Below are 115343 nucleotides of genomic sequence, written 5' to 3' on the forward strand. Positions count from 1 at the left end.
TCGCTTTCCAACCGAAATGAAAAGCCATATAAGGAGTATCCCAATGCCAGCTTTTCGTGACCATCAACACTGGAGGCGCTGCAAAATGAGTAAACACTCCTCCAACAGAAATATTTGTGAATAGAAGACCTAAAGTGGCATAGGCAAATTTCGGGCTAGGCTTCAAATCATAAAATTGCTTGGAAAGTAAAAGCGCTGAAATCGTCATTGCACCCGGCTCAGTGATCAAAGAACCTGAAATTGGTCCGATTGTCAAGATTGCCCACCACCAAGACTTCACAGAGTCCCCTCCACAGGCCGCAAACAAACGCAGACAGTCTTCTGCGAGTTTCACGATTGGCGATGAAGAAGCCAATACCATAATGACAACAACGAACATCGGCTCTAAATAATCAATGTTCTCCACATAGCGGACAGCTGTATCCCAACTATAAGAAAAAGCGATGGCAAGAAACAGAGGGATGACCCATAAGCCGAACACCACTTCCACCTCTCCCATAAATCGGAGAGCTTCAACGCCGAATGAATCAACGGGATCTTTACCTAAACGGATATTTCTCGCTCTCCATTTCTTAGAAAGTGTGGTGAAGTAGTGAGCGAAAAACGTATGGATAATTGCAAGAGAAAAGATAATCAGCGAAATCAGATTGAAAGGCTGTACATGAAGACGATGAAGCAACCGCTCCTTAGTACTCTGAAATTCTCCATCGTTATAGGCATCCAAAGATAGGATCAGTTCCTGTCCAGGAGGAGTTTTGCACCCCTCCTCGCAAACGAAAAAAATAAATCGAGCAATACAAGTGACTAAGATAATGTAGAAAGATAAGAGAAATAAAGCTTTCAAACGTTTATTCATTACAGTCAGAACCAAATTTTAGTCAAAAATACAACAGATAACAAAGATAAACAAGATAAGAAAAGAATAAGAAAGCCCCTTCCCATCTTGTGATGTGGGTTCCTTTGCGTATCATCACCCATAACCCTATAAACAAAGCGATCATGTAGACAAAATCGATCCAGTTGATGTTTTCTACATGGATCGGAGAAACGGCAGCAGCCGCACCAATAATTCCAAGCATATTAAAGATACTCGAACCAACAAGATTTCCAATCGCAATATCCCCCTGATTTTTGAAGGCAGCGACTAAAGAGGCTGCCAATTCAGGCAAACTCGTTCCAATGGCAACTATTGTTAAACCGATCACTCGATCGGAAACTCCATACAATTGGGCATAAGTGACTGCACCAAGAAGGAAAAGGTGAGATCCTAAAAGCAAAATCACCAGCCCTCCAATGATAAACAACACCTCGATAATCCAGCTGTTCATCTGATGAGGAGAGGGCTCGCTCGCAGGAATATGTGTTTTCATGCCGTTGGCAATCGACCAAACCGTATAAACAACGAGTCCTGAAAGAAAAAGGATTCCGATGAATCGCGTAAAAACCGGAGAAACAAGGAAAATGCCGAATAGGACAGAAGCAATTAAAATCATCAATGGCGTATCGGTATTGAGCAGCCTTCTATGAATCGACAACGGAAACAACATCGCACAAAAACCCAAAATAAAACTTGTATTAACAATATTGGAGCCGATGACATTTCCGATTGCAATATCTCCACGCCCCTCTAATCCGGCTTGAACGCTGACGACAAGCTCCGGTGCGCTCGTTCCAAATGCCACGATGGTCAGCCCGATCACAATCACAGGAATCCCCAACCGCACCGCAAGAGCGGATCCTCCCCTAATGAGTCCTTCAGCGCCTAAATACAAAAATAGCACTCCTAAAATCAGGTTGATCACAATCATTTTAATGGCCATATGTAAGGGATCATCACTGTGCTGATCACCCAAACGATCAGATCCATAAACAATCCAATTTTAAGAAAATCCGTAAACTTATATCCACCAGGTCCATAGACAATCATATGTGTCTGATAACCGGTAGGAATCGCATAACCACACGATGCCCCGATTGCAATACACACGCCAATTGCTTTTGTTGCTTCAATCGATTCGAAGCCTGCAAGCTTTGCCACTTCGATGGCGATGGGAAAAAGAATTAAAGCTGCAGCATTGTTCGACATAAATTCGGTACAAATGATCGTGACAAGAATGATTCCTCCAACAAACATCTGAGGCTGTTTACCGAAAACAGCTAAAATCATCTGGGCAAAATAGGCGGCCACACCTGTCACTTCCATTGCTGTTCCTATGGCAAATGAACTGGCGATCAACAATAAAATATTCCATATCACACTATTTTGAGCTTCCCTTATCGATATCGAACGGGTCAGCAGAAGAACAAAAGCTGCCGTGACGCTTGCCACAATCATTGAGACTCCTAAAGTTGCAGCCAGCACCATAATCGCCATGACAGAAGTGACAAAAACGGCTCGCCGCGGATTAAATGTCAGCAATTTTTCTGAATGGCGTATGAAATAAAAATCTTTATAGAACTTCTGCGCATCAAAAGGTTCGGAAGAAAGCAACATTAGTGTATCGCCCGCCTCAAGGGTAATATCTCGAATATCACCCAACACCCTCCATCCTTGACGGTAAACAGCCATGACAGATGCTCCATAAGAAAATCTGAAATTGATTTGACGCAGTGTTTTTCCCACCAACAGAGAAGTTGTCGGCACAACAATTTCTGAAAAATGCGACGATTTGACATCTAATTTGAAGTGGGGATCGGCTACCGATTGCAAATTTGGAATATCGTGCAGCTCTGCAATTCGATGAATATCGCCAATAAAAACCAGACGATCACCGACAAAAATGACAAGATCGGAAGGAGGCGAATCAATGACTTGATGATTTCTCTCCAATTGAATCAGAGTATCCTGACGAAAATATCTTTTAGAAACTTCTTGTATGGTGCGGTTGGCAAGCGGACATTCTTCCCCGACAATAAACTCTCCGGTAAATTCTCTTGTCTCCGAAGAGACTGCTGTTGCAGCGTCGGTGCGATCGGGCAATAGCTTCCACCCAAAAAACGTGATAAATAGTAGACCCGCAAGCGCACAAGGAACTCCAACATAGGAGAGTTCAAAAAATGAAAAGCCGGAACCTTTCATGTTGTTTTCCATCAAGCCGTTGACAACCAAATTTGTCGATGTTCCAATCAGGGTGCACGCTCCGCCTAAAAGAGAGGCATACGATAACGGAATCAAAAATTTTGAAGGGGACAGCTTGCTATCCAAAGCCCACTTCCTTACCAAGGGAGCCATTAATAAGACGATAGGAGTATTATTTAAAAACGCTGAAGCAAACGTAATTGGGACACTCATGGAAAGCAACCGGACAACATATCTCTTGGAAGAGACTAAAATTTTTTTTGCGATCAACTCGAGGATGCCATTGACTTCCATCGCCCTGACAACAATGCAAAGCATGCCTATTGTCATTAAAATATCATTGGAAAACCCGTTGAGAAATTGCTCCGGTGTAAGAATTCCAAAAATCAAGAGAGGAAGCGATCCTCCAAACATAATAATATCAGGTGGTCTCACCTCGGAGATCAACCCAACAAACATCACAATAAAAACTACGATTGTAAACCAACCTTCCCAACTTAGGGCAGCTTCTGCTTCTTTAATGCTCTGAGGCAAGGGAAAAGAGGCTTCTTCGCCATTTAGCATCTGAGCAGCAATCAAAAACGCGAACAAAAAAATCAAATGAGCGCATATCCTGCCGAATCGGAATTGGTTGCCGGGAACTTCAAATTTCATAAAGGAAAACTTATGAGGAGATCTTCTTTTTTTTGCAATGAGTACAGACAGATAGTCAAAAATATAGTAGATAGCAAAGATAAACAATATAGGAAGAAAACAAGAGAGATCCTTCCCTCCTTGTGATACAGCTTCCTTTTTGTATGATTACCCATAGTCCTATAAACAAGGCGGTCATATAGCTAAAATCGATCCAATTGATATTTTCTATATGGATTGGAGCCGCAATGGAAGATGCTCCAATGATTCCAAGTATATTAAAAATATTCGAACCAACGACATTTCCGACTGCGATGTCTTCCTGCCTTCTCATCGCAGCAATAATCTATGCTTGTCCGGCTGCAACTACTGTTAACCCGATAACTCGATCAGAAATTCCATACACCTTAGACGCAGATTGCTACCGAAACCGAAAGCTCCAGTCCTCCAATGATAATGGAGCTATAGGTTAAAAAAGAACAGAATCAAAAAGACTCCCAAAAAATCAAACAAGCGCATATTCTATCAAATTAAAATTGTTTGCCAAATTTTATAAAGAAAAATTTACAATGAATACTGATAGCCTGACGATCCGCAGCTCAATCACAAGCAGCCTCTATAAGAAAATTTTGTTTCGAGGCTCTTTTTTCAGTTTACTAGGTTTTATTCCTCTTCTCTACGGCTCTCTTAAAATGGATGTCGATACCCTGTCGATCTGGGGAATTCCTCTTTTTTTTCTTGGAACTGCTCTGATCATGTTTGGCATGCTTCCTTATAAAAGAGTGACTGAATTACAGAAACACCCTAATGAGATCCACTTGGTCGGCGACAAGTCGATCCGCTACGATCATTTAGGCAAAAAAACATTGACTGTCCCACTAAGCGCCATTCAAAGCATGCAGTACCTGGAAGATGCGGATCTCTACGGAATTAAACTGCATTTTAAAAAGGTTCTCAAAGAAAAGGTGATCGTCCACGACCCAAGGTTTTCAATGGAAAGGTTTGAAAAAGCCAGCAGAAAAAGGCATGGGTGCGATCTGTTTTTCCCCTATTTCAGCAAGCGCAGCTTTAATCAGCTCAAATACCCGCTTGCAGAAGATCATGCATCTTGACCACCCCAACCACCCTGCCCTCTTCATCAAGAACAGGTAAAATCATGATCGGGCTTTTTTGATTGGATTCCATCTCTTTGACAGCGGCATACGCCAGCATATTAGGGCTTATCGAGCGAGGAGTTTTTGTCATCAGACGCTCAAGAGGCGACTCTAACGCATCCACCCCATATTTTTGAAGGGCTCTGCGCAAGTCGCCATCAGTAAAAATCCCCTTCATGCGGCGATCGTCGTCGACGATAATCACGCAGCCGCACTGTTTATTGGAAAGCTCGACCAAAGAATCGACCAATTTATCGTCCCCCTTTCCAACAGGCACCGCATCTCCTTTCAACATCAAGTCCTTCACCAAGATTGTTGCTCTCTTGCCCAAGCGCCCTGCAGGGTGCGACTTAACAAAATCTTCAATACTAACCTTTTTCAAACGCATCAATGCAATCGCCAGCACATCACCGACAATTCCCTGAATCGTTGTACTCGTTGTCGGCGCCATATCGAATGGGCAAAGCTCCCTTTCAGGAGAGATGAACAATACGATATCCGAAGCTTTCGCCAAGCGGCTATCCTGGTTGCTTACGATGGAGACAACTTTAACCCCCTGATTGCGAATGAAAGGGATCAAATTCATTAATTCATCACTTTCGCCGCTTTTGCTGAGAACAATGAATAGATCATCCGGCTTCAAAATTCCAATGTCCCCATGCAATGCGTTTGTCGGCGATAAATAAAGCGCCCGTGTACCGGTGGATGTCATCGTCACAGCCATTTTTTTCGCGACTAGCCCACTTTTGCCAACGCCAGTAAAAACAGTAATCCCTTTGCAATTTACAAGCTCCTGCAAAACAGCATCTACCGCTTCCATATCTATATTGTCAAAAAAATGATTGAGATAGCTGCGCTCTTTCTCAAGTAGCTCGGGAATAACGGAATTGATCATAATAACGCTCACAACTTAGGAGATGATGGATTTTAATTGAACGAAGATTTAAGCTCAAGGCAACGAAACCTTAAGGAGATCAGGCATGGCACAAGAAAAAACTCCCATTGCGGTAGCAGAAGGCGACGGCATCGGCCCGGAAATTATGGCCGCAACTTTACATATCTTAAAGGAATCAGGAGCGCAACTGGAGATCCATAAGGTTGAGATAGGGGAAAAAGTGTATGAAAGAGGGATCCGGACAGGAATCGCCCCTGAAACTTGGGACGTCATCCGCAACACAAACGTTTTTTTAAAGGCTCCCATCACCACCCCGCAGGGGGGAGGATTCAAAAGTCTCAATGTTACCGTCCGCACAACACTCGGCCTGTACGCCAATATCCGTCCATGCGTTTCCTATCATCCCTTCATCGAAACCAAGCATCCAAAAATGGATGTTGTGGTCGTACGGGAAAATGAGGAAGACCTCTACACAGGAATCGAATACCGGCAATCTCCTGAAACCTTCCATGCATTAAAGATTATCTCCCGCTCAGGCTGTGAGAAAATCATTCGCTACGCATTTGAGTATGCCCGCGCCTACAACCGCAAAAAAGTGACCTGTTTCACTAAGGACAACATTCTGAAACTCTCTGATGGACTTTTCCACAAAATTTTCGACGAAATTTCCCCAGAATACCCAGACATTGAAAATGAACATTGGATCATCGATATCGGTTCGGCTAAACTTGCCGACACCCCTGAAATCTTCGATGTGATTGTCATGCCCAATCTTTACGGAGACATTTTATCTGATGTCGCCGCACAAATCGCAGGATCTGTAGGACTCGCCGGTTCGGCCAATATCGGCGCTCATGGTGCAATGTTCGAAGCGATTCACGGATCAGCTCCCAGAAGAGCCGGACAGAATTTGGCCAATCCAACAGGTCTTCTACTTGGAAGCGTAATGATGCTTGTGCATATTGGACAGCCGGAAGCTGCAGCCAGAATTCACAATGCCTGGCTAAAAACAATTGAGGATGGCGTCCATACCTACGATATTTATAAGGAAGGGATCTCCAAGGAAAAAGTTGGCACGAAAGAGTTTGCGCAAGCGGTCGTCCAGCGCCTGGGCAAAAAACCGGAGCATTTGAAGGAAGCTGTTTATTCAACTCCCAAGCAACTTGCCACCGGCAATAGTGATCAATTGGAGCGGGAAAAAGCAAAAAAGAAAGAGCTTGTAGGTGTCGATATCTTTATCGAAGATGTGAAAGATACAAAATCTTTACAAGAAAAGCTCTCGAAGCTGGAAAACAATCATCTGCAGTTGAAAATGATCGCAAACCGCGGCGTGACAGTTTGGCCAAACAGCATGCCTGAAACTAGCTGCATCGACACGTGGCGCTGCCGATTTATGGCTTCTGAAAAAGGAACTCCTGTCACACGCAAACAAATTGCCGAATTATTGACTACCCTAGCTGATATGGATGTGCACTTTGTGCAAACAGAGCACCTCTGTACATTCGACGGCCAGCCAGGATATACCGTCTCGCAAGATGAACAGTAAGGGCGGCTAAATATCAGAGCCTTCCAGCTCGACGAGCTCTTCATGGTAGTATTGCCGCTCGTCGAGTTCGCCTTCCACTTTTGCCACATACACCGCTACAACAGCATCTCCCATCACATTCATTACAGTAGATCCCATTTCACGAATGCGATCGATCCCAGCTAGAAGTGCCAAACCTTCAATTGGAAGCCCTACAGAGCTAAACACGACAGAAAGCATGATGAATCCTGAACCTGGAATGCCTGCAGCTCCAACTGCAGATAATGTTGCCGTGACGACAATCGTCAGCAAACTTTGCCAACCCAGCTCAATCCCATAAGCCTGGGCAATAAACATCACTGCCATTCCCTGAAAGATCGCTGCTCCATTCATATTAACCGTTGAACCCAACGGAAGCACAAAGGAAGAGATATTTTTAGAAACACCAAGATTCTCTTGTGCACAATGCATCGTAACCGGAAGAGCTGCGGAGCTGCTGGAAGTGGAAAATGCAACCATCAGCGCATCACCCATCCCACGGAAAAATGGCCAGGGACTGAGTTTTGCCAAGAACCACAGCAACCCGCAAAACACCACAATCGTATGCACCAAACATGCGGAATAAAATGTCAGTAAAAATTTCAACAATGGAAGGAGCACCTGCGCGCCCGAAACACCTGTCGTAGAAGCCATGATCGCGAATACGCCGATAGGGGAAAACTCCATGACAATTGAGGTCAGCCGATACATCACATCCGCTAAAGATTCCAAAAATTCTAACACCGGCCGCCCCTTAGGTCCGGCAAAATTGATAGAAATTCCAAGAAAAATGGCGAAAACAATAATCTGAAGGACATTTCCTTCAGCAAGCGACCTGACCGGATTCTCAGGAATTACAGACAGAATGATACTACCAAGACTAGGCGCTTTGGAAACCACTACCTCAGAGGTGCGCGCCATTGTCAATGTCGCGCCTGGATGGAACAGCTGAGCAAACAACAATCCAATCAATATTGCAACAGCAGTCGTGGAGAGGTAGAGGACCACAGATTTCAATCCCACTCTGCCCAATTTTTGCGGATCGTGAATGCTTGTGATGCCGCAAGTCATCGACGCTAAGACGAGGAGAACGATGATCATATTAATCAAACTGAGAAACATCGTTCCAAGCGGTTTTAAAATAACCGCCTGTTCGCCGAATATCAATCCAGTCACAATTCCAAGAGCAAGCGCAATTAAAATTTTAACCCATAACTTCATAAAGTCTCCGATGAAGGCAAATGGATAGTGTATCACAATCCATTGTTTATTTCGAGTTAGGCGATTTTAGCCTTAACTTTATCAATAAAAGCCTTTAATTCATCTGTTCCTTCGATAACTTCGGGCTGAATCTTAATCCAAACCACAGGAAGAAGCAAATCATGGATTTCCGGAAGTTTCACCTTGTCTTTCTCTGTACAAACCATCATTGCGGCTCCCATCTCCTTCCATCTAGCTGCAAGCTCGCTCAATTCTTCGACATCATAATGAAAATGATCGGGATAATATTTCCTGGCGACAATTTCTGCACCCATTTCCCTGACTGTCGAAGCAAACTGCTCCGGTTGAGCGATCCCGCAAAAAATGGCAACTTTCCTCCCTTCAAGAGGAGCAAGCTCATTTCCTTCTAGATCCATCGCCTTCCACCTATCGTAATGGATGCCGATGACGGGAGCGTTTGTGTATTTTTCGACCATTTTCTTGGAATCTTCGTAATCTTCAGCATCGCGCACATGATTAAGAATGACCAGATCAGCACGCCTTAATCCTTCAGGACTCTCTCGCAACAATCCTCTAGGAAATAAATAATTTTGACCGAATGGATCTTTTGCATCTAAGACCACAACCTCAAAATCGCGCGCCATCCGGCGGTGCTGCATGCCGTCATCAAGGAGAATCAGATCCACACCTTGTTTGGCGACAAGATTAGCCGACATCACTCTATCCTTTCCAACAACCACCCACGCTTTGGGCAAATTTTCCGCCAGCAGCCTGGGTTCATCACCAGCATAAGCGGCCGAGTGCAGAGGCCCTTTGCCGGAGGATAAAATCACTGGAGCACGCAGCTTTTCGGCAGGAGAACGGTATCCTCTGGAAAGAATGGCGATTTTGTAGTCATCGTAGAAAAAACCGGCCAATAGCTTTGTAACGGGAGTTTTCCCTGTCCCTCCCGTCACGAGATTGCCGATGCTCATCACAACAGGCACCGGAGCATCATACTGCCGCAGCCACTCGTGATCATACAGCCAGTTCCTCAATGACATGACCCATCGGTAGGGAAGGCTCAAAACCCAAGCCAACCCTTTGATCAGTGTGGGAAGCCAACCTGTTCTCTTTCCTCTAATTACCTGAATATAATAGAAGTGCAACTCATTAATCATGAGCAATCATAACAAACTTCAACCGATTTGGACAGATGGCCGGAAAACAAGAGGTGCTCGACAGCTTCAATCATCACGTGGATGGCCGCCATGTGCGCTTCTTGTATTCTGTCGGAAGTTAGAAATCCGTCGACAATCCACTCGATATCGGCGACCCCTTTCAATTTCCCCCCATCTTTCCCCAAAAATAAGATTGTGCGAAGTCCCTGTTTTTGAGCAGCTTGAACAGCATTAATGATATTGGGAGAGTTGCCGCTTGTCGTTAAACCGACGAAAAGGTCGCCAGGCTGCCCGAAAGCTTCTACTCCTCGAGAAAACACCCAGTCGAAACCAAGGTCATTCCCTGTGCAAGTGAGATGCCCCGGCTCTGACAAAGCGATCGCCGGCAAAGCGCGCCTCGGATTCCGAAAAAACCCCGTCAGCTCCTCGGCGAAATGGGCAGCATCACATAGACTTCCCCCATTGCCTGCGACAATGACTTTATGTCCACTTTTAAATACCTGAGCCAAAAGTTCGGCGGAGCGTTCGATAAATAAAAGAGCCTTGGGTTCCCGCAGTTTCATCGCAGCGGATACACACTCTTCCACCGATCGTGCAATGAGCTCTTTCATTTCCGATTTCCTACTGATAAATAGTATCCATTTTTCCTTTTTTTTCTTTTTGGGTCAAGAATTACATGTTATGATCTTAACGATAACGGATCAGAAAAAAGGAGACGCCGCGCATGTTCACCTCACCAATTAACTCGCCTTTTGGATCTTATCCTCAGCCCTTTGCTACAACTAATTCCCTTGCTTCATTAGTCAATCAGCTTTTTTCAACCCCTGAAAACGCGAAAGAAATTCTCGCTTCCTATATGGGAAACGGAGTCATGGACGAACTTTTATCGGAAATCTGGAACCGTCCTTTACAAAGCGATGAGGCAAAACTCCATCTGATCGAAAAGGTCGCTCCTCATCTCTCTTTTGTAAAATCAATGACCACTTTATTTGAAAAAGATTCCTTAACGGCATTATTTATCACAGCCTCCCTTCCCTCCAATCAACGGAAATGGGACGTGCTGGATTCTCTATTAAAAGATCAAACAGGTTATCAGACGCTTCTTGAGTGTTGGCAACTGCTCGTTTCCAGCACTTGGGAAGACGATGCACTTAAGCAAGAACCATTGGAGCTACTTTTTGCTGATCTATCAGAAGAGGAAAGATGGCAGCTTTTTCGGCTCTGCTGCGAACAGTGTTCCCCTTCTGAACAGGGACAACTCTGTATTCTGCTTGCCACACCTTCTTATCAAGCAGAATTTACCTCAGCTTGGGACGATGTATTTGACAGCAATCCGGAAATCGATACAAAACTGCACCAATTGATCTGTTCAATGATTGCAAACCATCGCGGCAATTCCCTTGTCCCCCCAATCCTCTTTCATCTTCTAAGCCCTGAAGACAAAAATAACGATTTTGGCAAAACCGCTTTCGAGAACCTTGATCAGTTCACAGATAGGGAACAAGGGATCATCTTATCCAGCCTTCTTCCCTTATCTCTCAGCGATCTGATCAAAGACTTCGATCCGATGGCAGATCGAGGGGTTCTCATCAGCCAAATGGAAAAGATTCTTTCTTTTTCAGAGTCGGCAGAAGAAAAAACTAAGACCGTGGGCATTTACCTTGAACTTATCGATGACGAAGAAACTCTGATAGCATGGATGACTGAGCTGCAAGACAGATTCTCCCCTGCCGCTCTCTACCTTTGGCCCGCCCTTCCAAACAATCTCTTTGCTTTTGTGATCACCGACCCAGCGACGGTGAGCCTGCGTTCAAACCTCATGAGAATAGCCACTTTAACAAAAGCAAATGATCTTCCGGAGCTCGTGTCTTATTGCCTAAAAAACACAGAAAAAATCGAACATCTTTTTTCGATCTGCACTCTCGATATCGTTTCTCAAGATCAAATGCAAATAGAAAACGAGACTTTTGGACGTTGGATGACTTTTTCCGATTTTGCAAACATTATTCAAACCGGAATCAACACCGGCAACCTCTCAGAGCAATTGAATCAGATTAAGGAGGACTTCCAAAAACTGCCGCCATTGTTATTGGCATTGGGCATGACTTTTCCCAGTCATCAGGCGTGGATCGCCAAGGCGGCACTCTACTGCACCGATGAGCAGCTGGAAGCGATCGCATCTCTTCTGTCGGTTGACGATATGGAAATTCTAGATAGATTCGCCGAATCCCTGATGACAGATCAATTCAAATTAACCCTTAAACATTTGACATCAAAAACATTAGAAGCATTTGCAAAACACAAAACGGCGGCATGCACAGCCCTTCTACAAGACATTCAACAAGTACATCGGGAAACTCAAGCGCGTCTTAATGATTTAGAATCGCATGAGCAGCTTCCAGAAACTGAAGTGCTCGATGATCTACTTGTGATCCTTGGCAAACAAACTGGAAAAATCATGCAGTTTTCCCATAAGACCCTAAATGATCTAGTGGATCGATGCCTCAGCGAGAAATTTGGGCAGGAGATCGCAAATCTACAAAGACAATCGAAAGCTTATGAAGCTGATCTGAAATTTTTTTTTCAAAGAATTGACAAGATGAGGTCTTCTCTGCCCATTCCTCAAAAAATTAACCTCGACGATCTGCCAAAAAATTTATTAGCATTTGCTAAAGCAGCCACTTGGCAAGAAACAGGTATTTTTTCCGAGAAAGACCTGCAGCATTTAGGATATACCGGCGAAGAGGCTTCTTCACTAGAAAAGTATCTTTCTCAACCCGAACTTTTAAAAATCTGGAAAATATTTATTTCGAAAGGCTTAGGAAATATCAGCAGTTTAATCGACTCGTGTGTTGCAGAACCCGAAGAGCTTTTCAATCTTGCCGATATTGCCAAAAAGCTTGTGATAGAATTTTGAATGTTTTTCAGTATATGTTAACGTAAAGAAAAAACTAGAGTTTTTCATGACAGGGACGATTTTCTCCATTCTCGTTGCGATATTCCTATTTTTCAATCCGATTGCCAAAGCCGTTGCAGTGAATCCCATTCCGTTCGGCATCCTACTCTTTTTAATCGGGGCAATCACACTTCTTTCCGCTTTGCTCATTACCCTGTTCTCTTGGGGTCCATTGCAGAAAGCCGAGCAGCATGCAACGCCAGGAGTGATGCGCACCTTTGCAGGCGACAAAAATTTAAAGCTGACTGCCACTCTGATCATCGTCTTTCTCATTCTAACCTACGTTTTCATTATCGACCTGCTATTTATCCACGCATTTAATCCCACCTACCTCCTGATGGGGTGGACAATCATTCTGGGGATCACAATCGATGTCATCAAGCATCTTCTCCATCGGGTCATGAACTATCTAGATCCCAGGCATGTGATCGAATATTTCGGTGAAAAGGCCGAAGAGAGTGTGAGAAAATCGGATTTTAAAACAGTTTGCGATTGGTACGATACCTTTTCGGAAATCTCTATGAAAGCTCTGGCCAAGCACGACACAACCTTGTGTTTGAATAGCATTGATCGAATGCGCTCTCTAACAAAACATTATCTTGCCCAAGCCAAAAACATCCATTTCAATGATGAAGAAGCAAAGGGAGACCATGTTAATTACACGCTGTTCTATTTTTTCCAGCGGGTCGAGATGATTTACGAGTCTGCGTTAAGGCAAAAACTGGAACCTGTATGCAGCCACATTGTTACCATGCTGGGAAAAGCGGCGATCTACTGCGCCAAGTTTGATATTTCCGTTGCGCACTATCCCCTCTTTTACCTTGGAAAGCTGACAAACGCAGCCCAGAAAAAGAAATTGGAAGAGGTTGGCAGCAGATCCTCCCTCACGATGTTGGAAGTGGCGAAAGTGATCTTAAATGAAGTAGACCTTCAATATGTCGATATCAAAGAGACCTTTCTGACCATTGTCAATAATATGCACCAAATCGCTCAGGAGACATTCCGAAATAACAAGTCGACGAACATTAACTTGTTAATCCAGCCGCTTTACCAGCTCAAAGACCTTTTCCTTCAAGGAAAAGCCGCCTCCCATCAGGACACTCCAATCATCCTTTCGAATATCGATCAAGTGTTAAACGAATTTACAACTTTGGAAACAGTGCTCAGCACAATGCCTCCAGCATCTGAAATGGAAAAGGAGAAGCAGGAGATGGAGCAGACAGAAAACAAAGAAACTGATGGATAAGCTGTTTTATGAAGCGATCCCTCCCCCCATCAAATGGAAGGCGGAACAGGTCGAAGAATGGACAAGCGAACTCCTGATTTTTTTGAAAAAGGAAAAGATCCGTTCCATTAATATCCCCGAAGTTGTCGGGGAATCAAAAGAGCAGGAGCGCACAGTTCCCCTCATCGCAAAAATCGAGACTTTGGATTTTATCGATAGGCTGCAAAACCACAGTTTCCCCATCACTCCCATTCCTAATCTCATTACCGTTCATCGGTCAGAAATTCAATTAATCGAATGGGTAGAAAATGCTTATCGAAAGGGGGTCCGCCATCTCATCTTGGTTGGAGGGGAAAAATCTTCCATCTCCTATCCGGGATTGCAGGTGACAACAGCGGCTCGGCTGCTCAGAAACCGCTTTCCCGATCTTAAGCTTGGAGGGATCTCAATCTTTACCCGAAAAAATGAGCCAGATAGGATCTTAAGGAAAATGGAAAGCGGCATTGAGTTTTTCATCTCGCAAATTATCTATGAAACCGCCAACATGAAATGCGTGCTTCTCAATCTTGCAAAGCTTTGTCAGGCGGCAAAGCTTCCTCTTCCACGAGTGTATCTATCTCTTGCTCCTGCAGCTAAGCTGACAGACATCGCTTTTCTTCAGTGGCTTGGAGTAGAATTCCCTAGCGCCCTCAGCTCCTATTTTTCAGGAGGAGGCGATGAATGTGTCGAAGAGCGTGTGGATGAAATGATCGATTTTGTTTTAGAAGAGCTGAAATATTTCATCTCCCGCAAGCATTTTAATCTAGGCTTTAACGTTGAGCAGGTGATGTACCATAATTTTCCAAGTGCACAGCGGTTGATCAAACATATGAAACAAAGGCTGAGCGGATGTCTATAATTTTATGGGGACAATACCCTCGCTCAGAGCAGCTCGTGCAGGCAACAAGGGATTGGGACCGGAAACGCATTGACAGCGAAGCTCTTCAAAAGATTCAAGCCAACGACCGGAAAGAATTGATGAAGCTGCAAGAAGGGTTTCACTATCTGTCGACCGGACAGTTTCATTGGGAAGACTTAATCAGACCTCTAACACACCTCTCCTCGACATTTTCTTCGGGAGCTTTGACCCGATTTTTCGAAACCAATACTTTCTGGCGGACAATCGAAGGAGACGGAGAAATTGACCTGAAAAGAACTTCTGATTGGATTGAAGACTATTTTCCACAAATCATCCCTGATAAAACCCTTTATTCCTTTCCATTCTGGTTCCTTTTTCAACACTTCAGCTCAGGCCTTTTATTAGACGCTTTTATTCCCCTTTTTGAACGTTTGCCGAAAGGACTTCTTGTTTTTATAGAACCCTGTATCGGGTGGCAGCCGATTTCAAAAAGCGATAAGCAGCAAGCAAGAAACTTCCTTGAACGCTTAAAAAAACAGGTGGAGTCCCCCATTGTACTTGCAACAATTTCTCAAAATATTGGCAAGGAATTGGATGACTTGTATTCCCTTCCTGTCGACGGGATAGCGATCGATTTCTACCGCAATGCAATCGAGGATGTTCTGCCCACATTTCCAAAAGACAAATTGTTGATTGCAGGGATCATCGATACCGATTCGGCTCTATTGGAAGAAAAAGAGATTCTTCTCCAATTCAAACAGCAGGCTGAAACCTATATCCCAAAAGAAAACCTCTATTTCTCCTACAATGCACAGGCAGAGCTCCTCCCGCGAAAAGTGATGGATGCTAAAGTGCGCAATTTAAGAGAGAGTCTACAAAGTCAATGAAACTGCTCACAACTCATGATATCGGTTCCCTTGCAAAACCCCCTTGGCGCGTCAAAGCGATGCGAAACATTCCTCTGAACAACAATGACATCGATGAAGCAGTGAAGTGGGGGGAAAAGCTGCACATTGATGCGCTCCCCAATCTTAAAGAGCTCTTGCAGAAAAGGAATGGATTTTCTCCACAAGAGAAAAATAAGATACTCCTCTATTCTTCCCTTTACGGCACAAAATTTTTGGAGGCTGCCGGCCTTGACATCGTTTGGGACGGCGAGCAGCATCGCGTTGAAATGTATGAGTATCCCATCCGACGCACAAACGGTTTTACCTTTCACGGCCATGTGCGCAGCTTTGACAACAAATACTATCGCCGAGCTTCCTGCGAATTGACACCTGAATGCAAAACTCCTTATCATCTTGAAGAGTACCGCACAATCCAAAGCTTTGCTTCCTGCCCAGTTAAGATTCCTGTCACAGGCGCTTACACCCTGGCTGACTGGTCTTACGATTCTTATTATAGAAAGGACACATACCCGGGAGGAAACGCAATTCTGGCCAAACAAAAATCTGCTCGCAAACAATTTTTATCAGATCTTGCCAGTCGAGTGATCTATCCGAATCTGAAAGCGTTGGTGGATGAAGGGGCTCAATATCTGCAAATTGACGAACCCGCAGCAGCTACGAAACGTGCAGAAACCGATCTTTTTATTGACGCTATGAAGAAGAGCATTTCCGATCTGGCGGGAAGAGCGTTCTTCAGCGTGCACATCTGTTATTCGGCCTACCACCGTCTCTTTCCCAAAATTTTAGAATTGGAAGGATATTTGAACGAAATCCACCTTGAATATGCCAACCGAGACAGCAGAGAGCTTGGAATTTCCGATCGAGAGCGCCCCGGCTATTCATTGCTAAAACTGTTGAAAGACACTCCCTTCAATATCGGCCTCGGCGTCCTTGATATCCACACCGATTGGATTGAACCGCCTGAACTGGTCCGCGACCGCATTCTCCACGCTTGCCGCGTGCTGGGAGATCCTTCCCGAATTCTAGTCGCTCCCGACTGCGGACTACGAACGCGCACCTGGAAGGTTGCGTTTGAGAAACTACGCAATTTAACCGCAGGCGTACAAATGGCAAGGACAGCTATAAATCCTTGTTAGCGCATATAGCCAGCTTGTCGGTATGCAAACCATGCAAATCAGGTTCAACTTCCCATTCATATTTCCACTTAACATCCTTTCCTGATTTGTTTTTAGCCACAGACCCCAGAGATACGCGAGCATCGGGCTCCATGATGATTGTATAAGGTACAATCTTTTGATTCACATTTTCCGCTTGAACAAGCTTGATGGAAATGCGGATGGGATAATTGTTGTGATTCAATGCATAATAAGCTTCTCCGTAGAGATTTCCCTTTTCATCTTTTAAATTTTCAACAATGAAATCAACGTTTTCCAAAGTTTCAGCAACCCTTTCATCTCCCCAAGCGACCGCGTTCATGCCGATCATTAAAAAAATGGCAATAGAACATATCATCCTCATAAGGCTTCCTCCTTATACCGATCACATGATGCGAGCTGAAATTCAAAGGCAGACCAACAATGTGTGATGATCGGTATAAAGATATTATAGCATAAAACCTCTATTTTAAATTATTTTATACTATGTTATATCGTCAATTAGCTAACAAAAAAATCCCGAGAAGGCGAAAAATCGCTCTCGGGATTTTTTTGAACAGGAGGAGGGAATGCTTAAACAATTTCTTCCTCTTTCACGTCCTCTTCCTCTCTGTCTTTTAACCAGTTGACAAAGTCTTCATTATCCATTACTGGAGGCTTATTTTCTTTCCAGTCATGGTCGCTGCGGCGGTTGCCGATCAATAGTTTTGCCAATTCCACATCATCTTCCTTAAGATAGTGGATAGGTTCAAGACCTTCGTCATCTGTCGTATGAACATTAAGACCACCTTCAACGAAAGCTTTCAAGACATCAATGAACCTATCCAACTAAAATATTGAGTATGTTATAAGTTTCTCTTTTTGTGGAGAAACGATGAAAAGAGGCTTCAATTACCTTTCGGATGAACAATGGGAAATAATTTCTAGACTTATGGATACAAAATTTCCTTTGGAACGTGGAACACCTAGAAGCAACATGAGAAAGGTTTGGAATTCGATTATTTATATTTTAACTAGAGGTTGTCGCTGGATTGATTTACCATCAAATCCAAAGTGGTATGTCCCTAGATCAACAGCTCATAAATGGGCTAAACAATTATCGGAAAATGGCACCCTTGATAGGGTTCTAAGCGGACTCTTACAGAAGGGAGTCCAACAAGGATTGATCGACCTTAGCCAGCTAGCGGTTGACGGGTCTTTTTCCCCCCTCAGCAGGAGGAGGCGAGGGGGTATCTCATGGATACAAAGGCAAGGGCTCATTAATCCATCTAATCGTAGATGGAAGAGGCAAACCTTTAGCAGCAACCACAACAGGTGCTGGAGGAAACGAAAGGACCGAAGTTGAAAAACTACTTCAAAAAGTAACAATTTTGCCTAAGTCAAATTTGTCAGAAAGAATGATTGTTCTCGAGGCCGACAAGGGGTACGATTGTAGCTGGCTGCGTCAAAAACTCTTATCAAGTGGTATCTTTCCATTTATTCCTTATCGAAAAATACAAGGGCGAGATATTCCAAAAAGCGTGGAAATAATGAATGCCTTCCACTTAGAAAAAAGGAGGTGGCAAGTAGAGCGTGCTTTCGCATGGCTAAAGAGGAGGTGTAGGCGTTTAATGAATCGTTGGGAAAGAAAAAAGGTTATTTGGGATGGATTCGTGACTCTAGGTTTGATTTATACTTGGATGTTAGATTTAGTTGGATAGGTTCATGTTCTCTAAGGAACATAATTCACTTAAAGCGATGCTGCCGTCTTTTTTACTTACAAATAATGGGCTTAAAACACCCTTTGTAAGTTTCTCGTTAAATTGATTGCCAAATTTCTCCATCAAGTATCGCGCAAGTTCTGGATCTTTACAAGTTTTCAGAGCTCTAACCCCAGGGGAGGCATCAGATCCTGCTTCAATTAATGCTTGCACAACTTGTAAAGGATGAAGGCCGTAATTCAAAGCGGCTAATCCTTTGGTATCTTTGTGATTAACAAACGCTTTTTTTTCATCAGTATCCTCGATTTTTTCAAGAATGGTATGGATTAATTCAGGATGGTTTTTCAAAGGCTCAACTGAAAAGTAAGCAAGGATCGTAGATTCATCTTTATCACGCGCCTCTGTGACTTTAACCCCTTTGTCAATCATGATCTTGAAAACTTCCAGGTTAGACCTTGCCTGAATCAATGGACTGACTCCGTCTTTATTCTTTCTCTCCATAATATCTTCGCCGTAATGATCGATTAAGCAGGCTGCCACTTCCGGCACCTTAACATATTGCAGAGGAGAATCCCCTTTTTGGAGTTTAGGGTACCTTGCTCCAGCATTGAGCAACACCTTAACAATATCGACGTTAGCTTGATCACTTTGGATTAACTTATTCAAAATGGAATGTTCTTGACAAACTAAACAGATAAAATCCTTTTTCTCGTCTGCATTTTCAATTTTGGAGAGGATCCATTCCAGCAATTGAGGATCGCTACTGAAAGGTTTTTCAGTAAATCTGAAAAGGATAGTATTACCCTTTAGATCCCTCGCTTTCACATTTGCGCCTTCCTCAATCAACACCCTCACGACTGCGGGAGGAACGGTAAAAATCGGAGCCGGCACATCGTCATTAGATAAGTTAAGAATGTCCATTTCTCCTTTAAATCGATCAATAAAATATTTTGCGATTTTAGGATCTTGACATGTGTGAAGCGGAGACAGTTCTAAACTGTTTCCAGAAAATTTGGCTCCTTTTTTAACCAGTTCCTCAATAATGGAGAGATTTTTCTGCAAATGCAATGCAGTATTTCCTTCACCGTCTTTTTTATTCAGCAAATTTTCCCGTTCCTCCCCTTCAGGAACCCTTTCAAGAATCGCGTGAAGCATCTTGACGCTTTTGACATTTGCAAGGTGGATATCGTTAACTGAATCTTCATATTTAAGCATTAAAGCAGTCACTGCAGAAGTATTGTCATACGCCAAAGCAGCATCCAATAATGCTATAGCCCGTTTATCATACTCTTCAGGAAGCTGTTGAATTTTGCCTCCCTGTTGGATTGCCTTTAATGCCGCTTCAAACTGCACCTGCTCTGATGAAGGAGCTTCGCTTTGAATCATTTCACCAAAAACTTTATTTGTCCTTGCCTGCAACTCAGAATAGTCACGCTCTTCGATATATTTAACTTTGCGGTGAGCCCAATAAATGTAAAGTCCTGTCGCAATCCCTAATGTAAAAGGGATGCTTAGTGCAACCAGTACAACACCTAAAATACGTCTAAATATTGTCGGTTCGTTGCGGGCGCCAATTTCATGATTCTCCTCCCTGGGATGAAGAATGTGATGGGAATCTAATAAAGTTGAAACAGTTGATCCCATTTCAAAATACCTCTGATTATTTTTTTAAATTAAGATGAGAGCTTAACAAAAAATATAAATTTTTATTAAAGACTGGATGGTGGATAAATACCGAATCAACTTCAAAAACCGATTTTTGAAGTTGATTCGGTATAAAGCGTTTCCCCAGTAACCGGATGAGGGATTTCCATTCTCACATGGCACAAAGCAATTCCAGGCCCATGATAAGGAATCGAGCTTCCATACTTCTTATCTCCGATAATCGGACAACCGATCGCCGACAGCTGACAACGAATCTGATGATACCTTCCGGTTTCCAATTGAATTTCTAAGATTGGGTATTTACCTGGCTTGATAACTTTGTAAGTTAACGATGCATATTTAGCTCCCAGCTCATCACCGGAAACAACTTCGGCCCGATGTTTTTTGTGCATCAGATAATGGATAAGCCTTCCCTCATTTTGCTGAGGTGCGCATTCAACTTGGGTTCGGTACCATTTTTTGACCCTCTTTTCCCGAATTGCAAGCATCAATCGGCTTAACGCCTTACGCGTTTTTGCAAACACGACAATCCCACAGGCAGCTTGATCCAGCCGATGAACAGCTTCCAGAAAAACGTTTCCCTGCTTTCCATAGCTCTTTTTTATCCACTGTTTGCCCATCTCCTCTAAGCTGATTTGATTGGTTCCACTAGGCTGCGTCAATACCCCTCCAGGCTTTTCCAACACAAGCAGATGATTGTCTTCATAGAGAATCTTAAGCGTCACAAAAGAGCCCTTTGACGAATAGCTTCGTATAGAAGCAGAGTGGTCGCTGTCGCTACATTAAGAGAATCCGCTACTCCCATCATCGGAATTCGAACTTGAATGTCTGCATGTTCCATCCAAAGCTCACTCAACCCCAGCTGTTCGGTTCCAACAACAATTGCAAGAGGCCCTGTCATTTCCACCTCCGTATAGAGGCTTCTGGCATGCGGTGTCGCAGCCAGCACGGAAATACTGCGCTCTTTCAGCCATTTAAGCGTCTCTTCCCCTTCCGCTTCTAAAACAGGTACGGTAAATAAAGTCCCTACACTGGCTCTGACAACATTGGGATTGTAAATATCTGTGCACCGATCACAGACAATCAAACCATCTACTCCGGCTGCATCGGATGAGCGCAGAATCGTCCCCAAATTTCCCGGCTTCTCTATCGCTTCTGCAACGACATAAAACGGCGAACCATCAGGAGTTGGCAATTGCTTAAGAGCGCGGCGCTTTTGCGGAGCAACCGCAAGCAATCCATCAGGGCGGTCGCGATAAGAAATCTTACGAAATACATGCTCTGCGCATGAATACACCGGGTCTCCGCAACGACTGATCAACGCCGTCTCATGACTTCCTAAAAACAACTTTGAGCAGATAAAAAGCGATTCGATCTCAAACCCGGCATCCACGGCCCGCAAAAGTTCGCGATACCCTTCAATCAGAAATTTTCCGGTCTTTTCGCGCTGCCGCCTGTCCCTCAATCGAACAACATCTTTGATTTTTTGATTTTGCAAGCTGGAGATCTCAATCACGAACCCACCTCGCATACGTTCCATTAGGCAGATAAGCTCCCGGACCCTTAAGCTGCAATTCCCCCTCTTCGAATACCCCTCCATTGAACGGATCCTGAAGCAGCCGTTTCAAAATGAGAGGAGTAAATGAGCCGGTATGACATGACAAAGAGATAAACCGAGGCTTAAACTGCGCAAGCATCCCCAAAAGAGCAGGAAGATCGCGTTCGATCTTAAACACCTGGCCCTGGCTGCCTCTGCCAAATGTAGGCGGATCGAGAATGATCCCGTCATATCTGCGCCCTCTTTTTAATTCACGCTTGAGGAATTTCACGACGTCATCAACAATCCAACGGATTGGAGCTGCATCTAGGTTATTGAGAGCTGCGTTCTCACGCGCCCATTCAACAGTTCCTTTCGATGCGTCAACATGGCAAACTTCCGCACCGGCTTTGACGCAAGCAAGGGTCGCCCCTCCCGAGTATGCAAATAGGTTGAGAACGTGATCTCCCGGTTTAATCCTGTCCGCCGACCAATGCCAAACCTCCTCGTGCTCAGGAAAGACCCCAATATGGCCGAAATCAGTTGCTGCTAACTTAAACGCGATTCCACCGATTTTTACGTTCCACGTCTTTTTGATCGGCCTCTTCCAGTGAGACTTTCCTTCGCGGGAAAAGACTCCGTCCGCCTTATCCCACTCTTCCTGAGGAAGCTTGGGATGCCAAATCGCCGCTGCTGCAGGCCGAATCAGCCGATAAAGACCAAATTGCTCCAATTTTTTTTCATGACCGCTATCGATCAATTGATAGAAATTACACATTGTACTGCTTACTATATAAGATAAGATTGCTGAGCAAAGAATTCACACTTCTGAGAATCACAAGTTGGCGCGGCAAATGATGATTTAATTTCCAAAGATGCGGCTCTCCATCTTTGTGTTGAACGGCGCACCAAACAAGCCCCGCCGGTTTTTCCGGAGTTCCTCCCAAAGGGCCGGCAATTCCGGAAACCGCAAGGGCAAAATCGCTGCCGGTCAAGTCGAGGGCGCCTTTGACCATGGAGGAGACCACCTCCTCGCTCACAGCGCCCTTCTCTTGAATCAATTCCGCTGGCACTTTCAATGCAGCGGTCTTTAACTCATTGGCATAAGAAACGATCGATCCCAGAAAATAACCGGACGATCCGGAATGCTGTGTGATTCGAGCAGCTACAGCTCCTCCTGTGCAAGATTCCGCACAACTGAGGGTCCACCCTTTTTCAATGAAAAGCTTTTGCACCGCCTCTTCAATCTGTCCGCTATCGGACTTAAAACAGTTGGTTGCGAAATGCTCTTCCAATGCACTGTAAGGCTTCCGCAAAAGCAAGTCTGCATCAGATGCGCTCTTTGCCTTAGCCGCAAGGGTCACAGAGACAACTCCCATCCCCGGATAAATGCCAAAATCTACCTTAGGATATTTTTGAACGAGTGTGCGAAGAACCCCATCCACCACATTTTCCGACAGCTCAAAGAAATGCAGAGACCGTCGATAAATCTGCTCTTTAAGAGGGAATTTTTTTTTGAGAAAAGGAAGCACCTGCTCGGTAAGAATTGGACACATCTCGGCGGGAATTCCCGGCATCAGGATCAACGTCCCTTTCCCTTCCTGAAAGATCAATCCGGGAGCAGTTCCAACATTGTTGAGCAAAGGGATCGCTTTCTCCGGAACTGCCGCCTGATCTTCGACAGTAGGAAATTTCTCGCCAAATCTCTCACGCAAATGTTTTGCAACCGTTTCATTAAAATGAAAAGATGACTCAAAAACTTCAGCAGCTGCATGCCGCGTCACATCATCAATTGTTGGCCCGAGCCCTCCAGCTGCAACGACAAGATCGCTTCGCTTCAATGCCTCCGCAAATCCGGATTTTAAATCCTCATGATTATCAGGAAGCACAGTCTCTCTGGAAAGGGTATAACCTGCCCGATCGAGTGTTTGACCGATAAAAGACAAATTTGTGTTCACTGTATGACCGGAGAGCACTTCGCTTCCAATCACAATCAACTCCACTTTCATTCCGCCTCTCTTACAGCTATCGAATATTCACAAAACTGGGGGTGGACATTGATCCACTGCCTCGCCTCACGGCCGATCCGCACAGGTGCATTAATTGTCTCTCCATCCACGACAAAAGGGGTCGGAACGGTATATCGACGCACCCATTTTCTAAATGCCTGAAACAGGAAAGTATTGGGAAACTCGGTCCCAACCTTCAGCACTTGTTGAGTCTCCCTATCCTGAAATAATGTGGGATAGGAGAACTGAATACCCCAAGGCATGCTCCCCTTTCCCAAAACCATGGGACGGAATTTTTTATCGAAAGGGGAAAATCCCAGCAAATGATACTGCAACTGCACAACAGGCTTGACCGCCCGGCACAAGGTCATTTCACCTACAGGCACCTGAACATAAGCATCGCAGCTTCGCGTCCAAAAGGTGGAAAAACACGCACGATACTCAGCGGGGTCGGGAAGCTCTTTTTTCTGCAACTGTGTGCAATAGTTTTCATAGATCTCCAGAAAGCGCTCTTTGGACACTTCAGGCGATTTTGCCGGCGTTGTCATGAGAATTGTAAATTCTCCTAACTCTTCCAACAAGGAACGCATCTCACTTGGCGATACCATCACCTGCACAGATATCCATTTCGAAGCTTGCAGCGGAGGAGGGATTGACATTTGAGAAAACTCCCTAAGATTTACAGAGGGTGTATCCCTTGGACTGACACCACGGAATCAGAATTAAAAAGGCCATCCCGATGCAAATAAATGCATCTGCAATATTGAATACGGGATAGTCATAGCCCCATAATACGAAATGGAACATATCCACAACATGCCCATAAATGAAATAATCGATCACATTCCCCGCTGCACCGGCAATGACGCATAGAAATGGCAAAATCAAAGACTTGTTCTTGTTAAATAAAATCAGATACAGGCAGAGCCCCATGATCAAAACTACACGCAAAATCAGCAATGGAACCTGAAAATTTGAAAACATCCCCCAAGCGGCTCCGAAATTAACCGCATGAACAATCGAAAATTCAACGCCTAAAAAATTTTCAAAAACGCCGACTCCATTGTAGGGATACCACTGCGCTTCATGCGTCATCCTAGGCATCTCTGTATGCACAAAATACTTCGTTAGCTGGTCAGCTGCTAAAATCGCAATCCCGACCAGCAATGGAATCCAAGGAAGGGAAATGCTTCTTTCCTGCGGAGTTTTTTTCTTTCTTTTGGTCTTTTTCTTCATAAGGAAGGTTTACAGCAATCCTTTTTCCATCTGCTCCTGAGCCTTGACAGTCATCGTTGCATAAGGGACAGCTTCCAAACGTGCTTTTGGGATCTCCTCTCCGGTAATATCGCAGACGCCGTAAGTATTGTCCTCGATTTTTTCCAATGCCCGCTCAACCTGACGCAAGATTTCATACTCGTTCCCGGTCACTTCCAGGTTAATGGTCCGGTCAAAGTCATCCGTTCCCTGATCCGCCTGGTGTTGAGAATACCCAGTCGCCTCGTCAGGTTTCTTAATTTCTGCTGTCGACCCCTGCAAAATCCTAGTCAGTTGATTTTTCAACTCTTCCAATGTCTTTTTGAATTGGGCAACTTCACTTTTCTTGAGCGCCATTCTTATGTTCCTCCTACTCTTTTAGAGATGTTTGTTTGCGCGAAGCATTACAGATCCTTATTTATCTTTATTACACCGAATTTTGGGCGCTTCCCTGTCAAATTCCCAATTTCCAAATCACGATCGGTATAACTCAATGGACTGAATCTCTTCAATTAATTCGTCAATATCTTTAAATCGCCGATATTCACAGGCAAAACGGATATAAGCAATGGGATCTAAAGCTTGCAGCTTTTTCATCACGATTTCCCCTAGTTCCGTCGTGCTGACTTCACGTACTTGCTTGGCCATCAGCTCTTCTGTCACTTGAGACGCAAGGGCAATCACCTGATCGTGGCTGATGGTTGTATGCCTGCTAGCGGCATCAAGACCGTTGATCAGCTTCTGCTGCTGAAAATCCTCATACATGCCATTCCGCTTCAAAACCTGAACGGATAGCTCTATTGTCTCAAATGTCGTAAATCGACGCAAGCAATCTAAGCACTCTCTACGCCTTCTAATTGCATTCATATCCAAGGATTCCCGGGAATCGATCACTTTTAGCTCTTTCTGTCCACAGTATGGGCACTTCATTCGCCATTTTCCTTATTCCGATAAAAAATCATATTCACAAAAAAACTTTTTTGATAAGATAAAAAATCAATACTAAAATCTAAAAACACCCAACTTATTTAATAATGAACCCTTATCAATACCTCAACAAAACTTACTTAACATCTACATTTTTCTCCATATGCGAATCCATAAGCAGTATCTCCTGCTCTTCTTATGAAGAGCCTTTGCAGAAAGATGATTCCCAGCAGCTTCCCTCATTCAGCTCTTCCGATATCCTGTTAAATTTCTTCAAAAATCGCCCGCTGCCATCAACTTCGCTTCCTCCCTTTACATCACCATCAGCAGTGATCGACCTCTTCAATTCGGTTGAAAAAGAAAATCAACCATTGCTCCTGGTTTTGCGATCGCTTTTCAAGGAGATCAATCAGTTTAAACTGCCACAAACATCCATGATTTTTCAAGGCCCTCTTCTCCTGCATCTCTTGAACCAGGCAGGATATCTGCACGATCTGTTCAACAGACAGGGACTTCCATTGCCTTTAGAGCAGAAAGATCTTTTAGACGATCCCGAACTCTCCCTCCTTTTTGCAGAATGCCTCATCACTGTGCAAAACACAACACAGCTCATCCAACTGGCTCATTTCCTAAATGTTCAATTCCATATCGAAAGCACTATATCCAAGAATACCTTAACAGCAGAATTTAAAAAAGAAGACGGTACCTGCGTCATATTGAAAATAACGACTGAAAAACATCCTCTTCAAAATGCAATTGCCCTGGATCTTCAAGATCATTTTGCGAATCAAAGCGACTCCATGCCTCTACTCGTGCAAGACAGCAATCCTTGGGATAGATTGGTTCTCGAATTAACACGCTGCATGCAACCTAAAAACTGGATCGATTGCATTCTGCAATACTCGTATGGCAAGAGAGCACCTGATCAACAGGGAATAAACGCAATCAAGCAAGACTACGTCAACCGCCTCCCTTGCGACAACCGAGGAGCGCAATGCGCCCAAGACCTTATACAGGTTTGCCGCGCTTCTCAAATCAGCAACGGAGATGCATTCTTTACCATCGCTCTTCAATTGCTTGTTTCAACTGACCTGAATGAGTCGGAAAAAAACACCTGTCTCAAGAAATTGATCTTCCACCTGGAAACATTGTCCCCGATTACTGATCCAACACTTGTCAGCCTATTGAAAAGCTGCCGAAATAAAAATCCCTTCTCAATCATTCAATCGTTCATGGAAATTGCCGCTATTCAAGCGGCACTCAGGCACTCAGATAGATACCGGACAACATTAACGTGGTCGGGAGAAGAGCTGCACCTCCGTCTATCCTTTGGAAAGACCGGCGCTTTTATTCTTCTTCCTTTCGATCCCAAAGGCGCTCTCATGAACCTGACTGACAGACAGCTCTCTTCCAACTGCTACACTCTTTTTCTGGAGTTGACCGAATCCCTAGGCAAGCCTCGCATCAAAGATCTCCAGGCAGACTTTATTCTCTCCAGCAGCGCACTTGCAGAAACATTGGATTCATTAGCAAGGACAGAAAATCCGTTGCTATGCCATCTTGCTCTTCATTGGGCATGCTTTCAAGGAAAAGAGCTGCCATTCAATCGCAATCATCTTGCCAAAATTCTTATTGCCGGTTTTTCCTCTCCAATGAACAGAAAAGCATCCCTGCAATTGCTCGAAGCGCTTTCCTCAAGCCAAATCTCGTTGCCTTCCAATCTAACCAAGACCCTTGAACCTTTGTTAAAAAGCACAAAATATCCTTCAATCAAAATCATCAGAAACTGCGTAAAAACCGCTTTTCTAAACGATAAAACTGTCGGTTTTCTGACTTACGATCTTTGGAAAGAAGAGGTCTACGAGGCCGAAACGTTAAGCAATAGCCAGTTTGACGAAGGAAAAAAACTCTTACAGTCCCTTCTCAGCTCTTGTCAATGGCGTCAAACAATTGAGATTCTAGGAATCCTTTCAAAGAAGACGCCGCAATGGACAAACGATGTGATTGAGATCTACATCCAAATTTTTAATCTTCTTCCGGCAGTGACCAGCGCTGCTGAAAAAGACGATAGCATGACGCGACTGGCTCGTCAGTTGGAAAACACTCTGAAAAAACATAAAGAAGCCGTTAAGACGCCTTCTTCCCTGTCTGTTCCGCTTAGAGAAATGATCAAACACTGCATCGGAATTGGTGAGAACAAGATCGCCTGCAATTTTTTGATGTATGCGATTGAGTGGAATTTATTTGATGATCACTTTGCCAGCATGACTGAAAAAGTTCTTCGCATACTCTATAAAAAGGGTGGCATCGATCATTTTATCCTTGCCGCTAAAATTTTGAAATCTTCAATGGCTTACCTTTCTTCTCACGATTTGAAAACATGTGGAAAATTGATCGCTTCTTGGATTAGCAAGATGGAGTTCAATTCAGATTCTACACCTCTCTTTATTGAGGCAATCGAAAAAGAAGGCCTATTATCTTCTTTTCACTCTTCTGTCAGTCAAAAGCAAAAATCTGAATTTTATGAAACCATTTACAAGGCTCTTGCTGAATCCGCTGATCCTCCCAAATTACTAAAAGCGATGATTGCCTGGATGGCGCACAGCGCCGAGCACTCAATAGACCTGCATTCACCTAAAGGGTACTTAGAGAAATTGGAGCAACTCTTGCTCCAATTAAAACGATGTACATGCTACAACACTCTAGAATCGACTCTATTCCTGCTAAAAAAGCTGCCAAATGAAAAAAAATTAACGGATTCCGAGCAGAAGAAAAGAGCAGAACTTCATTTCCAGCTCTTAACTCGCGCCTACCTCATTGCGCCAGACACTCTCTCTCCTAAAGCGCACCTTTCTTATTTCATCAGCCAAACTGCTGTTTTCGAAGGCTATGGAGAATTGGTTCAGCTCTTGAAGAAAGCTCAAAAATAGCGCAGCTTAAAAACTGTTGATCGTATCGATCATTTGACGTAGAAGCCCAAAATCCATGCGGGTGTGATGAAAAGAGATGCGCAGTTTGTCAAGATACTCGTCCTCCTCGGGAAAAGCGCCTGTCTGTTCAATTTTCCCAGATGCAACCAACCTTTGGTATTTTTCGTTCAACTCTTCAAGCTGAGAATCGTTTAATTCCTGATTGATTCTCATCACGTATTTCTCTCGAATGTATCTGCTTGAGTGGTACACTCTATAAAAATGAGTGATATGCTGCACTCCCTCCTCCACTGTCGGAGCCAGATAAAATAAGCTCATATCTTCTGGACAAATCTTCCCATCTTCATAAAGATTTTTTTCAACGTAGTCCAGCCAATGCTTCCAATAGTTTCCTTCAGGTCCTTCCATCAAGACGATCGGGATAATATTGCCTCTCCCCGTCTGGATCAACGTCAGCATCTCAAACAGCTCATCTAATGTTCCATATCCCCCAGGAAAAACTGCAAGGGCATCTGAGTGGCTCATAAACATCAGCTTGCGAGTAAAAAAATAACGGAAATGGATCAGCTTCGGATCCCCTTCAATAAAAGCATTTGTGGGGACTTCAAAAGGTAAGCGGATCGATAAACCGAACGAACCTGCAGCCTCCTGTCCAGCCATTCCCGCTTTCATGATACCGTTAGCCGCACCTGTAATGCACATCCAATGGTTTTTCGCGAGCTCAATACTGAATTGTTCCGCCGTTCGATAATCAGGGTGATCTTCTTGGGTACGTGCCGATCCAAAAAAGCTGATTCTGCGCGCACCTGGATATTCATTAAAGATTCGATAGGCGTAGCGGAGCTCTTTCAAAGCACGCGTGATAAGTTTCAGTTGGCCAGTGTCGTGTCCTTCAGCAATCAACCTAAGAGAAGTCTGAATTTGCTGCTTGATCAACTCAGACTCAAAAGTTCCCTCTTTCCCTCCGCAATCTTGAATGATCCCTTCAATTTTTTTAACGATTTGATCATTGTACGCTTCCGATTTTACCATTCAGCATCCCCAAAAATAAATATTTCTGATATCTCATATATCGAGATGCACGCCGATAGTCTATGATTTTCTTATTTTTGCTTATCTTTATCTTAAGCCTTGTTGTCGTCTGGACAATGAAAAACGGGATTTCACCCATGCCTTCTTCATCCAAAGCGACGAATGCTATCGTTTTTCTTCTTCCGGAGATTGAAGGCACAGTTTATGAACTCGGCTCTGGATGGGGTCATCTTCTCTTTCCGTTGTGCGAGAGGTATCCCAATAACCCGGTGATTGGAATTGAGAGCTCCCCAATTCCCTATTTATTTTCAAAAATTCTATCTCTTTTTTTAAAAAAACCTAATTTGATCCTTTTAAGAAAAAATTTTTTCAACCACTCCTTAGCGGATGCTTCTCTTATCGTCTGTTATTTATATCCAGGCGCAATGGAGAAGTTAAGGGACAAGTTTCAAAAAGAGCTGCATCCAGGAACAACTGTCATCAGCAATACCTTCGCCATCCCTGGATGGATTCCGATGAAAACGTATGTTTTGGACGATCTTTATCGCACAAAAATCTACTTATACCGAACATGATTCAAGAACCTATCCGTATATTCAAAATTTGACATCTTTTCCTTCTTTTTGGCTCTGTTTTCCGATCGCTTCTTGCAAAGCGATCGAAAAAATCTGCACAAATAGCAATATACGGACAGGTTCAAGATTCCAACTATTCAGGCAATTTCTTCAAAAGCAAATACTGAAGAGTGAAGTAAGTGGTCTGCAAGTCAGTTTGGTTAAATTCTTCAGGAATCTGTTTATAAATCACTTCCCCTAAAAGAATAATTGAATTAATCAAATGGCAATAAGGTTTCGAAATTTTCTCCTTATTTGCTTCTACCAAGTCCGCCAGCTCATGCAAGGAATCTTCCCCTGAATTAGAGATAAGCTTTCGAATCCTTGAATAAATCATTTTTTGCTGATCATCGATATCGCTGCTCACCTCATAAATCGGCACCACGCAACTTCCACTTCCAGCAATGCACCCGACATTAGCGTTCATTGACATACTGAATCTCCTTCAAAAATTGAATGTTCCTTCTAATTAGCTCCATAGATCTGCTTAAATACGGAGAAGACGTTTCTTCATCATCCGGAATTTCTTGAGTTTCGATGATCCGAATGATCTCTTCCATTCCTTGGCACAAGGCTGATTTTATCAATACTTTATTTGAGGACAATTCCTGCTCTTCATTTAAAAATATCTGACATACATAGGATGCTAAAACTTCTCTGTTTGCAGTTAAATGCTTAAACGCTTCGGAAAATTTCTCTGAATGATCATCGGGAGAAAATTCATCCTTTTCACTATCTGTTGCTTTTTCTATTCCGCTGCTTAAGGCTCCACTGCCATTATCGCCTTCCTCCACGCCAAAAAGGCTGCCTATTTCAACAATATCGGAATGATCGATAATTTTTTTATCCATAAGGTAAACAGAACTATTATTATCAATAAAGTGAACTTCTTTCAAAAACCGACTCTGTTCATTATCCATAAATGGATATTCCACCATAATATTCCCAAAGTTAAATTTAGGAGAAAGTGTATTTAAAAAATCTTGAGACTCATAATCATAACTGAGAATTCGATCATCGTTAGCAATCATCAAATCAAGGATGACTCCTTGGCCTATTTTTTGGAAAAAGGTTTCCTGATCTTTTTCTGACAAACGTTTTAAATGTCCTTCTCGAATAAAAGAATCTAATGTCATCGCATCAAAACAATTCATAAACATTAAATCATACATCTCGGCTCCGCCCATTGCAGGCTTTTTTGACTGAGCTAACCGATGGAATTTCTGTAACAAATCCTTTTCTTCCAGACATTCTTCATCTAGCCGAATTTCAGGAGCTGAGACTTTGCATTGGCGAAAAATTTTTGAAAAAACCTGTTCGCTTTTTGCATAGCCTTTCGACACCCACTTAGAAATAAAGCTAAAAGAATCACTAGAATCTAAATGAAGAGAAAGCTGTCTATTAGGAATTCTGCAGATAAAAGTAAATCCCGAGACTCCCGATGAAGTTGGCTGAAAAACCATCCCCAACGCCCTCTCCCTAATTCCTTCAATCAAAGAATCAACAACTTTCGGCATCCATTCCTTTTCGGAGGAAAACGAAAAACAATTAATTGAACTGATACAAGAATATTTAATTAAGCCACAAGACATTTTTACAATCTTTTTTAAAAGAAAAATAAAATAATGTTAACATAAATAAAAATTAAAATGAATTAAAAAAAATAATTAAATTTATACCGAATCAACTTCAAGAATCGGAGCTCCAGGAAAAAGAGAAGCGAGCAGCGCACATGTCAGCTTGTTGGAGCTCATCGATCAGCTGTATACTGAAATGAATTCAAAATTTTGAATTCATTTCAGTATACGATACCTGGCAGTAATTGATGCCGACAGGTCAGGCAAATATAAAAACATAAAGTATTGGCATAGCGAAACTTAATAATTTCTTAAAAAAAGATGCTTGATCTTAATTGAAAAAAACAATTACAGGTGGGTTTGAGATAGGCATTGAGGGCTGTATGTGTCTTATCAACCAACCACGCTTATCAAAACAAGTCTTATGTTGCTTAGCAAGTGATCAAAGGCAAGCAATTTATGTTGCTTGCTAGACACATTTTTCTCTCGAATGTCAGGCAGAAAGGAAATTTTTCCCTTCTGCCTTGAGAAGCAAGAAGGAGGTAGCTATGAGCTTTCCATTCTCACAAAACAATATCACTGACGGCGGTACATCCACACCTTCATTTGGAGGATCTGGAGAAACTGACGATATTAAATTATTAGACCCGGTTGTGCTTGCGGCAACAACCATTCAAAATGCGTTCAGAGGCTATCAAACGCGCCAGTCCTATTCACAGATGCAGTTTGACCATGTTGTCCGCTATTTCAAAGGGCAATCAGGAACTCTCGTCAAACATCTTATACAGGTTACGAAACGAATTCAAGAAAGTTGGAGGCGTAACGTAATCGGGCAGAAAGAGCAAATACAGGAACTTGATGAAATTCAGAAAATTCGAGATGCAGTAAGCGCGTTTACAAAAGATCTGAATGAATCCTCTCAGAAAGTGAACGCTAAAGATTTTGATGCAGTGAAGGAATTTAGAGAAAGTTTGGGGGGGAGATTGGAGAGCTGTCATACCCGCCTGAATGATGTATGTGAGAGGGTTGGTTTCCATAATCTAAAAAAAGGGCTTTCCGTGATTATGGGAGATGATTGGAAAACGCATTTCTCTTCTGAAGCCATAAAAATTTTAGAAGAAATGCAATTAATTTTTACTCCTACTGCTTATAAAATTGCAACAGTAAAAAAATCTGAAGACGATGGTTCGAAGGGAGTTTTCCTGGCAACTGATGATGGACTCGAAGTGTTTCAAGGCCATCGACAGCTGAAGAAAAACCTCCCCTTTTTCCGCTCTTTCCGGTTTTTCGAACCGAAGGTGGGAATGGATCATGTGCATGGCGGAGAGATCAATATCCCCGTTACTCACGATGATGGCACGCGTCAAGTGATTGTGATGAAAGGTTTTTTCGATAACGATCCTGTAGAGATTTCTGAACAAACCGAGCTTGTTGGCAGAAAGCGGCGCTTGATCGAATTAGAGTTGGAAGAAAATGAGACAATACCCGAAGAATTTAGAGAAGAATATCTCAAACAGTACTCTGTACGTGATCTTGTTCTAAAATCTGCAAGCGAAGTTGTCGAAGAGATGGAAAAAGATTTTCAACTGATCGAAGGGATGGAAGGGAAAATCCTGCCTTCATTTCTTGAGAAGTTCAACAAAGCGGACTTTGATCGGCAGATCAAGTTGTTTGGACTGCTATTGTTGCAGAAAGAGCCTCGTATGGCGATTTTTTTATACGAAATGGTGTTGAAAGAAGTTCCTTTTTACGTAGAAACATTGAGGAATACTTTGCATTTTTCATTGCTTCGCAAGCTTGATCTAGCGATTGAAGAGTTGGAGTCTACTCGAGAGAAACTGCGCCAGTTGAAAGTGGAGGATGTGCCATACGAAACCCGTATTGCTCATTCAAGTATGGGCGATGATGTAAAGCGCAAAGCATTGGACAAGTTGACAGCTATTAAAAAGAATAGCTCCGAGTCCGATAAAGCGCAAAAATATCTCGATGGGCTTTTAGAGGTGCCTTTTGGCGTCTACACATCCGAGCCTGTTACAAAGGATTCCTCTTCTACAGAGATTAGAAATTATCTCGATAGAGTGTCTTCTGATCTGGATATTGCTGTTCATGGGCATGAGAAAGCCAAAGAAGCTGTCTTAGAGTGGATTGCCCAACGTATTTCCAATGGAAAATCTAAAGGGGAATGCATCGCTCTTGAAGGTCCTCCCGGAAACGGAAAGACAACTTTTGCCCGTGAAGGGATTGCAAAAGCACTTGGTAGACCGTTTGCATTCATCTCAATGGGGGGGCAGACCGACTCTTCATTTCTCGTAGGACATGGTTTCACATACGTCGGTTCCGATTGCGGCCGCATTGTGGAGATCCTAAAGGAAGCAAAATGCATGGATCCGGTGATCTACATCGATGAAGTGGACAAGGTTAGTCAAACGGATAAAGGGCGCGAGCTGATCGGAGCGTTAACTGCTTTGACTGATTTTTCTCAGAATAAAGAATTCCAGGACAGGTATTTTTCCGGTGTGAAATTTGATTTGTCCCGGGCTTTGTTTATCTTTTCCTATAATGATCCTAGCAAACTGGATCCAATTTTTAAGGACCGTCTGAAAGTGATCAAAACAGATCCTTTGTCCTTAAAGGATAAAATCGTGATTACCAGACGTCACCTTTTGAAGAATATTCTCGACTCATGTGGATTTAAGGAAGAGGAAATTGAGATTGATGATGAAGAGATCAAGTTCCTTGTTGAACAGTACACGTTTGAGGCAGGAGCTCGCAAACTCAAGGAAAACCTTTTTGCGATTGTGCGTGCGATCAATAAACAGAGACTAATCGAACCGGAGTCGGTCGAGTTCCCGTATAAAATTGATCGGGAAACGATCATTCACTTCCGCGATGAGCCGAAAATTGAATTTAAGAAAATTGCTAAGGGTCCTATGGTAGGCATGGTCAACGGCCTTTATGCGACGACAGCAGGTATTGGCGGTTTGACGATTGTTCAGGTCTATAAGACTTTAGCAAGAGAGCGTCTGGAACTTACCCTAACAGGAAGTCAGGGAGATGTCATGAAGGAAAGCATGACAGTTGCCCGTTCTGTTGCCTGGAATTTAGTCCCAGAGGAAGTGCGTAAACGCGTGATGAAAGGGCCGGTCGAAGGCTTGCACATCCATGCACCGGAAGGAGCAACGCCAAAAGATGGTCCGTCGGCAGGCGGTGCGATCACAACAGCGATTGTCTCTTTTCTGACCGGAATTCCCATACGCAACGATGTGGCGATGACCGGAGAGATCGACCTGATTGGGAGGATCTCGAAGATCGGAGGCTTAGCTGCAAAATTGCACGGTGCAAAACGGTCAGGAGTGAAACTGGCTTTGTGCCCGCGGGACAATGCGAAAGATTTGGAGAAAATCAAGAAAAAATATCCGGAATTGATCGATGATTCTTTTCAGGTTGTCATGGTTGATACAATCCATGATATCCTTGACCACGCGTTAGTGAAGAATTCGATCCCTCGCCCTCCGGAGTATGCTCCTTTTACGTTGCTGCCTCCATCGGAAATCATCGAAGTTGTCGACCCGATGAAGCCTGTGGATACGACGATTGGCTCGTCATCTGATGATGAGAATAATGGATACGGTAAATAAAGTTGTTGGGCCCCTGCTGCTTTGCGGGGGCCAACACCTTCTTAAGAGCGCAGTTCGCTTAATAACGCTTGGTGGATTTGACCGTTGGAAGCAACGAGACGTCCTGAGTGGATATCGACAGGAGCGCCGTCATAAGCTGTTACGATCCCTCCAGCTTCCTTGATGAGAAGGACTCCTGCGGAGATATCCCAGGCATTCAACCCCCGTTCCCAATAGCCGTCCAAACGCCCTGCCGCCACATACGCTAAATCTATGGCTGCCGAACCTCCGCGCCTGACCCCTTGACTGATATGGGTCATTCGGCAGAATTCGGCATAGTTGTTATCCGGGTTTGTGCGGCGATCGTAAGCGAAACCTGTAGAAAGCAGGCTTTTTCCAAGCGAATTGACGCTGGAGACTCGCAAAGGAGATCCATTGATCCAAGATCCTTTTCCTTTTTCTCCCTGAAACAGTTCATTCATGATGGGATTGTAGACAACCCCAACGATGGGTTCGCCAGCTGCAAGAAGCGCAATAGAAATTGAGACAAATGGGTATTGATGTGTGTAATTTGTTGTGCCGTCAAGAGGATCGACTACCCAGCAAAAGGGGCTTTCCTCAATCATATGGCTGCCAGATTCTTCAGAGAGGATGGAGTGCTCAGGAAAGTTTTCTTTGAGTTTTCCCAGTATTAATGCCTCTGACTCCTTGTCAGCTTCTGTAACAAGATCCCAGCTGTATTTTTTCTCTTGGACATGAGCGAGCCTTCCCCAGTATTTTCTGAGGATCTCTCCTGCCTCTTGTGCAATGTGTGTGGCTTGATTAAGATAAGTTGTCACGCGATGCCAAAATGGTTTCAAGAAGGGAGCGAAAGAATTGCTCTCTTTGAGGTTCATGATTTTTAAGGGTGCTGAGAACCAAGGAAGGAATTGTCGGAATGTGTTCAATGTGAGGATAGGCGTATTCAGGATGCACGCCGGAAAGGATCGCCTTTCCTTTGCCTATAGAACACTCGACTACAGCTGCCGGATTGCCGGGCAGTTCCGCGTAGGTTGCTAAAACGCGGGTATTGGTGTAGGCGGCGGCATCAACAAAAGCGCACCCCCCATTGAAATAGATGGGAAGCAAGCTGTTTTCCATCCAATGGATGTGCGCAGCTTGACTTCCGCTTTCATCTTCATACTTGAACAGATTCGGTCCAAAAGCGGATCCGCGCGCAATGCCGGGGAAAAAACCCAGCTCTCTTTTTCCAACCACCTCAAGCGGGTGCCCCTTCTCAAATTCCACTTCGGCACTGCCATAGTATCCTCCTGCGCAAATCCCAAGATAAGCGCCCCCTTCTTCAACATAGCGGCGGATATTTTCGTTGGGTTTCCCTTTAAGTGATTGATGGTAGGGAGTGTCGCGGCCTCCAGGGAAGATTAACAGACTGGCGTCTTTTTCCCAACCGCTTGCAGCTAGCGCCTTTCGGTTGACTCTTTGAAGTTTGTATTTTTCGTGGAGTTTTAGAGATTTTAGGGCCTTAATAAGAAGGCGGACTGACCGAGGTCCTGCTCCTTCATCTGCGTAAACCAAAATGGCCATGGGCTGAAGTGAATTCGAAAACTGATTTTGGACGCTCTTGATAGCTTTTAACTTCTGTTTAGATTGCTGCTCTAGCGTTGGCTCCGAGTTCACTTCAGTATTGAGTTCTCTTATGATTGCCGTTTGGAAATGAAAATTGTTGCTGCGGTCGCTTTCAAGATTTCTCCTGGGATGAACGGCAGCAGGCCAACTAAAAAGGCACTGTTCATGCCGATGAAAGCTCCTAGCCAAAGAGTCCCTAATCCAAGTTGTAGAAAGGAGATCAAAACGAGAGCTCCCATCAGAGCCAAAGAGGTCATGCGGCTCCTATTTTCTGCACATAACCCGACTAAATACGCCTGCACGGCAAATCCGATTAAATATCCTCCGCTGGCTCCGATTAACGCCAATGGAGCAGAAACTCCGCCGGCCGCTACCGGAAGCCCATAGCAAAGCAGGCCAAGATAGGATGCAACAGCAAAAAAACCTTTGCGGCGGCCAAGAAAACCTGCAACCAGCATCACCGCCAATGTTTGCAAACTAAGAGGAATAGGGGAAAAAAGAGAGGAATCTTGATTTGCGCGCATAACGCAATCAACAAAGACCCTCCAAGGATTTGAAACAGAGCCGTAGAAAAACTTGATGTCTGCTCTGTTTGATGAGAGCTAATGGAAATCGCTTGTATTGTCATAATTAGACTCCTGTCTTAAGAAGGATAGACAAAATTTTACCCAATTCTGTTTCCAAGAGTCAATCAGATTTTTTGTCGGGGTCCACGATCCTTCGCACTTCCTCAGGCATCTCTTCAAGACGGGGGGAGACAGCGTCTTCTCCTTTTTCTTCAAGATCTTTGAGGTAGTCGTCGTAATATTTGTACTTTGAAGGATTTTTTTCGTGATATTCACGCAAAACTTGGCATTTGCGGCAGAAGTTGTCATCTGCCTGCAAAGAAAAAAGTGCGGATGAAAAAAATGCTGTAAACAGTGCGGCGCGGATCATGGTATCCTCCTGGTAGTTCTTCCCATTCATAATTCCAAAACGTTTTGACAGCAAGATCTTTCTGCACGCTCGGCATCCTTCTAATGAAAAGGGAAATCTGATATAAACAAATCTAAAAAAAACGGAATTTTTTTGATGTTTTTTCACCGCCGGACGATACCAGGACTTGCTATCCATTCTTATCTTATTGGCAATGAGTCTTCAGGAGAATGCGCAGTGATCGATCCTGTAAGGGATGTTGAAGAATATCTTCAATTGACGAAGGAAAATGGACTGGAAATTTGCTATATCCTGGAAACGCATGTGCATGCGGACTTTGTGAGTGGATCCAAAGAGCTCAAGAAAGCTTCTAAGGGGAAAGCGCAAATTTATTGTTCTGGATTGGGAGGAGAAGCGTGGACGCCTTCTTATGCAGACTGCGTAGTTAAAGATGGAGATGAAATTGCGATGGGCAACCTTGTCCTTAAGGCCATTCATACTCCCGGCCACACGCCCGAGCATATTTCCTGGCTTTTATCCGAAGACGGCGAAGAGATCAAGCTTTTCACGGGAGATTTGCTTTTTGTAGGAGCCGTTGGCAGGCCGGATCTTCTTGGCAAGGAGGAAATGGATCGACTTTCCCACCAACTTTATGACAGTGTTTTCAAGAAACTGAGCCAATTTTCCGATTTTGTCGAAGTGAGGCCGGCGCATGGAGCAGGTTCGCTTTGCGGGAAAGCACTCGGTTCAGCTCCTTACTCTTCTATGGGAATTGAGCGGAGCCATAATCTCTATCTTAAGGAAAAACCGGAAAATGAGTGGATCAATGCATTGCTAGATGAGATGCCGTTGGCTCCTCACTATTTTACCCGAATGAAAAAGGTGAATATCAAAGGGGCTGAATTTGTGGAAAAGGTAACAAAGGATCTGAAACCTCTAACAGTTAAAGAAGTGAAGGAAAAATCAGCGGAAGGGGCAATGTTTTTGGATTTGCGCTCCAAAGAGGCGTTTTCAAGTGCTCATATTCCTGGCTCTATCAATATTCCGATCAGCCCTCAAGTGAGTACTTGGGCAGGATGGGTCCTTCCCTATCCGACTCCGGTTGTTCTTATCCTAGAAGAAGATGAGCATTTAGAGCCAGCTGTCACACAACTTTTGAGAATAGGCTACGATTGCATTCTCGGATTTTTAAAGGGGGGAATCAGGGAGTGGGAAACATCCGGATCTAAACTCTCTGAGCTGAATATTTTGTCAGTTCAAGATCTCATCAAGAATTTGGGCGATACATTTGTTGTGGACATACGTACAAAAAGTGAATGGGATCGCGGACATATTCAGAGCGCACATTTCATTGAGGGAGGCCAGATAGCTGAAAGAATAAATGAAATTCCCAAAGACCGGCAAGTTGCAGTGATTTGCGGCAGCGGGTTTCGCGCATCAATTATTGCGTCTCTTTTGAAAAGGTCGGGATACGATAAGATTTCCAACGTTTTTGGAGGAATGCAGGCGTGGATTCAAGAAGGTTACCCTGTATCAGGCCAGTAAGCTGTAGACTTTTTCTTCCATTTTGATCAACTCTTCAATAACAAGGCGCAAGTTGTAGAAAAAAACAAAAAATTTTTCTACTTCATTTCGTTCGAATTTCCTTGTGGCCTTTGTTGTACGGAACCGGGCGAGTTCTTTGTTTAGTTCCTCCACAGCTTCTCTGAGTTCTTGAGAAGGTTCTTCTGCATATTCTCTTTTTAGCCGTTGGATGAGCAGATTCATGCTTTTAACAGCCTTATTCATTGTTTCCTCAAGCTTTGATCGCAAGTGTTCATCGAGGATCCGCTCCAAACTGCAAGTGTGGAAGGTGTTCAGCTCTTTTGTTGCATCGAAGATGATGCTTAAACGGTCGAGAAGACTGGACCACTCCTCGATTCTTCGCGTACGCGATAAGACCTCAAGTTCAGAATCGACGAGAAAATCTTGCGCTTGTGCAATGGATTGTTCGATCTCTCTTGTCAACCGTTTGTGGATGGTCTGAAAATTTCCAGAGGGAGGCTTCAATGAGAGTTCCATTTGGAAAAGACGATTGATCATTTGCACCGTTTTTGCCACGGACAGCCGCAGTTTTTGCGTGGCCTTAGTCGGCCAAAGGGTATGGGAGATGATGACGGCAATGAGAATGCCAAGAGTTGAGTCGAGAAAGCGGTACCATCCGAACTGCCAGGGACTGATCGAAGGCTGCATTCCCCAGAGGATCATCACAATCGAAACAGACATGCAGGCAATGCGAATACTGTCTTTAATTTGAAGCAAAGAGCAGGATAAAACGGTCAGGACAACACTAATCCCTAAAGTGATCGCATTAGAACCAAACAAGCTAGTGAACAGCCCTCCCGTGAAGGAGCCGATCAGCACTCCCAGAAAACGGATCCAAGCCGCGCGGTAAGTTCCTCCTAAGTGTGCTTGCATCACAACAAAAGTGGATAGAACGCACCAAGTTCCGCTGATTAGCGTGTCGGGTCGACCGAGCCATTTAGCAAAGGCAACGCCCAAGTAGAGGCTAATGGATGCGGCAACTCCGGCTTTCATAGCGATTTGGAGCTCCAGCCGATTCATGAGCTTTTGTAGCTGGGCATCATTAGGACTGGAAGGAGCTTGAGGCTCCTTGCATTCATCCTTCATAAATGGATCCCAATTCGACAGCTTTTTGTTTCAGATAGAGTTCTAATATTTCGATTTTATCAGCGCATTTAACTTCGATATCTGGAGAAACATCCCCCTGTCTTTCATCCATCTGAGCAATTAAGGAGTTGACTTGACGGATTTCAGTGAGCGTCCAAAGATCGTGCACCTTTTGCGCTGTTTGATTCAGCTCTGGTTCATCTGGAGCCTGTTCTTTTTGCTGGGCATAAAGGAGGATCGATTTCATCCAGTCTGAAATCGCCGCAGGCGTGACATTGGATTGCTTCTCACGGTAGGTTTGCTGCAGTTTTCCCAAACCTTTGTGTGCGGCCATAAACAGTTCCCTGTAGTCGTTGTCCTCTCCTATTTCCGGATGGAACCAAGTTGCGGCTTTTTCAATAGCAGTGGGAATGACTGCTAAATCTTCTCGGCTTTCTCCGAAAATGCATCGCACGACTCCTTGGACGCTGGAAGGAGCTTCAGTTGTCATTAGATAGCCTTTAAAACCAATAAGAGTTCCGATTTTCTTGTAATTTAGAAGAGCCAAAACTGCCAATACAGAAATAGGATCGAGTTTGCTTTTGATGCCATCTACCTGTCCCAGGACAGAATAACGCCAAAAGAAGCCAATGGAATCTACAAATCCATTTTTCGTTTCAAGGGACATTGATAACCTCCAATTTAATGAGGACTAACGAGACGCTACTGGAATTTTCCAAGCGTCTCTACCATTTAGCAACGGGAGGCATTGAGCACAAAATCGCCTCAGGGTTGCCGCCAGAATGAAATCCGAACTTGGTTCCTCTGTCGTAGACCAGATTAAATTCAACGTAGTGGGCGCGCAGTTTAAGCTGCGTTTCTTTTTCCTCCTGGCTGTAAGGAATCGAACATCGCCGGTGATAGATGGGCATGATAGAGTCTATGAAAGTAGATCCAATCGTTTTCCACATCTGCAAATCTTTGTGTGGATCGCCCGAGTTAAAGTGATCGAAGAAGATTCCTCCTACACCTCGCTCTTTTTGCCTATGAGGAATGTAGAAGTACTCTTTTGCTTGCTGCATAAATTGAGGATAGAGTTCTTTGCCAAAAGGGGTTAATGCATTTTGAGCAACAGAATGGAAATGCCTTGTATCTTCTTCATAGGGAAATCCCATAGGAGTTAGGTCGTATCCTCCTCCAAACCAAGAACCCTGTTCTGTTTCAATATAGCGGATGTTCATGTGCACAGTAGGTGCATGAGGATTGCTCATATGTGTGATTAGACTCACACCTGTTGCGAAAAAAGGGCCTGCGCTGTCTTCCATGGGGAAGTTTTCTCCAGAGACGCCAGACCAATTAACTGCTGCTTTTTCGAAAACCTCTCCTCGCAGAACTGACATTTCGCCGCCACCTGATCCTTTGTCGTAATTCCAGAAAGTTCTTTTAAAGCGGTCTGCCGTCTCAAGAGATTCGAATTCCTGGATGATCTCTTCCCGAAGAGACTTGAGAAATGCAATGATTTCTTGATGCTTATGTGCGCTGGCAGTGCAAATCATATGTGAGTTCCTATATCTGCGATGATTGGATCGGAAAGCCGTTTGTAGTCTCTGAATTTCAATTTGACCACATCTTTATGCGTTCCTGCGTTGAAAACGATTTCCTCTTCATTTTCCAGTATTTTATCCGCATAGACTTTGAGTCCGTAAAGATGGCCGAAAGGAGGTTCTGCGCCAATTTCATACTCGGGAAACAACTTGTACAGCTCCTCTTCTTCGGCAAGTCTAAGGTTTTCTTTTTCCAGAACGTTTTGCAATTTCTCAAAATCAATCATGTGTATAGCTGGAAGGACGCACATAATAAACGTCTCATCGGATTTGACAATCACGGATTTAATCATTTGTTTTCCACGAATATGCTGACTTTCAGCTACTTCGGCTGCTGTATAGGCGAGAGGGTGTTCTGCGGTCTGGTAGTCAATGCTGTTTTCATCAAGGTATTGTTTGATTCTTGCTGATATCGTCATAGCTCTTAATTCTCCCCATCTTTTTTTATTTGCCAATATATCAAGAACCGGAATTTTATACCGAATCAACTTCAAGAATCGGAGTTTTGACAAAGAACCGCCTTGAATTTGAATCAGGAGAATAACAAACTTAAGTATTTCATCCTAAATATGTTAATAGATGCAAAAATGACTCAAAACCAAAGACTGACGATGACGTCAAAAATTGATGCGATATTATAAGAAAAAAAACACAAAGACCTCATAATGTTTCAACAGAGAAAAATATAATGAAGACGAAGGATAAAAAGACGATCATAACACTGCTTGAGCCATTTAACAGGCCAACAGCAGTGCCAGATCATGTTAAGTACGGAGGAGGAGGGATTCGAACCCTCGGTACGGGGTTAGCGCACACACGCTTTCCAAGCGTGCTCCTTCGGCCGCTCGGACACTCCTCCGAAAGAACAACAAATAGCTTATTCTAAGAAATGCTTATATGCAAGCATTGATTTTTCAAACTGAATGTGATAGAATACCACCTATCATGAATACTTTCAAATCCAAAATCCTGATCCCCTTTATCCTGATCCTCTGCTTCAGCTGCTCGCTCTCAAAAAAAGATGAAGGATCATCGCGTACCATTCTCGTCAGTATCGCTCCATACAAATTTTTTGTTGAAAGAATTGCCGGCGACACTGTCACAGTCCAGCAAATGGTCCCAACCGGCAGCAGCCCCCACTCTTACGAACCCTCTTCCCGCTCTATTTTAAAAGCAAGCAAGGCCGATGCCTGGTTCAGAATTGGAGAATCCTTTGAAAAACGCGCCAAGCAAGCGATGCTCAGCCACAACAACCAGATGATCGTCGTTGACCTGCGTGAAGGGGTCAACGGAATCCATACCCACGAAGGGCACGGACATGGATGCCATCATGAAGATTGCATCGATCCCCATATCTGGCTTTCGCCAAGGGAAGGGAAAAAACAGGCGCAAACGATCTACAAAACTCTGGTTAAGCTTTATCCGGAAAACAAAGATCAATATCATCAATCTTTAAAAAAATTTGAAAAAGAGCTCGACGATCTCGATCTGGAACTCGAACAAATCCTTCTTCCCCTTAGAGGAAAAACAATCCTAGTCTCTCACCCCGCCCTTGGCTACATGGGACGAGATTACAATTTCAAACAACTTTCAATCGAATTTGAGGGGAAAGAACCTTCCCCCCAGCAACTCACTAAACTGCTTGAAATGGGACGGCAACTCAAGACAGATCGCATCTTCATTCAGGAACAGCACTTGAGCAAAGGCGCTCGCCTCGTCGCCAATGAACTAAACGCTGACGTCATGGAACTGGATCCTCTAAGCGACAATTACATTGAAAATCTCCGTTTCATCGCCCGCAGCATTTCCGGCAAACCGCAAAGGTAACAACGATGACAGTCAGGCTTGAGAATGTCTCATTTGCTTACCAAAATCAAAAAATTTTGGAGAATGTCACCTTTTCTTTAGGGGATGGCGAATTCATGGGCATTTTCGGCCCCAACGGAGGAGGAAAAACAACTCTCTTAAAGCTGATCATGGGATTCCTAAAACCCTGCTGCGGAATCATTGAAATCACAGGAAAACCTCCAAAAGAGGCGCAATCCCTCCTTGCCTACGTTCCGCAAAGTTTACGGTTCGACCGGCAGTTTCCCATCACAGTCAAAGAGGTTGTCCTTTCAGGGAGATTGTCCAACCTTCCCTGGTATGGGCGTTATACTCAAGAGGATGAAGAGGCTGCTTTAAAGATGATCGATAAACTCAAATTGACCCATTTGAAGCATCAAGCATTTGGCGACTTATCCGGAGGGCAGGCACAACGCACCTTAATCGCTCGAGCTTTGGTCTCTCACCCAAAAATCCTTCTTCTAGATGAACCGACAGCGAGTGTCGATGCTGAAGCTGAAACAGAAATTTACAGAATATTAAATGGCTTAAAAGGGACGATGACCATCATCATGATCACTCATCACCTCAGAACAGCTGTCAAACAGGTAGAAAGAGTGTTGTGCGTCAACAAAACTGTTGAAGATCTAAGACCTCAGGACGTCTGCGGCCATTTTGCCATGGGCTTGTACCATCCTCCTTTCAAAGAGGAGAAAATATCTTGATCTCTTTTTTAGAAGCCCTCTATGCCAATCCGCTGCTATTATCAGCGGTGATCGCTGGTTTACTGGCATCTATTGTCAGTGGAATCATCGGATCTTATGTGGTCGTCAAACGGATTGTTTTCATTAGCGGGGGGATTTCCCACTCTGTTTTGGGAGGCATAGGCCTCTGCTTATGGCTTGAAAGGGCAAAGGGAGTCTCATGGGCGACCCCTCTTTTAGGAGCGCTTACAGCAGCAATCGTTTCTGCACTGATTATCGGATGGATTCACATCAACTGGCGGCAAAGAGAAGATTCAGTCATCGCGGCGCTATGGTCAGTAGGCATGGCGGCAGGAATTTTATTCATTTCGCAAACCCCGGGATTCAATGTCGAATTGACGAACTTTCTGATCGGAAATATCCTGTGGGTTTCAACAACCGACCTTATCATTCTTGGGATACTGGACGTGATCATTCTTGCGATCGTGTTTTGTATGCACAAACGTTTTTTAGCCATCTGCTTCGACGAAGACGAAGCAAGGCTGCAGGGACTTCACGTGAACGCCCTCTACCTTTTATTACTCGCCTTGACTGCTGTTGCGATCGTTCTCTTGATACAGGTCGTTGGAATTATCCTGGTCATGACAATGTTAACGATTCCGGCAGCTATCGCCAATACGTTCACATCCCGATTATCGCGCATGATGGTGATCTCAGTGATTTTAAGCTCGTTCTTCTCTTTTTTCGGTACAGCTTTCGCCTACCATGTCGACTGGCCTGGAGGAGCGACAATCGCTCTATTAGCCGGAGTCGGCTACCTGTTGGCCATGTGGCTTTCACCGCTTTTAAAACGGTTTTCTTATTCACGCACACTGTAATAAAAATCGACTATTATGACACTAATTCCGTTTTAGACTTGACTGTTACGGAATTGATGTCATAATGGACACTATGAAGAGAAATCTACAAAAGCACATTCTCGAGGACCTTCCAAAAAAAATTGTCTTAATTAGTGGTCCTAGACAAACAGGCAAAACGACTATTTCAAAGCAATTATGCGATCAATTTGACTATTTTAATTACGATTCGGGTGAAGATCGGCTAGCTATTAGACAAAAACGTTGGGATCGATCAAAGCTGCTTATTATTTTTGATGAACTCCACAAAATGAAACAATGGAAAAGGTGGCTAAAAGGAGTATTTGATACCGAAGGCATTCCTCCTCAAATTCTAGTGACTGGAAGTGCTAAATTGGATATCCATAAGAGAGTGGGCGATTCACTTGCAGGAAGATACTTTCAATACCGCCTGCATCCACTCGATTTAAAAGAAATCCATCAATTTTTAAATGTAAAGATAGAAGACGGATTCAATACTTTATGGCATTGCAGCGGGTTTCCAGAACCGTTTTTAGAAGGAAGCAGAACTTATTATAGACGCTGGCGACGAAGCCATATCGACATTATTTTAAGGCAGGATTTAATCGATTTATCATCTGTCCGTGATATTGAATCAGTACAAACGCTTGTGCTCCTCTTAAGCCAACGGACTGGATCAACTGTTTCATATGCGAATCTTGCAAGAGATCTCGATCGCGATCCCAATACCATTAAACGTTGGCTGCAGCTTCTCGAAAACCTCTACATTATCTATCGCGTCACTCCATACAGCAAAAACGTTGCACGTTCGCTAAAAAAAGAACCAAAATTCTATTTCTATGACCATGCGCTTATAGAAGATGAGGGGGCTCGTCTAGAAAATATTGTAGCGAATGCATTAAAAAAAGAATTGCATTTCCTGGAAGATACTCAAGGTATCAAAGGAGCCCTTCACTATCTTAGAACTAAGGACGGACAAGAACTTGATTTTCTTGTGACTCTTGATGGAGTTCCCACACATCTTATTGAGGTTAAAATGGGCGATGACAAGCCTGCCTATGGATTTCGACACTTTAGCAAATTGTTCCCCGATGCCATGCATTTTCAAGTCGTTAAAAACCTTTTGCGCGACACATCTTTACCGAATGGCCTGTTCATCAAGCAAGTCATTCCTTGGCTAGCTGAGCTTTCGCTTCTAACAAAATGAAAGCGCTTTTCGACACAAAAAAAGCCTCCCATTTGGGAGGCTCGTTTTTCGGAAAGAGAGGGATTCGAACCCTCGATACCCTTGCGGGTATGCGTCCTTAGCAGGGACGTGCTTTCGGCCACTCAGCCATCTTTCCAGATCGCACAATTTTACTCCCTTAAGAGCATTTCTTGCAAGTTTTCACGAAATTTTCTATCCTATCACCCATGGCCCCACAAAATTTGAAAGTTAAAATCCCTCCTAACTCCAAAGAAGCTGAAATGATGGTGCTTGGATGCATGCTCACAAGCATCAACGCCCTCAATATCGCAGCCGATAAACTCCACGACTTCGACTTCTACTTCACCGAACATAAACTGATCTTTAACTCTCTAAAATCCGCTTACAAAAGCGACAAACCTGCCGATATCCACATCATCTGCGAAGATCTGAAACGACAAGGACAGTTAGAAGCGGCTGGCGGCGCTGCCTACCTTACCACCCTTGCACAGTTCGCAGGCACTTCAGCCTATATCGAAGAATATTGCCGGATTGTACACTCCAAATCAGTCCTGAGAAGAATCATCAACACCTCTCACATCATCGAGAAAAATGCCCTCGAAGAACCCGATGATGTTGAAAACGTCCTCGACGAAGCCCAAAAACTGCTGTTTGAAATCGGTAAATCGGCCAATTCAGGCGATGCAGTCCTCCTAAGCGAAATCATCACAGGAACAAAATCGGAGTCTGGCGTCCACTACCTGAAAGAACTGCAGGAAAGGCAAGAAAAATATCAAGAAAGGGGCGATGAAGACCCTGGCATTACTGGAATTCCAACCCATCTAGCCGATCTGGACAAAATGATCAATGGCTTCAACAACTCAAACTTGATGATCTTAGCAGCACGGCCGGCAATGGGAAAAACCGCCCTTGCCATCAACATTGCCGAAAATATCTGTTTTAAAAACAAGATACCTGTCGGCATCTTCTCACTGGAAATGAGCGCGGAACAGCTCGTCCACCGCCTCATCTGCTCTCAAGCAGAGGTAGAATCGGACAAAATCAAAACCGGTTCCCTTGACGGCCACGATTACCAAAGGATCGTTGAAACCATTAACCATATCCAGGATCACCCCTTGCTGATTGACGACCAGCCCGGACTCTCTATTAACGACTTGCGCGCCCGCGCCCGTCGAATGAAAGAGACCCACAACATTGGCTTCCTCGTCATCGACTACTTGCAGCTGCTCAGTGGATCAGGCAATAATAAGAACGGAGACAATCGACAGCTTGAAATCTCTGAAATTTCGCGAAACCTGAAAAATCTTGCCAGGGAGCTCAATCTTCCCATCCTTTGCCTCTCCCAGCTTTCCCGAAAAGTAGAGGAACGTCCAGGACACCGCCCCATGATGAGCGACCTGAGGGAATCAGGATCGATCGAGCAAGACAGCGACCTGATTTTCTTTCTTCTGCGCCGCGAATACTACGATCCTATGGACAAACCGGGAATGGCAGAACTGATCGTGGCCAAAAATCGGCACGGCTCCATCGGCACAGTCAACCTCACCTTCCGCAAAGAGATCGCCCAATTTGCCAACTACACACCCATTGGAATGGATCATGAGCCTCAAGGAGGCAAACATCCATATGAGGGAAGCAGCAATTACGCAACTTTTTAGAATATCTTTACTTTATCTCCCCTCTTAGATAGAATTTCTCTCGTGCATGCATTTGCATGATGACAAAAATATTATTTGAACTCAACTGGAGCGAACATGTCTTCTGTTAAAAAGAAGCGTAGAAAAAAAATCGCTAAGCATAAGCGCAAAAAGCGCAGCAGACGCGATCGGCATAAAAACAAATAAGCGACTTTTGGACATGATCTTTCATGTCCAAAAGAACGTTGTTATAAGATCTTGAATTGCTATGTGGAAATATCCCGCTGTTTATGATGTCATCGTAATGGGAGGAGGTCACGCAGGATGCGAAGCTGCGTTGGCTTCTGCTCGCATGGGAGCAAAAACTCTTCTCCTGACGATGAATCTAGACACTATTGGAAAGATGAGTTGCAATCCGGCTGTCGGAGGAATCGGTAAAGGGCACATGGTGCGTGAAATTGATGCTCTCGGCGGCGAAATGGGCAAAGTGATCGACTGCACAGGCATCCAATACCGTATGCTTAATGCCACCAAAGGGCCTGCCGTTTGGGCTCCGCGCGCCCAAGCAGACAAGGCTGCCTATCAATTCGAAATCAAACACAGATTGGAAAAGCAGGAAAACCTTGAAATTCATCAGGGAACCGTCGAAGAGATCTTTGTTGAAAACGACACGGTGCAAGGTGTCGCAACTAAAGAGGGGATCTATTTTACCGCCCCTACTGTCGTGATCTCCTCCGGAACTTTTATGAGAGGACTTCTCCACATTGGGGAGAGAAATTTCTCCGGAGGCCGTGCTGGCGACCAGCCCTCTGTTGGTCTATCCGGCTGCCTTAAAAAACTTGGATTCCATTTGGATCGGCTCAAAACGGGAACTCCGCCAAGAATCAACAAACGTTCAATCAATCTCAGTTTGACAGAAGAGCAGCCGGGAGAAGAAGGTATCCGCTTCTCCTTTGATGACGAAGGGAAAAGGAAGCTGCCGCAAGTCTCCTGCTACATCACTTATACAACGCAGGAAACTAAACAGATCATCCTTGACAATATCCACCGCTCTCCCCTTTATTCCGGAAAAATTCAGGGAGTAGGTCCTAGGTATTGCCCCTCAATTGAAGATAAAGTTGTACGGTTTTCAGACAAGGAGCGCCATCAACTCTTCTTGGAGCCTGAAGGGCTTCAAACTGAAGAGATCTATGTCAATGGCATTTCTTCTTCTTTGCCTCTTGATGTGCAGTACGCTTTTATCAAGAGCATTCCCGCTCTTAGGAATGCAGAGATCACTCGTCCTGCCTATGCTATCGAATACGACTATGTCACAAGCGGGCAGATCAAACCCAGCCTTGAGAGCAAAAAAGTGGAAGGGCTGTTTTTAGCAGGCCAAATCAACGGCACAACCGGCTACGAAGAGGCTGCAGCTCAAGGCCTTCTCGCAGGCATTAATGCGGCAAGCAAAGTCGCCGGTCGAGAGCCCCTCATCCTCAAACGTTCGGAATCTTACATTGGCGTGATGATTGACGATTTAATCACTAAAGGGCTGGATGAACCCTACAGGATGTTCACAAGCCGCGCGGAGCATCGATTACTTCTTAGACAAGACAACGCTGATCTGCGTCTGCGCAAATACGGCTATGCTTACGGGTTAATTGACCAAAAGCGTTGGGAAACGCTTTGCCTTAAGGCTGAGACAATCGAGTGGGAAATGACCCGTTTTGAAAAAACGTTTAAACAGGTAAACGGCAAGGGATTTTCTCTGGCTCAGTTGCTTAGACGCCCGGAAATGACGTACGAATCTTTGCTTGAAACCTATCCTGAAGCTGTCGTGGACCACGGTGAAGAGATCAATTTTCAAATCGAGCTTAATCTGAAATACTCAGGATATATCAGTCGGCAGAACACGGAAATCGAAAGAATCTCGCAAGTAGAAAATTTGCGCGTCCCTGAACACTTCGATTTTAATCAGGTTTCAGGCTTACGCAATGAAGCGAAACAAAAATTGTGCCGGCACAATCCCTTAACTCTAGGGCAAGCTTCGCGCATTTCAGGCGTTTCTCCTGCCGACATTTCGGTTCTCATTGTCGAGCTGACAAAAAGAGAACGGCAAACGATCGCATGAAACCCGCTATCCACTTCCTTCGACTCAATCACTGCCCCATTTTCAAACAACTGCAACTTGAAGAAGCTCTTCTAAGAGTGGATAAACGCAATTGGTGCATCATCAATGAGGGAACTCCTGACGCCATTGTCATGGGCATTTCAGGGAAACCGGAAGAGTTCATCAATCAAAAGCGGTTTGAAAAGCATCCTGTCCCTGTGATTCGACGATTCAGCGGAGGTGGATGCGTCTATGTCGATCGCGATACCTTTTTCGTTACCTTGATCCTTAATCATACAAGCTCACCAGCCCAACCTTTTCCACAACAGATCCTCTGTTGGACCAAAGAACTGTATCAACCATTGATCGGCGATCCTACGTTTTGCGTGCGGGAAAACGACTATGTGATTGGGGAACATAAATTTGGCGGCAACGCGCAATACATCGTTAAAAATAGATGGCTGCACCACAGCAGCCTTCTATGGGATTTTTGCCCCGATAAAATGGAACATCTTAATCTGCCTTCTAAAAGGCCTGATTACCGTTCAAATCGTTCCCATAAAGAATTTCTCTGCACATTGAAACCGAGATTTTCTTCCAAAGAGACTTTCTGGGAACAGCTGGAAAGTTCTTTATCCTCAAAATTCCATATTGATCGAGTTTCTTTGAATGAAGCGGAAGCAGCTCTTGCCGCACCTCATAGAAAAGCAACGGAACAACTAATAGACGGATAGGTTCATGCAAAAAAAATACTGGATTATGGGAAAAAACTGCATTGAAACAATTTTGGATCACTCTCCTGAAAGAATTATCGAATTTTTTACCGCAAAAAAAGATTCTGACCCGCTTCTTGAAAAAGTCCGATCAAAAGGGATTAAGATCAAATTAGCCAGCAAACAGAAGCTCTTTGATCTTGTAAATTCCGATTCACACCAGTCCTACGTGGCTCTAGTCAAGGCTGTCGACTCGCCAGATCTTAAACAATTCCTTCGTGAAAATCACCGATTGGTTTTGATGCTGGACAATATCAACGATCCACAAAATTTGGGAGCGATCTTGAGAGCTGCTGAGTGCTTCGGCGTGGACGCTGTCATCTGGTCGAAAAACCGCGGTTGTTCATTAACCCCCTCCGCAGCTAAAGCCGGTGTTGGAGCTTCTGAACTTGTTCCAACAATTGTGGTATCCAACCTTGCCGAAACGGTAAAAAAATTTCAAAAATCAGGCTACTTTGCCGTTACAGCAGAAATTTCAGATAGGGCAAGCCCCCTCAATGCATTTCAATTTCCCGAAAAAACCCTGTTGATTATGGGATCGGAAGGGAAAGGAATTCAACCACTGATCAGCAAGCTTGCTGACGAGCAAGTCTATATTCCGATGTCTGGAAAGATCGACTCTCTAAACGTTTCCCAGGCAACTGCAGTTCTATTGTCACATTACCAAAAATGTTTTTTTGATTTAAAAAAATAAATAAAAATGATACAATCACTCTTTATCTTAATCATTTTTGAGAGATTTTTATGAAATCAATAAAATACATATTTTTTCTTTTTCTATTTAATTTTTCTGTTAAAGGACAGGCTATTGAACAGCCACACACACCCTTTATGATACCTGCTCCCAATCCTGTTCTAGAAGAAATGCAAGAAGTGGAATTCTTATTGGCAGAAGAGAAAAAAACCCGCTTCCTTTCAAAGAAGAGCGTAGACCCTTTCTGGATTCATCACGTCGTACAAATGAAGGAAAACGGTTACGAAATTATTTTGGAAGACGATTCCACCTGGTCAATTGGGTGGTTTTGGCGCTCTCGTTTGAGCAATTGGGAGGAATCCGATGACATTGTGCTTAGCTATCATTGCTCCACTTGTTTTCCCAACTATATGAAGTTTCATAATCTGACTAAAGACAGTGTTGTCTGGGGAAGCCTGGAGGCTTTTCCAAGAGCAAGTTCTCTTCAATCGCAATATATTCTAGAAATTAATCGTCACTCTTCAGAAGTGACCCTTAACAATGGCTCCCGCTATAAATCTTCCGTAGATGGAACGTTCAGAAATTACAAGGAAGGCGATCTGATTATCACTTGTTTTGTCATCGATCCTCCCGATTCAAAAATGGTATCGGACATGGCAATATGGAACTTTTATGCCGGAAGCATTAGTTGGGATATAAATCCCGTCGGAAAACCGACTCTGAAGTGATAGAATTTATTTAAAAGCCGTGTGTCATGAGAAGATTTTCTACTCATGCCGCGGCTATTCAATCAGCAGCCGCTGAACAATACTCTTCTAAAACTATCTGAAGGAAATTCTCATTATTTAGGATATCCTCAAGCTTTTCTTGTGTTTGTGAATAATTTTCAATTAATTTTTGAGTTTCCTGCGTATGGGGGTTAGCTCGAAATACTGGAGGATTAGGGGTGTTTTTATTCTTCTTTGTCCTTATCAGATCTTTAAAAACGACCCAATCAGGACTTTCTTTAGGGTCATTAATTGTTCGTTTTGCAAACTCGGAAGCATTACCTTCCCCATATCCCAAAAGAACCCCCATTCTGAGGTGATAGCCCCCAACATCTTCTTTTGAAAAGAGCTCCACCTTTTCATTATTTATAAATGCTTTTTCGTCATAGTGATCTGGAAAGAGATCTGAATGAAGGAAAATTTTTTTGTAAAATTCCGATTTATTAATCAGAATTAAATCAACATACTCCTTTCCTACCACAAGAGAACGTTCTTCAAAAAAATATTTTTCACTTGAAAACTTCCCTTGATGTTTTTTCCATGTTTTATATGCTTCAACAAAATCTTCATCCACACTGAAGTAAGGCCGTTTTCTATCGTACTCAGGTATTGCCAGCCAATAAAGCATCGAAACTGGTTTTTCACCAAACAACGTATAACCAAATCCATATTGCTTGATGAGTTTTTCAAAAAAATAACAAATTTTTTTTTGATCTTCAGCAGATATATTCTGCAATCTTTCCGAAACATTAACGGTAGCTTCCACTTTTAATAAGAAGCTTACAAGGGTAAAAAAAAGAAATATTTTTTTCATGAATAAATTCAAATCAGAAATTTGTGGCGAGAAGCAAAAAGCCGTGCGCAGGGTATGAAAAGATCTGCTATCAACAGGCTTGTATAAGTGGGTTCAATTCCCGAGGGTCGAGTTCGTAAGGATTTCCTCTGAATCTCTCAGCCCGGAGTCAAGATCCCTTAAGCAGTTAAAATAGGTTGATCAGCATCCGTCTTTCCGCCTACACCCATGCCACGGCTACTTTTATTATACCATGCCGAGAGATATTTAGTACAACGCAAGATCCTTAGGCTCCTGCCCACGATATCCCCGACATCTAACAATTAACAAAGCCTTGACAACCTTGCCATCCTGTTTAATGAGCGGCACGATGCGGGCAAGGTCGATTGTGGAAAAATAAGGGGACAATCTCTCAACATGCTGCTTTGGATCAAGCTGCTCCAAATGAGGGAAATTTTCTGCTGCAACGTAATACCCATTTTGATTTAGCTGCTCATCTGCCATCGAAGGCCAGTAGGAAAATTGATTTTTCCGAACTCCCTGAAGGTTTAAAAAATAGGCGCGTTTCTTCTCCGGAGAGTAAAAACTCAGCAAACTGCTCATCTGATACTTATCTGAGAAAAGAAAATCGTTTTTAGGGTTGTAGCCAGCTTCAAGCAATGCCTCTTCCATACGTTCCCAAGCTAGATTATGCTTGAAAGGGTTCATCTTATATGGCAGCCAACCAGAAAAAGGGAGCCAAAGAGCCACAACCGTTAAGATCACGGAAAGAACCACACCTCCAATCAGCCATTTCTTCGCACGCTCCAAAGCATACCAGGATAAGAGAACAAATCCGGTCGGATAGGCAAAAACCACCCAATTCCCCTGCATCTTTTGTTTAATGGCCATTAACGAATAAATGAGGAGAAGAATAGCGGTCACTGCTCCGCAGAAAAGCAATGAAGGCCTCATTTCATCCAGGCGGCGAAACAGTGAAATGACAGCGAGTATCAGCAAAATAAACAGGATAGGAGAAATAAGCGCTGCTTGTGCTCCGACAAAATCCCAGAAATTTCCACTAGAAGCGGTATGGGCATGCCCGCCTTTCATAGTATTAAACACATGCTGAAACGTTGCCCAATCGTGCTGCCAATTCCAAATAACACTTGGCAGCAAGCCAAGCAAAGAGATGGCTACTCCCCATAGCAATTTTAATGAACGCATTTTACGAAAAAAGGGAACAAATACCCACAAAAGATAGATGGGCCACTTGAACAAAGCTCCACAAGCGATCACAAATCCTAATAACAATACCCTCCCCTGAACAATCATAAGACAGCCTAGAGTCCAGAATAAAACCAGGCCGCCATCTGTGGTTGCTAGTAAACTTCCTAAAATCCCAAGAGGAGAAAAAGCAAAAGCAATCGCTGCCCAAAAGGCGGCAGACTCGCTCAAGCGACAGCTCTTAGCAAGGAAATAAATGGCAATAGGAATGAGGAAATTGAGCACAACGGCCATAAACCGCACACCAAGTTCGGTATCTCCGAAAATCTGCGTCCCCATCCAGATTTGCCAAGCGATTCCAGGAGGCTTGCTGTAATATCCCCAATCGAGCGCTTTGCTCCACGTCCAGTACTGCGCCTCATCCGGACCCAAACCAAGCAGTCCAGAATGGATGAAAAAAAGAGCAAACAGCGCTTTAACTCCAAGAAATAAACAGAGCCTTCTCATAGGATATATCGATTATTCCCTATCAGGAAAACTAAAAAGATCGCTTAACGCTTGCAGGGTCACATCGCGCCCAATTGCTGCAATTGCATCTGTCAAAGGGATCTTTTTCGGGCACACTCTCACACAATTTTGTGCATTCCCGCAGTCACTGATCCCCCCTTTCTCCATCATGGGACGCAGCCGCTTGCCTTTTTGCATTTTTCCGGTTGGGTGCGCATTAAACAGACGCACCTGTCCAAAAATCTGCGGCCCGACAAAATCGTTTTTAAGGCTTGCCTGAGGACACCCTTCGACACAGCAGCCGCAAGTCATGCAGGTGGATAGCGTATACATGATCTCTTGTTTCTCAGGGCTGATCTTCGGCCCTGGCCCCTTGTCATAAATTCCGTCTACATCGATCCAGGCATGCACTTTCTTCAAGTTGTCAAACATCGAGGTGCGATCAACCATCAGATCTCGAATCAACGGAAATTTTGTAAATGGCGCCACTGTGATGACACGGCTTCCTGTTTCCTTGATGATCTTGTTGATCACCGCTGTGCAGGATTGCCTGGGATAGCCGTTGACAAGCATCGAACAGGAGCCGCACACCTCCTCCAAACAACCAGACTCCCAAACAACCGGCTCAACCTTTTTCCCTTTGCGGTTGATCGGATTTTTCTCAATCTCCATGAGCCCGGAAATGATATTGGACATCGGCCGCAAGCCTAGTTCAAACTCTTCCCAGTACTGTTTTCCAGGAGTGCCTCGATAAATTTTTAAGATGTATGTTTTTTCCATTCAATTCCCTATATGGGTAACTTGATGTTCTCCGGCACGTTTTGCAACGTCGGCTTCACCTTTTTCGCTTTGGTATAATCCCGCTGAATTCCCTTTGGATCAAGATGACGCGTGTCAACTTTTTCATAAGAAAGCATCGGCTCATCTTGTTTCGGGTCATAAACTGCAATGGTTGTTTTCAACCAATTTTCATCATCTCTCATCGGGAATTCCGGCTTAAAATGCGCCCCTCGCATCTCGTCCCGTTCGCGCGCGCCTTTGGCAATGATCGCAGCAAGGTCAAGCATCGCACGAAACTGGTTCGCAAAAATGTAGGTCTTATTTGCAAAGCGGGAACGGTCATCCAAAGAAATGTTGCGATAACGTCTTTTAAGCTCTTGGATTTTTGCAAGCGTTTTATCCAACTCTGCATTATTCCGCTTAACAGTGACATTTTTTACCATCACTTGTGCAAGCTCATCATGAAGTTTGTGCACATTCTCAACTCCGTCGCGAGACATCAAGTCTTCCTTAAATTCCTCTTCTGCCTTGAGCTCCCGTTCAAAATATTTAGAAGAAACCTCGCTTCCAGGCTTGCTTAGAGACTTCAAATAATTCGGCACTTCAACTCCGGCAACCAATCCTCCAAAAATACAAGAAAGAAGAGAGTTGGCCCCTAAGCGATTAGCCCCATGATATTGATAATCCGACTCTCCGACATTAAAACAGCCGGGGATATTCGTCATTTGCCGAAACCGTTCAGCACGATCCGGATCGTCTGCCGCCGGCCAGTCAACCCAGGCGCCGCCCATGGAATAGTGGACAGCCGGAAAAATTTTCATCGGAACTTTACGCGGATCGTCTCCGGTAAATTTTTTGTAAATTTCAAGCACAGCCTCAAGGTTGTGCTGCTTCTTAGCGCTGAGTTCGGTAATGTCAAGATAAACTTGATCCTGGCCATCAATTCCCAGTCCCATCTCACAAATTCTGAGCACTTCGCGCGCGCCAATATCCCTAGGAACGAGGTTGCCGAAAGCAGGATACATCTCTTCCAGGAAATACCACGGCTTTCCGGTTTCTCCGCACGGGATCATCCTGCCATCAGGCCCTTCGATTTTCTTAGAGGAATCGCCGTAAACCCAAACTCGTCCTCCTTCACCTCTGATCGACTCCGACATCAAGCGCAGCTTGTCCTCGCCCGGAATGGCAGAAGGGTGGATCTGAATAAACTCGCCATTGGCATATCTCATCCCCTGCCGCCATAAACGGCCATTAGCAGCCCCTGTGCAAAAAGTGGAATTGGTCGATAATTTAAAGATCAGCCCCGGCCCTCCGGTGGCAATCACGACAGCATCTGCTTTCAAAACATCAAGCTTGAGGTTGAACAGATCCATGTAGACAATGCCGCGGGCAACCCCGTTTTCATCAAGCACAAGACGCATAAACTCATGATTCTCAAATTTTTCCACGCGCCCTTTCGCCTCGTGCCGCCGCACTTGTTCATCTAAACAGTAGAGCAGCTGCTGCCCGGTAGAAGCGCCGCAAAAGGCTGTGCGATTATAGAGAGTTCCCCCGAAACGACGAAAATCGAGGTTGCCCTCCGGAGTCCTGTTGAAGGTGCAGCCAGCCCGATCAAGAAAATGAATGATCTTGGGAGCTGCCATGCACATTTCGAGAATCGGAGGCTGGTTCGCGAGAAAATCCCCTCCCTTAATCGTATCATAAGCATGAATGATAGGAGAGTCATCCTCCCCTTTTTCGTTCATCGCCGCGTTAATCCCTCCTTGCGCGCAAACGGAATGGGATCTCTTACATTTGGTGACGGAAACGATTTTTACGTGGCATCCATCTTCTGCCAGCTTCATAGCAGCCGCCAGGCCGGCTAATCCGCCCCCAACGACGATGACTTGTTTCGGTTCGTGATCTTCTGTCATTTTAAAATCTCAAATTCACCCAATAGGTTCCCCAGATCGCAGCCAGCCCTAAAAAAGCAACGACGATCATCAATGTATTTGCTATTCCGCTCATCAATTTTTGCGAACGCTCCGTCAAGGAAACGCCCCAAGTAATCAGAAAAGTCCAGAGCCCGTTGAAAGCGTGGAAACAAGCGGATAAAACAAAAATCGTGTAGAGCACCATCATCAATGGCCACTTAAACGTTTCTCTGACAACCAGCAGCATCGCCGTGGCAAAATCGTGAGCTGCGACAATCACCTCCCCATTCTCAAGCGGCCTTGCCGTCAGTGCTCTCACAAATTCATCTTTTTCCAATACCTTCTGCCTTTCCAATAGCTCATACCCTTCCGGAATCTTTCTGAAATCGAAAAACGACAACCAGTTGTCTCCCAGAAATTCTTTGACATCGGGAGCCATTTTTCTTTCTACTTCGACCGCCTGCTCGTTATAGACTTTAAAATCTAGACGTTTGGACAATGTGTACAACCCTTCGTCAAATCCCACTCTCACCATGTAATGATGCTGGCCGTCGACCGTTGCAGAAATAGGCTGATTCACGAAACGCATCTGCACAACATGGGCAATGATGCCAAACAAAAGTACAAAAGAGGTGATTCTCTGCCACGTATACGCTTTATTTCTCTTGTACATGTGCAGCGAGGGGCGGGAGCCGTCGGTCTTAAAACTGTTGATGGAAGCATCACGAAGATACTGGATTCCCCAGATACCGTGGATAAGGATCGGAACACCTAGCAAACCGATCTCAATAACCGGAAGATAGGGAAGGTTGTGAATTTTAGTCACCATATGCACAAAACCGCTGCCGTCGTCTCCGATCCACAGCGCCGCTTGCGAGTTAGTCAATAAATGTTCCAGCAAAAAGATCACCAGCCATATACCGGTGAGCGAGTGGATCCTGCGCCAAAAAAAAGCTTTCGGCACTGAAGTCTCTACCGCCATCTGATCACTCCATACTAAATTAAGGCAAAGTCTATCAATTTTTTATGTGAAAATGAAGAAGTTTCCTAACAAACTGCCAATCAAAACTTTAATAGATTTTTTCAGGGAAATTTCTTATACTTACCACATATGAAATTTACATTGGACCATACAATCGCAGCCATCGCCACTCCTCCCGGCGAAGGAGGAGTCGCGGTTATCCGCATCTCAGGCAAGGAGTCGATTCCAATCGCCAACGCCATCTTTTCCGGCAGCATCGATAGCATGAAAAGCCACACAGTGCGGTACGGCCATATCCGTTGTCAAGGGGAACATATCGATGACGTCCTCCTGCTTGTCATGCGTGCTCCCCGCTCATACACTGGAGAAGACACGGTCGAAATCCACTGCCACGGCGGAAGCCTGATCACACGCAGAGTCTTGGACACGGTGCTTGCAGCGGGAGCCAAGCAAGCGCTTCCAGGGGAATTTACGTTCCGTGCTTTCATTCACAATAAACTCGATCTCTCTCAAGCAGAAGCTGTGCAGGAACTGATCGGAGCAAAAAACGAACGGGCACTGGACGCAAGTAAACAGCAATTGCAAGGACGCCTTTCAGATAAAATCCTCTCTTTCCAGTCCCAATTAAACAGCATTGCAGCGATTTTGGAAGCATGGGTGGATTTTCCGGATGAAGGATTGGAGTTTGCCAGCTTTGAAGAGGTGTGCAGCGATCTGGAATCCGTGATTGGGGAAATGAAGGAGCTTAAGTCCACTTATCACGATGGTAAAATTCTGCACGACGGCATTTCACTTTGCCTGATCGGCCGCCCTAACGTGGGAAAATCGTCGCTCATGAATGCACTTTTAGATAAAGAGCGGGCGATCGTTACCGACACACCGGGAACAACACGCGATATCGTCGAAGATTCATTAAGAATCAATGGGTTGAATTTCCGCCTGATCGATACGGCAGGAATTAGAGAAGGTGCCGAAACGATTGAGCAGGAAGGGATTCGCCGCTCCAAAGAGGCCTTGGAAAAAGCTGATCTTGTTTTGCTCGTGCTGGACGCTAAAAGAGGAGTCACTGCAGAAGATGAACAGTTAATCGACCTCGTCCCTAAAGGAAAAACGATAGCGGTTTGGAACAAAATCGATCTTCCTCATGATGAAGCGCCGCAGCTGGGAATTCCTTATATTGTCCCGATTTCCGCTAAAGAGAAAAAGGGGCTAAAGCAGCTGCATGAGCAGATCGACCGCGTTGTCTGGGAACATGGCCCTCCTTCAAAAGAAGAGATCTTGATCACGAATGTCAGGCATAAGGAATCGCTCTCTGATGCGATCGCTGCGTGTGAAAAAGTGCTTGAGGGCTTACGTTCAGACATTTCTCCGGAATTTGTTGCCTTCGATATGCGCGATTGTCTGGAAAACTTAGGAAAAGTGATCGGTACGGATGTAACTGAGGATATTCTATCAGCCATTTTTTCAAAATTTTGTGTTGGTAAATGAAAAAAGCGCAATTCATTCAAGAAACACTTGAGAAGCTGTATCCCAACCCGCCGATTCCGTTGACGCATCAAGATCCCTACACTCTTCTCATTGCTGTTTTGCTTTCAGCTCAGTGCACCGATGCACGTGTCAATCAGATCACCCCAATCCTTTTTCATCGCGCAGACACTCCGCAACAAATGGCAGTTGTTCCGGTAGAAGAGATTGAAGAGATCATCCGCCCATGCGGGCTGGCGCCGAAAAAGGCAAAAGCTATCCGCGGCCTTTCGCAAATCCTCCTGGACAAGCACAACGGCAACGTTCCGGACACATTTGAAGAATTAGAAGCGCTTCCGGGAGTCGGCCACAAAACCGCTTCCGTCGTGATGTCTCAAGCGTTCCACCATCCGGCATTTCCCGTGGATACCCATATTCATCGTGCAGCGAAAAGGTGGGGGCTGTCAAACGGTAAAAGCGTAGAGCAGACAGAAAAAGACCTGAAAAGAATCTTTCCCAAAAAAAGTTGGAACAAGCTCCATCTACAAATCATCTATTTTTGCCGAGAATACTGTCCGGCTAAAAAACACGATCCGGCTTTATGCCCTATCTGCTCGGTCGTTATACATTCTTGAGAGCATCCGTGATTAGCTCCGTTAAATCAATCGTCTCAGGAAAATTCGAAAGAGATTTTTTCAACGCTTTCTGAGCAGTGCTCTGGTTATATCCTAAGTTAAGCAAGGCGCTCATGGCATCGGCAATCTTTTGTCCACGCGAATCGGTACCGACTTGGATCGCAAAATCGGAAGGCAAAGAATATTTCCCTCCTTTCTGCACTTTATCCCTAAGCTCGATCACTAACCGTTGAGCGGTTTTTTTTCCGATTCCAGGCACTTTGCTGATCATTGCAACCTCTTGATTTCCAATGGCTGCATGCATCTCTTCTACCGACAGATGCCCGATCAGCGCAAGAGCAATCTTAGGGCCGATTCCTGACACAGTAGTCAGCTCTTCGAATAGATCTCTCTCCTCCGAATAAAAGAAGCCGTACAGCGTCTGCGACACCTCTCGCACCACCATAGATGTGTGAAGAAGAGCCTCTTGGCCAATCTGCGGAAGCTTGGGATAAGTGCTGGCGGGAATATGCACCTTGTAGCCGATTCCCCCTGTTTCAAGAATCGCAATGCCTGGAGTTGATTGGATAAGAATTCCGCGGATAAAATAAATCATTTAACAAACCTTTTTTGTTGCGCATGACAGATCGCAAGAGCCAGAGCATCTGCCGCATCCTCAGGGCTTGGAGGCTCCGGAAGATGCAGTAAATGCTGCACCATCGACTGCACTTGATGTTTACTGGCGCGGCCATTGCCGACAACTGCCAGCTTTGCTTTTGAAGGGGCATATTCATAAATCGGCACCCCTTTTTTTGCCCCGGCAATCATGACAGCCCCCCTCGCCATCCCAATTTTCATGGCGCTTTGCGGATTGTGTTTGACATACTGTGTTTCGACAACCAATGCATGCGGATCATGCTCTTCCAAAAGCGCGTAGACACTGTCATAAATGACGAGATAGCGATCTGGCAGCGCGTATTTGACCGGAGGGCGGATACATCCAAAATCGATCACGCGGAATCGCACGCCATCGAACTCGACAATGCCAAAACCGCAAACAACTGTCCCTGGATCGATTCCGAGAATAATCATTCGAAAAGATCTTTTTTATAATCTGACGAGAGGCCCGAACGGTCAAAAAGATCGTCCTGAATGGGCTTTGAAGCTGGCTTTGCAAGCGTTTTTTTCTTTGCTGCCGGCGTTTCCACAGGGGCAACAGGGGGAGCGGGGGGCGATGCAGACTCCATAAGGGAAGAGACCATCCCGATAGGCTGCCCGATAACTGTTCCAAGATTGGTCAGAAGCTGCTGCATATGCTGGTGCTTTTCTTCCACTTTGCGAAGCTCCCGAATCTCAGCTTCCACTTTCTGCAATTTTTCATGAGAGCGGAAGTACTTCTTTTCCACAGCTTCCATCTGCTGCACAACACTTTCTGCTTTTTCTTTCTCTTTATTAAGAAGAGTTTGTAATTCCGAGAGCTTCATTTTATAATCAACGATCTCTTCCTGAAGCCTTTCTCCCAGGCGATGCTTCTCCTCAACTCTTTCGGAAAGCTGAGATGCTTCCCTCACCTTTTTCGCCAAATGCTGCTGCGCTTCAATTGCTTCTCTTTCCTTTTCTTCAACCTTGCTTCGATACTGCTCTAACTGGGAGCGAATGGATTGAATCTGCTTTGCCAGAGCATTTAAGTTCTCCTCTCTTTCAGACTTTTCTCTTCTCTCCTGCTCAAGCCGCCTTTCCACTTCCTGTTTTTCCGCTTTTGCTGCCGCCATCTCTGTTTTCGAAGAATCAAGCGCCAGCTCCTTTCTTCTAATCTCAGCTCTCAGTTCTTCAACCTGTCTCTGAATCAAAGAGTTCTTTTCAAGCACAGTAGCCTTTTCATTGATCAGGTTTTGATAGTACTGCTTCAGCTCACGCGCTTCCCTTAAGCCTCGTACCAGGCTGTCCTTCATCTGGTCAAGATCGATCCGCAAGCTTTGATTTAACGCCTTTTGTTCATCGAGCTCGCTTTGCAAACGCACCTCTTTTGTCGAAAGGTTTTCCGTCTGATGCTTCTGCTGTCTGCACTGCTCATACATCTGTTGATTTTCTTTAGTTAGATGATCGACACTCTCTTTCAAGTGCCGGATCTCTTCCAGCATCGACTGCCGTTCCCCTTCTCCTCTGGTATTCAACAAATTTTCAAGCTTGCGGTTTTCATCGCTCAACCTTCTGAATCCCAATTCATAGTGTTTCAGGTCGGCGATCTTTCGATCCTTTTCCTGAAGCGCTGACTGGAGCTTGCGATTCAGCTCTCCCAGCTTATTCGGCTCCGATGAAACAGAAGCCACCTGCCCCTTTTTCACCATGTCCTTCAGCATTTGCTGCTGCTGAACAAGCGCTCGGTTTTCCTCTTGCAACTCTTCATATTTTTTTTGCAGCTGCGAGGAGCATTGCAGCTGTTCACGTTTAGCCAGCTCCTTCAGTGCTTGTTGATATTTTGTTTTGAAAGTGAGAAACAACCGCTTTAGCTTCAGCGTTTCCGACTCACTGCCGCCACTTAAGCTAATATTTTGCAAATCAGAAAGCTCCTGTTCCAAGATACTGGTCTGATTTTCCCCGAATAAGTCTTGGTTTGTCACAAAATGCTCCTTGATCGCCGATATAAAGAACTCATTTATAGCAAATCTTTCCGATTATCATAAAGCGCAAGTGTTGACGCGGCTCTTCTATCCAGTATATACTCGCAATAAACAATGCCAAGGATTCTTAACCTTCATGACCAAAAAATGGCCTAAACAAAAACCGAAAAACATTCTGGTCAGAATGCCAAACTGGCTGGGTGATCTTGTGATGGCTACACCTGTTCTCAAAGATTTAAGAGACGCGTTTCCCAAAGCGGAAATCACAGCGATGTGTCAAACAAAATCTTGCGCCTTGATCCAACATGATCCCAATATCGACGAGATTTTCTGCTTTCAAAAACCCAGCGGGTGGGTTCATCGCCGTCATCACCTCGAAATTATCGAACCGCTCAGGCAGGGAAAGTATGATCTTGGGATTTTGCTCACAAACTCTTTTTCATCGGCCTGGTGGCTGTGGAGAGGACATGTACAGAATCGTATCGGATTCAAGGACCATCTTCGAAGTTTTCTTCTAGACAAAGCTGTTGATTACCCTTCCAATAAAGAATCTCAACATCTGGTCTACACTTATAAAGCTTTATTAGAGCCTCTAGGGATCTTAAACACCCATTCTACTCCACACCTTTATCTCAAAGATAGCGAGATTGAATCCGCTAAAGAATTTTTAAGAAAATACAACATCGATCCAGACAAGCACAAGGTGGTCGGCATTAATCCCGGCGCCGCTTACGGTTCAGCCAAATGCTGGCCTCCTCAACGGTTTGAGTCTGTCACACGCAAGCTGCTTGAATCGCCCAACCACCGAGCCGTTTTCTTTGGGGATCTTGGCGGAGCTGAATTGGTTAATGACATTTGCCGAAATTTACCCGAGCGGGCAGTCAATCTAACAGCAAAAACGTCGATCCGCGAGCTGATGGCTCTGATCAAACTTTGCTCTGTTTTCCTGACTAATGACAGCGGACCGATGCACATCGCCGCTGCCCTAAAAACGCCTTTAGTTGCCATATTCGGCCCAACGAGCGATCTCAAAACGGGACCGTTTGGACATGGCAAAGTGATCCACAAGCATGTGGAATGCTCCCCTTGCTATAAAAGAGTTTGTCCCATCGATCATCGCTGCATGACGCAGATTGAAGACAGAGAGGTGTATCAAGAAATCATGAGCATGTTGGAAAAAAGTGGACAAACGGCACGCGTTTGAAAAGCTTCACTCAATTGGCCAAGGCCATCTCATTCAAGACTACGATCAATTGAGCAAACATCAGCAACAGGGCCTGCTTGAGCAGATTGAAAGGCTTCAAATCCCCGTTTTTCGCAAGCAGCAACTACTGCTCATGCCAACTCCCCACTCTCCAATCAGATTTCTTGATCCTGTTTTAAACAGCGCCGCATATGGGGAAAACAGCTGGAGCGAGCAGGGGAAAGGAGCGATCAAGCAGGGGTTGGTCGGCGCCCTCTTAATCGCCGGCGGACAAGGCAGCCGACTTCGGTTCAACGGCCCAAAAGGGTGTTTTCCGGTTTCTGTCATTAAGAAAAAAAGTCTTTTCCAGCTGTTTGCAGAAAAAACCCTTGCGGCAAGCATTCAGGCAAACCGCCCTCTGCCTTTAGCGATCATGACTTCTCCCCTCAATACTCAAGCAACCATTTCATATTTCGAAAATCATCGATATTTTGGACTGGAAGCATCGCAAGTGTCATTTTTCGCTCAGGAATTACTTCCTTTTCTTGACGATCAAGGAAACCTCGTACCAGATCCAATGGGAAACATTGCCGAGGGACCTGATGGAAACGGTTCTTGCCTCCGCAATTTTTTCGATAGCGGGATTTGGGACATCTGGTATGGATCCGGCGTCCGTCTGGTCAATTCCGTCTTGATCGACAATCCCCTGGCGGACCCCTTTGACGCTGAGCTCATCGGCTATCATTTGGACGAAAACGCCGATGTTGTGATCAAATGCACGACTCGCGAAGACCCTAAAGAAAAAGTGGGGCTGATTGCCAAACACAACGACCGCATTGAGATCGTCGAGTATACAGAGGTTCCAGAAGAGGTACGAAACAAAAAAAATGACCAAGGCGGCCTTCTCTACAACCTGGCTAACTTAAGCTTATTTAGTTTCAGCATGGACTTCATCAAATCTGCAGCTCATAAAGACCTTCCGCTCCATCGAGCAAGAAAATCCGCCCCGACAGCAAAAGACCCGTCTCCAGAAAAACCAAACATCTGGAAGTTTGAGACATTTATCTTCGATACTCTCCAATATGCAACAAAAATCAAAACTTTAATTTATCCTAGAGATTCCTCCTTTTCTCCCCTTAAAAACCGCAATGGGCGCGACAGTTTGGAAACCGTTCAGCAAGCGCTTTTACAAAGAGACCGCAAAATATTTCAGCAAATAACAGGGACTAAACCGCCTGATAAACCTTTTGAACTTTCACAACAATTCTATTACCCGACACAAGAATTTGCGGCGCAATGGGCTGGAAAATCCTTTCCGAATGCAGGCTATATTGAATAAAACACCTCTTATCGATTATAATCTAAGTCTTTTTTTAAGAGGAATTTATGATAATAGCTTCTTGTATTTATTCAAAAGATTGGAACAATCTATTCCCTGCTTTCGAAACTCCAAGGGAAAAATACCACTTAGCTTTAAATGAAACGAGTTCTCTTACTGATCTCGTGTTTTCCTCCATAAGGGAGAAGAAAAATCCGAGCTCAGAAGAGCTTCAGATCCTTAGAAGCCCTACAAGGCTCATCACTGAGTCAAAAGAGAAAATCGAAGATCACATCGATAAAAGAATCGCTCTTTTTTTTCAGCAGTTGATTGTCACTTATCGCGTCCCCTTCCACTTTGAAATTGGAAAGACGCAGCACCAAGCCCCTTCTACGCCGACACTTTCCAAAGTTCCCTTTAATTCCGCCCATAGCGCAACGATTCCTTGCCTTTACGCTTATCATCTTGACGATTGGAAGAAATGGGAAGCAGATCCTCAAAACACCCCTAAGCCAGCGCCTTTCGTCTATTTAAAGGGTTCTGACACTTACAATCATCACAACGCAACAATAGGCCTAATCAAACTGGTAAATACCGCTGACATCATCCTGGACGGCACCTCTCAGTCAGCGGATAAATTGCGAATAAAAAGCATCGGCATCATCGAACGTTCAGCTAGAGGAGAAATTGATCCCAGGGAAGGACTCAAAAAATTTTTAACTCAGGCCAAGAAAATTTTAATCAGGCAGATTATAAGCCCCGATGAAAAAGAAGAGTATCGTCAAATTTTGAATATTTACCTTTCAAGGGTAGAAAATGCGATTGAGCAAAGCAAGGACGAAAGCTTCTTCGATCAGTTAATCAATGTGAAGATAGACCATGAAAGTAGAGAAGCATCGGCATTGAGGACTTTAATTTATCGCAATCGTTTCCACATCATCAGAGAATCTCAGGAAATGCAAAGCGTGATCGCAAAGAAAATTCATGACGTGGCGGCTTCCATTATTGGCATCGGCCGAAAGCCGGCAAATTTCGATTTCGTCATGAAGAAAAAAATTCTATCTCTTTCCTCTTCTCAAGGGAAAAAGCAGCTTTCCCGATATTTTGGAGTATCCTTGGAGCAAATCACCCACGATCTTCAGGGAAAACGGTTCGCTGCCGCAGAAAGAAAAATCAATGAAGAAGAGCACAAGCAGAAATTCGACACATTAATGAGAGACATCCGTACCCTATGTCGAGATCTTGTTAGAAGAGAGATGGCGTATCGAGCTCAAGTGACCAAGGATTTAAGGAATCACAAGAGGTGGCGGCAAAAGGATCTTGTCGCCGAATACCGAAAAGTTTATGCAGACGGCCCCATGAGCCAGCCAACCGTTTCACGGCTGGAAAATACCATCAAACCGATCGAAAGGCAGTTGGCTCACCGATTGGCTAGCATCTTCAATGTTGACCCAGGATTTTTCTTCCCTGCAATTTTTACATCTGTAGAATAAATAACAAATGTCGGAGCAGCATCAAATGAAAATAGGTTACTTAGGCGCCGGAGCTTGGGGATTTGCACTCGCATCGCTTTTAGCTTCAAAAAAATACGAAGTCGTTTCATGGACAATTTCTGAAGAGCTGGCAGACCGCCTCAATCGATCCGAGGAACACCCTATGCTGCCCGGATCAAAAAAATTTCCCAACCAACGCCTCACAACAGATCTTCAAGACGCTGTACAGGGAGCAGATCTGATTGTCGAATCCGTGACTTCTGCCGGCATCCGTCCGGTCTTTGAACAGTTAAAAAAAGTTGAGCTCCCTTCTTGCCCCATCGTGATCACGTCGAAGGGAATTGAGCAGGATACAGGACTGATTTTATCGGATGTGATCTCTGAGGTTTTAGGAGAAGGGGTTCGTTGCCGCATCGGTGCGATCAGCGGCCCCAGCTACGCAGCAGAAGTGGTCAAGGGGCAGCCGACTTCCGTTACAGGATCGGCATACGACCCCGCTGTTATGGAAACCGTATGCAAAGCATTCAACACCGAGGCATTCCGCGTTTATCCGAATCATGACATGAGAGGGGTTGCTCTTGGAGGTGCACTAAAAAATGTCATTGCGATTGCATGCGGCGTAGCGGAAGGGCTTAACCTTGGATACAGCGCTCGGGCAGCATTGATGACCCGCGGCCTGCACGAGATCAGAAAATTGGCCGTTTCCATGGGAGCAAATTCTGAAACGCTTTACGGACTTTCCGGCATGGGAGACCTTACAGTGACTTGCAGTGCCATGACGTCGCGCAATTTTAAATTTGGCTACCTTCTTTCTCAGGGAAAAGGGGTGAAGGATGCCAAGAAAGAGATTGGAATGGCAGTAGAGGGGGCCTACACGTGCGTTTCTGCTTTGCAGCTCAGCAAAAAACTCAATGTTCCCATGCCCATTTCCGAATGCGTCTACCAGGTGGTTTTTGAAGGATTACCCCCCAAAGAAGCTGTTGTTCAACTCATGAAACGAGAGATTAAGCAAGAGCATCTTTAGTTAATTTTTCGTGCAGATACTCCAATAAAGCCGGTTTAACAGCTCTTTTTCTCTTTCTGTGATGCGAACCTCTCTTGAGACATCGGATAAATGCATGCGCATTTGCGATTCAATCTCTTCCATATTGAGAAGAGGGGATTTTTTAAAAAAGCATCGAAGTTCTTTTCCACGATCTTTCATGGCTAACCGACGTTTTTCCATTGATTGAGACAGCCAATCAGGATCTAAAAAATAGGATAAATTTTTCGGAATAGGAAGAGGAGCAGAGTCTTTTAAAAATTCTTCAACCTTTCTAAGAGTCACATCGGCGATAAGATAAATGCCCTGTTCAGAGACAGTTTCAACACCATACGCAAGAGAGGGATGAATATAGAGACGTGCCGTCTCTCCAACTCTCATTTGCCTGACTCCTTGAGAAAAACCGGGAATGGTGTCTGAAAGCAAAACAGCTTCGCCTTTTACTTCTCTTAAGACTTCTTCTTTGGGGTTATAGACCACATAATCAAGTAAAACTTTCGAAGCACGATCATTTTTTTGATCTGCCTCATTTTCTGATGATTCAATAAACAAAGAATTGGGGATCAGCTCCTTGAGATGCGCTTGATTTCTCAACCTAGAAAAAAACAAGTTCGCTTCCTTTAGATTGTTCAAAGCTCTCTGAAGATTTTCAGAAAAATGCGGCCAGGCACAACGGAAATCTAAAAGCTCCCGAGTAGCATTTGTCTCTCTAAACCCTTCAAGAAATGCTTGTTGGTCATCAAGAGAGTATCCCTCTTCCATTAATGTGTAACACAGTCTTTTAGAGACTAAATGATTCCACTGATCTTTTGAGATGGCTGTTAGCGCTTTTGCTAAAGAGTCATCCTGATCAATGATGATATCGATACCGGCAAAAGCTCTCACACAATCTTTTAAAAAAGATTCCGTTTGCAATTGTTTTTGGATCTCTTTTTGCGATTCCTTCAGTTTTTCGATAAGAACAAGAGAAGCCGGATCATCCTTAAAATAGCCAAATATAAACCGTGGATGTTCTGAACGCAGCGGTTCAGGAGAAAGGCGAATATTTTTGATCAATTCCTGATATTCTTCCTGAATCGTTGAGTATCCTAGATTAGGTTGAAGCAGACGGGCTTTTTTCGCATGATTTCTCTGACAAATGTAGTCTAGAACATTTAGATGAGGAAAATTCAGAACTTCTCGAAGGTTTTTGAAAGGAGGCGTTTCTTCGGAAAAAACGTTGTCTTCAAGCTCTTCAAGGCGGCTAACGCATAATGCATTTTTCAAGCCATATCCAAGCGTGAATTCCTACTAACTACCTTTCCTAAAAATTTTTCATTGATAAATATTTTTTGATTTCAATTATCCATTGGTAGATAAATGGAAATTGGAGGTGAAACGATGAAATATTTAAAAGCATTCGTTGCAGGAATAGTCATTCCGGCAACAATATTACAGATTGCCACTTTGATCGAGTTTTTTATTGGGTGGCCGCCGATCAAGCAGAGTTACTTTTTCCATCAGCTTCCAATCGTTTGGGCTGTATGGAACGTAGTCTACGTCGCTTATGGGAACAGGATATGGCCGGCAAACAAGGTATTGGCTTATTTGCTGCATGGAGCTGTTTTAGGAGTCATCCTATTAATTCCGGCATTGTTTTTCGCCATTCCAAAAATACTCGGATTTACAGGCGAAGCCCAGTACATTCCTATCGGGCTCGTCCCCATCGCCTACGCATTGATTTGGGCATTTGGAGTCAGACCTTTGAACCGCGTTTTCGGCATTGAATGAAAGTCATTTCTTCGAAACAGATGGCATATCTGGAGTCGCAAGCTTACCGAAACGGCTCAACAGAAGAAGAATTTATGGAAAACGCCGGCAAAGGAATTGCCATTGAAACGGACGCTTTTATTGAAGAGCGCCATCTGCCTTCAGAAGTGATCCTTTTTTGCGGAAAAGGAAACAATGCAGGGGATGCCTATGTTGCCGGAGTGTATCTGTTATCCTGGGGATATGCAGTTTCTGCCGTTCAAATCTCCCCGTTAGAAAATGCCAGCCCCTTATGCCGGCAAAATGCTAACCGTTTCAAAAAAAGCGGTGGAATGATTCATGATATCAACCATCCCGAAGAAATCAAATTTCCTCAGTTTGGAGTGATCCTGGATGGAGTGTTCGGCACAGGATTCCACGGCACAGCAAAAGAACCTTATAGCTCAGCCATCAAATCAGCAAACAGCAGTCATTTGCCGATCATCGCCATCGACATTCCCTCAGGATTGAATGGAGATACAGGCATTGTTGAAGGAAACGCAATATGCGCTGCTGAAACAATTTTTCTAGGACTTCCAAAATCTGGATTCTTTTTACAAGACGGATGGAATTATGTAGGCAAGCTGCGGCATGTAGATTTTGGACTTCCTCACAACTACATCGAGGAATCGGATGCAAGCATGGTCTTGCTGACAAAGCAAGACCTTAAACATTCATTACCTCCAATTCTTAATTCAAGACATAAATACCAAGCCGGCTATGTGGTCGGATTGACAGGATCACCCGGGATGCCCGGAGCTGGAATTTTAGCCTGCCACGCTGCTTTGAGATCCGGTGCAGGAATCGTGAAAATGCTCCACCCCGCTGGAATGGAAAAAGAATTGGCAGCCTGCCCTTGCGAAGTGATTAAAACAGGCTATGAAATCGGCAATGCAACACCTGCAATCGATCTCCTAAATTCAGCGACCGCAGGATTTATTGGTCCAGGAATCGGCAAGTCTTTAGAAACACGGCACCTACTGAAAGAAATTTTTCCAAAACTCAGAAAGCCTTGCGCCATCGATGCAGACGCGTTGACAATTATTGGAGAAGATGGTTTGCATCCGCCTGAAGGAGCGATATTAACCCCTCATGCCGGAGAGATGATCCGTTTGATGGCTCAATCATCTCCTTCCCCTCACAGCTTAGAGTTTTTAGAGTCTTGCCAAAAATATTGTGAAAGCCACCGTGTCACACTTGTGTTAAAAGGCGGGCCAACATTTATCTTCCACCCTCACGAACCCATCCACGTCAATGTTCATGGAGATCCTGGAATGGCAACCGCGGGAAGCGGAGATGTGCTCACAGGGGTGATCGCCGCTCTGTTAGCTCAAGGGCTTTCTTCTTTTGAAGCTGCGAAATTAGGCGTGTTTCTTCATGGAACCGCAGGCGAATACGCTGCAGATGAAAAAACATCCTACAGCCTGATTGCCAGCGATCTCATCTCTACACTGCCAGAGGCATTCCACTACTTAATGGAGGATTAACGTGAGGCTTTTGTTTCTTTACCTTCTTTTTTTCTGTTTCTGCCTATCAGGAATTGAGCACCCTTCCATCGGGATCTTTACCTGCAAAGTGAATGGCGTAGGATGCTGGGATCCTGATTCGATCAACTCAGGAATTGCCGGATCAGAAGAAGCTGTGATCTATCTTTCCAAACACTTAGCCGATTTAGGTTACACAGTCACAGTCTACGGCAATCCTCCTCCAAACTCACCTCATTCACGCGAAAGTGCGAATCCAAGATATATCGACGTCGATACTAATGATGAGAAACAGTTTGATTTTGCTGTCGCATGGCGCATGCCGAGCCTTGGACTTACGCTTAGACAAAAAGCTGCGCATGTCTATCTCTGGCCCCACGATACCATTCATTACCGTTTGCCTAAAGAGCAAATTGAAACCTTTGACGATGTATTCTGGCTTTCTGAATGGCAGCGTCAGCAATGGATGGCAAAAAATCCCGAATTTTCCCGTTATCGACGAATTTTCGGTAACGGGATTGAGCCTGATCAGTTCACTCCTATCGTCCCCCGCAGCAACCCGCACTCTTTAATCTATGGATCAAATTATGCGAGAGGCTTAGAAATTCTTCTGGACAATTGGCCTGCAATTAAAGACAGATTTTCAAACGCCACTCTCGACATCTATTACGGATGGCAGCATTGGGGGTTGCTATCTCCTGAAAAAGAAGCAAAAATGCGCCGCCAGATCAGCGACTACAAGGCACTATCAGTTGTAGACCACGAGCGAGTAAGCCATGAAGAATTAAACAATGCATACGCTCATGCCTCTATTTGGGCCTATCCCTGCATTGCTCCGGAAACCTTTTGCATTACCGCCTTGCGAGCGCAAGGCTCTGGCACCATCCCTGTAGTCATTGAAGGGACAGCTCTTTCAGAAACCGTACGAGGCGGTTTCAAGTGTTCAACACCAAAAGAGTATCTCTCGACTCTGTTTCGGGCAATGGAAAGCGCCGAACAGTTTACTTTGGCTGATCGGAAACAGCTGAGAACATTTGTCTTCGAAGAGTATACCTGGAAGAAAATTGCGGAAAAATGGCACTCCGTGTTTCAAGAAGCTTACCGCATCGACAATTCAGCTAACTTAACATTTGCAAACTCTAAGTTCTTCTTCACGCAATCTCTAACATTGCCGGGAAGATCTTCTCTATCAAGAAGTTTTAACGAAACATCGCGCGACTTTTCAAACTCATCGATCCAATAAGCGCAAACAGACAGTTCGAGATCAGCACCGTAATTATAGATCCAATCTTCGACAAACAAGATATCGTTCGGCTTTTCAATCCCTGCGGCAATTGATGCAATCTGATACCCGCGCTTAAAATCACCTAATCTACGATAATAATTTGCAATGCGATACAACGGCTCTGCCCTTGATGGACGGTTGGAAAATGCTTGAAAATAGCTTTCAAGAACGTCTTCTTTAGGATAGTTGAGAATTTCTTTAATAGAGGCAATCTGCAACATGGAGTAAAAAACTTCCTGATCCCATCCTCCCATCGAAACTCTTTTATGATAAGACTTAAGAGCATTGTCATATTCACGCGCATCTCTATAGCTTTGAGCTAAATAAAACACATACCGGCAATTGCTTGGATCATCTTTCAATGCGTCTTCCAAAACCGCTGCATCTTTTTTATATTTTAGTGGATCTTTACTGCGCGCTCCTTCGGTCGTGTAAACGTTGCTCACCCCTTCCAACGTAGCAAACGTCTTTGATCCCGGACAGCCTAAATATTCATGAAGCACCCCTTCCCACTTCCAGTTTAAAGAAGATTTCGCGAATTGAAGCTTAGGATAAGAAGATCCTGAGTGCAATACAGTGATGTAATAGAAATCTTTATCTAAATGAGGAAGTTTGAAGTTCGGCTCATACATCAAGTATTCATCAGCATCGATAAAAAAGATATAGTCGCTTTTCCCTTTGGCAAGCTGCAGGGCCTCGTTGCGATTGTGGCTAAAATTTTTCCAAGGACGCTCATGAAGTTCTCCTTTAACGCCATGTTTATCCATAAATGCCTGAATCATTTGCTGAGTACCGTCAGTAGAGCCTGTATCGACAATCACCCAGTAATCAATGATTGGCAAAACCGATTGAAGGCACCGTTCAATCACATCGGTTTCATTTTTTACGATCATATTCAAACAGACAGTTGGAGCTGCAAAAACTCCCGCAAAAGATACGAGGAAAACCAATAAAAGAGGGGGAATAAAACGTCTCATTTCAACCTTCTAATGATTTTTGGAACAATTCAATCCGGCTATATAAAAAAATTGATATTATACTGTCACTATTTTTTTTCTTCATCAAATTCAACCGTTACTTTTTCGTTGTCTCTCCCTTCTTATTAGTGTTACTTTAAGTTGTCATCATGTCATGAGGAGAGATGAGTTTATGAGATCATTGTATACAAGCTTTTTGCTTTTTATCCTTTCAGTCTTATCGATTACAAATGATTCAAATGCTGTGGAAAGCAGCAGCGGAAGAGTGATCATAGAAAAAGATCAGCATGCTGAGCGATTGAATTTTCTTAAGCAAAAAGGCTTTGATCCAAAAATTATTTATGATATTGGAGCTTACCATGGATTGTGGTCAAAGAATATTCAGAGGGTATTTCCCAATGCGCAATTTCATTTATTTGAAGCGAATGCGAGTCACCAAGATTTATTGAGAGCGACCCAAATGCCTTTTTATATCGCCCTGTTAGGAGATAGCGACAAAGCGGCGGTATTTTATTCCAACGACAGTACTGGTGATAGCGTATTGAGAGAGCAAACTAAGTACTATCAAGATGAATGCTGTCAAAGCAAAGTACTTCCGATGACGACATTGGGATCATTGGTAAAGAAAAATAATATCCCCTTACCGGACCTCATTAAGATGGATGTTCAAGGTGCTGAAAAAATAATTTTACAAGGAAGTCCGGAAGTGGTGACTCATGCTCAAGTGATTATACTCGAAACCAAAATACTGGAATATAATGAGGATGCTCCTTTGATCTTAGAGATCATGAATCTGATGCAGAACTTAGGTTATAGAGCTTTGGATATTTTAGAATTACATTATTTGCCGACAGGGGAGCTTAATGAGATGGATGTTCTTTTTATAAAGAATGGATCGCCCTTGATAAAAAGCGGATTGCTCATTAAATGATGAACCCATTCCAATATTGCTATTTGTGCAAATTTTCTTTCTTTTTGAGGGATTTTTTCCGTTCGCTTCGCTGTGAATATTCGTAGAGATTTGCAAGAAGCGAAAGGGTTGAGAATGTGACAAGAATCTTTCCTGAACCTGAGCTAATCGATGGTACGTCCTAAGATTCTTCTATACCGGTCATATTTCGAAATATGATCGGTATAGCGACAGCCCTACTTGGATCAAATTCATTCTCCATAAACAGTAATATGAACAGTAGATGAGTTTGTAAATACTTCCGTACTCTGGCTACCAAGAACAGTGATTCCAAGTACAGAGACTCCATTAAATTGAATGGAATAAAGTGTTACTGTAACAGAGGTTGCGTTTGCGCTAGTGATAATAGGCCATGGCTGCGCCCCCCCAGAGGGTCTTTCCAATCCAACTGTAATTGAAGAAATTGAATTAAAGCCTGCAGATGAAACATCAAAGTTTGCAACACCTGTTGATGTAGATACAGTTCCTATCCATACTTTTGAAGGATTGACAGCCCCTCCACTGTTATAGATTATTGTACCTATTGGACCCGTCGGACCTGCAGGTCCCGTTGGACCAATAGCACCAGCCTCCCCTGTGGCCCCTGTGGCTCCCACTGGACCCGTAGGTCCCGTCGGACCGGTCGCCCCATCTACACCATCTACTCCTGCTGCTCCAGTAGGTCCCGTCGGGCCGATTGCACCTGCCTCCCCTGTGGCTCCTGTGGCTCCCACTGGGCCTGTAGGGCCCGTTGGACCGGTCGCTCCATCTATACCATCTACTCCTGCTACTCCAGTGGGTCCCGTCGGACCAATTGCACCTGCCTCCCCTGTTGCTCCCGTGGCTCCCACTGGACCCGTAGGTCCCGTCGGGCCGATTGCACCTACCTCCCCTGTGGCTCCAGTAGGTCCCATTGGACCAGTCGCCCCATCTACACCATCTATTCCTGCTGCACCGGTAGGCCCTGTCGGACCAATAGACCCCGTTTCCCCTGTTGCTCCTGTGGCTCCCACTGGGCCTGTAGGGCCCGTTGGACCGGTCGCTCCATCTATACCATCTACTCCTGCTGCACCGGTAGGACCCGTTGGGCCAATTGCACCTACCTCCCCTGTGGCACCCGTTGCTCCCACTGGGCCCGTAGGTCCCGTTGGGCCGCGAGGTCCTTGTATCGGCTTTTGACATCCTGCAATTAATCGACTGACCGCCTTTCTGATTCTTTCAATCGACTCGTAAATTTCCTCATCCTCTCTCGCACCACGAGTAAAACAGTCCATTTGACAGAATCCTTCGTCAATAAACTCCACAATGCAACGGATGCCTTCTGCATCGGAATCGGCAATCATTGTATTTCCGAAAGAAACAATCTGATACTCACCTAAAGCCAACGCACTCTCTTCGAAATTCTCTACTTCCGATAAATCCCATAATAAACGGTGAATAAAAACATAAGAATCAACAGGAACAAGAGATTGCGAACAAAGCATTGAAACGCAAAAAACAAAAAAAACCCATAAAACCCTTAAAAACAAGGACATTACCCATCTTGTAAAAATAAATATTACAATATTTCATAACACAAAAAAATCTATATTAAAAGAATAAATAATATTTTTCTTTATGTGTGGACTCTCAATCACAAGTCATCTATACTCACAGGGAAAAAACCGAGATATCCTTCTCTAGATAGCGCCGCCATGAAAGCTCTTTTTATTCTGCTAATTGCACTAACAGCTTCTTGCAATCCACTGAAAAAAATGTGTAAAGAAGAAGATCCTGTCCAACAGCTAATTACTAACGAAGCTTCAATTCAAAAAAAACGCCACGGATTGGAGCTTGTCGCCCTTAACATTCCAACAGACTGCAAATATGGCTACTACTATCTCCATTACCTTTCAAATTGCCAAATGAAAATCGATGAAGTAAGAAACCTCGTGGTCGATGTCGTAGAATCTTTTATCTCAAAAGCCAATCAATCGGAACATTTTTCCCGGGAAATCACCATTGATGATCTTATCGTCAACTTTGGATTTGTTGAAGAAGATGGAAGCTTTCACGAACCTCCATCTATTGCCTACGCTTACCTGAAAAACCAGCAAATTCACTATTGCTACTATGACAATCTCTTTGGTAAATTCATCAGCTACGAAGATGTGAAAGAACTCTATCAAGAAGCAAAAAATACCGCATATCAGGACAGATGACATTATGTTTTTTAGATCACCGCTGATCCAGAATTGTCATATGCTCTGCATCGCATGGAGCATGGAGTGTGAAAAATTTCGATGAAAACAATACTAAAAGCCACAGCCATCACAGCTCAGTCTGAAAAAATCGAACAATCCTCAAAATTAAAAGCTGTCAACAATATCGCAAACCAATTTTTAAGTTCGCTCCAGTATAAATCCATTCTATTTGTTTTCCTTTTACTGATTGGATGCGGCGAACGCGTATCTGAAGATCAGAAAATTTCTCCTCTAGAAAAAAAAATCTTTTCATCCATCGAACGGGGAAAGTTAGGCCAAAGCACAAGCCCCATTATCATCACGCCACGCAAACTTTCAATTTCGGAAATTGGCCACCACCTCGATATGGATGAAGAAACAGTCCTTAAACACCTCAAAGCCACCAACATCCACGGCTACTACAGCTTATCCGCAAGAAACCTTCCGCCGGAAGGAATCTTTACCCTCTACCACATCAATTTTGAAGGGAAAATGCTGCAAGACAAAAAATTCTTCGTTAATGGAAACGGCATTCTTGTCACAAAACTCGACGATCAATTCATCGAAATTAACAACAATCTGCTTTTCTTCTCCAATTACTTACCTGGGGAGCCGGTTAACTTCGCTCTCGTTTCCGAAGACCAAAAACTGATCGCGACAACAAAAATCGTTCCTAACCCGATCGAAAAAGTCGATAATCACAAACATCGAATTTCTTTAGAAATCGCCTCTCCTGACAAGCGAACTTACGTCATCCATTGTTCAGGCTTACGCCCTTTTGGAACCTACTTAGCTTCCATATCATTTGAAAACGAGCGGTTTGCCTATCCTTTCGAAGCCAATTCCAAAGGCGAGGCTTTTCTCCGTACGGGCCCGTCTGCGCCTTGGATCACAGAAGGAGAAGGCACTCTGGAACTCAGAGGCGACCAGATCACCAATCCCTTGTTTCTTGAGTTTTTCTGGGGGAGCTAATCAATGAAAATTCTAATCATTTCCACTTATTTTCCCCCTCAGAACTCAATTGCCTCGCTACGTCCCTACTCCTGGGCAAAATATTGGACAAAAGAGGGGCATACAGTCACTGTACTCACCACGCAAAAACAAGAAAATCCACAAGTGATGCTCCACCTTCCCAACCCCGGCTACGAAGCAATAGAAATTCCTCTCCCTACCCTTTTATTGAAAGTAAAAAATCGACATAAAAACAGTCAGTCTTCTTCCTTTTCCGGAAAAATTTTGCAGAGCTTGCGTGAAAACACAGGGATTTTCAAAACCTGCCGCATGCCGGATCTCACAGATCTCTGGGTTCGACCAGCTTGCGCAGCAGCTTGTGAAAAGGGACCTTGGGACCTTGTGATTAGCACCGCCGGACCTTATACAACCCACTTGGTCGCGCATCGTTTGAAAAAAAAGAAGCTTGCAAAGCGATGGGTTGCGGACTATCGGGATGCGTGGAGCCATAACCACATCTACCCTGGCTTATTTCCCTTCAATATCATTGAAAAACGGATGGAAAGCTACTTATTAAAACAGGCGGATCTAGTCACAACTGTCAGCAACCCTCTGGCAAAAGATCTAAAAAATAGATTTGAACTAGACAAGGTCGAAGTGGTCGCCAATGGTCTTGATGTCGAAGACCTCGATCACATCCCTAAAGATCCCATCTTTATCAACGATGGAAAATTCAGAATTGCCTACACAGGCTCCATTTATAAGGGAAAGCAAGACCCTTCCCCACTTTTTCAATCAATCAAGTCCCTTTCTGAAAATCCTCAAACAAAAAATCTTCTAGATAACCTCGAAGTGATCTTTGCCGGTCCTAATCAGGAGCATCTTGAAAAGCAGATCAGACAAATGGAGATCTCCACTTGGGTAAAATCGATCGGTTTCATCAGCAGAGAAGATTCCTTAAGAATGCAAAGAGATGCTCATGCTCTCCTTTTTCTTCCCTGGAATGATACTAAGAAAGATGGAATATTGACTGGAAAAATTTTTGAATATCTGTTTTCCAAAACACCGATCATCTGCATCGGCAAAAAACAACTGGAAGCCTCGCAACTGCTTGCCCTTGAAGCAAAGGCAGGGCAATGCCTTTATGAAGTTGATGAGATCTCTACTTATCTCTTAGAACAATTGAAAGAAGTAAAAAAAGAAATGCCCGCCACAAACTTCACTTTTCTCAGACAGTACACCAGGGAATCCCTGGCCAAGCAATTAATAGGTTTAATCGAATCCTATGTTATTTAAGTTAAAGAAAAAACAACCTGAGCGTCAACGAGTTTCCGTTATCATCATTTCGTATAATAATGAATCTCAAGTTGCAAAATGTTTAGATGCGCTCCGCCAGCAAACTGTTTCTCCTCATCAAATGATTTTAGTCGATACAGGATCGAAAGACCGCAGTTATCTAGAGAAATACAGGGAGGAGTGCTATGTGATCGAAGCGGAACCTCATTGCGGTTTCTGCGTCGGCAACAATTTAGGATACCTTGCTGTTGATCCGGAAGCTGATGCCGTACTTTTTCTCAATCCCGATGCCTTTCTCTTTCCCGATTTTCTGGAAAACGGCGCACGCTATCTTTCCCACCACACTGACGTCGGCGCGATCACAGGGCTGACCTTGGGGTATGACTTCGAGATGAAAAAACCTACAGGGTTCGTTGATACAACGGGAATCTTTTCCACTTGGTACGGAAAATGGTATGATAGAGGACAAGGAAGCATATATGAACCCGTCAACTCTCCTGGACATGGCGACATCCCCGCTATCTGTGGAGCAGTTTTTCTCGGCAGAAAAAAGGCTCTTGACCAAACGAGAATAAATCGTGAAGTCATGGACAGCCGTTATTTTATGTATAAGGAAGATATTGACCTTTCGCTTAGATTGTTGAAAAAGAAATGGAAGCTGCGATATGTCCCAGAACTTAAAGCCTATCACTGCCGAGGCTGGAAAAAGAACCGGAAAGAAATGCCTCGCCAATACAGGCTCTATTCAGCCCGAAATGAACTGCGCGTCAACTGGGGACGGAAGCACCTGATCGGAAGTCTCTACTCACTCACTAAATATTTGACCGTAAAGGTTTTCAATTGCTAATCCCCTTAAGGCTTTTACTCATTCCCTATTATTTGTTAATAGCAACTGGAATGCTTTTGCCCTCAGACGGAACACATGGATTGTTTTCTCCTAAAAGCCTTCTCTTTCTATCGGCCGCTTTCAGCATCTTTCTATTAATCATGGTCCGGCAGAGGTTTCATCCAAAACAACTTTTGCATGGAGTTTTCCTTGCTTTTTTCCTAGTCTTTCTCATCCTCTGGATGGCCATCGGCATCGCGAACCCAATCACTCAGATATCTTCCACTTTTGACCAAGCCAAGCTATTCCTCATTACCGCCGCCGTTCCTCTTATGACCCTTTACCTTTACAAAGAAGAGTTAATCATCCCTCAACAGATCATTCGAATTGCAATTTTGAGCAATTTTCTTTACTGCTTATGCAAACTGTCATTGATCCTCTTCCATTTTTGCGGGGCGCTTAATATGTGGGATCTCTTAAAAGTTGCAAACTTCCGCGTCCAACAGATGGGCATTGTCGGCAGTTTGCAAAGGCTGCAAACCTCTGTGGATATATCGACACCGTTTCTCTTCATGTTTGTCCTTTTCTCAAAGCGACTCGAATTAAAGTTCCCCCCCCTCTTTCGACAATTCTACCTATTGCTTACACCAATCTCTAATTTTTTCACATTTTCCCGCTACTTACTATTCGTTCAGGGCGCAGCTTTGATTCTTTATATTTTTTCACTAACTTCAAAAAAATTCATACAGTCTGCGGCGCTATCTGCTATTTGTCTTATTTTTGCAATTGCTTCATTCGGACCTCAAAATTTTTTAGATTCTTTAGAGAAACGTTTTTTCAGTAAATCCAGCTATTATTCCGATCAAGCAAGAGTCGATCAAATCAACGCATTGTTGGAGCAAACGGCAAAAACGCCTTATACCGGCTCCGGCTTAGGAGCACATGCGCCTAAAGCGATGCGCGACCACAAACTTCTACACTCTTACGAAGTGCAGTGGGCTGCGTTTTTAATGCAATTGGGCATTGCCGGTGTCTCCATTCTCCTCATTTTCCTTTCTTTTATTGCCATTCCCTTTTTAATCCCTCCAATTACACGGATTTCACTCGCATTCTTTTGTCTTTTTCTTCTTTGGATTCTATCCGGATTTACCAACCCTTTTCTTATTTCTCTACAGAGTGGAATCATCTACTCTCTGTTTTTAATGGCAATTGAACTTCTGCCAAATTCAAAAATTTATAATTAATTATTGTTTTTTTTCTTTGAAAGATTTTAAAGTCATTTTTTTAAACGAAACAGGGTGAATGTATTGACCTTGCCCCATAATTAGGTCCAGTTTCAACTAGAGGTTCCTGTTAACTGTAGCATTTTTTCACTAGAGTTCAAACACTCACTGAGCTGGCTAGCCAGCTCGTGAGGCGTCAGTCCTCCAAGTGCACTATGTGGACGATATAAATTGTATTCATTAGCCCACTTTCCGACAATTCTCCTTGCATCTGATAAATTTAAAAACCAATTTTCATTCAAACATTCATCTCGAAGCTTGCCGTTAAAACTCTCTATGTTACCATTTTGATATGGTTTCCCTGGCTCTATGTATTGCCAATCTATTCCCTGATCAGACGACCATTTTAGCACGGTATTCGAGGTAAACTCTGTTCCGTTATCACTAAGGACTACCTTTGGCTTTCCATTTGCAACCATAATTTCGCTTAATATCTCTGTTACCTTCCTCCCATTTATAGATGTGTCCACAAATATCCGAAGGCATTCTCTGGTGTAGGTATCAATCACAGTCAGGAGCCTGATTCTCCTGCCATTAGCTAGAGCATCATGGACAAAATCAAGAGCCCACTGTTGATTGCGAGCGAAAGGTTTATCTTGAGCTCTTCTTGAGCCAATAGCGCGTTTTCTTCCCCCTCTCTTCAGGACCTTTAATCCACAGGCACGGTAAATACGGTACACCTTTTTATGATTGACTTTCACGCCTTCGCGTTTGAGTATCATATGTATGCGACGATATCCAAACCGCCGTTTCTCGTAAGCGATTTGTTTTATCTTGGTTATAAGAGCGGTTTCATCTTGTTTTCTTGAGCTGTATCGTACAACCGATCGATGAACCCCAACAAGCTGACATGCGCGCCGCTCACTTCTCTTGTGTTGTTTTACAAGAATTTGCACGCATGCCTTCTTGGCTCGCGGGGTTACCACTTTCGCGAAACAACATCCTTCAAAGCTACGATGTCGAGAGCTTGCTCAGCAACCAATCGCTTTAGCTTGTTGTTTTCTGCTTCAAGAGAGCGAAGCTTTTTTGCATCTGAAGCAACCATACCGTCAAATTTAGCTTTCCAGTTGTAGTAAGTAGCATTTGAAATTCCGTATTTGCGACAGGCTTCTTCGACTTTAAGACCTGCTTTTACTTCATTGAGAACATTTATTATTTGTTCTTCCGAAAATCTTTTTTTCATGGCTTGTGTTCCTTTTTGTGGTTAATAGTTTACACAAACCTCTAATTTTATATGGACCGATTTCAGGGGAGCAGGTCAGTATGTGCCTGAAAAAATTTATATCGACGAGCATTTTCAGCCTTTCTCTAATAACAACAGCAGCAGACGCCTCAACAAATAAGGTTAGTCAATACAATGCTGAAATTGAAAGGCTGGAGCAACTGGAAAATGAGCTGCATAAACTCATCAAGGAAGCAAAAAACGTTCTGTCTGAACATTCCACAAGCAAACAAACGGAATCCATTCAAGAAATTGCAGCAGCCGAGCCACAAGCTGAAACCGTTTTTGCAAAAGAAGAAAGTTCGGTTGCTAAAGCTGAATCCGAACCTCAACATTCATTTCGCTTTCAAGGTAAGGAAACTCCTTGGGTCACCTCTTTTTACGAAAATAACAACAACCTTTTTGTTCCACAAGAAAACATAGAAGAAAGCTGCGCTAGCACTCCTTGTTATCAGCCAAAAAGAGATTGTTGCAGAGATTCTATCTTGTTATATGCCGATGCTCGCCTAGGAAATAGGCCATGCTTTGACGGATCAATTTTTACTGGCGGACTGATGTATTTTGAAAACTCTTTTTTCAGAAATGGCATCACCCTTTTCCTGGACGTCAACGGTTCCTCTTTTGAACACGGCGGCAGTGGCGTGTCAGCGGGAATCGGCGCGCGATTTTGTCTACCTTGCACAAACACTCTCCTCGGTATCAATACCTATTTCGATTATAACGATACTCGCACATGCGTTGATGGAGACAGGTTCGAATGCATTCGCGAATCATCCGGTATCGAAGTCGATAAAGTGAGACGCAGCCATTCATTCAGGCAGGCAAGTGTCGGGCTGGAATGGATTAAATGCGCATACAGCATTCGCGGAAATGCGTATTTTAATGCCGGAGATGACAGAGCTCATTGCCGCTGCAAGATCTACGACGTTTACGAAGGACCTTATGAAGTGGAGTGTAAATCGTGGACTCAAGCACTACAGGGATATGATATCGAGTATCGCCAGCACATCTGCCTGCCCTGCAACCTTTGGGCCTATCCTGCTATCGGCGGCTACTATTTAACAGGCGGCTGCTGCAGCAAACTTGGCGTTATGGGAGGATTGGCCGTTTCATGGAGAAATATCTTATCTGTGGAAGGGATCTTCTATTATGACAAATATAATGAATCCAAAGGCGAAGCCTATTTATCGATTAATCTGCCTTTGGACTTTTTCTGTAATCCCTGCTGCCGCTCATATTGCCCGGATTACTCAAAATCCAGAGTCAGACGAAGAAACTATATCCCAACCGAGGAGGTATGCCGTTACACAAAAAACTACTAATGAATGGACTCCAAGATTAATGAGAAACCAAATCTTGAAGTCAATTCATTCAACAATACGCTTTGATTAAAAAGTGTATAAAAATTTTTACAGGTAGGATTATGCGACGTTTTATGATTTTATTTTGCTTGCAGATGCTAATTTTTAGCATTGCCAGCGCATCGGCTACGATCCATTTCCCTTCCGAGACAGAACTTTTTCAAAAAGTCGATGTCAAAACAGGGAAATACACTCCTTCTAACCGCACATTCCCATTCAAGGATGACGGCATTGTGACCGATTCTAAGGAGAGGGTGCTCAAATTTCAGGGTTCGGATTCTTCCATTCCCTACTATTTCTTTTATCGTGAAGGGGTGACTGAAATCGTCAATGAAAATGGCGAATTTTACATTGTGTATCACGACCAGATCGATTCACCTTATTTGATCGAAAAATTTCAAGATGGCTTGCTGGTATCTGCAGAGCACATTAGACACAAATTAACTGAAGGAGACAGAGGAAAGAAAGTTGTCAAACTACTTAATGACAATATCCAAAACCTATCCTATGTGAAACAACTCACTCTATCGGAAGAGGATGACGTCTTAGAGGAGCAAGTTAAGGAAGTCAATTATCAGAACAACGTAGAAAATACGTTTGAGCTCGATTGTACTCTTCTAGAAGAGATTCTCGCGGGGTGCGAAAAACCCATTCAAGGACCTCCAGGACCCACTGGACCTCCAGGACCTCCAGGACCTCCAGGACCTCCAGGACCCGCAGAGCCTACCGGTGCAACTGGTGCTAACGGAGCCGATGGCGCTACCGGTCCAACAGGACCCACCGGTGCAACTGGTGCTAACGGAGCCGATGGCGCTACCGGTCCAACAGGACCTGCAGGCGCGGCAGGAACTGACGGCGCAACAGGCGCTACCGGACCCACTGGACCCACCGGTGCAACTGGTGCTAACGGAGCCGATGGCGCTACCGGACCAACAGGACCTGCAGGCGCGACAGGCGCAACTGGACCCACTGGGCCTACCGGTGTAACTGGTGCAACTGGTGCTAACGGAGCCGATGGCGCTACCGGCCCAACGGGACCTGCAGGCCCAACGGGACCTGCAGGCGCAACAGGCGCAACTGGACCCACTGGGCCTACCGGTGTAACTGGTGCAACTGGTGCTAACGGAGCCGATGGCGCTACCGGCCCAACGGGACCTGCAGGCGCAACAGGCGCAACTGGACCCACTGGGCCTACCGGTGTAACTGGTGCAACTGGTGCTAACGGAGCCGATGGCGCTACCGGCCCAACGGGACCTGCAGGCGCGACAGGCGCAACTGGACCCACTGGGCCTACCGGTGTAACTGGTGCAACTGGTGCTAACGGAGCCGATGGCGCTACCGGCCCAACGGGACCTGCAGGCGCAACAGGCGCAACTGGACCCACTGGTCCAGAAGCTGTACATGAAGGGTTTTCTGCTTCGAAAGATGTCCTTACTGTAAGCAGCAGTACTCAGTTAGATGATTGGAGCACAACTTCTCCTTATTTCACAGGAACAGGCTTCAATGCTGCAACGGGAACGTATACAGTTGTTGAAGCAGGCAGATATGCAATCAAAGCTACAATCAGCTATAAAACGACCGCAGCCCTCACAATCAGCTTAGGGGCTGGAATCGACCCAGGCTTCGTCGTTAGAAGAATTGGCGACAACGCAAATCTCGTTAGCGGCAACATGCCGATCCTTAACATCAATGTTGCGCTTCTTACATTACGAGCAGTCTTAGGCTCTGGAACAGTTACGCTTGCAGGCGATGTTGATCTAAACGCTGGTGATGAGATCGGTCTTTTCTATGAAGCAGATGGCCTCACTATCGCTTTGGATTTAGGAAGAACAAATTTTTCTCCTGGAATTGTCTGGTCTATGCATAAGCTGTGATCGCTTTTTCTCTATACCCTTGCGGCAACCGCCGCAAGGGTCAACTTCAAGAATTGAAATTTCATCTACTAAAATTTATCATATTTTTTATTTAAAATAATTTCTTAAATAGTTTTTTATAAAAAATTAACATAAATAAAGCATTATAAAGGCTGATTTTATACTTGAATATGGAAAAGCTATGTCTATAAACATTGTCAATTTGATCCATCATCACCATATATCGAAGAAATTTTACGAACTGAGAGAGGAAGATGAACTAAACGTTCAAGCATCTTCCCCTGAAAAATGCCGTTCCCCTTTGGATACAGCAAAAAAAATTCTTCGGCTTGCAAAATCTGATGATTACAGCTTGGAACAGAAAAGGATTCTTCAATCATGCGCCTATGATTACCTGCGCTGGATGGAAAAAAACAAATTAGTCAATGAAGACAATCAAGAAGACTTCTATCAAACTTCTGCTGAATCGCTTATCTTGCTAATGAGAAAAACTCCAGATGACGCAACGCAAATCAACCTCTTAGCAAACGAAATTCAGGATAACACGCCATGGTATCGCTTCATACGAGCTAACTACATCCACCACGCCGTGCATGGACAACAATTGACAATTCCCGATGATTTTATCGGAAAAATTTGCATCAATGGAAACTGGCATGAATTTAAAGGGTTGCGAACAGTGGAAACTAAAACTGGATACAGTTTTCTCAAAGGCACAAATTTACTGTTCAAAACAGACAAAAATTACCGTTTAGATGGCTACTACTATGGAGGAAATCGAGGAATCCTCCCAGGCTCCTCCGTCGAAGAGAAAGAGATGAAAGACTTTTTCTCTCGCCCCCCTTCAGGGAAATTTTGGCTGAGTGTTTATGCAAGTACTAAAGACCCGATGCAAGTACAGTTTGGAAGATCGCATTCTTATCTGGGACTGGAAGATGAAAAAGGAAATTTCTTTTACGCAGGTCAATATGGGCTGCAAAAAAACATCGACATCTCCGACATCCTTATCCCTTTCGGCGATAAGAAAATGGGAGTCGAAACACCAGATCGGTATTCCTCAATTCCTCTCGCACATCACCATATTACTGAAGCAAGAATTGAGATCACCAAAGAGGAATATGAAAAACTGAAAGATTCTATACTCAAGGACAAAGAAGAAGGTGTTGAAGGATCCCTGATCAAAGGAAACTGCACCGATTACGTAGGGAAAAAGCTGCGTCTAATCGGAATTCAAGCCAAAACGACAATGTCTGCTCAAGAATTTCTGATGCGCTTGAGCCTGCAAGTTTTTCCTGAAAAAATTAGCCGGAAAGTGATTCAATGGGGAAAATCCCTGCCAAACTGGGTGAAAAAAGTTGCCCATTTCAACCCGATTTTTTATCCGATTGCGATTCTTTCCTCAGTCATCATCACAATGATGAGCGGAAAGCTTAACTCAGACCTTTCTGTTTTAAACGCAGTCATCCGTCCATGGAAAGTCCGAGTCAGCCAACCAATCGCCCTTGAAGAATCTCTGAAGCAACTGGAAGAAGAACAAAAAAAATACTCTATTTTACATTCCAAAGTGGCAGGCGAAGGAGAAGTTGGCAAAAAAACACAGAGTGCAACCGAAAAACTGGGATTTACCACAAAAAAAGAGGAAAAGCTCCTAGCTAGATCCAAGGCACACATCACACAGCACAAAGTCTTGCCCTTGCCGATTTTAGTCTGTAAGGCAATCTACGATGCCATTTCACATAAACTCAGCAACTGGTGGGGCAATAAAGATGAAATGGACAGAAACACCATGCTTCTTTACTTGCATACGATGATGAACCTTAAATTCATCACTCCTTATCAATTCTACAATTTCCGCGAATCGATTTACGATAAAAAAGAATTTAAAAACCAGGTAATGGATGTTTTAAAGAGTTTGCATGAAAGAAAAATGGTCGACAGAAGATCCTTTATCCATCTAAGGGACCAACTCAATAAAGGGAAAATCAATGAGACGATACAATATCTCATTGCTGTTGCTTCGCTTAACGGCATCAATAACAAAGAACACTACGCAACAATCCAAACGCTGACAACGCCTAAAGTTCAAATAGAAATTAATCACTATTTGCGCCAATACCAAAACCAATACAAATTCAGCGTCGCAGGCGTCAAAGCAATACAAGCTTTTGTTTCTCGCGTCAATTGCTACGAATGGGCTCAAAACATTAAAGATGCGGGATCTAGTAAAGAAATTTCCGAAGCAATTAAAACAAGAGATGAAGTGGCGTTTATCCGTGCTGTTCGGTTCTATTTTAAAAAGAGACTAAAAGATGAAACGCTGACCTTAACTGAAAGGCAGATCATCACAGAAATGATGCAGAGTATTGAATACCCAAAAGGAGAAAGCGCTTTTGTCAGCCTATCCCATGACCTGCAAACACAAGCGCGCATTCATGAAGTGGTGCAACAGCTTACCTCTTTACGAACAACGATTAATGATCATAAAGAGGACTTTTCTGATGAATCTCTCGAAGACTTAAAGAGAATGCACCAAAATCTGGGTGTGTTTCTTGACAGCCATATTGGATACACTGGATCGGCAACTTACATGAGCGTCATGATCGGCCAGCTGCGATCCGAGTGGGAAGCGATCGACGACATTCTCAACAACCAAGTGATACCGAAAAGCGGCTCTGTCGATTTTTGGCCCGACTTAGGGTTTCAAGAGATCAAACCTGCAGCAGCAGTTGAGGTTGGAAACTCTCCTTCTGATGGTTCAGAGAAAAGGAAAAAAGTGTTCTTCGCTTATTGCAGCTGGGGGAACGGACACAAAAGTGTGACCCATGCCCTGTCTAGTGCGATTGGAAAAAATTACCGCGTTTCCACATGCGATGTTCCCGACGAAATTCTCATTGAGCGGGATCCGCTTTTTCAAGCTCTTGGCCCTCAACACTCTATCACAACGCTTTACAACACTCTTGTCGCAGGCAATTACTGGGGAGCGATTAACCTCCTTAAACAGATGGGATCATCGCCCACACCTCAAGAAGAGATTGAAATGCAAAAGGCATTAATTAGACGGAAACTTCTGCAGGAAAATCCAGATGTTGTTGTCGTTACCTACGAAAGGCATTCCGATCTCTTATTAGAAGTCGCAAAAGAATTGGGCATCCCTTTTGTTCAAGTCTACACGGATATGATCAGCCACGTTGGCGAACATGTCAAAAAAGCACTGAATCAAGAAGATCACTACAAACATCAAAGAGTTTTATGCCCTTACCCAATCGAGGAAATGAAACAATGTGTCGAGGATGCCGGAATAGACAGCAGCCAGGTCAAATACATGGGCTTTCCTGTTCGAAAGGAATTTTTGAAAAAGCACGATATACCAACGCTTAAAGAAAAATATCAAGTCAAAGAAAACCAGAAAGTTGTCTTATGCATGAATGGCGGATGCGGCGGCAATACTCCCTGGCCTGCTTTAATTGCCAAAGCCAAAAAAGGAGCATTGGCAAATATCAAGCTGATTGTTGTCTGCGGCAACAATAAAGAATTTTATGACGAAGTCAGAAAGCTTAAAGCAATTGAGCCAACGATAGAAATTGAGGCTAGAGGATACACACAAGCAGAAGAGATGGCTGAAATTTCTGCGATCGCCGATGTCACGATCTCAAAGCCCGGCGGCGCAACACTGGCAGAGAATATCTTGATGAAAAACTATCTTCTGCTCGACACCCGATTCTCGCAATCTCTTCAATGGGAGATGGACGCCGCGGAAGCCCTTCAAAAACATGGCTTAGCAACAGCCCTAAATTCTGAGAAAAAATTTATTGAAGCCTTAAACACTGCTTTGAGCAGCTCCGTTCCAGATGTTGCAGACTTCCACGTATTCGACGGAAAGGTTGAAGAAACATTCATTGGCGAAATGCAAGAGATGATCAAAACCGCTTCGGAAGACTCTGACATGAAGAAAAAAAGGGGAAAAGCACAACAAGCGCCTGCAAGCTATCCTCTGATGAACCTGCAGAACGCTAACAGCAAAAATTTTGAACAAAATCTCGCCGCTCTTCTCCATCTCAACGAGATGATCAATCCTCGGGAAATCATCCCCTCATTGGAAAGCTCCGTCTCAGAAGCTGCGGAAAAAGGAAAATATCTGCGCTTCAATTTTTCGACATCAGCTTTCGAGGTGTACTCCGAACTCCAACTCAAAGACTTGGAATACGCTGTCGATGTAATTGTTAGAGAAATAAAAGCGGGCAACGAAGTCCGCCAAGAGACTCTCCGAGAGATTACCGAGCTTGTAAAAACTGCGCAAAAAGCTGATGAAAAAGCAACAGCTCCAATGCTTGCCCGCTTGAAAAATATCGATTTAAACCGCGTTTCAAAATTTTTGAGAGATCAAAATGAACAGGCCGATTCCTTTGAAGCCATTAAAGATCTGTTTCTTACTGAAGAGGCGAAAAAAGAGGTGCAATCTTGGATCAATCTTAAAACATCACGCAGCCGCAGAAGCCCAGATAAATACAACAACGAATGGATGATCAGCGAAAAAGATTTGCTGGATGTGTTCATGCATCATCCGGAAGAATTGGAATTTGTCAAAGCTCTTTCTCTTCACCGCAAAGCGTCAACGTTCAATCATCAATTTGAAGTCAAGGACCATCATTTAATGATTTTATTCGATGGAAAGATGAAATCTGTAAACAATCTAATAAACCACTTTAAGCAGGTCAACGGACGTATTGTTTCCACAAAAGACGGGCATGAATACACCTACACTTACGATCTTGGGTTTTCGAAAATCGGCGATGGGCAACACCCTATTAAATGGAGGGATGAGATTCCGCTGTTCAAGAGGAAAGAGAGAAGAACAGAAGATTACCGCTTGGAAATCATGAGTGTCACCGGGCAAGAAAATCACGGTTGGCTACGATTGAAAGACCCCGAAGGGAATGTCTACAGCGTGGGAACATTCTGGGATCCGGACTATCGCTTAAGAAGCATTCAACGTTTTGACTCCCTGCCAGGATATGTCAGAGGTGCCGGTGATCTCCAAGAATTTTTAGGTCAAGAAGAGCACTGGAAACGCACAAAAATTCAATTGGATAAAGAGAAGTTCGAAGCATTAAAGCAAAAAATCATCGAGCAGCAGAAAAAGGGAGTCAACTATAACTTGATCAACAGCAACTGTGTCTCGTTCGTCGGGAAAATGTTGCGTGAAGTTGGGATGAAATACCAAATTGCCCAACGACCGCTGTTTGTGTATTGTGCGCCGAGAGCTCTTCGCAAGTTCTTCATCCGCCATCAAGCAGCAATGGCAATCGCAGAAATTGTGACTTATCCTCTGGCATTGCTTCAAAACGCTTTGCTATCGCTTCTTGGCATGTGGAACAAGCGCGATCTCGATGGTACTGAAGAGGTTGGCTTCAGCAAAGCTTACGATTTCTTTAGTTGGAAAAAAGGGATTGTCGACCATCCCGAACAACTCAGACTTTTACAAGAAGTCATCGAAGAAGACAATCTTCTCAAAGATAAAAGCATCATCCCTTTCGCAAGATTCTTGGAAACGGAAAAAACAGGATCTGTTGGAAGGTGTGCACTTAGTGGGATTTCCTGATCTCAAGGGGTCAAACTTTCCCTGTGTTGTACGGATTTTATCGAGAATTTTATTAAACCTTAATGTCTTTATGCGAAAATAAACAAAAACAATTAATTATGCACGCACAACATCCTTATAACCAACATTCAAAGATATACAATTTCTTCTTCCACCCTTTGCATAGGAAAGATGAAGAAAAAGTCAAAACAATCTTAGCTGTCATTACAAACATTTTCGTAACAGTTATCTCAGCTGGATTATGGCAAATCCCCTTTTGGATCGTTAATGATCGAGACAGAAGAAAAGTGACAAAATGGACGCAAGACCAAACACCCAAAGTCGCCAAAGTGCAGTCGAATCACTTCAAGACTAAAAAAAGCGATCCAAAGACACCAACTGCTCCAATTCAAAGAAGTCAGCCAACTCCTCCTCCCAAGAAAAGCAAAAGAGAATTGGTAATTTCTCGTTTAAAAGCTGACATGGAAGCTAAAGGATATAACGATAAACAGATTCTGGAGGTGCTAAAACATGGAGAAAATTTGGTAAAATTTCTCTTAGAAACTCCTGATGATCAAAGAGATTTGCAAATTCACCCCAACTTTGGAGCAGAAGTCAAGAGAAGCAAGCTCGAAAATCCTCAAAGTCCAACAGAATTTGAAGAGGCGCGCCAAGCAAAAATGCTTAAGCTCGCCGTCAAAACAGAACTCCTTTTCAAAGAAACTGCTCTCTTCACTCTCCTGCCTAATTATGTGAACTCCAAAAAACACGGGCAAAAACTTGCACCGCACCACCGGCTTTTCGACAGCACAAAAGGTTTGCAAGCTTTCAATCTCAGCAGTATGAACCAACCTTTAAGAAAAGTTCATCTCATTGCCACTAAATCTCTTGGGAGCGGCAATTTCAATACCACAAGCTCTGCTTTCCACATGGGACTTGGTCGAGAAATTGCATTAAGAGAATTGTCGAAGAAGTCTTTGCTACAGCCAAACGACCTAAGCGATTGGGATCGGGAAGTGCGAATGTACAGAGCATTAGTCAATACTGTACCGGGATTGGTGAACTTACACGACGTCAGCGTCATCAACTCGACAAGCCCTCAAAATCCACAAATGTGGATTCCTACTGAACGAGGGCTGATTTTAGAGAAATGCGAAGGAGATCTCTCCCAATTTATTTACAAACGGGATCCTCAGCAACACAATTTCATCCTCAAAGAACGGCTGCCGGATCTTGAATCGAGAGGATTTATCATCGCGCAAATTGCACATAGCTTGGATGCATTACATACCCAAGGATACAGCCATGGTGATTTAAAAGCCGACAATGTTTTTTATGTTAAGGATAAGCAAGGAAGGGTACACACAAAGATAGGCGACTTGGGATGTGTGAAGCCTTTAGGCCAACGATATCGTTCCGATGGCCACCACGGCTATCAACCACCAGAATCTGCGCATTTATGGAGCCAATATGGCGCTGCTGCCGATTGCTGGGGTTTAGGACTTATTGCCTTCGAGTTGAAGTATAACAGCCTATTATCAGAAGATCTAAGCACGATTATTCCTGAACGGCAACTTCTCTATGCCCTTCTGGATTGCAACTTTGATCCCCATGTGATGGCATTCATCCGAACAAGAGATCAAAATCTGGGACAATGGATTCAACAGCAGAATCCTTGGATTTATCAATGTATCTGTAGCAGCAGCTTTCCTTTTCTTGCCAACTTAATGCAAAGTTACTCTAATTGCGCTGGGATGAACTCTCAAGGATTTTATACACATCTTGTCAATAGTTTAAACAATCGATATCGTGCTGTTTTGTTCCAGCATTTTCAACGGGTGGGTTTATGCAATAACCAAGGCACATATACTCCAAACGATGCGTTGGATCAGGCTATTTTATCCTTGCTTAATCTCGACCCTTCAAAAAGGATGAATGCAGGACAAGCAAAAGTCTTGCTCTCTCAAGCTTTTAAATTCGATCAACGAGACTTAGGCTCTTTGCCTGTTTCTTCTAAAGCTTCTTATAGCGGAAGCTTAGCTTCTATTGTTCCTGAAATGAATCAGTGGCTGCAGAACATGATGTCAAAATACCCTGATTCATATGCAGAAGGTGCTTTGGAAGAGATTTTGGATGCACTAGGAAATGCCGAGAATTTTAATGATTTCGAAGACAAACTCAACGAAATTCAAGAAGATGAATTTATCGATGATCAAAGTAAAAAATACATCTTAATGGCAGTCAAAAATCGACTGCCAAGAGATTTAGGCTCCAGCGGTGTTCCTTTTGGCCATGCTCCGCTTCAAACAAATGGGTTATCGACAGGATACACGTATCAAGGTTTTCCCGTCATCCACCAGGATCGACGCTACACTGTGCGAGATCAGACGAAAGAAAATCTAATGAGCTTGTTTGGGCGCATAGAACAATACGATAAAGGAGGCCAATCAAAAGAGAAGTACAAAAAGGATGCCAAATCTGTGGCAAAAACGTCCTTCGACAACCCTCCTGGAATAAGAGAACCAATAAAAGGTTTACTGAAGCATGTACGACTCTATCAGGATGACAGAGGAGCCTGCCAAAGCTCAAATCAAGAAGAGCTGCTAGGCCGCTTCGATGTCGTTTCTGTTCCTTGCCGCATTGATTACGATGCTTTTTGGAAGCCTGTAGATACAAAACACCAAAAAATTTTTTATATGCATCACGCAGCGGCACTCAACATTGGGGAAACCCAACACGCTAGCGACTTCAAAGCATATTCCAACAACGGAATGCTGGACGAAAGTAAGTACGTTAAAGATATGCAGTCCATTTTTGGGAATGTGTTGTCAGCTCAAAGCCTCAGTGGAGTCAAACATGCGGTTTGGTTCCCTTTTGGCATGGGAGCCTTCTTAAGAAATCTTCATAAATGCGACCCATCCTATAACGACTCGCAAAAATTGAGCGATTTGAGACAATCTCTGGCAAAAGCATTTGTTGAAGAGCTTAAAAAACATCCAGGCATGGATATCCATTTATGCCTGCCTGTTTCAGGTCCAGGGGATGAGTCAACAGAAAACTACAATGCCTTTATTAGCGCCCTACTCGCTGCTGATTCGCAAGTAAAAAGCCGAGTCACAGTTTATACTAATCAAGATGCTACAGCTTTAGCCCAGGAGCTTGCGAACAAACACGGAGGAGATCAAGTCAGCTTAGCTAACGGAGCGAATCGAAAATTAATTGGCAACCACTGGTTTGACGATCGGGCACTAAGGGCAATTGATGAAAACATCCATAGACGTTCTCCTATTTCCTCAGCAATTGCGCTGATGCTGGACCAAGATGTTGAGCCGAAAAAGCGAAAAAAGGATGAACTGAAAACCACCATCCAAAAATTTGGAGGACAGATTATTTCGTTATAGATCTGCCTGCGCGCATCGAATAATAGCAGATCACCGGCGTAAAGAAATAGGTGATCATTTGAGCAAACAACAACCCGCCCAAAATGATCAGCCCCATTGAACGACGGCTTGAGGCATCAGCGCCGATCCCAATAGCAATCGGCAAAGCGCCCATAGCCGCAGCAATTGTCGTCATGAGGATGGGACGGAAACGCACTTTGCACGCTTCGATAATCGCCTCTGAAACTTCCTTCCCTTCCAACACCTTTTCATTAGCAAATTCCACCAGCATGATCCCATTTTTCAAGACGATCCCGATCAAAACGATCATCCCGACAAAAGCATAAAGGGAAAGGGATGACTGAAAAACAAACAGTGTCAGCAACCCGCCAAAAATTGATCCCGGAAGAGTCGTTAAAATCGTTAAAGGATGGAAAAAGTTCTCATATAAGCTTCCGAGTAAAAGATAAATAATCAAAATGCTGATCAAAAGCAACGCAGCCATTTCCGGACCTGTGCCTTCGAAGATCGCCGCTTGTCCGGCAAAGGAGCCGAAAAACTGTTTAGGAATGATCTTGCTTGCCTCATCGGACACTTTCTGCAAAGCGGTGCTCAAAGCTGCTCCAGGAGCAATATTAAAATAAACTGTCGCAGACGGCAGCTGATTGATGTGATTGACTTGCAATGGCCCGTTAACAATTTCTCTTCGTACAACGGTTGACAGCGGAATCAACGTTTTCCGATCTTCAGGCAAAGAGGAGCTTACCCTGATCTTATCCAGCATATCGGGGGTTTGACGCGACTCGTCGTCAACCTGCAGGACAAGATCGTAGATATTGATTGGCGTCTGAAAAGTGGAGATGCGGGAACCGCTATAAGCAAGCTGAATCGCCTGCTCAATCGTCTTGACGGACACACCCAGCATGCTGGCGCGATCGCGCAAAATCTCAAGACTCACTTGAGGCGCTGAGATCTCCAAGTCAGAGCTGACATCGGTGATTTCGGAAACATTCTGCAAAGCCCGGGTCAGCTCCTGCACTTTAGCGTACAGCAAGTCTTGATCGCCAATGCCGGAAATTGCATAAGAGTAATCCGCCCTGTCAACGCTTGTACTGACATTGAGGTTAATCTGTGGAATCGGTTTAAGAAAAGGCTGAATACCCGAAAGTTTTTTAAACTCCCCATCGATCTGTTCCTTGATCTTGGCAATTGCAGGGCGTTTATTCAAATCGACCAGCCCGGCAAACACCACTCCTTCGTTCGGAGGAAGAAGCTCGGGAAAATTTGCCATAGAGATCACCTTGTCTACGTAAGGGTTGTTTTCAAGGACTTTATTCACCTTATCCTGGCGGTTAGCCATGGCATCGTAACTCACCTCCTCGGACGTAAGGGTAACACCGAGCATTGCTCCTGTATCTCCCGGAGGAAGAAAATCGGTCGGAACCGACTTGAAAAGCAGAGCTGCAAAAACAACCGAAGCGACCCCCAGAAGGATGGGTACCAATCGATGTCTCATCACCCATATGAGCGCAGGTTCGTAAATTGCCACCAAACGCTCCATCAAACGATCTGCTTTCTCTTCCAATCGACTTTTCTTATCGGTATGCACAAGAAACCTTGAGCAAAGCATGGGCGTTAAGATCAGTGAAATCGACCCTGAAATCAGAACCGAAGCAACGACAACGACAGCCATTTCATGGAACAAGCGTCCGATAATCCCCGGCATCAGCACAAGAGGCAAAAAGACTGCGCTTAAAGAAAGCGTCATCGAAAGTACTGTTGTACTGATCTCTTTACTCCCGTCCAGAGCTGCTTGAACAGGATTTTTGCCCATTTGTTGATGGCGTACAATATTTTCCAGCACAACAATCGCATCGTCAACCAGAAACCCGATTACAAGCGTCAGCCCCAGCATAGACAAAATATCGATGCTGAAGCCTCTGGCATACATGAAAGCAAACGTTCCAAAGATCGAAACCGGCAACGAGATTGAAGGGATAATGGTAGAGCTTGCTTTTCCAAGAAATAAAAAGATCACGGAGACCACGAGGATAAACGCAATTACCAAGGTTAACAAGACATCGTTAATCGACTCCTTAATCATGATCGAGCGGTCGAAGATGACATCTAGATGAATCGATGCGGGCAATTGTTTTTCCAGAACTGTCAGATAATCCCTGACATCATTGCACAGTTTGACAGTGTTAGCCCCGTCCTCCTTTGTGACAGCGACAATAACTGCCGGAATCTCCCCTTTATCTTTGTCCCAATAGCGCAAGTAAAATCCCTCGTCGTGGATACTATCCACTCCTTCCCCAATATCTTTGACATAGACAGGATTCCCCTGATTTTCTGCGACAATCAACTGATTGTACCCCGCACCTTCCGTTACTTGTCCCTTAGGAACAATCGTATAGGCGATGGATGCGTCGTATACAGTACCGCCAGGCAACGATTGATTGGAGTCGACTAAGGCCTCTGCAATTTCGTTGATTCCGATATTCATCGCCGCCAATTTATCCGGGCTAACCTTGACCCTCACATTGGATTTACTTCCCCAAATCGAGACTTCCGACACACCGCTTAGCATGGACAACCTTTGCGCAATGATCGTATAGCCGTAGTCGTACAGCTTTCCCATGGTCATCGCTTCGGAAGTGACTGCGACATAGATAACAGGCGTGTCGGCCGGATTGAATTTCTTATAGGAAGGAGGCGCAGGGAGCGGAGGCAAGTTGCCGCTGGCGTTATTGATCGCTGAGTTGACATCCGTTGAAGCCTGATCGATATCCTTGGACAAATCGAATTGCACCACAATCGTTGTATTCCCCTGCCTGCTTGATGAAATCACCGATTTGATACCGGGAATCGTCATCAACTGCTGCTCCAAGGGCACTGCCACATTGTTTGCCATTGTTTCCGGATCCATTCCCGGATTCGTCACAGTCACGGTAATCACAGGAAACGAAATATCAGGCAGATCGCTGATCGGCAGCTGGCGATAGGCCATGAGACCGAACAAAAGAAGCGCGGCAGTCACCATCGTCGTCATGACCGGGCGCCTGATGAAGGGTTCTGAAAGATTCATTGGATCACTTTTTCTCCCGGCTTCAACGCGCTCTGCCCTTCGACAATCACACGGTCTCCTTTTGCCAAACCTTTATTCACCACAAAATAGGAGCCATGCTGCTGCCCTAATTCAATCCGTTTCTGTTCAGCAGTGTTCTGTTCAGTCGTCGCCCAAACAAAAGTTCCTTTCGTATCTCTACCCACTGCAGCTTCAGGGACAAGCACCTTCTCGCCTAAGTCGTAGACTTCCAGACGAACAGTGAAATACTGTCCTGCCCATAAAGCTTGATTGCTGTTTTCACAGATTCCCCGCAGCTTCACAGTGCCGCTGTTTTGATCGACAGTATTGTCAATAAAATCCAGATAAGCAGCCTCGCTGAATCTCTTTCCATCAAGAGGGGTCATCAGAATTTTTAATCCCTTCTCTGATTTTTGCTGATACTCTCTGATTAGATGGAGATATTTTTCCGGCACAGTAAAAATCACATAAATGGGAGAGATTTGATTCAAAGTGACCAGAGCTTTTTCCTGATTGGCGTGCACAACGCTTCCCTGATCAAAGGCGTGCATTCCGCATCTGCCGCTGAAAGGAGCAGTGATCGTGGTATAATCCAGATCGATTTTTGCACTCTTCCATACCCCTTCCGCTCGATTTAACTGCCCCTTAGCCTCTTTGAGCTGCGAAACGTACTGCTGATAATCAAGTTCTGAGACATAATCTTCCGGAAGGAGTTCTTGATACCGCTCTACCTTCTGCACCAGGTATTCGTAGGACGCTTTTGCTTCCTCAAGCTGGCCGGCCGCCTCTTCCAAATTCGCCAAAAAAGGCGAGGGATCGATCCGATATAGCAGGTCGCCTTTTGAAACTTCACCTCCATCTATGAAATCATATCCTAAAATTTTTCCTCCAACTTGCGGGATGATCTCTACCGACTGAAACGCCTCTGCATTTCCTACAGAATCAATATAATAGGAGACTCTCTCCATCTTGACGGGAGCGGCTTTGACTTTAGGCAGAGCCTCTTTCTCTTCTGTTTTTTTCGATCCGCATCCGATCAGTATCAAAGCGCATAAGCCAACCGCAATTTTTTTCATCTTGTTCCCTTTCCCAAAATACCGATTGCATAAGCGAGGTTGGCAATTGAGGTGTACCACTCTTTTTGCGCTTCTACCAAAGAATAGCGCGCATCTGCCAGGCTTGTAAAAGCATTGACAACGGTAGTGATATCTACAACTCCCGCTTCGAATTGCATAAGCGTCGCGCGATACGATTCAGCGGCAGCATCCACATAGACACGATTCACCTTCAGGTTTTCTACCGCAATCTCCAAGTCTCGATGTGCAATCACAACTTCTTTGACCACTTCAATCTGCAGCTGCTCGAAATCCGCCTTCGCTTTGCAGTACCGCGAGGATGCCGAGCGGATGCGGTTTTCGTACCAATAGCCTTTGAAAATCGGGTAATCGAGGCTAATCATTGCCCCGTAATCGTTGCCATCGTTCTCACCGTCTTGGTAGTAAATGCGCGACCCAGCAGCTTGCAGGCTGACCTTGGGAAGCTTATCCCGCTTGGCTGCGCTGACCGCTGCCTCTGTCGACTGCATGCCGCTATAGGAAGCGAACAGATCCGGCCGGCTCATCAACGCCTCTTCCACGCACTGCTCTACCGTGCATTCAGCAGGAAAGATCACCTCGCCTGCTTCAAATTGTCCGAAAATATTTAATTCAATCGTCGATGGGATTCCCAGGTCAGCAACCAGCTGGGCGTAAGAAGTTTCCAATAGCTGCTGTGCTTGCAGAAACTGGATCTGTTGTTTGGACACTTGCGTAAGAGCGATCAGATCGGTGCTCTTGTCTACGATTCCTAATGAGTATTTTTTGTGCGTGGCATCATAAAGCGTTTGCGCGTCTTTCAGGTTTGCTTCGGCAGCTTCTTGCAGTCCTTTGTTTCCCACATAGCTATAATAATCGCCGGTGATTTGCCGGATGACAGTTTGGATTTCTCTGTTGAATTCCCAATTTGCACTGAGAACACGCTGCCTGAAAGTTTCGCTGCGTGCATTGCGTGTCCCCCAATCGAAGATAAGATAAGCCAGAGAAAAGCTGGGGGCATACTCTCTGAATTCATTCACGACGATATCTTGAATTCCGGGAAGTTCCGAAATCCGGCTGGAGCCAAAATAGGTCGTAGCTCTTACTGCTTCGATGTATCCGGAAAACGAGATTTCCGGATAGAAATCGGCCAAGCTAAGGCCATATTCTGAAGCGCGTATTCGAGTTTCTGCCCAAGAACGCTGAGTTTGGCGGCTATTCTTAAGCCCCAAGTCGACCAACTCGGGCAGATGCCAGACTCTTTCCTCATCGATTAATTGGTCATCATCGATAAGCTGACAATGAGGTATGGGAGTGCCTTCCAGGCAATAGACCCATTCCCTGCAAGGGGTTGAGGGAGTCAGGACAAAAGGGTCTCTTGCCGCGCATCCCGCGAGGCAGAAGCTAAGCATAGAAAAATATTTGGAAGTTAGCCGATTTAAGCGTAACATATGTCTCGTGTCGTTCAAAAAAACAACATACTTTGAGCTCCCAAGTGTTGCAAGAAATTTTTATAGTATATAGGCGATTTTATTCAGACAGGATTAGATAGTGCTGCCCTTAAAATTCAAGCTCTCGTTATACTGCGATGAATTCAAAAATTAGACAGTAAATCAAACCTAATAAAGCATGATTTATTTTCAAAAAACTTTAGGCAATTTACACCGAATAGGCTTTATTCAAAGTGTTTATACTTTGATGAGCGGCACTGTCCTTGCTCAAATCATCACCCTGGGTATAAGCCCAATCCTCGCACGCTTTTACTCTCCCGAAGACTTTGGTTATTTTGCTTTATTTTTCAGCATTTCAAGCCTTTTGGGGATGATTTCCACAGGAAGATACGAATTTTCTTTATTGCTTCCGAAAAAAATCGAAGATGCCTTTCATCTGCTTCTAGTCTGCCTAGGAATGACATTCTTAAGCAGCTTCTTGACTTTTCTATCCATCTATTTTTTCATCCAACCCTTTTTCCCGACAATCCATAACAGCTTCTTTTCTACTTTTTGGGGATGGATTCCTCTTATGGTCTTTCAAATAGGCCTTTCACAAACATTTACCTTTTGGTTCAATAGAACACATAATCTACACCTCATTTCAAAAGGGAAAATCATCCAATCCTTAACCTCAGCAACCCTCAATTTACTGCTGTTTTTTTACTGTTATCAGTGGTTAGGCGGGAAGATATTAATTCTTTCTGGACTAGTTTCATTCTTTGCTCTAAACACTTATTACATTTTTCATTTTTTTCGGAAAAATCACGGGATTTGGAAAAATTTTAACCATAAAAATTTATTGATTCAAAGCAAGAAATACATAGACTTTCCAAAATACAATTTATTCCATTCTCTCTTTGACAACTTTCAAATTTTTGGAATCAACTTCCTCTTCTCTTTATTTTACGGGCCGGCAGTTCTTGGTTATTACACCTTAACTCATCGAGTTTTAAAATATCCCCTCAGCCTTTTAAGCACATCTCTTTCGCAAGTATTCATGGAAAAATTCAGTTCAAAAACGAAACTAGATATAGAGAAACCAGAACTCTTAAAAAGTATTTGGAAACTTCTTTTTTTATGCGGCATTTTACCTTTTCTTGTTCTCATATTTTTCGGACAAGAGATCTTCGCCACAATTTTTGGGGAACAATGGCGCAATGCAGGACTCTTTTCCCAAATTTTGTCCCTTTGGTATTTTTTGAACTTTATCTATTCCCCTACTTCTCCATTGCCGCTCATAATAGGCAAACAAAAACAATTCATGTATCTTGGGCTAGCGTATAATAGCGCAATCATCTCTTCATTTGTTTTTTCTTATTTTGCTGGTTTAGAAACAATCACAATGTTAACTTTTCTCTCCATCAACATGTCAATTTTTACAATTTTCTTAATGAAATGGCTCTATCAATTATTATCGAAGGAAGAACTAGAATGAATTTGCAAAGCGATTACTCAGACTACTTAAGCGGCGCTAAATTCCACAACGGGTTGAACGTTCAAATCTCTAATCGCCATGAGTTGAAAGATCGTCTGTGTAAAATCGAGGAGCTTGTTCAAAACAAAAATGTTTTGCACGCCGGCTGCGTTGACCATCTTCCTCTTATCAAAGAGAAAATACACTCTAATCGTTGGCTTCATAAAAGGCTTTCCCTCTGTGCTTCCCGTTGTATGGGATTCGATATTGACCAGCCAGGCATTGAGTTTGTCAAAAAACTCGGTTATTCCAACGTGATTTATCACGATTTAATCAAAGATAAAATTCTTCCTAAAGAAATTTGTGAGTTTGAATAGGATTACATGGTTCTTGGCGAATTATTGGAGCATATCAACAATCCTGTCCTTTTCTTGGAAGAGTTAAAAAACAAATATCAAGCAAAAGTTTCAAAAGTTATCATCACAGTCCCCAACGCCTTCCGCATTAGCAATTTCAAATTTTCCCTTTTTAATAAGGAGCTGATCAATAGCGACCATAGATATTGGTTTACTCCATACACTCTAGCGAAAATCATCGTTGAATCTGGGCTAATTATGGAGGACATGCACTTCGTTGAAGGGTGCCTTTCCCGGAAATCTTTCTTTAAAAATTTTCTATTAAAAAGAAAACCGCTTTTCTGCGATACAATTGTAGCTATAGCATCTCTATGAAAAAATTGGTAATGCTCACATCCTTTTTCCCTTTTGCTCATGGAGAGGAGTTCTTAGAAACAGAGATCGAATATTTAACCAAATACTTCGATCAAATACATATCTTTCCAAAAAATTTCGACAAAAACAGACGTCCTTTACCTCCCAAAGTTCAAATTTCTCATTTATTTTTTTCTAATAAAATCTTAAAAAAATTCACAATTTTAAGAAAAAGTTTATTTTCTTCTATGTTTTGGATAGAGTTTTTCAACCATCCTTTCAACTACATTAAATGGAAGCCTCTAAAACATTTAATTTTCATGACCGGAGAATCGAAGAAAAATCTCAATAAATTTTCCTCTTATATTCAGAAAAACGGTCTCGAAGAGGCCCTTTTTTACAGCTATTGGTGCGATCACTCCCCTCTTATTCTCATGCTATTAAAAAAAAAACATCCTAAAATTACGATCATTTCAAGAGCGCACGGAGGAGATCTTTATCACGAACGCATGCCTGCCGGCACAAAGTTTTTAAGGCAACGTCTTCTTTCAAATCTTGATTATGTCTTCACAATTTCGAACCATGGGCGTGATTATCTGCTTTCAAATTACACATTAAAGAGCAGTAAAATCATCGTTTCCCGGCTTGGGGTAAACCCTTCAAAAAAGAAAACTTCTCCATCATCCACAGAAGAATTCTTTTCTGTCGTCAGCTGTTCTTTCCTAACTCCTGTTAAACGCATTAATCTCCTTATCAAAGCTCTTGCTATTGTTGCAAAACGACTGCCCGAAGTAAAATTTAACTGGTCTCATCTAGGCGACGGTCCCTTGAGAAATGAACTCGAACAACATGCGAAAGAATCTTTTCCCTCTAATGTCTCTTTCTGTTTTTACGGTTATATAAAAAACAAAAAAATTACCGAATTTTACTATAAAAATTCAATCGATTTATTTATTAATTTAAGTGTATCGGAAGGTCTGCCAGTTTCCATGATGGAAGCTCAAAGTTGCGGCCTCCCCATCTTAGCGACAAATGTTGGAGGCGTTAGTGAAATCGTCAATTCTTCAAACGGGTATTTACTGCCAAAAGAAATAACCCCTGAAGTCATTGCCGATAAAATGATTTCCATAAAAAGCAACACCAAGGAGCTTAATCAAAAAAAAATTAGCGCTTATCATCATTGGGAACAACATTTCAATGCCCTTAAAAACTATGAATCTTTTGCTCAGAAAATTTCAAGATTGAGAAGTCAATCTTGAAATCCATCCTTTCATTTGGTAAAATTTTTCCATCATGTCTCTTGCCATTGAACATCAACCGTTAACCGTTGAACGAATCAAGTCCAAACAGCTGACGCTGGGAGTGGTTGGTCTGGGATATGTCGGCTTGCCCCTGTGTTTAACTTTTGCCGAAACAGGTGTTCCTGTCATCGGATTTGATATCGACTTGCATAAAATAGAAACGATCAACAACGGTGAAAGCTACATTAAACACATCAGCAGCCAAAGACTTGACAAGCTGCTGCAGCAGCAACTTTTCTCAGCAACCTCCAATTTCGAACAAATCAGCAACTGTGACGCAGTTCTGATTTGCGTACCGACCCCTTTGAATGCACACTTAGAACCCGATCTTTGCTATATTAAAAATACAGTCCAAACACTTGCGCCATTTCTCAAACCCCAAACGATTATTTCCTTAGAAAGTACGACTTGGCCGGGGACAACGGAAGAATTCGTAAAGCCTATTATTGAAAAATACAGTCCGCATGAAATCGGAAAAGATTTATACATCTGCTTTAGTCCTGAGAGGGAAGATCCCGGAAATACATTTCACACCACTCGAACGATTCCCAAAATTGTTGGTGCTGTCGATCATAAAAGTCTTGCTTTAGCAACAGCGCTCTACGAACTTTCAATAGATCAAGTCATTCCTGTAAGCAGTACGCAAGTTGCTGAGCTTGCAAAGCTTCTTGAAAATATTTTTCGCAGTGTCAACATTGCTCTTGTCAATGAACTCAAAATAATCTGCGACAGCATGGGAATCAACGTATGGGAAGTGATCGAGGCAGCAGGAACTAAACCATTCGGATTCATGAAATTCCAACCAGGCCCAGGGTTAGGAGGACACTGCATCCCTGTTGATCCTTTCTATTTAAGCTGGAAAGCGAAACAGTATGGAGTTTCCACCCGTTTTATCGAGTTAGCAGGCCAAATCAATCGATCCATGCCGGACTTTGTCGTCGGCAAAGTGCAAGACTGCCTGAACCACTTTGGAAAAGCAGTAAATGGATCTAAAATCATGATACTTGGGCTAGCATACAAACCAGATATCGACGACATGCGGGAAAGTCCGAGCCTTGAGCTGATGGAAAAGCTAGAAAAAAAAGGAGCATGCGTGGACTACCACGACCCCTTGCTCCCAAGTATTGGAACAACTAGAAAATATGGCAATTTAACAAATAAGCAACACAAGGAACTCTCAAAAGGCTACGATTGTTTTCTGCTTGCAACCGCACACTCCTTCTTTTCTGCAGACAACATTTTATCCTACAACACACCGGTGGTCGATACGCGGAACTTTCTACCGCGGAGCTCGCCCCTTGTTTTTCCTTCGTGAAGCAAACGAGGTCACATGCAATTTATCGATTTAAAAAAACAATATCAGTTATATAAAAAAGCCATCTTCCAGGAAATCGAAAAAGTTTTGGAAAGCGGCCATTTCATTCTTGGCCCGCAAGTTAAGGAAATCGAACAAATACTTGCAGATTATGTCGGCATCAAACACTGTCTCGCTGTTTCCAGTGGAACGGATTCTCTTCAGATCGCTCTGATGGCATTGAATATCGGCCCCGGCGATGAAGTGATCACTGTTCCTTTTACATTCATCTCCAGTGCTGAAGTGATCTCTCTGGTCGGTGCGACCCCTGTCTTTGTCGACATCGAGCCGGATACTTACAATATCGATATCGAAAAATTGGAAGCGGCCATTACCCCTCGAACAAAAGCAATCATCCCCGTTTCCCTATTCGGACAAATGCCTGATTTTACTCGAATTAACGCAATTGGGGAAAAGCACGGTATTCCAGTGATCGAAGATGCCGCGCAAAGCTTTGGAGCCACTCAGAATGGGAAAAAAAGCTGCAGTCTGACAACCATTTCCTCAACTAGCTTCTTCCCTGCAAAGCCTCTGGGATGCTACGGGGATGGAGGAGCGCTTTTCACCAACGATGATGCTCTTGCAGAAACCATGCTTGCCATCCACACACATGGCAGTACAGTCAGAAACCACCACCCGCTGATCGGCATAAACGGCAGGTTTGACACACTTCAGGCGGCAGTCCTCTTAGCAAAATTTCCCCATTTTCCAGACGAAGTGAAAGCACGGGAGCAGATCGGAGCCCGCTACACCGAATTATTGGGAAAATGTTGTCAAACGCCTAAGATACAGCCAGGCAACACCCACGTGTATGCCCAATACACAATACGCGTTCCCAACCGGGAAAAGGTGCAAGAAAAGCTGCAGGAAAAAGGAATACCGACAGCTGTCTATTATCCTGTCTGTTTGCATGAACAGCCTGTTTACAAAATCCTTGGATACGAAAAAGGGAGCTTTCCTAATGCTGAAAAGGCAGCAAACGAGGTCTTAAGCTTACCAATGCACCCTTGGCTAACAGAAGAAGAGCAAAATCATATCGTTAACACTGTAAAACAAGTACTAATGGCGTGAGGTTTAGAAATGAATGGATTGAGAAACATTGCCGTGGTCGGCGGAGGCCGTTGGGGAAGAAATCTCATTAGAAATTTTTTCGAAATTGGAGCTCTCCATACAATATGCGACATGAATGAAGCGCTTCTGGATTCTTATCTGGAAAAATACCCGAACATTAATACCACAACGAATTTCAACTCCATACTGGAAAATCCCCTGCTATCGCGCATCGTCATCGCCGCACCAGCCATTCAGCACTATGCATTAGCCAAAAAAGCTCTTTTGGCCGGAAAAGACGTGTACGTTGAAAAACCTCTATGCTTGGACTGCGGAGAAGCAAGAGAGCTCATCGATCTTGCTCAAAAAAGCGGGCGGATCCTAATGATTGGGCACCTCTTGCAGTACCACCCCTACGTGCTCAAGCTGCAAGAGCTCGTTTCAACAGGGGAGCTGGGAAGACTCCAATATATCGTCTCAAACCGACTTAATTTAGGCGCTGTACGCACAGAAGAGAACTCTCTTTGGAATTTTGCGCCCCATGACGTTTCCGTCATCCTTTCCCTATGCGGAAATCAAATGCCTGAATCTGTCAGATGCCTTGGGGGGGATTTTGTCTCGCAAGGAGTAGCTGACAAAGCGCTTATGACATTGCGTTTTAACGGAGGAATCCGCTCACACATTTATGTCAGCTGGCTTAATCCCTATAAAGAACAAAAGTTAATCCTCACAGGATCGCATGGAATGGCAGTTTTCGATGACACAAAGCCATGGGAAAAGAAATTAGTCTTCTATCGCACTCAGATCAAGTGGAACAATGGAATCATTCCTCAAATAGAATCGGAAAGCTCTGAACCGATTATTGTTCCTCCAGCTGAACCTTTAAAAGAAGAGTGCCGCCACTTCATCAAATGCTGCGATGAACGGATTCGGCCTAAAACAGATGGCGAAGAGGCTCTCAGAGTATTGAAAGTGCTGCAAGCCGCTCAGAAAAGCATGGATGCGGAGGGAACTGAAAAAAAGCCTGAAGACTTCCAAAAAGCATACCATGCGCATTCAACAGCAGAAATCGATCCAAAATCTTCTATAGGGAAAGGAACAAAAATTTGGCACTTTTCCCACTTGATGGCCGATTCCATCGTAGGCGAAGGGTGCAATATCGGACAAAACGTCGTCATCTCTCCAAATGTCCGGCTCGGACGCAATGTCAAAGTGCAAAATAATGTCAGTATTTACAGCGGCGTGACTTGCGAGGATGATGTTTTCTTAGGCCCCAGCATGGTCTTTACTAATGTCCTCAATCCGCGAAGTGAAATCAGCCGTCGGGATCAGTACAGCAAAACTTTGGTGCGAAAAGGGACAACCATTGGCGCCAATGCCACCATTCTCTGCGGCATCGAACTTGGAGCCTACTCCTTTATCGGAGCTGGAGCTGTCGTGACTAAAAACGTCAAACCTTTTGCCCTCATCACAGGCAATCCAGGCAAGCAGACGGGATGGATGAGCCGACATGGGGAAAAACTCAATTTGCCTCTACAGGCACCAAAAGGAAAAACCTTAACAGCAACGTGTCCAGCTACCGGCGAAGTCTATCAGCTTAACGGAGATACCCTTGAACATGACCTATTATCTCGAATCGGAACAATCCTTACATCATGATGCTCTAGTCGTCCGTGTAGAAGGGAATCCCGATCCGGATCTGTTGAAATCGCTCAAAATAGAAGAGCGCCGCCATCAACTTAAAAACCCCGGGAATTCTGAGAAAAACCTTTTCCACATCTCTGCCAAAAGCGCAAACTCTCTCTTAAAGGCAATGGCAGCAAGCGGGCAGCTAAAACATGGCAATAAAAACATCGTCTGCGATTTCTACGGAAAAAACACGCTCACATTCCTTATCGATGACGGCCTGATCATCGGACAGGTGCAAACGCGCAACTCCCTCATTGACATCAGCGACTCTCCATTTATCGGACGCGGCTCTCCCCACTGTTTTTTAGACGGCATTACCCTCCGCTTTCTCACAACCGATCTCCCATGGAAAATTCTAAAGAAACTCTATACGCAAACCCCTCCCCCAACCCTTGAAGAGGTGGAAGCGTGTGTGATCGAAAACGACCCCGATACCCCAAATATCGAATACATTTCAAGAAACGCCTCAGAACCGCTTCCTCTGCTCAAACTTAAAGATGCATCAGGCGCCTTTGCAGAACTTTGGCTCGACGATGGAACCTGCGGCCGCGGTTCAGAGTGGGAAAAAGACCTGTTGGAAACAGGATTTACAAGGCGATTAGATGAGGGAGTTGCAAAAATCCACTCCAGTGGAAAATCGATGATTTTAGGTCCCATTACAAGGTCCGGTTGTTCCGAGCCGTTTTGCTCTGACGGAGGTCTGCCCAATAGGGCAGGCGAGGAGGAGCAAATGGAAGGGGGCATAAAAGGGCGATTTTACACAGCGAAGAATTTTGCAACTCCCTCATATCTCTATTTTTGCCCGCTTGACCAGGTGCAAAGCTCCCTTTCTTTTTTACTGGAGCTGGGATGGACCATTCAGGATTGCGAGGGAAGAAATATTAAGCTGGCCGGAAAACTGAATTTAGATGTTCAACAATCAACAGACAGCATCATTATTAAAGGATCCATTCCCTATGGAGATGAAGAGGCCAACATTGCAAGCATTGCGGGGCAAACAGCACTTTTTGTTCCTCTTTCGAAAAACACAGTCGGTTTGATTCCTCTGTCAAACGAAATTAAAAACCTTGCCCGGGAAGGAGAATTGGTCGCTGAAGGAATTAAGATAAGAAAGACGCAAGCCATGAGCTTTGAGCCCTTGCTAAAACCGTTTGGCCTAAATCTGTTTCAACCGCATCAACCGGTTAAAATCGGCGGCCGCTTTCATGGAACTTTGCGTCCCTATCAGCAGGCCGGAGTGGAGTGGCTCTCATTTCTCAAACAAAACGGCTTCCACGGCATCCTGGCAGATGATATGGGTCTGGGAAAAACCATCCAAATTCTCGCCTATTTGACCACAGAAACAGGAGGAAAACCCTCGCTTTGCGTCATGCCAACCTCGCTCCTATATAACTGGAAAAAAGAAGCTGAAACCTTTTTCCCTGAATTACTCGTGACTCTTCATCACGGCCCTGAACGCTCCAAAAAGACCTTGCCCAAAGAGGGATTGATCTTAACCTCTTACGGAACACTTCTTCGAGACAAAGACCTTTTCAAAGCCTCCGCTTTCCAGTGCATCTTCCTGGATGAAGCGCAAGTGATCAAAAACCGCCGCACACAGCAGTTTCAAACCGCATGCGAACTTGAAGCGGTTTTTCGCTGCTGCATCACAGGGACGCCTGTAGAAAACCGAACAGAAGAGCTATTCACCCACTTCCACTTTCTTATGCCCGATCTTTTGAAAGGCTGCGATCCCAAAGAAACCTCCCGGATTAAAAAGAAAACAGGCCCTTTCATCTTGCGCAGGCGAAAAGAGGAGGTTGCCTCAGACCTTCCGGAAAAGATCGAGCAAAATGTCTGGATCTCCATGCCTGAAAATCAACGGACAATGTACGACCAGTTTGCAGCAAGCGCACAGCAGAGTTTGATTCAAAAAATCAAGCTTGACGGAGCGGGCAAACACCGGATGGAGATTTTTGAAACACTGCTAAGGCTCAGACAAATTTGCTGCCATCCTTATTTGGTTAACGGCCAGGAAGGAACAAGCGGAAAATTGGAAGCATTGATCGCAGATATGGAAACAATCAAGGAAGAAGGGAAAAAAGCGCTTATTTTCAGCCAGTTCACTTCGATGTTATCGATCATCAAAAAATCGTGCAGCAAAGAGGGGTGGAAATTCTGCTATCTCGACGGTCAAACAAAAGAGCGCAAAGAGCAAGTCGACCATTTTCAAACCGATCCGGAAATCCCCTTTTTCCTAATCAGTTTAAAAGCGGGCGGCGTCGGACTCAACTTGACCGCTGCGGATTATGTCTTGCTTTTCGATCCTTGGTGGAATCCAGCTGTGGAAAGGCAAGCGATTGACCGCGCTCATAGAATTGGCCGCAAAGACACTGTGATCGCTAAACGCTACCTTTGCTTAGACAGCATCGAGGAGAAAATGCTGCATCTCAATACGGCAAAACAGCATTTGGCCGATCAATTATTGGATGAGACATCTGATCATCAAATCCTTACGGAAGATGATTTTCTATTTCTTCTGGAAAGCACTCAGTAAGAGGATCAGCAACATAGATCCATCCTCCGCCCAATGATCGATAAAGGGCCACTAACGCCTGAAATAGGTTTGCATACACTTCCGAATACTCCAGCTGCACGTTAAATAAGGAACGTTCAGCATCCAGTACCTCAAGATAGCTGGCATATCCCTCGTCATAGCGAAGCCGAGCCAGACGGGCATACACCTGCAGCGACTCGACCTGTTTGCGCTGCTCTTCCTCTTGCTCCCGCCTTTTTTGAAAGACAATCAGAGAATCGTTGACGTCTTGAAAAGCTTCCAAAATCCTTTGCCGATAGGTAGCCAACAACTGATTTCTGAAAGCCTCCGCTGCCTTTACCTCTCCGGAAATCCTTCCGGCTGTAAAAATCGGCATCGTGATCGGAACGCCATAATTCCAAAGACTCGTCCCAGCTGTAAAAAGAGAGCTTAGTTCATTGCTCGATGTTCCATAGGCCCCCGTCAAAGAGATTGAAGGAAAATATGCCGCTCTCGCAACAGCAATTCTAGCTGTCGCAGCTGCCAATTCCTGTTCCGCAGCTCTGAGATCCGGACGCTGCAAAAGCAGATGGGAGGGAATTTCAGAAGGGATTTCAGGCAAGGTTAATGTATGCAGTGTTTTACCCCTTGGAATCGGCCCAGGATTTCTCCCAAGGAGCACAGAAATCGCGTTTTCCTGCCTTTCAATCCTCTGCTCAAAATCGGGAATGGTCGCCAATGCTTCCCTGTATTGCGACTCGATCTGACTAAGGTCAATTTCAGAAATCACTCCGGCAGCAAACCGCTTTTGAAACAATTCTAAGGTTTTCCCCCGACTTTTTGCCGTCTCAATCGCAATCTCTAGCTGTCTGTCCAAGCGGAGCAGATTGATATACGCTAAAGCAACTGAAGAAACTAGCGTTTGCACAACAACCAAGCGATTTTCTTCAGCTGCGAGGAGATCGCGGCAAGCAGCCTCCGTTGCGCGGCGCAATTTACCCCAAACATCGATCTCCCACGACCCGTTCAACATCAGCTGATAAAGGTCGTTAGGATTCTTCATTCCAGGAAGCAGAGGAGCCGGGCCTAAACTGAGCTTTTGCCGGCTATACTCAGCGCTTCCACCTATTTGAGGGTATAAGTTCGATCTTGTCACGCGATAAAGCCCTAGAAACTCTTCAACGCGGTACTTAGCTGCAATCAGATCTTGATTTCCTTCCAAAGAGTTGCCGATTAGCTGCACAAGCACATCATCATCAAATTGGTACCACCAATCGGCGTTAATGGAGCCGCGAACATCCTCAAGCGAGACCCTCCAATACTCCGGATTATCCACATAAGGCGGAGTATAGTGGGGACCCAACGTGCAGCCTGCCATAGAGAGTAGTAAGACCAGCCATCCTTTACTCCTCATCCGACTTCTCCTTATGATCACCGCTGATCTTCTGCAATAACAAATAGAACAACGGAATAAAGAAAATCGCGATGACGGTTGCTCCCAGCATTCCTCCAATCACCCCGGTTCCGATGCTGTGGCGGCTGTTGGCAGAGGCGCCTGTTGCCATTGCCAAAGGAACGCAGCCTAGGATAAAAGAAAACGCCGTCATGCAAATAGGCCTCAATCGAAGTTTGGCAGCAATCAACGCTGACTCATAGGCGGAAAACCCCTCCTCATATTTCTGCATGGCAAACTCAACAATTAAAATCGCATTTTTGGCTGCCAACGCAATCAACGCAACCATTCCAATCTGAAAATACACATCATTACTGATTCCCCTCAGCCAAATGGCCAAAAGCGCTCCGAATAAAGCGAAAGGAAGAGCCAGAATCACAGCAAATGGCATCGACCACCTTTCATATTGAGCTGCCAAAATCAAAAAGACCATTACCATGCCGAAAATAAATGCAACAGCTGAAGTCCCACCCGATTTTTTCTCTTCAAATGCCTGGCCGGACCATGCAAATCCGTAGCCGGGAGGAAAAACTTCTCTGGCTACTTCTTCCATCGCATTTAAAGCCTGCCCTGAACTGTAGCCGGGAGCTGGATTCCCATTAATTTTTGCTGCAGGAAAATTATTAAAGCGCGTCACAATGTCCGGGCCTGCGACATACTCCATTGAGACAAGAGAGGAGAGCGGCACCATGTCGTTGTTTTTGTTGCGGACATAGACTTGATTAATATCTTCCGGCACTGTTCGATATGATGACTCCGCCTGCACGATCACCTGCCACAAACGGCTGAATTTACTGAATTGACTCACATAAATGGAACCGAACAGAGTTTGCAAAGTATCATAGACCTCCTGCACCGGAACTCCATAAACCTCAGCCCTCTCCCTGTCTAGATTGACAAACAGCTGCTGTGAATCAGTATTAATCGTCGCGGTCAAATTCCCAAGCTCAGGTCGTTCACCAGCCTTTTCGACCACCTTATTGATCACTTCACCTAGCTGTTGATAGGTTCCCGTTCCTTGACTCTGCACCCAAAACTCGAAACCACCCACGCTGCCTAGGCCTGGAATAGGAGGAGGATTGATCGGAAAAGCCACCCCCTCTCTGATCTGCATCATTTTCGCTCCTGTTGCCCGCATGATATGCTCTGCCTGCAGATCCGGACTTTTCCTTTTTTCGTAATCATCCAACGCGACAAAGGCAACCCCAGTATTTGTTTTTAATTGACCATCCAACAAACTATAGCCATTACCCGTTGCCACATCACTAACCCCAGGCTGATCCAAAAAGATTTTTTCCACCTGTCTTCCCACTTCTGCCGTTCGATCAAGGCTGGATGCATCGGGGAGCATGTACACGCTAAGCAAATATCCCTGGTCTTCTTCAGGCACAAAACTTGTGGATATCGTCGCGAACATCCACCATGAACTGATGATCGCTACAATGAAAACCCCGGCTGAAATCAATTTATTGTTAAGAAAAAATTCCACAAGGGATGCATATTTTTCATTAATCCAATCAAATTTCCTATCGAACCACTGGAAAAATCCTTTTTTCTTCATGTCAGGGGTTAACAAAATGACGGTCAGAGCCGGAGACAAAGTCAAAGCAACAATCGATGAAAATCCAACAGAAATTGCAATTGTAATCGCAAACTGCTTATAAAGCTCTCCTGTCACTCCTCCCATAAATCCGACAGGAATGAACACTGCAAGGACAACAAGAGTGGTTGCGATTACAGGTCCAGTCACCTCCACCATGGCGCGCCTCGCCGCTTCTCGCGGAGAGAGTTTGAACGCCGCCATATTTCTTTCCACGTTTTCCATCACGACGATGGCATCGTCAACAACCACTCCGATAGCCAGGATCAGGCCAAAAAGCGTCAGCATATTAATGGAAAATCCCATGAGGATCATTCCAATGAACGCACCTAATATAGAAATAGGAACAGCGACTAGAGGAATCAGGGTCGCACGGATCGTTCCCAAAAAGATCAAAACAACCAATGTCACTAAAACAGCAGCTTCAAAAAATGTCCTGACCACTTCGTGAATAGACGCTCTCACAAATTGCGTCGTGTCCATGGAAATTTTATAATCAATGCCATCGGGAAAATCTTTTTTCATCTCTTTGAGAAGCGAAGTCACAGCTTCAGAAACTTCCAAGGCATTCGATCCAGGCTGCTGATAGACAGCAATCAGTGTTGCTGGCATTTTGTTGAGATGCGTTGTCACATTGTAGTCTTTTGACCCCAATTCCGCTCTACCGATATCTTTGAGCTTGACAATGGCAGCCCCTTCCGATCCGGCACGAAGAATGATCTCTTCAAACTCCTGAGGTGTTGTCAACCTTCCTTGAGTTGTTACAGGGAAAGTCATCACAACCTCATCCATATTAGGAGGCTGCCCGACTCTTCCCGCGGCAAACTGTTCATTCTGCGCCTGAACAGCTCTGATAATGTCCTGCGAAGTGATTCCCAGCTGTGCCATCCGATCCGGTTTGACCCACAGTCTCATAGCATAATCGGGCACTCCGATGACAGAAGCTTGGTTTGCCCCAGGAATTCGTTTGATCGCATCAAGAATATATAAATTGGCATAGTTGCCGACATACGTGTTGTCATACCGCCCATCGGGAGAGAACACCGCAATGATCATCATAAAACTCGTCGAAACCTTTTTGACCGAGACCCCCTGCCGTGTGACAATTTCAGGAAGCTGCGGCAAAGCAAGGTTT

General features: G+C 44.2%; 95 protein-coding genes and 2 tRNA genes (2 of these 97 cut by a window edge). 48 read left to right on the forward strand and 49 right to left on the reverse strand.

Annotation, left to right across the window (positions count from 1 at the left end; translation table 11 throughout):
- The 4 genes in view from WCW_RS08295 to WCW_RS10555 are tightly spaced (at most 55 nt apart) and all read right to left on the reverse strand, a layout consistent with a single transcriptional unit that may run on beyond the window.
- Positions 1 to 856, reverse strand: partial view of a putative Na+/H+ antiporter gene (locus WCW_RS08295; RefSeq protein WP_013182769.1) — the 5' portion only. It extends 662 nt beyond the left edge of the window; only the first 856 of its 1518 coding nucleotides appear in the window; its start codon is at positions 854 to 856; its stop codon lies off the left edge, out of view.
- 22 nt (positions 857 to 878) lie between these two features.
- Positions 879 to 1820 carry a calcium/sodium antiporter gene (locus WCW_RS08300; protein ID WP_013182770.1) on the reverse strand — a complete coding sequence of 314 codons (942 nt, stop codon included), beginning with the start codon at positions 1818 to 1820 and terminating at the stop codon, positions 879 to 881.
- Entirely contained in the window at positions 1805 to 3733 is a 1929-nt protein-coding gene (locus tag WCW_RS08305) for an SLC13 family permease (RefSeq protein ID WP_013182771.1), read from the reverse strand. The genes WCW_RS08300 and WCW_RS08305 overlap by 16 nt, the downstream gene beginning before the upstream one ends.
- Before the next feature lie 55 nt (positions 3734 to 3788).
- Complete coding sequence (locus WCW_RS10555; RefSeq protein WP_013182772.1) at positions 3789 to 4046, reverse strand: sodium:calcium antiporter; 258 nt, start codon at positions 4044 to 4046, stop codon at positions 3789 to 3791.
- A 235-nt stretch (positions 4047 to 4281) separates the two neighbouring features.
- On the opposite strand from WCW_RS10555, the gene WCW_RS08315 reads away from it, so the two are divergent.
- The gene (locus WCW_RS08315) at positions 4282 to 4824 is read left to right on the forward strand and encodes a hypothetical protein (RefSeq protein ID WP_013182773.1); all 543 of its coding nucleotides are present in this window, start codon (positions 4282 to 4284) and stop codon (positions 4822 to 4824) included.
- Here WCW_RS08315 and WCW_RS08320 read toward each other — a convergent pair.
- Positions 4790 to 5761 carry a KpsF/GutQ family sugar-phosphate isomerase gene (locus WCW_RS08320; protein ID WP_013182774.1) on the reverse strand — a complete coding sequence of 324 codons (972 nt, stop codon included), beginning with the start codon at positions 5759 to 5761 and terminating at the stop codon, positions 4790 to 4792. The genes WCW_RS08315 and WCW_RS08320 overlap by 35 nt on opposite strands.
- 85 nt (positions 5762 to 5846) lie before the next feature.
- Between WCW_RS08320 and WCW_RS08325 the strand changes: the two genes are divergently transcribed.
- Positions 5847 to 7307, forward strand: coding sequence for an NADP-dependent isocitrate dehydrogenase (locus tag WCW_RS08325; RefSeq protein WP_013182775.1), 1461 nt, complete (start codon positions 5847 to 5849; stop codon positions 7305 to 7307).
- 6 nt (positions 7308 to 7313) lie between these two features.
- Here WCW_RS08325 and WCW_RS08330 read toward each other — a convergent pair whose 3' ends face one another.
- The 3 genes from WCW_RS08330 to WCW_RS08340 are packed head-to-tail and all read right to left on the reverse strand — an operon-like array spanning position 7314 to position 10317.
- The gene (locus WCW_RS08330; RefSeq protein ID WP_013182776.1) at positions 7314 to 8546 is read right to left on the reverse strand and encodes a dicarboxylate/amino acid:cation symporter; all 1233 of its coding nucleotides are present in this window, start codon (positions 8544 to 8546) and stop codon (positions 7314 to 7316) included.
- A gap of 56 nt (positions 8547 to 8602) precedes the next feature.
- Positions 8603 to 9706, reverse strand: a complete 1104-nt coding sequence (lpxK, locus tag WCW_RS08335; RefSeq protein ID WP_013182777.1) for a tetraacyldisaccharide 4'-kinase — start codon at positions 9704 to 9706, stop codon at positions 8603 to 8605.
- Positions 9703 to 10317, reverse strand: coding sequence for a D-sedoheptulose-7-phosphate isomerase (locus WCW_RS08340; protein WP_013182778.1), 615 nt, complete (start codon positions 10315 to 10317; stop codon positions 9703 to 9705). Before WCW_RS08340 ends, lpxK begins: the two co-directional genes overlap by 4 nt.
- A 113-nt stretch (positions 10318 to 10430) precedes the next feature.
- Here WCW_RS08340 and WCW_RS08345 point away from each other — a divergent pair, with 113 nt between their 5' ends.
- From WCW_RS08345 to WCW_RS08365, 5 genes are read left to right on the forward strand one after another with little or no spacing between them, the layout of a single operon-like run.
- On the forward strand, positions 10431 to 12623 hold the full coding sequence (locus WCW_RS08345; RefSeq protein ID WP_013182779.1) for a hypothetical protein: 2193 nt from the start codon (positions 10431 to 10433) through the stop codon (positions 12621 to 12623).
- Positions 12624 to 12669: 46 nt separating this feature from the next.
- Complete coding sequence (locus WCW_RS08350; protein WP_013182780.1) at positions 12670 to 13908, forward strand: hypothetical protein; 1239 nt, start codon at positions 12670 to 12672, stop codon at positions 13906 to 13908.
- A complete protein-coding gene (locus tag WCW_RS08355) occupies positions 13901 to 14785 on the forward strand; it encodes a hypothetical protein (RefSeq protein WP_013182781.1) in 885 nt (294 codons plus the stop codon). Before WCW_RS08350 ends, WCW_RS08355 begins: the two co-directional genes overlap by 8 nt.
- Positions 14776 to 15672 (forward strand): uroporphyrinogen decarboxylase/cobalamine-independent methonine synthase family protein, encoded by an 897-nt coding sequence (locus WCW_RS08360; protein WP_013182782.1) that lies wholly within the window; start codon positions 14776 to 14778, stop codon positions 15670 to 15672. Before WCW_RS08355 ends, WCW_RS08360 begins: the two co-directional genes overlap by 10 nt.
- Entirely contained in the window at positions 15669 to 16829 is a 1161-nt protein-coding gene (locus WCW_RS08365) for a uroporphyrinogen decarboxylase/cobalamine-independent methonine synthase family protein (protein WP_013182783.1), read from the forward strand. The genes WCW_RS08360 and WCW_RS08365 overlap by 4 nt, the downstream gene beginning before the upstream one ends.
- Here WCW_RS08365 and WCW_RS08370 read toward each other — a convergent pair.
- Complete coding sequence (locus WCW_RS08370; protein ID WP_143876374.1) at positions 16813 to 17205, reverse strand: hypothetical protein; 393 nt, start codon at positions 17203 to 17205, stop codon at positions 16813 to 16815. The genes WCW_RS08365 and WCW_RS08370 overlap by 17 nt on opposite strands.
- A gap of 215 nt (positions 17206 to 17420) precedes the next feature.
- Positions 17421 to 17654: a hypothetical protein gene (locus WCW_RS08375; protein WP_013182785.1), complete on the reverse strand. Its 234-nt coding sequence runs from the start codon at positions 17652 to 17654 to the stop codon at positions 17421 to 17423.
- 67 nt (positions 17655 to 17721) lie between these two features.
- Here WCW_RS08375 and WCW_RS10020 point away from each other — a divergent pair, with 67 nt between their 5' ends.
- Both WCW_RS10020 and WCW_RS08380 read left to right on the forward strand, forming a co-directional pair.
- On the forward strand, positions 17722 to 18192 hold the full coding sequence (locus WCW_RS10020) for a transposase (protein WP_013181820.1): 471 nt from the start codon (positions 17722 to 17724) through the stop codon (positions 18190 to 18192).
- A complete protein-coding gene (locus WCW_RS08380; protein ID WP_265100815.1) occupies positions 18119 to 18547 on the forward strand; it encodes a transposase in 429 nt (142 codons plus the stop codon). The genes WCW_RS10020 and WCW_RS08380 overlap by 74 nt, the downstream gene beginning before the upstream one ends.
- Here WCW_RS08380 and WCW_RS08385 read toward each other — a convergent pair.
- The 9 genes from WCW_RS08385 to nrdR all read right to left on the reverse strand — a co-directional run bounded on the left by WCW_RS08385 (position 18536) and on the right by nrdR (position 25942).
- A complete protein-coding gene (locus WCW_RS08385) occupies positions 18536 to 20191 on the reverse strand; it encodes an ankyrin repeat domain-containing protein (RefSeq protein ID WP_013182786.1) in 1656 nt (551 codons plus the stop codon). The two genes, WCW_RS08380 and WCW_RS08385, sit on opposite strands and share 12 nt — an antisense overlap.
- A gap of 101 nt (positions 20192 to 20292) precedes the next feature.
- Positions 20293 to 20937, reverse strand: coding sequence for an RluA family pseudouridine synthase (locus WCW_RS08390; RefSeq protein ID WP_013182787.1), 645 nt, complete (start codon positions 20935 to 20937; stop codon positions 20293 to 20295).
- On the reverse strand, positions 20934 to 21752 hold the full coding sequence (locus WCW_RS08395; RefSeq protein ID WP_013182788.1) for a TrmH family RNA methyltransferase: 819 nt from the start codon (positions 21750 to 21752) through the stop codon (positions 20934 to 20936). The genes WCW_RS08390 and WCW_RS08395 overlap by 4 nt, the downstream gene beginning before the upstream one ends.
- Positions 21721 to 22527, reverse strand: a complete 807-nt coding sequence (locus WCW_RS08400; RefSeq protein ID WP_013182789.1) for a class I SAM-dependent methyltransferase — start codon at positions 22525 to 22527, stop codon at positions 21721 to 21723. Before WCW_RS08400 ends, WCW_RS08395 begins: the two co-directional genes overlap by 32 nt.
- Positions 22520 to 23758 carry a CinA family nicotinamide mononucleotide deamidase-related protein gene (locus WCW_RS08405; protein ID WP_013182790.1) on the reverse strand — a complete coding sequence of 413 codons (1239 nt, stop codon included), beginning with the start codon at positions 23756 to 23758 and terminating at the stop codon, positions 22520 to 22522. The genes WCW_RS08400 and WCW_RS08405 overlap by 8 nt, the downstream gene beginning before the upstream one ends.
- Entirely contained in the window at positions 23755 to 24417 is a 663-nt protein-coding gene (locus tag WCW_RS08410) for a hypothetical protein (protein ID WP_013182791.1), read from the reverse strand. Before WCW_RS08410 ends, WCW_RS08405 begins: the two co-directional genes overlap by 4 nt.
- A 13-nt stretch (positions 24418 to 24430) precedes the next feature.
- Complete coding sequence (gene lspA / locus WCW_RS08415; protein WP_013182792.1) at positions 24431 to 24994, reverse strand: signal peptidase II; 564 nt, start codon at positions 24992 to 24994, stop codon at positions 24431 to 24433.
- A gap of 9 nt (positions 24995 to 25003) precedes the next feature.
- Positions 25004 to 25369, reverse strand: a complete 366-nt coding sequence (locus tag WCW_RS08420) for a TraR/DksA family transcriptional regulator (RefSeq protein WP_013182793.1) — start codon at positions 25367 to 25369, stop codon at positions 25004 to 25006.
- A gap of 117 nt (positions 25370 to 25486) precedes the next feature.
- Positions 25487 to 25942 (reverse strand): transcriptional regulator NrdR, encoded by a 456-nt coding sequence (nrdR, locus tag WCW_RS08425; protein WP_013182794.1) that lies wholly within the window; start codon positions 25940 to 25942, stop codon positions 25487 to 25489.
- A gap of 104 nt (positions 25943 to 26046) precedes the next feature.
- Between nrdR and WCW_RS08430 the strand changes: the two genes are divergently transcribed.
- Positions 26047 to 28869 carry a hypothetical protein gene (locus WCW_RS08430; protein ID WP_013182796.1) on the forward strand — a complete coding sequence of 941 codons (2823 nt, stop codon included), beginning with the start codon at positions 26047 to 26049 and terminating at the stop codon, positions 28867 to 28869.
- A 6-nt stretch (positions 28870 to 28875) separates the two neighbouring features.
- Here WCW_RS08430 and WCW_RS08435 read toward each other — a convergent pair whose 3' ends face one another.
- Positions 28876 to 29901, reverse strand: coding sequence for an LOG family protein (locus WCW_RS08435; RefSeq protein ID WP_013182797.1), 1026 nt, complete (start codon positions 29899 to 29901; stop codon positions 28876 to 28878).
- 62 nt (positions 29902 to 29963) lie between these two features.
- Between WCW_RS08435 and WCW_RS08440 the strand changes: the two genes are divergently transcribed.
- Entirely contained in the window at positions 29964 to 30476 is a 513-nt protein-coding gene (locus tag WCW_RS08440) for a class I SAM-dependent methyltransferase (protein WP_013182798.1), read from the forward strand.
- 133 nt (positions 30477 to 30609) lie between these two features.
- On the opposite strand, the gene WCW_RS08445 is transcribed toward WCW_RS08440, so the two are convergent.
- Together WCW_RS08445 and WCW_RS08450 are read right to left on the reverse strand one after the other, a co-directional pair.
- The gene (locus WCW_RS08445; RefSeq protein WP_013182799.1) at positions 30610 to 30948 is read right to left on the reverse strand and encodes a hypothetical protein; all 339 of its coding nucleotides are present in this window, start codon (positions 30946 to 30948) and stop codon (positions 30610 to 30612) included.
- Positions 30932 to 31687, reverse strand: coding sequence for a hypothetical protein (locus tag WCW_RS08450; RefSeq protein WP_143876375.1), 756 nt, complete (start codon positions 31685 to 31687; stop codon positions 30932 to 30934). The genes WCW_RS08445 and WCW_RS08450 overlap by 17 nt, the downstream gene beginning before the upstream one ends.
- Positions 31688 to 32640: 953 nt before the next feature.
- On the opposite strand from WCW_RS08450, the gene WCW_RS08455 reads away from it, so the two are divergent.
- Positions 32641 to 35730 (forward strand): S16 family serine protease, encoded by a 3090-nt coding sequence (locus WCW_RS08455; protein WP_013182801.1) that lies wholly within the window; start codon positions 32641 to 32643, stop codon positions 35728 to 35730.
- A 41-nt stretch (positions 35731 to 35771) separates the two neighbouring features.
- Here the strand turns inward: WCW_RS08455 and WCW_RS08460 are convergent, their stop codons facing one another.
- The 4 genes from WCW_RS08460 to WCW_RS10180 all read right to left on the reverse strand — a co-directional run bounded on the left by WCW_RS08460 (position 35772) and on the right by WCW_RS10180 (position 38271).
- Positions 35772 to 36605 (reverse strand): inositol monophosphatase family protein, encoded by an 834-nt coding sequence (locus WCW_RS08460; protein ID WP_013182802.1) that lies wholly within the window; start codon positions 36603 to 36605, stop codon positions 35772 to 35774.
- On the reverse strand, positions 36532 to 37386 hold the full coding sequence (locus tag WCW_RS08465) for a BPL-N domain-containing protein (protein ID WP_049767137.1): 855 nt from the start codon (positions 37384 to 37386) through the stop codon (positions 36532 to 36534). The genes WCW_RS08460 and WCW_RS08465 overlap by 74 nt, the downstream gene beginning before the upstream one ends.
- A gap of 17 nt (positions 37387 to 37403) precedes the next feature.
- On the reverse strand, positions 37404 to 37859 hold the full coding sequence (locus WCW_RS08470; RefSeq protein WP_013182804.1) for a biotin transporter BioY: 456 nt from the start codon (positions 37857 to 37859) through the stop codon (positions 37404 to 37406).
- A gap of 163 nt (positions 37860 to 38022) precedes the next feature.
- A complete protein-coding gene (locus WCW_RS10180) occupies positions 38023 to 38271 on the reverse strand; it encodes a hypothetical protein (RefSeq protein WP_013182806.1) in 249 nt (82 codons plus the stop codon).
- Positions 38272 to 38406: 135 nt separating this feature from the next.
- Between WCW_RS10180 and WCW_RS08480 the strand changes: the two genes are divergently transcribed.
- Entirely contained in the window at positions 38407 to 39795 is a 1389-nt protein-coding gene (locus tag WCW_RS08480) for an MBL fold metallo-hydrolase (RefSeq protein WP_013182807.1), read from the forward strand.
- Here the strand turns inward: WCW_RS08480 and WCW_RS08485 are convergent.
- The 5 genes from WCW_RS08485 to WCW_RS08505 form a co-directional block, all read right to left on the reverse strand.
- Entirely contained in the window at positions 39784 to 40920 is a 1137-nt protein-coding gene (locus tag WCW_RS08485; RefSeq protein ID WP_013182808.1) for an FUSC family protein, read from the reverse strand. The genes WCW_RS08480 and WCW_RS08485 overlap by 12 nt on opposite strands.
- Positions 40910 to 41587 (reverse strand): hypothetical protein, encoded by a 678-nt coding sequence (locus tag WCW_RS08490; protein WP_013182809.1) that lies wholly within the window; start codon positions 41585 to 41587, stop codon positions 40910 to 40912. The genes WCW_RS08485 and WCW_RS08490 overlap by 11 nt, the downstream gene beginning before the upstream one ends.
- A 58-nt stretch (positions 41588 to 41645) precedes the next feature.
- Positions 41646 to 42455: an oxygen-dependent coproporphyrinogen oxidase gene (gene hemF, locus WCW_RS08495; protein WP_013182810.1), complete on the reverse strand. Its 810-nt coding sequence runs from the start codon at positions 42453 to 42455 to the stop codon at positions 41646 to 41648.
- Positions 42452 to 42922 carry an aminoacyl-tRNA deacylase gene (locus WCW_RS08500; protein ID WP_013182811.1) on the reverse strand — a complete coding sequence of 157 codons (471 nt, stop codon included), beginning with the start codon at positions 42920 to 42922 and terminating at the stop codon, positions 42452 to 42454. Before WCW_RS08500 ends, hemF begins: the two co-directional genes overlap by 4 nt.
- Before the next feature lie 352 nt (positions 42923 to 43274).
- Positions 43275 to 43362: transfer RNA gene (locus WCW_RS08505), tRNA-Ser, on the reverse strand.
- Positions 43363 to 43448: 86 nt separating this feature from the next.
- Here WCW_RS08505 and WCW_RS08510 point away from each other — a divergent pair.
- The 4 genes from WCW_RS08510 to WCW_RS08525 all read left to right on the forward strand — a co-directional run bounded on the left by WCW_RS08510 (position 43449) and on the right by WCW_RS08525 (position 47116).
- Entirely contained in the window at positions 43449 to 44330 is an 882-nt protein-coding gene (locus WCW_RS08510; RefSeq protein WP_162268159.1) for a metal ABC transporter solute-binding protein, Zn/Mn family, read from the forward strand.
- A 5-nt stretch (positions 44331 to 44335) separates the two neighbouring features.
- Entirely contained in the window at positions 44336 to 45052 is a 717-nt protein-coding gene (locus WCW_RS08515) for a metal ABC transporter ATP-binding protein (RefSeq protein WP_013182813.1), read from the forward strand.
- Entirely contained in the window at positions 45049 to 45909 is an 861-nt protein-coding gene (locus WCW_RS08520; RefSeq protein WP_013182814.1) for a metal ABC transporter permease, read from the forward strand. The genes WCW_RS08515 and WCW_RS08520 overlap by 4 nt, the downstream gene beginning before the upstream one ends.
- A gap of 73 nt (positions 45910 to 45982) precedes the next feature.
- Positions 45983 to 47116 (forward strand): ATP-binding protein, encoded by a 1134-nt coding sequence (locus WCW_RS08525; RefSeq protein WP_041941606.1) that lies wholly within the window; start codon positions 45983 to 45985, stop codon positions 47114 to 47116.
- Positions 47117 to 47165: 49 nt separating this feature from the next.
- Here the strand turns inward: WCW_RS08525 and WCW_RS08530 are convergent.
- Positions 47166 to 47252: transfer RNA gene (locus tag WCW_RS08530), tRNA-Ser, on the reverse strand.
- Positions 47253 to 47322: 70 nt separating this feature from the next.
- Between WCW_RS08530 and dnaB the strand changes: the two genes are divergently transcribed.
- The 6 genes from dnaB (at position 47323) to WCW_RS08555 (ending at position 53037) form a co-directional block, all read left to right on the forward strand.
- Positions 47323 to 48774 (forward strand): replicative DNA helicase, encoded by a 1452-nt coding sequence (dnaB, locus tag WCW_RS08535; protein WP_013182816.1) that lies wholly within the window; start codon positions 47323 to 47325, stop codon positions 48772 to 48774.
- A gap of 96 nt (positions 48775 to 48870) precedes the next feature.
- The gene (locus tag WCW_RS10025; RefSeq protein WP_079891178.1) at positions 48871 to 48960 is read left to right on the forward strand and encodes an AURKAIP1/COX24 domain-containing protein; all 90 of its coding nucleotides are present in this window, start codon (positions 48871 to 48873) and stop codon (positions 48958 to 48960) included.
- A gap of 61 nt (positions 48961 to 49021) precedes the next feature.
- Complete coding sequence (gene mnmG, locus WCW_RS08540) at positions 49022 to 50863, forward strand: tRNA uridine-5-carboxymethylaminomethyl(34) synthesis enzyme MnmG (RefSeq protein WP_013182817.1); 1842 nt, start codon at positions 49022 to 49024, stop codon at positions 50861 to 50863.
- Positions 50860 to 51576 (forward strand): lipoate--protein ligase family protein, encoded by a 717-nt coding sequence (locus tag WCW_RS08545; protein ID WP_013182818.1) that lies wholly within the window; start codon positions 50860 to 50862, stop codon positions 51574 to 51576. Before mnmG ends, WCW_RS08545 begins: the two co-directional genes overlap by 4 nt.
- A 4-nt stretch (positions 51577 to 51580) precedes the next feature.
- Positions 51581 to 52309 (forward strand): 23S rRNA (guanosine(2251)-2'-O)-methyltransferase RlmB, encoded by a 729-nt coding sequence (gene rlmB, locus WCW_RS08550; protein ID WP_013182819.1) that lies wholly within the window; start codon positions 51581 to 51583, stop codon positions 52307 to 52309.
- Positions 52310 to 52359: 50 nt separating this feature from the next.
- Entirely contained in the window at positions 52360 to 53037 is a 678-nt protein-coding gene (locus tag WCW_RS08555) for a hypothetical protein (protein ID WP_013182820.1), read from the forward strand.
- A 58-nt stretch (positions 53038 to 53095) separates the two neighbouring features.
- On the opposite strand, the gene WCW_RS08560 is transcribed toward WCW_RS08555, so the two are convergent.
- The 5 genes from WCW_RS08560 to WCW_RS08580 form a co-directional block, all read right to left on the reverse strand.
- Positions 53096 to 53890, reverse strand: coding sequence for a hypothetical protein (locus tag WCW_RS08560; protein WP_013182821.1), 795 nt, complete (start codon positions 53888 to 53890; stop codon positions 53096 to 53098).
- A gap of 246 nt (positions 53891 to 54136) precedes the next feature.
- A complete protein-coding gene (locus tag WCW_RS08565) occupies positions 54137 to 55582 on the reverse strand; it encodes an ArnT family glycosyltransferase (protein WP_013182822.1) in 1446 nt (481 codons plus the stop codon).
- A 12-nt stretch (positions 55583 to 55594) separates the two neighbouring features.
- Positions 55595 to 56362, reverse strand: coding sequence for a succinate dehydrogenase iron-sulfur subunit (gene sdhB / locus WCW_RS08570; protein WP_013182823.1), 768 nt, complete (start codon positions 56360 to 56362; stop codon positions 55595 to 55597).
- An 8-nt stretch (positions 56363 to 56370) separates the two neighbouring features.
- The gene (gene sdhA, locus WCW_RS08575; RefSeq protein WP_013182824.1) at positions 56371 to 58275 is read right to left on the reverse strand and encodes a succinate dehydrogenase flavoprotein subunit; all 1905 of its coding nucleotides are present in this window, start codon (positions 58273 to 58275) and stop codon (positions 56371 to 56373) included.
- A 1-nt stretch (position 58276) separates the two neighbouring features.
- On the reverse strand, positions 58277 to 59257 hold the full coding sequence (locus WCW_RS08580) for a succinate dehydrogenase/fumarate reductase transmembrane subunit (RefSeq protein WP_013182825.1): 981 nt from the start codon (positions 59255 to 59257) through the stop codon (positions 58277 to 58279).
- A 129-nt stretch (positions 59258 to 59386) separates the two neighbouring features.
- On the opposite strand from WCW_RS08580, the gene mnmE reads away from it, so the two are divergent.
- Together mnmE and nth are read left to right on the forward strand one after the other, a co-directional pair.
- Positions 59387 to 60745, forward strand: a complete 1359-nt coding sequence (mnmE, locus tag WCW_RS08585; RefSeq protein WP_013182826.1) for a tRNA uridine-5-carboxymethylaminomethyl(34) synthesis GTPase MnmE — start codon at positions 59387 to 59389, stop codon at positions 60743 to 60745.
- Entirely contained in the window at positions 60742 to 61356 is a 615-nt protein-coding gene (gene nth / locus WCW_RS08590; RefSeq protein WP_013182827.1) for an endonuclease III, read from the forward strand. The genes mnmE and nth overlap by 4 nt, the downstream gene beginning before the upstream one ends.
- Here the strand turns inward: nth and ruvA are convergent.
- The 3 genes from ruvA to WCW_RS08605 are packed head-to-tail and all read right to left on the reverse strand — an operon-like array spanning position 61343 to position 63956.
- Positions 61343 to 61951: a Holliday junction branch migration protein RuvA gene (gene ruvA / locus WCW_RS08595; RefSeq protein ID WP_013182828.1), complete on the reverse strand. Its 609-nt coding sequence runs from the start codon at positions 61949 to 61951 to the stop codon at positions 61343 to 61345. The genes nth and ruvA overlap by 14 nt on opposite strands.
- Complete coding sequence (gene ruvC, locus WCW_RS08600; protein WP_013182829.1) at positions 61948 to 62427, reverse strand: crossover junction endodeoxyribonuclease RuvC; 480 nt, start codon at positions 62425 to 62427, stop codon at positions 61948 to 61950. Before ruvC ends, ruvA begins: the two co-directional genes overlap by 4 nt.
- Positions 62424 to 63956 carry a coiled-coil domain-containing protein gene (locus WCW_RS08605; protein WP_013182830.1) on the reverse strand — a complete coding sequence of 511 codons (1533 nt, stop codon included), beginning with the start codon at positions 63954 to 63956 and terminating at the stop codon, positions 62424 to 62426. Before WCW_RS08605 ends, ruvC begins: the two co-directional genes overlap by 4 nt.
- A gap of 136 nt (positions 63957 to 64092) precedes the next feature.
- On the opposite strand from WCW_RS08605, the gene waaF reads away from it, so the two are divergent.
- The 4 genes from waaF to WCW_RS08625 are packed head-to-tail and all read left to right on the forward strand — an operon-like array spanning position 64093 to position 68974.
- Positions 64093 to 65160: a lipopolysaccharide heptosyltransferase II gene (gene waaF, locus WCW_RS08610; protein WP_013182831.1), complete on the forward strand. Its 1068-nt coding sequence runs from the start codon at positions 64093 to 64095 to the stop codon at positions 65158 to 65160.
- A complete protein-coding gene (locus tag WCW_RS08615; RefSeq protein ID WP_013182832.1) occupies positions 65138 to 66478 on the forward strand; it encodes a UTP--glucose-1-phosphate uridylyltransferase in 1341 nt (446 codons plus the stop codon). The genes waaF and WCW_RS08615 overlap by 23 nt, the downstream gene beginning before the upstream one ends.
- A 47-nt stretch (positions 66479 to 66525) precedes the next feature.
- Positions 66526 to 67950, forward strand: coding sequence for a helix-turn-helix domain-containing protein (locus WCW_RS08620; RefSeq protein ID WP_013182833.1), 1425 nt, complete (start codon positions 66526 to 66528; stop codon positions 67948 to 67950).
- A gap of 25 nt (positions 67951 to 67975) precedes the next feature.
- Positions 67976 to 68974: an NAD(P)H-dependent glycerol-3-phosphate dehydrogenase gene (locus WCW_RS08625; protein WP_013182834.1), complete on the forward strand. Its 999-nt coding sequence runs from the start codon at positions 67976 to 67978 to the stop codon at positions 68972 to 68974.
- On the opposite strand, the gene WCW_RS10185 is transcribed toward WCW_RS08625, so the two are convergent.
- On the reverse strand, positions 68975 to 70258 hold the full coding sequence (locus WCW_RS10185; protein WP_013182835.1) for an FKBP-type peptidyl-prolyl cis-trans isomerase: 1284 nt from the start codon (positions 70256 to 70258) through the stop codon (positions 68975 to 68977).
- 114 nt (positions 70259 to 70372) lie between these two features.
- On the opposite strand from WCW_RS10185, the gene WCW_RS08635 reads away from it, so the two are divergent.
- Entirely contained in the window at positions 70373 to 70762 is a 390-nt protein-coding gene (locus WCW_RS08635; RefSeq protein WP_013182836.1) for a hypothetical protein, read from the forward strand.
- Entirely contained in the window at positions 70759 to 72267 is a 1509-nt protein-coding gene (locus WCW_RS08640) for an NAD(P)H-hydrate dehydratase (RefSeq protein ID WP_013182838.1), read from the forward strand. The genes WCW_RS08635 and WCW_RS08640 overlap by 4 nt, the downstream gene beginning before the upstream one ends.
- Before the next feature lie 1095 nt (positions 72268 to 73362).
- On the opposite strand, the gene WCW_RS08650 is transcribed toward WCW_RS08640, so the two are convergent.
- Positions 73363 to 74526, reverse strand: a complete 1164-nt coding sequence (locus WCW_RS08650; protein ID WP_013182840.1) for a glycosyltransferase — start codon at positions 74524 to 74526, stop codon at positions 73363 to 73365.
- A 172-nt stretch (positions 74527 to 74698) separates the two neighbouring features.
- Between WCW_RS08650 and WCW_RS08655 the strand changes: the two genes are divergently transcribed.
- On the forward strand, positions 74699 to 75457 hold the full coding sequence (locus WCW_RS08655; RefSeq protein ID WP_013182841.1) for an FkbM family methyltransferase: 759 nt from the start codon (positions 74699 to 74701) through the stop codon (positions 75455 to 75457).
- 230 nt (positions 75458 to 75687) lie between these two features.
- On the opposite strand, the gene WCW_RS10485 is transcribed toward WCW_RS08655, so the two are convergent.
- Entirely contained in the window at positions 75688 to 76959 is a 1272-nt protein-coding gene (locus WCW_RS10485; protein ID WP_275450105.1) for a collagen-like domain-containing protein, read from the reverse strand.
- A gap of 210 nt (positions 76960 to 77169) precedes the next feature.
- On the opposite strand from WCW_RS10485, the gene WCW_RS08665 reads away from it, so the two are divergent.
- The 5 genes from WCW_RS08665 to WCW_RS08685 all read left to right on the forward strand — a co-directional run bounded on the left by WCW_RS08665 (position 77170) and on the right by WCW_RS08685 (position 82014).
- Positions 77170 to 77676 (forward strand): hypothetical protein, encoded by a 507-nt coding sequence (locus WCW_RS08665; RefSeq protein WP_013182843.1) that lies wholly within the window; start codon positions 77170 to 77172, stop codon positions 77674 to 77676.
- A gap of 81 nt (positions 77677 to 77757) precedes the next feature.
- Positions 77758 to 78669: a hypothetical protein gene (locus tag WCW_RS08670; RefSeq protein WP_013182844.1), complete on the forward strand. Its 912-nt coding sequence runs from the start codon at positions 77758 to 77760 to the stop codon at positions 78667 to 78669.
- Positions 78670 to 78672: 3 nt separating this feature from the next.
- Positions 78673 to 79944, forward strand: a complete 1272-nt coding sequence (locus WCW_RS08675; RefSeq protein ID WP_013182845.1) for a glycosyltransferase — start codon at positions 78673 to 78675, stop codon at positions 79942 to 79944.
- Positions 79934 to 80791, forward strand: coding sequence for a glycosyltransferase (locus tag WCW_RS08680; protein ID WP_013182846.1), 858 nt, complete (start codon positions 79934 to 79936; stop codon positions 80789 to 80791). Before WCW_RS08675 ends, WCW_RS08680 begins: the two co-directional genes overlap by 11 nt.
- 50 nt (positions 80792 to 80841) lie before the next feature.
- Entirely contained in the window at positions 80842 to 82014 is a 1173-nt protein-coding gene (locus WCW_RS08685; protein WP_041941609.1) for a hypothetical protein, read from the forward strand.
- A 92-nt stretch (positions 82015 to 82106) separates the two neighbouring features.
- On the opposite strand, the gene WCW_RS08690 is transcribed toward WCW_RS08685, so the two are convergent.
- Positions 82107 to 83236 (reverse strand): IS3 family transposase gene (locus WCW_RS08690; RefSeq protein ID WP_143876344.1). Its coding sequence is split into 2 segments (ribosomal slippage): positions 82107 to 82978 and positions 82978 to 83236, totalling 1131 coding nucleotides; the frame shifts between segments, so codons are not numbered across the junction.
- A gap of 80 nt (positions 83237 to 83316) precedes the next feature.
- On the opposite strand from WCW_RS08690, the gene WCW_RS08700 reads away from it, so the two are divergent.
- The 4 genes from WCW_RS08700 to WCW_RS08715 all read left to right on the forward strand — a co-directional run bounded on the left by WCW_RS08700 (position 83317) and on the right by WCW_RS08715 (position 95489).
- Entirely contained in the window at positions 83317 to 84597 is a 1281-nt protein-coding gene (locus WCW_RS08700) for a hypothetical protein (RefSeq protein WP_013182849.1), read from the forward strand.
- A gap of 113 nt (positions 84598 to 84710) precedes the next feature.
- Positions 84711 to 86510 (forward strand): hypothetical protein, encoded by a 1800-nt coding sequence (locus WCW_RS08705; protein ID WP_211259931.1) that lies wholly within the window; start codon positions 84711 to 84713, stop codon positions 86508 to 86510.
- 181 nt (positions 86511 to 86691) lie between these two features.
- Positions 86692 to 92109, forward strand: coding sequence for a glycosyltransferase family protein (locus WCW_RS08710; protein WP_013182851.1), 5418 nt, complete (start codon positions 86692 to 86694; stop codon positions 92107 to 92109).
- Between the two features lie 98 nt (positions 92110 to 92207).
- A complete protein-coding gene (locus WCW_RS08715) occupies positions 92208 to 95489 on the forward strand; it encodes a protein kinase family protein (RefSeq protein WP_162268176.1) in 3282 nt (1093 codons plus the stop codon).
- Here WCW_RS08715 and WCW_RS08720 read toward each other — a convergent pair.
- The 3 genes from WCW_RS08720 to WCW_RS08730 are packed head-to-tail and all read right to left on the reverse strand — an operon-like array spanning position 95476 to position 101080.
- The gene (locus WCW_RS08720) at positions 95476 to 98556 is read right to left on the reverse strand and encodes an efflux RND transporter permease subunit (RefSeq protein ID WP_013182854.1); all 3081 of its coding nucleotides are present in this window, start codon (positions 98554 to 98556) and stop codon (positions 95476 to 95478) included. The two genes, WCW_RS08715 and WCW_RS08720, sit on opposite strands and share 14 nt — an antisense overlap.
- Positions 98553 to 99632, reverse strand: a complete 1080-nt coding sequence (locus WCW_RS08725; RefSeq protein ID WP_013182855.1) for an efflux RND transporter periplasmic adaptor subunit — start codon at positions 99630 to 99632, stop codon at positions 98553 to 98555. Before WCW_RS08725 ends, WCW_RS08720 begins: the two co-directional genes overlap by 4 nt.
- Positions 99629 to 101080: a TolC family protein gene (locus WCW_RS08730; protein WP_013182856.1), complete on the reverse strand. Its 1452-nt coding sequence runs from the start codon at positions 101078 to 101080 to the stop codon at positions 99629 to 99631. The genes WCW_RS08725 and WCW_RS08730 overlap by 4 nt, the downstream gene beginning before the upstream one ends.
- Positions 101081 to 101258: 178 nt before the next feature.
- Between WCW_RS08730 and WCW_RS10560 the strand changes: the two genes are divergently transcribed.
- From WCW_RS10560 to WCW_RS08765, 7 genes are all read left to right on the forward strand, one after another.
- The gene (locus WCW_RS10560; protein ID WP_013182857.1) at positions 101259 to 102557 is read left to right on the forward strand and encodes a lipopolysaccharide biosynthesis protein; all 1299 of its coding nucleotides are present in this window, start codon (positions 101259 to 101261) and stop codon (positions 102555 to 102557) included.
- On the forward strand, positions 102554 to 102913 hold the full coding sequence (locus tag WCW_RS09800; protein ID WP_013182858.1) for a hypothetical protein: 360 nt from the start codon (positions 102554 to 102556) through the stop codon (positions 102911 to 102913). The genes WCW_RS10560 and WCW_RS09800 overlap by 4 nt, the downstream gene beginning before the upstream one ends.
- A 350-nt stretch (positions 102914 to 103263) precedes the next feature.
- Positions 103264 to 104505 carry a glycosyltransferase gene (locus WCW_RS08745; RefSeq protein WP_013182860.1) on the forward strand — a complete coding sequence of 414 codons (1242 nt, stop codon included), beginning with the start codon at positions 103264 to 103266 and terminating at the stop codon, positions 104503 to 104505.
- Between the two features lie 34 nt (positions 104506 to 104539).
- Complete coding sequence (locus tag WCW_RS08750) at positions 104540 to 105862, forward strand: nucleotide sugar dehydrogenase (RefSeq protein WP_013182861.1); 1323 nt, start codon at positions 104540 to 104542, stop codon at positions 105860 to 105862.
- A gap of 15 nt (positions 105863 to 105877) precedes the next feature.
- On the forward strand, positions 105878 to 106972 hold the full coding sequence (locus tag WCW_RS08755; RefSeq protein ID WP_013182862.1) for a DegT/DnrJ/EryC1/StrS family aminotransferase: 1095 nt from the start codon (positions 105878 to 105880) through the stop codon (positions 106970 to 106972).
- A gap of 9 nt (positions 106973 to 106981) precedes the next feature.
- Positions 106982 to 108610: a Gfo/Idh/MocA family oxidoreductase gene (locus WCW_RS08760; protein ID WP_013182863.1), complete on the forward strand. Its 1629-nt coding sequence runs from the start codon at positions 106982 to 106984 to the stop codon at positions 108608 to 108610.
- The gene (locus tag WCW_RS08765; RefSeq protein ID WP_013182864.1) at positions 108570 to 111176 is read left to right on the forward strand and encodes a DEAD/DEAH box helicase; all 2607 of its coding nucleotides are present in this window, start codon (positions 108570 to 108572) and stop codon (positions 111174 to 111176) included. Before WCW_RS08760 ends, WCW_RS08765 begins: the two co-directional genes overlap by 41 nt.
- On the opposite strand, the gene WCW_RS08770 is transcribed toward WCW_RS08765, so the two are convergent.
- Both WCW_RS08770 and WCW_RS08775 read right to left on the reverse strand, forming a co-directional pair.
- Positions 111133 to 112569, reverse strand: coding sequence for an efflux transporter outer membrane subunit (locus tag WCW_RS08770; protein WP_013182865.1), 1437 nt, complete (start codon positions 112567 to 112569; stop codon positions 111133 to 111135). The two genes, WCW_RS08765 and WCW_RS08770, sit on opposite strands and share 44 nt — an antisense overlap.
- Positions 112559 to 115343: the 3' portion of an efflux RND transporter permease subunit gene (locus WCW_RS08775; protein ID WP_013182866.1), read on the reverse strand. Its footprint extends 335 nt past the window's final position; only the last 2785 of its 3120 coding nucleotides appear in the window; its start codon lies beyond the right edge, outside the window; its stop codon occupies positions 112559 to 112561. Before WCW_RS08775 ends, WCW_RS08770 begins: the two co-directional genes overlap by 11 nt.

The sequence above is a fragment of the Waddlia chondrophila WSU 86-1044 genome, from assembly GCF_000092785.1.
GTDB classification, from domain to species: domain Bacteria; phylum Chlamydiota; class Chlamydiia; order Chlamydiales; family Waddliaceae; genus Waddlia; species Waddlia chondrophila.

Excerpts from the sequence above, each read along its gene's own strand:
- WCW_RS08420 (WP_013182793.1), bottom strand. The coding sequence starts at position 25,369 with ATGGCGCTCAAGAAAAGTGAAGTTGCCCAATTCAAAAAGACATTGGAA.
- WCW_RS08625 (WP_013182834.1), top strand. The coding sequence starts at position 67,976 with ATGAAAATAGGTTACTTAGGCGCCGGAGCTTGGGGATTTGCACTCGCA.
- WCW_RS08525 (WP_041941606.1), top strand. The coding sequence starts at position 45,983 with ATGAAGAGAAATCTACAAAAGCACATTCTCGAGGACCTTCCAAAAAAA.
- WCW_RS10025 (WP_079891178.1), top strand. The coding sequence starts at position 48,871 with ATGTCTTCTGTTAAAAAGAAGCGTAGAAAAAAAATCGCTAAGCATAAG.
- WCW_RS08490 (WP_013182809.1), bottom strand. The coding sequence starts at position 41,587 with ATGTCCCTTGAAACGAAAAATGGATTTGTAGATTCCATTGGCTTCTTT.
- WCW_RS08640 (WP_013182838.1), top strand. The coding sequence starts at position 70,759 with ATGAAAGTCATTTCTTCGAAACAGATGGCATATCTGGAGTCGCAAGCT.
- WCW_RS08715 (WP_162268176.1), top strand. The coding sequence starts at position 92,208 with ATGCACGCACAACATCCTTATAACCAACATTCAAAGATATACAATTTC.
- WCW_RS08510 (WP_162268159.1), top strand. The coding sequence starts at position 43,449 with ATGAATACTTTCAAATCCAAAATCCTGATCCCCTTTATCCTGATCCTC.
- WCW_RS08340 (WP_013182778.1), bottom strand. The coding sequence starts at position 10,317 with ATGAAAGAGCTCATTGCACGATCGGTGGAAGAGTGTGTATCCGCTGCG.
- WCW_RS08445 (WP_013182799.1), bottom strand. The coding sequence starts at position 30,948 with ATGTCAATGAACGCTAATGTCGGGTGCATTGCTGGAAGTGGAAGTTGC.
- waaF (WP_013182831.1), top strand. The coding sequence starts at position 64,093 with ATGACCAAAAAATGGCCTAAACAAAAACCGAAAAACATTCTGGTCAGA.
- WCW_RS08350 (WP_013182780.1), top strand. The coding sequence starts at position 12,670 with ATGACAGGGACGATTTTCTCCATTCTCGTTGCGATATTCCTATTTTTC.
- WCW_RS08720 (WP_013182854.1), bottom strand. The coding sequence starts at position 98,556 with ATGAATCTTTCAGAACCCTTCATCAGGCGCCCGGTCATGACGACGATG.
- sdhB (WP_013182823.1), bottom strand. The coding sequence starts at position 56,362 with ATGGAAAAAACATACATCTTAAAAATTTATCGAGGCACTCCTGGAAAA.
- WCW_RS08650 (WP_013182840.1), bottom strand. The coding sequence starts at position 74,526 with ATGAGACGTTTTATTCCCCCTCTTTTATTGGTTTTCCTCGTATCTTTT.
- WCW_RS10180 (WP_013182806.1), bottom strand. The coding sequence starts at position 38,271 with ATGATCCGCGCCGCACTGTTTACAGCATTTTTTTCATCCGCACTTTTT.
- WCW_RS08400 (WP_013182789.1), bottom strand. The coding sequence starts at position 22,527 with ATGTGTAATTTCTATCAATTGATCGATAGCGGTCATGAAAAAAAATTG.
- WCW_RS08685 (WP_041941609.1), top strand. The coding sequence starts at position 80,842 with ATGCTTTTGCCCTCAGACGGAACACATGGATTGTTTTCTCCTAAAAGC.
- dnaB (WP_013182816.1), top strand. The coding sequence starts at position 47,323 with ATGGCCCCACAAAATTTGAAAGTTAAAATCCCTCCTAACTCCAAAGAA.
- WCW_RS08450 (WP_143876375.1), bottom strand. The coding sequence starts at position 31,687 with ATGTATGATTTAATGTTTATGAATTGTTTTGATGCGATGACATTAGAT.
- WCW_RS08665 (WP_013182843.1), top strand. The coding sequence starts at position 77,170 with ATGAAAGCTCTTTTTATTCTGCTAATTGCACTAACAGCTTCTTGCAAT.
- WCW_RS08410 (WP_013182791.1), bottom strand. The coding sequence starts at position 24,417 with ATGTCAATCCCTCCTCCGCTGCAAGCTTCGAAATGGATATCTGTGCAG.
- WCW_RS08705 (WP_211259931.1), top strand. The coding sequence starts at position 84,711 with ATGATTTTATTTTGCTTGCAGATGCTAATTTTTAGCATTGCCAGCGCA.
- WCW_RS08760 (WP_013182863.1), top strand. The coding sequence starts at position 106,982 with ATGAATGGATTGAGAAACATTGCCGTGGTCGGCGGAGGCCGTTGGGGA.
- rlmB (WP_013182819.1), top strand. The coding sequence starts at position 51,581 with ATGCAAAAAAAATACTGGATTATGGGAAAAAACTGCATTGAAACAATT.
- WCW_RS08395 (WP_013182788.1), bottom strand. The coding sequence starts at position 21,752 with ATGGAACGTATGCGAGGTGGGTTCGTGATTGAGATCTCCAGCTTGCAA.
- WCW_RS08345 (WP_013182779.1), top strand. The coding sequence starts at position 10,431 with ATGTTCACCTCACCAATTAACTCGCCTTTTGGATCTTATCCTCAGCCC.
- WCW_RS08435 (WP_013182797.1), bottom strand. The coding sequence starts at position 29,901 with ATGGTAAAATCGGAAGCGTACAATGATCAAATCGTTAAAAAAATTGAA.
- WCW_RS08325 (WP_013182775.1), top strand. The coding sequence starts at position 5,847 with ATGGCACAAGAAAAAACTCCCATTGCGGTAGCAGAAGGCGACGGCATC.
- WCW_RS08460 (WP_013182802.1), bottom strand. The coding sequence starts at position 36,605 with ATGAACCTCAAAGAGAGCAATTCTTTCGCTCCCTTCTTGAAACCATTT.
- WCW_RS08330 (WP_013182776.1), bottom strand. The coding sequence starts at position 8,546 with ATGAAGTTATGGGTTAAAATTTTAATTGCGCTTGCTCTTGGAATTGTG.
- WCW_RS10555 (WP_013182772.1), bottom strand. The coding sequence starts at position 4,046 with ATGAGAAGGCAGGAAGACATCGCAGTCGGAAATGTCGTTGGTTCGAAT.
- WCW_RS10485 (WP_275450105.1), bottom strand. The coding sequence starts at position 76,959 with ATGCTTTGTTCGCAATCTCTTGTTCCTGTTGATTCTTATGTTTTTATT.
- WCW_RS08470 (WP_013182804.1), bottom strand. The coding sequence starts at position 37,859 with ATGCGCGCAAATCAAGATTCCTCTCTTTTTTCCCCTATTCCTCTTAGT.
- WCW_RS08700 (WP_013182849.1), top strand. The coding sequence starts at position 83,317 with ATGTGCCTGAAAAAATTTATATCGACGAGCATTTTCAGCCTTTCTCTA.
- WCW_RS08655 (WP_013182841.1), top strand. The coding sequence starts at position 74,699 with ATGAGATCATTGTATACAAGCTTTTTGCTTTTTATCCTTTCAGTCTTA.
- WCW_RS08315 (WP_013182773.1), top strand. The coding sequence starts at position 4,282 with ATGAATACTGATAGCCTGACGATCCGCAGCTCAATCACAAGCAGCCTC.
- ruvA (WP_013182828.1), bottom strand. The coding sequence starts at position 61,951 with ATGATTTATTTTATCCGCGGAATTCTTATCCAATCAACTCCAGGCATT.
- lpxK (WP_013182777.1), bottom strand. The coding sequence starts at position 9,706 with ATGATTAATGAGTTGCACTTCTATTATATTCAGGTAATTAGAGGAAAG.
- WCW_RS08770 (WP_013182865.1), bottom strand. The coding sequence starts at position 112,569 with ATGAGGAGTAAAGGATGGCTGGTCTTACTACTCTCTATGGCAGGCTGC.
- WCW_RS08670 (WP_013182844.1), top strand. The coding sequence starts at position 77,758 with ATGAAAACAATACTAAAAGCCACAGCCATCACAGCTCAGTCTGAAAAA.
- WCW_RS08320 (WP_013182774.1), bottom strand. The coding sequence starts at position 5,761 with ATGATCAATTCCGTTATTCCCGAGCTACTTGAGAAAGAGCGCAGCTAT.
- WCW_RS08620 (WP_013182833.1), top strand. The coding sequence starts at position 66,526 with ATGATAATAGCTTCTTGTATTTATTCAAAAGATTGGAACAATCTATTC.
- WCW_RS08560 (WP_013182821.1), bottom strand. The coding sequence starts at position 53,890 with ATGAAAAAAATATTTCTTTTTTTTACCCTTGTAAGCTTCTTATTAAAA.
- WCW_RS08485 (WP_013182808.1), bottom strand. The coding sequence starts at position 40,920 with ATGAAGGATGAATGCAAGGAGCCTCAAGCTCCTTCCAGTCCTAATGAT.
- sdhA (WP_013182824.1), bottom strand. The coding sequence starts at position 58,275 with ATGACAGAAGATCACGAACCGAAACAAGTCATCGTCGTTGGGGGCGGA.
- WCW_RS08430 (WP_013182796.1), top strand. The coding sequence starts at position 26,047 with ATGAACCCTTATCAATACCTCAACAAAACTTACTTAACATCTACATTT.
- WCW_RS08635 (WP_013182836.1), top strand. The coding sequence starts at position 70,373 with ATGAAATATTTAAAAGCATTCGTTGCAGGAATAGTCATTCCGGCAACA.
- lspA (WP_013182792.1), bottom strand. The coding sequence starts at position 24,994 with ATGAAGAAAAAGACCAAAAGAAAGAAAAAAACTCCGCAGGAAAGAAGC.
- WCW_RS08765 (WP_013182864.1), top strand. The coding sequence starts at position 108,570 with ATGACCTATTATCTCGAATCGGAACAATCCTTACATCATGATGCTCTA.
- WCW_RS08365 (WP_013182783.1), top strand. The coding sequence starts at position 15,669 with ATGAAACTGCTCACAACTCATGATATCGGTTCCCTTGCAAAACCCCCT.
- WCW_RS08480 (WP_013182807.1), top strand. The coding sequence starts at position 38,407 with ATGTTTTTTCACCGCCGGACGATACCAGGACTTGCTATCCATTCTTAT.
- WCW_RS08725 (WP_013182855.1), bottom strand. The coding sequence starts at position 99,632 with ATGAAAAAAATTGCGGTTGGCTTATGCGCTTTGATACTGATCGGATGC.
- WCW_RS09800 (WP_013182858.1), top strand. The coding sequence starts at position 102,554 with ATGAATTTGCAAAGCGATTACTCAGACTACTTAAGCGGCGCTAAATTC.
- WCW_RS10560 (WP_013182857.1), top strand. The coding sequence starts at position 101,259 with ATGATTTATTTTCAAAAAACTTTAGGCAATTTACACCGAATAGGCTTT.
- WCW_RS08500 (WP_013182811.1), bottom strand. The coding sequence starts at position 42,922 with ATGACGATATCAGCAAGAATCAAACAATACCTTGATGAAAACAGCATT.
- WCW_RS08745 (WP_013182860.1), top strand. The coding sequence starts at position 103,264 with ATGAAAAAATTGGTAATGCTCACATCCTTTTTCCCTTTTGCTCATGGA.
- WCW_RS08710 (WP_013182851.1), top strand. The coding sequence starts at position 86,692 with ATGTCTATAAACATTGTCAATTTGATCCATCATCACCATATATCGAAG.
- WCW_RS08565 (WP_013182822.1), bottom strand. The coding sequence starts at position 55,582 with ATGAGAAGGCTCTGTTTATTTCTTGGAGTTAAAGCGCTGTTTGCTCTT.
- WCW_RS08440 (WP_013182798.1), top strand. The coding sequence starts at position 29,964 with ATGATTTTCTTATTTTTGCTTATCTTTATCTTAAGCCTTGTTGTCGTC.
- mnmE (WP_013182826.1), top strand. The coding sequence starts at position 59,387 with ATGAAATTTACATTGGACCATACAATCGCAGCCATCGCCACTCCTCCC.
- WCW_RS08300 (WP_013182770.1), bottom strand. The coding sequence starts at position 1,820 with ATGGCCATTAAAATGATTGTGATCAACCTGATTTTAGGAGTGCTATTT.
- WCW_RS08580 (WP_013182825.1), bottom strand. The coding sequence starts at position 59,257 with ATGGCGGTAGAGACTTCAGTGCCGAAAGCTTTTTTTTGGCGCAGGATC.
- WCW_RS08755 (WP_013182862.1), top strand. The coding sequence starts at position 105,878 with ATGCAATTTATCGATTTAAAAAAACAATATCAGTTATATAAAAAAGCC.
- WCW_RS08370 (WP_143876374.1), bottom strand. The coding sequence starts at position 17,205 with ATGATATGTTCTATTGCCATTTTTTTAATGATCGGCATGAACGCGGTC.
- WCW_RS08680 (WP_013182846.1), top strand. The coding sequence starts at position 79,934 with ATGTTATTTAAGTTAAAGAAAAAACAACCTGAGCGTCAACGAGTTTCC.
- ruvC (WP_013182829.1), bottom strand. The coding sequence starts at position 62,427 with ATGATTATTCTCGGAATCGATCCAGGGACAGTTGTTTGCGGTTTTGGC.
- WCW_RS10020 (WP_013181820.1), top strand. The coding sequence starts at position 17,722 with ATGAAAAGAGGCTTCAATTACCTTTCGGATGAACAATGGGAAATAATT.
- WCW_RS08545 (WP_013182818.1), top strand. The coding sequence starts at position 50,860 with ATGAAACCCGCTATCCACTTCCTTCGACTCAATCACTGCCCCATTTTC.
- WCW_RS08405 (WP_013182790.1), bottom strand. The coding sequence starts at position 23,758 with ATGAAAGTGGAGTTGATTGTGATTGGAAGCGAAGTGCTCTCCGGTCAT.
- WCW_RS08555 (WP_013182820.1), top strand. The coding sequence starts at position 52,360 with ATGAAATCAATAAAATACATATTTTTTCTTTTTCTATTTAATTTTTCT.
- WCW_RS08675 (WP_013182845.1), top strand. The coding sequence starts at position 78,673 with ATGAAAATTCTAATCATTTCCACTTATTTTCCCCCTCAGAACTCAATT.
- WCW_RS08305 (WP_013182771.1), bottom strand. The coding sequence starts at position 3,733 with ATGAAATTTGAAGTTCCCGGCAACCAATTCCGATTCGGCAGGATATGC.
- WCW_RS08455 (WP_013182801.1), top strand. The coding sequence starts at position 32,641 with ATGAGCTTTCCATTCTCACAAAACAATATCACTGACGGCGGTACATCC.
- mnmG (WP_013182817.1), top strand. The coding sequence starts at position 49,022 with ATGTGGAAATATCCCGCTGTTTATGATGTCATCGTAATGGGAGGAGGT.
- WCW_RS08730 (WP_013182856.1), bottom strand. The coding sequence starts at position 101,080 with ATGTTACGCTTAAATCGGCTAACTTCCAAATATTTTTCTATGCTTAGC.
- nrdR (WP_013182794.1), bottom strand. The coding sequence starts at position 25,942 with ATGAAGTGCCCATACTGTGGACAGAAAGAGCTAAAAGTGATCGATTCC.
- WCW_RS08515 (WP_013182813.1), top strand. The coding sequence starts at position 44,336 with ATGACAGTCAGGCTTGAGAATGTCTCATTTGCTTACCAAAATCAAAAA.
- WCW_RS08360 (WP_013182782.1), top strand. The coding sequence starts at position 14,776 with ATGTCTATAATTTTATGGGGACAATACCCTCGCTCAGAGCAGCTCGTG.
- WCW_RS08750 (WP_013182861.1), top strand. The coding sequence starts at position 104,540 with ATGTCTCTTGCCATTGAACATCAACCGTTAACCGTTGAACGAATCAAG.
- nth (WP_013182827.1), top strand. The coding sequence starts at position 60,742 with ATGAAAAAAGCGCAATTCATTCAAGAAACACTTGAGAAGCTGTATCCC.
- WCW_RS08385 (WP_013182786.1), bottom strand. The coding sequence starts at position 20,191 with ATGGGATCAACTGTTTCAACTTTATTAGATTCCCATCACATTCTTCAT.
- WCW_RS08355 (WP_013182781.1), top strand. The coding sequence starts at position 13,901 with ATGGATAAGCTGTTTTATGAAGCGATCCCTCCCCCCATCAAATGGAAG.
- hemF (WP_013182810.1), bottom strand. The coding sequence starts at position 42,455 with ATGATTTGCACTGCCAGCGCACATAAGCATCAAGAAATCATTGCATTT.